This is a genomic window from Methylocystis sp. Uni0008 (assembly GCF_056838045.1).
On sequence record NZ_JBXEJH010000004.1, the window covers coordinates 1 to 113,853 of the forward strand.

The following is a 113,853-nucleotide window of genomic DNA, read 5'->3' on the forward strand; positions in this document are numbered from 1 at the left end:
CCCAATCAAGTCTTTCTCTTCGATGAGCTTCTCCTGACAAAAGGCGTGATTACATCCTGAGATAACTCTGGCCGCCTGGCTGTCGTCGCGCATCTCGCGCGACATGGCGATTGGCGCGCTGAATTCATTCGGCCAGAGGGGCTGGCATGGGGTTCTGTCTTCGCGCAACCATCAAACGACGGCGCTATCGTTCGCGTCGCCAATGACGAGGCCCTTTGCGCCCGTCAACATTTGTGCGCCTTCTGACCAACCATACGCTGCTGCGGAAGTCTTGTTGCTATTGCAAACGGCGTTTCAAAAATGGCGGCAAAGCTCATTTCTTCCATTTGATCCCGCCAGACGCGCGCAGTTTCGAATATTTGCGAGACCTGCGCGATAGCCGCCCGTTCTCGAACTATGAAGTCGCTGTTATCAGCCACGGGATGGCGATGATCTCGGACCGCCTCAGCCAGCAGTTCGATTCCGCGCATCATGGGGCAGAACTGCTCCGAGAGCAGATACCGGCTTGTGCGCATAGGGTGGATCCAGTGTAGAATGTTTGCAGTCCAAGGATTTGAAAGCGTCTGCACCCACGGGCTAATGACGGCGGCATAGATCGAATCAGCGATCTCCGAGACGGCGCGAACGTGTTCGAAAGCCTCTACCGGATGGGCGAATTTCAAGGCGGAGACCTCGCGTGGTTCGAACCGGACCGAATAGTTCGGCCTATGGCAATCCCGCTGGCCCGTCGGATTGTCGATTTTCATTTCATAGAGCCCCGGCGCCAGCGCTTCGATGTCTGCGAGGCTTTCCAGGATCGCGCGATGCTCGAACTGCGCGACTGACGCCGAGACGAAAATGCCGAGATGTCCAACGTGCGGATTGATGAGATAGACGATCCGCTGCCCAGCGCGTTTAAGATCGTCTGTGTCCTCATATACAGCGGGGATCCAGCCCAGCGCCTGATGCGGCGGCGTGATATTATCGCCATAGGAGGCGAAGATCACCAAGGGGTTCTTGATCTTACGTAGATCGGCGAAGCAGCCTTCGCAGATCCGAAACAAGCCCTGTTCGAGTTGATTGCCGATGAACAAGTTCTCGACGATGGCAAGAATCTCCTCGCGACTCAAGCTATGAAAGCCGCTCCACCAGCGTTCGAAATCAAGAAAGCGCTCGCGCTGGGTGTCAATGTGGGTGAAGAGGCGCGCGTATTTGTCCCAGAGCGCGTTTCCGGGATTCAACGTCTCGAAGTTCTGTGCGAGCCAGGCGCCATCGAAGCGCCCGTTGCCCAGATCGGCAAATAGATGCACGAGCCACGCGCCGCCAAGCAGGCCGCCAGCGAGTCGCGCCGGGTTGAGGCCCGATTCCCCTGCCCAATAGGACAGCGGCGATCCATTAAGAACGGCGGGTCCAACGAGGCCCTGGCAGTCGGCCGCAAGCAAGGCGATCGCCCAGCCGGCCTGGCAATTGCCGTAGAGCGCCGGTCGTTTGCCGGGATGGCGCCTCGCGACCTGTTCGACGAAGCGCCGCAGCGCGTGCAGCACGTCGGCGAGCGTCTGGCCGTCGCAAGGCTCGGGAAAGAAGATCACGAAATAGACCGGATGCCCTTCGAGCAGCGCCATTCCCACTTCGGACTCGCGCTTGAATCCGCCGATGCCTGGCCCGTGGCCAGCGCGTGGGTCGACAATTATGACGGGCGCCTTTTCCTCGTTGACGCAGTCGCTTGCGCGACAACCCTGTGCCTCGGTGATGCGTAGCAGCGCGTAATTGGCCGGTTTCTCGAAGGCGCGCGCGTCGAGGAGCAGCTCCCATTTAAAGTTGAGGAGGGCCGGCAGGCCAAGCCGTTCGTGTTCGAGCAAATTGTCTGCGCGCTGGCGCAACGTGTCCCAAAAGAGAATGCCCCGTTCGATAACATCGTACTGGTAGGCAAGGAAACTGGCGAACGAATCGCTTTTCGCTTCAGCCGAGGCCGCCGGAATGACGCTCACGTCGGCGCCCGCTTGCGCGAGGGAAGAGAGCGAGCTCTCACCCGTGCTCTCGTCGCCGACCTTGTTGGTGGAAGCCATTGCCGTGATCCTTTAAGAACGCGTCCGCCAAGGCGGAACAGCTCAAAGCTGATTTTCAAGGTTGGCGGAATCCATTTTCGGACAGTTTGCCAACGAACGCTGCAGGTTGTCCATACAGACTCCGTGGGGATCTCCGAACCGTTCGAGTGAGTCCTGTTCCTTGCGCGCCAGACGCGCGCAAATTTAAAACATCACGGGCGACATAACGAGTCGGGACCCCTCTGTCACGTTGCACCAAAGTGTAAGAATGTGCCGGTTGGCACATATTGCTGCAACCCATTTGAGAATAATTTTGGTCGAAAAAATCAATTATGCTGCAATAATGATAATGCCTCGGGCGGTGCTCAGACGCCGAGCATTGCCGAGGCGAGCGCGTTGAAGCGGGTGCGGTTTCGACGCCGTGGGCAAGAGTTCATTCTTTGCTTCGGTGACGCCGAAGCAAACAAGTGAGAGCTGGACCTCATTGCTCAAGAAGCGAGCGTATTCAGAACGATGCGATTCCGCGTGATCCGAAACGACTCCGCTAGGTCGGTCCAGCCAAGCTTGGGATTCCGTAATGCCGCCGAAGGCGCCAAACGCCAGATTCCCTGACGGCCTGGTTCATCCAGTTAGGAGATGCCTTCCCGCGAACGATCTTTCCGATCAAGGACGCAAGTGATGCTATAATTTAGTCTAACAACAAGGATCGAGATTCGATGGTGGAGCAGGCCGACACGACGTGTCAAACCGTCGCCGAACGGCGAACGGGAGGCGACGGATTCGCGCCGCAACTGAAAATGCTCTTGGAGGCGTTCTACGTTTCGCGCGACCGCGCCATACTGCTTTGGCTCGGCGTTGGTCTCGTGGCTGTCGTCGCTGCGACCGCTTATGGACAGATCAGGCTCAACGCCTGGAACCAACCGTTTTACGATGCTCTCTCCCGCAAAGATCTTCCGGCCTTCGGCTCCCAACTTATCGTTTTCGTCTATATCGCAGGCGCTCTGTTGATCCTGAACGTGTCCCAGACGTGGCTCAACCAGATGACGAAGATGAAATTGCGGGAAGCGCTGACACGAGACCTTTTCGCTCAATGGCTCGCGCCCAAACGCGCTTTTCTCCTCGCCGGCGCTAAGGAAGTCGGAGAGAATCCGGACCAGCGCATCCATGCGGACGCCCAGCATCTGGCCGAACTTTCCACTGATCTGGGCGTTGGGCTCGTCCAAGCGACGCTACTCTTAGCGAGCTTCATCGGCGTTCTGTGGATTCTGTCGGCGGGCGTGGTGTTCGAGTTCCAGGGAAAAAGCTTCGCTATTCCCGGTTATATGGTCTGGTGCGCGCTTCTCTATGCGGGCGCGGGATCATGGGCGAGTTGGCGCGTAGGCCGACCGCTGATCGCCCTTAACGGCGAACGTTATGCCCGCGAGTCCGATCTGCGCTTCGCCCTCGTTCACGTCAATGAGCATAGCGACGCGATCGCCGTCTACCGCGGCGAGGCAGAAGCGAGCGATCGGCTGCATCGAGAGCTTGATCGCCTTCTCCTCATTTTGCGTCGGCTCGTCGGCGCAACGACGGGCCTGACTTGGATCACGGCCGGCTATGGATGGTTCACGATCGTCGCGCCGATCGTCGTGGCGGCGCCCGCTTACTTCGCGGGGGATCTTTCTTTTGGCGGGTTGCTCATGGCCGTTGGCGCGTTCAATCAAGTACAGCAGTCGCTACGGTGGTTCGTCGATAATTTCGGCGTGATTGCGGATTGGCGCGCGACGCTCTTTCGTGTCGGCGGCTTTCGCCAGGCATTGATCGAAATGGACAAGCTCGGTGACGAGGCGAGCCGTATCGAACTCGTTACGACATCGGATGACAAGCTCCGCCTGGATGACTTTGGCGTCATTTCTCCCTCGGGGTGTACCATGTTGAATGAACCGCATGTCGAGATCCCGCTGGGAGATCGTGTCTTGATCGTCGGCGAGCCCGGTTCAGGAAAAACCACTCTTTTCTGCGCGATGGCAGGCTTATGGCCATGGGGAAGCGGCAGGATCTGCCTGCCGCCGGTGCAGACCGTCATGTTCATGCCGAAGCGCCCTTATATACCTGATGGCGCTCTGCGCGACGCTCTCTCGTATCCGGCTCCGGCATGCAGCTTCTCGGATCAGGAGTTCATCGCAGCTTTAACGAAAATGGGCCTGTCACATCTATCGCGCTGGCTCGATCGTGTCGCGCGATGGGACAGGGAACTGAGCGAGCCGGAACAACAAAGTCTCGCTTTCGCGCGCGTTTTGCTTCACAAGCCGCGTTGGGTCTTTGTCGACGAGGCGATCGAGTCTCTTGCTCCGCAGGCGCGCAAAACGCTTTTCAACATCTTCGAGCAGGAATGGGCGGCAACAACCCTCGTTCACATCAGCGGACCGCAGGCTAAGGACGAGTTCTATACGCGTGTTCTTTATTTGACCATGAATCCTCAAGGTCAGCGACTAAGGGCTCCCTGCGTGCCGTGTGATCCAGAAGCCCGAAGGCGAAGAGCCGTCCTTGCAGATAAACAATAAGTAAACCCGCATGGCGCCCATGCCCCGTAGGATCGTTCGCCGATGACAATCGCTCAAAACGACCGGATCATCTCCCAAAAAAGGCCGGTCCTATCGGATGCGGCGCTTCTTGATCTCGTGCAGCGCCAAACGTTCCTCTATTTTTGGGAGGGCGCGCATCCCGCGAGCGGCCTTGCGCGCGATCACATCAGCCTCCTTGAAGAGCCACAGGATGATTGCGTCGCGATCGGAGGTTCCGGCTTTGGCGTCATGGCCATCATCGCCGCGACGGAAAGGGGATGGCTCACTCGGGATGAAGCTCTGACGCGTCTTGCGCTCATGCTCAATCTCCTGGAACGCGCGCCCTGTTATCACGGTCATTTTCCGCACTTCATGAATGGCCGAACCGGCGCCTGTTGCGCGCCCAGAGCCGGAGTGTCGTGCTACAGCTGCGGCGGCGCCGGCGGCGCGACCATACCCTTCAGTCGGAAGGACGACGGCGGCGATATCGTCGAGACCGCGCTTTTGTTTCAGGGCCTGTTGTGCGCGCGACAGTATTTTAATCGCGATACGTCCGCCGAGAAAAGTCTGCGCGACCGCATCACCTGCCTGTGGCTCGATGTGGAATGGAACTGGCACGTCCGCGAAGGACATAGCGTACTGACTTGGCATTGGAGCCCCAACAATGGTTTCAGCCTTGCTCATGAAATCCGCGGCTGGAACGAATGCCTATTGACTTATGTCCTTGCGGCCGCCTCGCCGCGCTATCCAATGGACTCGTCAGTCTATCACGATGGCTGGGCGCAGAGCCGGAGCTTTTTGAACGGCCATTTTTATTACGACATCGAATTGCCGCTCGGCCCTCCTTATGGCGGGCCCTTGTTCTTTTGCCATTATTCCTTCTGCGGCCTCGATCCGCGTGGGCTCGAGGATGTCTACGCCAACTACTGGCGACAGAATACGCATCATGTGCGGATCAATATTGAACATTGCGTCCGGAATCCCGGGAATCACAAGGGTTATGGACCATCCTGCTGGGGGCTCACGGCGAGCGACGATCCCGGGGGGTACTACGTGCACGCGCCGGGAGACGATAAATGCGCTCGCGCGTGCGGGAGCGGGCACGTCAGTGTGCAATGTTGCAAGCGGCATGCGCCGGATGAGGACAATGGCGTGATTGCGCCAACCGCGGCATTGTCGAGTTTCCCATATGCGCCGGAAGCGGCGCTTCGCGCCATGCGGCATTTTTACGATGGGCTCGGCGACAGGCTTTGGGGTCGTTTTGGTTTTACCGATGCGTTCAGCGAGGACGCCGATTGGTTCTCCCATACCTATCTTGCAATCGACCAGGGACCTATCGTCGCGATGATCGAAAATCACCGCACGGGTCTGTTGTGGGATCTTTTCATGAAGGACCCCGATGTGCAGGTCGGATTGCGTCGGCTCGGATTTCAAAGCCCGCATCTCAAATAGGACCCCGCTGAGAGCTGTAAAAGCCAGCGGTCAAAGAAAATGCGATGAGCGACAATGCGGGCACGCTTTTGGAATGGAGGGAGCGCCAATATCTGCTCTCCGCCGCCGCCATGCTCAGGGCGGTTTCAGCAACCGAACTCGTCAAAGTTCGTCGCCATTTTGGGCAGACCATTCGGCCAGCGGAGCCGGCACAGTTTTACTTTCGCTTCGCCGAAACAATCGGTAGAGGGGCATTGATTCCGGTTTCGCAGCAAAACCGGAATGTTTTGGCTTATATGCTCGCCACCCCGCCACGCCTCCCGAGGCGCTCGCGGCTACATCGATCGAACCACTATTCAGAGGAAGGCTCTTCAAAGCGCTTCTCGATCGCGGGACATGTTCATGGCCATGGTGCGGGCGCACACGCCGGCCTCGGGGAATGGATGGCCGGTTCGACACAAGCCAGAGAGCACAGTCATGAAAGCCATCGATAAGCAGGCTGCCGCAAATGGGCGTGTAACCCGATTGTCCCGAAACCCGATCGTCGCTGCCGGCATTCATCAAGCCCCTGTTGTATGATAGCGAGATTGGGCCGCTGAAACTGGAGCAGGTTTTCAAAACGTGATGGGGCAAACGACATGCGGAGAACATCGAGACGCGACCACGCCTGGCTCTACCCGATACTATCCTTGGCGCTCGCCGTCGGCATTCTGCTCGCTTTCGGACTCACCTGGTGGCATGCATTGGCTGTTACGGCGCTGCTTGGATGTCCGCTCGTATTATTATGGGGTTTGATTTTCAGTTGGTCCCAACCGGAGGCCGGAAGTGAGCTAGCGCCGGAGACCGATGGCATGACCATCGAGTGGATCGCGCCCTTCTACGACCGTTTGTGCACGTTGCTCGGGTTGGGTCGCGCCTTCCGGAGGCAAATTCTCGAGGTGGCTGCCCTAAAGGCCGGCGAGCGCGTCCTCGATGCCGGTTGCGGAACCGGCGTATGGACCCGTCTTGCCGCCGAGGCGGTCGGCTCTTCGGGTCGAGCCATCGGCTTCGACCCTGGTCCTAGGATGATAGGGATCGCCCGCCGTAATGCTGCCCGGGATGGAAGCGGGGCGGCCTTCGAGTTGGCCGCTGTCGAGAAGCTTCCTTTCGAGGACGCCAGCTTCGACTTGGCGCTGTTGAGCTTGGTCCTCCATTACCTGCCGGCCGAAGTGAAGCGAAGCGGCCTCAAGGAAATCGGCCGTGTCCTTCGGCCGGGCGGGCGGTTGATCGTAGTCGACATAGACCGGTCCCACAGCGTGCTGTGGCGGATCGTCCTGTGGCCGCTTTCGCACGTGGGCGCCTCGGCCGACGCCTTCGAAGGAAAGATACCGATCTACCTGCGCGAGGCTGGGTTTGAACCTGTGACAGTCGAGGGGCGGTGGCGGAAGTCGTTAACCCTTTGGCGGGCAATGAAGCCGCTGTCGTCCATCGCCTCTGTGGAAACGCCTGCCAAGTCAACCGATTGAGATCGACTCGTCGAAGGCGCCGCTTGCGCGAAGAGAGTGAATGGCGGCTCATGTCGTTGTGACGAGCTCACAACGACATCGTGAAAGGCGCTATTAGGATCCCCCATTTGTAGCGTCACGCCTTGAACACCTGGAAGACGAGAACGCAATCGAGGCCGCGCATCGCCTCATGATGTGCGTGGCTGCGTTTTGTCAAAGCGCACACCCCCGATCAGATCAATCAACCTCCAAGCGCTGCGCCGGGGGCGGGATCGACTCGTCGCCCAGCGCACACGCGTGATCTGCCAGATGCGCGCGTTTTGTCTTGAGTATGGAGTTACATTGCAGGGCGTCGGCAAGTACAAAGGTAACCCTCCGGTGAGGAAGAAGCAGCCGGGCGCTGGCGCTTGTCGCATCCATCAAGCCGCCGATCGTGTCGGCGACGACCCGGAATTCAGCGGCGCGCCAACGGCGGTGTCGCTCAACAGATGTGAAGGCGTTGATCCGCTTCATGGTACTGTGACTATCCTTAGGAATTGTCACAATGTCCTACATCCAGGGGCTTCGGAAAGCGGTCCTTGTCGGGCGCATACGATCATCACGGACCACGAAAAATTCCGAGCGAGACAACAACCAACTCCCGCTGGCGCGCATCAACACCCTCGAGCTCGATCAGCGTCCGCAAGACTCAAAGCCTCCCGCTTTCGCTACAACATCAGCCCGGCGGACCTCGATGATCCAGATCTTGACGCTTAATTCATGCGCGATGGTGATCTGCTAATGATGTTCAGCGGATGGCCCTCGAGGAAAGCGTGGATGTTTGCGACCGTGGTCTCGACGATTCGATCTACGGCTTCCTTTGTATTGAAAGCGCTGTGCGGCGTGACGATTACATTCGGCATTCGAAGCAGCACATGATCCGCCACGAGATCGCGCAGGTCGTGCTGATTGCAGAAGATCGAGCAAATGAGTTCGGCCTCCTCGCGGATCAAAGGCTCGTCGGGCAACACGTCGAGTCCGGCGCCAGCCACCTTGCCCGAGCGGAGCGCTTGGATCAACGCAAGAGAATCGATCAAGCTTCCGCGCGCCGTGTTGACGATGATGACGCCGGTCTTCATCTGTGCGAACGTCTCGGCCGAGAGCAGATGATAAGTCTCGGGTGTCGCCGGAATGTGGAGCGTGATGACGTCCGAGTTCGCGAGCAACTCGTCAAAGGTCGCGTAGCGGAAGCCGAGATGCTCGACGAGCCGCGAATCGGTCGTCACGTCATAGGCGAGCACATTCATTCCGAATCCTTTGGCGATGCGGATGACATGGCGGCCAATGCTTCCCGCGCCAACGACGCCGATCGTCTTGCTCGCGAGATCGAAGCCTTGCAGCCCCTGCGGCGAGAATCGGCCGGAACGCGCGCGTTCCACGGCCTCGAAGAGGCGATGGCTGAGAGCAAGCAGCAGCGCGAAGACGTGCTCGGCAACCGTGTTTTCGCCGTAACTTGGGACGTTGCAGACCGTGATTCCGCGTTCCGCGCAATAGGCCATGTCGATGTGATCGTAGCCGGTCGATCGAGTCGAGATCAGCTTGAGGGATGGAAGCTGTTCGAGGATCCCGCGACTGAGCTCCGAATAGATGAATGTTGAAATCAAATCTGCATTCAAGATGCCATGCACATTGGCGGCGCCGAGCGGCTCCGCGACGAACCGCAGTTCAGCGACGGGGGCCAAGCTACTGAATGCTGCTCGTTCGCGCGATTCGGCTTCAAAGATCACGATTTTCATGTTCCGCCCACTTTGTCGTGACAGCTGAGAGACGCGGCGATTGAGATCGTCGTCGCGAACCGAAAAAATCTGGCTTCGCTTACGTTGTCTTGGCGAAATTCGCGCGTCAACGTTCCGTCAGTTCATTGACAGGGCCAATAGGATTCAGCCTTCGGCATCTGGTCCATGGCGCCTAATTGATCTTCATCTTTCCGGCCTCCGCCGCCGCCACGTGGCGCTTCACCGCGATAAAACTGTCCGGGGTGACCGACACGGAGTCGATTCCACATGCGACGAGAAACTCGCCGAACTCGGGATGGTCGCTGGGCGCTTGTCCGCATAGGCCGACCTTTGCTCCGGCCTTGCGGGCTTCGGCGATGACCGTTCGAATCATCCATTTCACTCGCCTCATCTTGTTCGTCGAAGAGATTCGCCAAATCTGTCGAATCGCGGTCGACGCCGAGCGTGAGCTGGGTCAGGTCGTTGCTGCCGATCGAGAAGCCGTCGAAACGCTCGGCGAAGGCTTTCGCCAAAATCACGTTGGAAGGGATTTCACATATCACATAGACCTGAAGGCCGTCGTCGCCACGCTTCAAACCATCGGCCGCCATGACCTCGAGGACGCGGTCGGCCTCCTTGGTTGAACGGCAGAAAGGGGGATCATGACGATGACATTCTTGAATCCCATCTGCTCCCGCACGCGGCGGATGGCGCGGCATTCGAGCGCGAACCCCTCCCGGTAGCGCGGAGAATAATAGCGGGCGGCGCCGCGAAAGCCGAGCATCGGATTTTCTTCCCTAGGCTCGACTCGGCGCCGCTGATCAGATTGGCGTATTCGTTGGTTTTAAAGTCGCTCATCCGCACAATCACGGGAGCCGGATGGCGCGAGGCTGCGATGCGCGAGCGCCTGGGCGAGCCGATCCACAAAATATTCGATCTTATCGTCATATCCGACGGACAATTGCGCGATGCTTCTCTTGGCATCTTCGTTCTTTAGCGTGTCGTAGTGGATGAGGACCATCGGATGCGCCTGTGCTGTCTCAGCCATCTCTGAGCGTCGAACTCTCTGGTGAGTTAGATGACGGTCTCCTCCCATTTAGCGCGCCCGACGCGTTTCGCGACGACGACCCTGACCAAGCCGTTTGACCAATCAAAGAGGGGAACATCAAGGCGCCGAACACCTGCGTCCGCGCTCATCGCGCCGTCAGGCGAAATCGCGCATCCAGCCATCGCCAAGGGCTGCAGCTGATCTTCACCCAGCGGCCGAGCAGAAGACTGGGCGCCGCCCCCAGTTCTGGGCAGCCCGGATAGGCCATCACCGCCGCGAGGACATGGGTCGCGCCGAGCCAGCCTGCGACGATAGCCAGCGCGATCCAGACGGCGGCTGACGACGGTAGCGCCAATGCCAGCGAGAGTAGCGCGACGCCAACGATCAATCGCGCCCAGCGCTGCGCGACGTTCAGCGGACGCCAGTCGGCAGAGCTGTCGACGCAACAGGGCGCCATGCGTTCTTTCATCGCTTACCCCGCGCAGCAGGACAGTTGCTTCACGTCCTTGTTGAAGGTCTGCGCCGCGAGCTTCAGCCCCTCGACCATCGTCAGGTACGGAAACAACTGGTCGGCCAGTTCCTGCGCAGTCATTCGCGCCCGGATGGCGAGCGCCGCGGTTTGAATGAGTTCGCCGGCTTCGGGCGCGACCGCTTGCGCGCCAATGAGGCGGCCCGAGCCGGCCTCCGTGACGAGCTTGATGAAGCCGCGCGTGTCGAAATTCGCTAAGGCGCGCGGCACATTGTCGAGCGTCAGTGTGCGGCTGTCGGTCTCGATGCCCTCATGGTGCGCTTCCGCCTCGCTGTAGCCTACGGTGGCGACTTGTGGATCCGTAAACACCACCGCCGGCATGGCGGCCAGATCGAGGGCGGCGTCGCCGCCGCTCATATTAATGGCCGCGCGGGTGCCGGCCGCCGCCGCCACATAGACGAATTGTGGCTGATTGGTGCAGTCGCCGGCGGCGAAAATATGGGGCGCGCTGGTGCGCATGCGCGTGTCGACGATGATTGCGCCCTGCGGGTTGACGGCGACGCGGGCGGCTTCCAGCGCCAGGCCGCACGTGTTCGGCGCGCGGCCTGTGGCGATCAGCAGCTTGTCGGCGCGCAATTCGCCGTCACCGGTCGTGAGCACGAATTCACCGTCCGCGAACGCCACGTTGCTCGCTTGCGTGTGCTCCAGCACTTCGACGCCCTCCGCCCGGAAAGCGGCCGTGACCGCCTCGCCGATCGCTGGGTCTTCGCGGAAGAACAGCGTGCTGCGCGCGAGGATCGTCACCTTGCCGCCCAGCCTCGCAAAGGCTTGCGCCAGTTCGACGGCTACCACCGACGAGCCGATCACCGCTAGGCGCGCAGGGATTGTGTCGCTCGCCAGCGCCTCGGTCGAGGTCCAATAGGGCGTGTCCTTAAGGCCAGGGATCGGCGGAACAGCCGGGCTCGCGCCCGTGGCGATGAGGCAGCGGTTGAAACTGATTTCGCTTTCGCCGCCTTCGTTCAGCCGGACGATCAGGCTGCGACCGTCTTGGAACTTCGCCTCGCCACGCAGCACGGCGATGGCGGTATTGCCTTCAAGAATGCCCTCGTATTTGGCGTGCCGCAACTCATCGACGCGCGCCTGTTGTTGGGCGAGCAGTTTTCCGCGGTCAATTGTTGGCTCGCTCGCCCCAAGGCCCTCGTCGAAGGGGCTCTGCCGGCGCAGATGCGCGACATGAGCGGCGCGGATCATGATCTTGGAGGGCACGCAGCCGACATTGACGCATGTCCCCCCGATCGTCCCACGCTCAATGAGCGTGACCCGCGCGCCGTCTTCCGCGGCGCGCAGCGCCGCCGCCATCGCTGCTCCGCCGCTGCCGATGATCGCCACTTGCAATGGCGCGCCCCAGCGCTCTTGCTTGGCGTTTCGATCGAGTATTTTACCAGACCGTCTCTCTGAAACGCTGACGCCGCGGGCGCGTTTTGCGACAACTGCTTGATAGCCTGCGGCATGCACAGCGGCGGAAAGCGCCGCGGGGTCGAGCGCCCCGTCGCCGCTGACTCGCGCCGTCCCTTCGGCGTAGGACACATTCGCCTCATGCACGCCGGGGGCTTTGAGCAAGACCTTTTCGACATGACTCGCGCAGCTGCCGCAGGTCATGCCGGTGATCTGCAAGACCACACTATTCCCTTCGCGCCTTCGATCGGATGAGGCGGGGGATTCCTCAGAACCGATTCGTTGCCCGAGGACATGGCGCAGGCGCGCGAGAAGCGGCATGGCGTGGCCCATCACGGCGCTAAACGAATGTGCGAGCGCTGTCTTGATCGAAGGTGTTTCGTCCATGGCTCACTTCTTCAGTTCAGAAGGATAACCGGCTCCTTCGGTCGCCTTGATTAGCGCTTCGACGTTTGTTTTCGCATCGTCATAGGTCACCATCGCTTCCTTCTTCTCGTAGCTCACCTCGGTTGCTTGCACGCCCTCAACCTTGCTCAACGCCTTCTTGACGGTGATTGGGCAGGCGGCGCAGGTCATGCCGGAGACCGACAGGGTGATCGTTTGGCTGGCTGCCCAGGCCGGCGCACTGAAAACGGCGGACAAAGCGATCATCGCGGCGAGTTTTTTCATGATCGGGGGATCCTCTTTCAGTAGAAAAGCGGAAGCACGTAGGGGAAAACGGTCGACACTCCGATCAGCGCCGCGACGCCCCAGAAGATCACTTTGTAGGCCGACCTCACCTGCGGCGCGGCGCAGGCCTCTCCCGGTTTGCAGGCCACGGCGGGGCGATAGATTCGACGCCAGGCGAAGAACAGCGCAACGAAGGCGGCGCTGAGGAAAAGCGGCCGAAACGGCTCGAACGCCTTGAAATTGCCGAGCCAGGCCCCGCTGAACCCGAGGCTCACCAGCACGAGCGGACCGAGACAACACGCGGATGCGAGGATCGCGGCGACGCCGCCGGCGGCGAGAGCCTTGCGGCCGGACGCTCGGTCCGCCGCCGGTTGGTCAGATAATCGGTCGGACGCTTTCTCGGACAGTATCTGTTCGGACATGGAGGTTTTCCTCGCTTCTTTTCAAAGAGCCGTCGGAATCGGTCCGCGCCAACCTCAGGCGCGAACCCAACGTATGAAAAGGAAAAGCAGCGCGGCAATCCCAGCCGTCACCGCTAACCCGATCGGCGTCATCGCCATTTGGATGAGACCAAGACCTTCGCCGTCACACATCGTCGCACCCTCCCATCGTGCTGCTTGCCAGCGCCGTCCGGCCGGAATAATCAGACCCTAGTGCCTGTAGCCGCTACAGGGTCAAGAGGATTTTTCACGAGCGCCAAGAGGCCGGACATGAAGCAAAAAAAGGGGCTCTCGATTGGCGAATCGTCGAAGCAGAGCGGCGTGAACATCGAGACCATCCGCTACTACGAGAAGATCGGAGTCATGCCGGCGCCTGATCGTAGTGCGAGTGGGTACCGGCTCTACGGCGCGGACCATCTCAAGCGCTTGAGCTTCGTGCGGCGCAGCCGGCAACTTGGTTTCAGCCTCGATGAAATTCGCGGCCTGCTTCGCCTCGTGGATGGACACGCTTACACCTGCGCGCAAGTTCGTGAGCTGACGCTGGATCACCTGGCGGAGATTCAGCGTAAGATCGCGGATTTGAAGCGGCTCGAAAGGGTGATGGCGGAAATGGCGGCTCAGTGCAGCGGGGACTGGGCGCCTGAATGCGCGGTGATTGACGCTCTCTTCGATACGCGGCCGCCAGCCGTTGAACCCTCCGGGCGTCAACCGCCAATGCCGACGGCAACCTCAGTCATGAGGCGGCGGTAGCGTCGGTACATTTTTCCTCGCTCCAACTCATGCGACGGCCTGCTCATGGGCTGTCCTTCTTTTTTGGTGCGAGCCGCTTGCCTCACGCCTGCGCACGCCGAACTGCGACGGCCTCGGCCTTTAGGAACTGGACGTGAAGCTCGCCGCGATTGGCAGGATCGTGAACGATCAGCATATGCAGACCATCCGCAACGGCGTTTACGCGGCCCGGGCGGCGCCACTGCGATTTTCCAGGACATGTCCGCTTTCTTGTCCGACAATCATCCTGCCCGGCTTGCCATTGTCAGACATAGTTTCCGGACAAATTGGCGATCGACCTTGAAATGATCGATTGCCGGACAAATGATTGGAGGGCGTGCAGGCGCTAGGGGGCTTGATGAACGACGCCACGCGCAATCAACTGTTCGAGCGCCTGACGAGCCACGCTCGTCCTCGCCGGCTCACCGCCGACGCCAAAAGCCCGGCGCCGAATGCTCAATGGCGTTAATTGTCTCTTCTGCCGCAGGAGCTTACGGTGGTATCTCAAGCTGCCAGCGACTGTGTCCCAAGCTTCTGGGGTCGATCAATGGAGACCGAAACGCAAGCCTCAATGCAGAACCTCCGAGCTCACGTCGAACAGCTGGCTGGCGAGATCGGCGAGCGCAATGTTCACCATTCCCGAGGGCTGCAGGCGGCGGCGTACATCGAGCGTCAATGGGAACAGCAGGGCTATGTTGTCGAGCGATTGGCATACGAAGTTTCGGGAGTTCGCTGCCTCAATCTTGAGATAACGCGCAGCGGCGGCGCGCGGCAGCCAGAAATCCTTTTGATGGGCGCACACTACGACACGGTCATGGGCAGTCCCGGTGTCGAGAGCATGCAAGGTTGTGGGGAGTATGTAAATTTTCGAGGGTTAAGATCGCCTCTTTGGGAAAGGCGAGCCTATGCAAAAGCTGGTTTGGCGGGTGAAGCTTGTCGCGGACTTTGGGGACGAAGCGGCGGAAACCGAGGTCGAGGTGGCCCGGATCGAAAGAGACGAGTTCACTGTCCCGGAAACGCTTGGTCTGTCGCTTGGCGAAGGGAAACGTCTTACCGCTGCTATTCAAACGGAAATGGTCCGCGCGCAGGCGACGACGATGGGCGAGCGCTTCCGGTGCTGTGCACATTGCGGATCGACCTTGTCGAGCAAAGGGTACAGATAGGTCACCTTTCGATCCCTCTTCGGCGACGTGCCGCTTCGAGTTCGTCGGTTCACGAACTGCCAATGCTGCCGCGAAGTCGCGGATGAACCGAGAAGTTTTTCGGCGTTGACGCTTGAACGCGGCATAGCGCCCGAACTCGCCTACGTCACCGCCAAATTCGCCGCGCTTGCGCCGTTTGCCAAGGTGGCGGATCTGCTCGCGGAGTTGCTGCCCATCGGCGGCGCCGTCAATGCCGGTACGGTGCGTAATCGAACCCGCCGTGTCGGCGAGCATATCGCGCGACTGCGTCCCGAGGGAGTGGCGGATCCCGACATTGACGCAGTGACCCCCGCAGTCGTGATCGGCCTTGATGGAGGCTATCTGCGCAGCCGGCATCGTCGTCCCGAGCGGAATTTCGAAGTGCTAACGGGCAAGGTGCTCAATGTCGATGGATCGCAGCATCGCTTCGCCTTTGCTCGCAACGGCAATTCTGCGAGCGAATTTGCCGATGCGATTGTGAGCGCGGGCGTCCGTCTCGGCACGCCGGCGACGGTGCTTTGCGACGGCGACCCTGGACTGTGGAAGTTGCAGCGTCAGGTCATGCCAGAGTCGACTCTCATCCTCGACTGGTTCCATATCGCCATGCGTTTTGAACACGCTTTGCAGGCGGCGCGCGGCCTTGGCGCCGGCACTCTCAGCGACTACCTCCAAGGCCATCCAATCCGCGAACTCGAGAGCGCCAAGTGGAGACTCTGGCACGGCCGCTCCAGCGCATGTCTTGGGCGCTTGGCGCGACTGATGCATTGGTTTGACGCCGCTCATGTCAGAGACGTCAAAGGCGCCGCCGCGGTCCGGCGACACATCAACGATCTGATTGAATATCTCTACGCCAATGAACTTGCGCTCGTGAACTACGGACGGCGACACCGCGATCGGCTGCCGATTTCAACCGCATTTGTGGAAAGCGCAGTTAATGAAATCCTATCAAAGCGCATGATCAAGAAGCAGCAGATGCGATGGAATAGGTGGACTGTGCAGCCCTTTCTTGACGTGCGTGTTGCCGTTCTCAACAAGACCCTCGCCGGCTCGTTCAGGCGGCTCTATCCAGACTTCGAACCAGACAATGAAAATCACCCAATGCGGCTCTCAGCGTGACGAACCCCACGACTTTGCATGCTCCCATGGCCGAGAGGAAAACGGGCACGACTGCCGCTTGAAATCAGGCCAACCGGCTTCCACAGCCAAATTTCTTTTGCATAAGACAAAGCTATCGCCCCACACCTGTCGAGACAAATCTGTTTCAGAAATCCATGTCGACCCACTATTTCACCACTGTGACCGGACGTTCGATAGGCGGCAAACGCGAAAATCCGCGGCTCGTGGCGGGCGCCAAAAGCATCAATTCTTCAGCGGCGATCACCAGCGCCGAGATTGGATCACCATCCCGTCAGGGCAAGCCAACGCTCGACCAACTCGGCTATTGGCGCTGGCAACGGTTCGCCGCCATCGTGCTGAATCGTCCAGCCTCGTTTCGTTTCGTTTTCCATATCACCCCTCAGCCGAGCAATTCGCGCGGCACGGCGCGTCCGTCCGGGCCGACGACAACTTCAAAATGTTCGGCGTCGATCGCGTTTTGTGCGGCGTAAATCTCTGCGACGTAGATGATCATCGACGCCGGCCAGTCGGCGCGCGTCGGCCGTTCCGTGAGTGTGAATACCGCGTCGTCAACTTCGAAAAGTCCCGTGCTGTTGCATGCGTCCATCACATCTTCGACGCCCTCAAGATAGGAACTGGCGAGCGATCTTGACCAGTGATGTCGGAGAATCAGCGAATGCGACGCGTTGCGGTCGAGGTGATCGATTTCATCGAAGACGTAGCCTCGGATCGCCGTCATGGCGCTCGGATCGAGCGTGTAAGTGGTGCGTTGAGGTGCTGGTGCGTTGTCCTCGCGCGCACGCTTCACGGCCTTCCGCGAAATGCGAAAAATTCTTGGAAAATAAAGCCGCAACGGTGCGCACCAGATGCGTCCGTGCTTTATCGTTCTCTTGCGTAAGCCTGCGTTTTGCCGCATCGCCTGCTTTCCACCGTCCCCCAATCCGCGTGATAGTCGGAAGCGCAAGCGTTACATATGGTTAAGGCGATAATTCGGCGTTTGTACGATGTCCGAGGCGTTGTCGTCGTTACGGAGCAAGCGAGTCGCGGCGCTCGGACTTTTCAAGGGTTAATTTTGCAACAACGTTCAGCAAGCGCCATGTGCCATGTCGACGCCGGATGAACCGACTGCGGAGAACCTGAATGGAATGTGCGTGATACTCGCCACCGCCGTCTGCACTACGCGAGCGCCGCTAGCACTGCGGCAAGCAGAACGGTCGCTTTCACGTCGACCATGCCTGACTAAACGCGAATCGATTTTCGGTCTGCCGCCTGTGATTGGTAGTGAGTAGATGCGATGCGCGCGCTCCAGACCCGGCCGAGCTGCGCCGCCGGCCGCACGATTGCGAACTCGATCACTATCGTCGCGGCGGCGATCGCGGCCAGAGCACCAAGGACGGCGGCCGGTACGCCGATCCTCGCGGCATCCGATTCCGCCGCGACGCCGATCAGCGGCAGGTGGATGAGATAGACGGAGAACGACGCCCGGCCGACTCTGCGCACGGCCTCGCCAACATGGCTCCCGATGGGCGTTCCTTTAAGACTTCCCAGAACAACGCCGGCGCTGACCAGCGCGACAAGCGCCCTCGCCAACCCCGAGAAGGGGCCAATTGCAATTCGTGCCATCATGGACGCGACCAGTATCCACCATGCAGCCATGCCGGCGGACACAGGCGGCGCCTTCACCAGCCAGGTGGCGCGCCGCCGCACCTCGCTGGCGAGCGCCGCGCCAAGCAGGAGCGCTTCCGGACGCAGCGCCCATAGCAGGGAGCCGTGCGGGCGGGGAATGAGCGCGAGCAGCAGAATGGTTGCAGTCGCCGCGTAGAGCGGCGCGCGCCCCCGCGCGAACAGCAACGCCGGCGCCAGGAGATAGAATTGCGCTTCGCTCGCCAGCGACCAGAAATGAGAGGCCGCGAGCGCATCGCCGCAGCTGGGCGCGACGTCGCATCGCGCCCAATGGACGTTTGCGACGAACGCCGCCGCCGTCCAAAGATCAGCGGCGCTCGATGCGGGATGTTCAAGATTAGCCATTGCGAGCGCCGTGAGGATCGCCCATGCCGGAAGCGCGATCCGGGTCAGCCGGCGCGCATAGAAGGCTGCCATGGCGCGCGTGAAACCGCTGGCCGTATCGGTCAGATCGGCGAGATTCTGGAAAATCAGAAAACCTGAAATCACAAAGAACAGATCGACGCCGACACTGAGATCAGGAAGGTTGAGCCAGAACGCGACGGCCGATTGCGACCCGAAGGCGAGTGCGAAATGCGACAGCATCACAGCGCCGATCGCCAGGGCCCTCAATTCGTCGAGCATATCAACCCGTTCCGTCAAACGGCTGCGTTCCTCTCAGCGTTGTTGCGTGCAGTGTTTGGGCCGAGCCCATATCGACCGAGCCTCGTCATATCTGCGCTCGGCGGCGACTTCGCCGTCAGCGACCTTGAGGACGTGTCGAGGAAGCGCCTTCGTGTTTCACCTCCGCGCAGGCGAAGCGCACGACACATGCCGCCGCAAGGCTCTATGTTAAGGCCTAAACCCTATTCGAGACAATCTTACTATCGCCATTCTTCTAATAAAATGCTAGCCAGCGCGCGCGGTATTTCCACCCCTGGAATCGGGTGGCGATCGTTTCGCATGATTGGAGAGAAGCAATGAGAACAACCAATCTTTTCATTCTACGAGGCTATGTCGGGCAAGAGCCGAAGGCGTTCGATGATGGCAAAATCGCGAAGGTCAGCGTGGCGACGAATCGTAGTTGGACCGACAGGAAATCGCGCGAACGCGTCGAAAAGACGGACTGGGTTACGGTCACTCTGCTGAACGAGCGCGACGCGGCTTTCGTGTTGAAGAACGTCAGAAAGGGCGCGCCGATCTACGCCGAATGTCGCGTTGCCGAAACGTCCTATGAGAAGGACGGCAAGACGATTTACGGCGTGGACGTGGTCGCCAATGTGTTCGACGTCTTGAGCCGCGCCGATAGCGACGAAGAGGACGCCGCGTAATCAGCTGTCGCTGACACGCCCGGCATCCAGACGACCTCGAACGGGGAGCGCTTGGAGATTGTGTTGCGCGCCACAAGCCATTCCATTGAGCGCGGTCGCGCAGCGCCTGCAAAGAGCAAGAACTTCGAAAAGTGCATCGAACAAAGCGTCGCTGGTATTCTTCGCCAAACGCTTGGCTCTCAGGTGCAGAAGCGGGATTGATCATTGTTTATCAAGACCTTCGCAAATTCCTGCGACGAGATACGCCTGCATGATTGTGTGCGCGTATTTCAAGCGCTATCCGTGTAGGCTCGACTACGGGGCTGATCACAGCGCCCGTTTTTCGGGCTCGCACTGGCCTCGTGTCGGCGCGCGCCGTCGCTATGCTCACTCGGACCAGAGGTCGCAATTTTTCCGAAAAGCGGGCCGGGCAATAGCCCTTTGGCGTCGCTACGCTCGCGTCGGGACTATGGCCCCTTCTTGCGCTCGCCTTGCGAGCCTCTATGGGGCGCGACCGCGCCGTCTTTAGCTAACAACGCGTAGCGACGGACTTCTGAATGGACGGATTTTCCGGCTTTCGAATTCGTCGACGGCGCGACGACCGCAAGGACGCGCTACTCCTCCTAAGTTGCAAGCCGCAGGCTCGAACAATGAATGTACCGGACGTGATCAACACCAATTCCATCTCTCGTTCCCATTCGCTTAAACCACCGCGAGATCGCCAGTCCGTCACGCCATCCACTTTGGCGCTTTATCGCGGCTCGATTCCAGAACGCGAAAGGCGTCACGTGTTAGTCACGATGGACGCCCCGACCAACTGCGCGTTCCGTTGCAGAGCGTCGCGAGCGGGGCTGATCCTCGCACGGCGCACCCTGAATGCCGTCACATATCGGCGCTATCGGCTACCTTGCGGCTGCAATCGTACGGGGAGCGATCCAAGCGTAGGCTGCGTATCGAAGGAGGCCAACCATGATTCCCAATCAATCCGACACGGTCGCAGACGCAGCGCCAACGACGCTCGAGCTGACCGATTACGATATCTCGCATATGATCGTTTATCTGCGCCTGCTCGATGCGGCGCGTGACGGCGCTGGCTGGGAAGAGGCGAGCCGAATCGTCCTCAAGATCGATCCCGACGTCGACCGTGAACGCGCGCGGCGCGTCTATCACAGCCATTACGCCCGCGCACGATGGATGACGCAGCAGGGCTATAAGGAGCTGCTGAAAATGCCGAATTCGTGACGACAATTGGGATGCGCGCCGGGGCTAACGCTTGACTCGCTTTTTCGTATGCTCGGCGCGCGGCGCATCCCAGTAGAAGCTTCGGCCGCCAAGCGCTCCCGTGAACCGTTCGCCATCGCCGTAAAGCGTGAAAACAACAGTCGTGTTGGGCGCCGCCAGTTCGAGGCGGCGTTGCTCCCGATCATAGCGTATAATGCGCGCCGTCATCGTTTCACCTTCTCTATCGGCGTCGGCTAAAACAATCTCGTTCATCGCAACACTATGCCTAAGATCGACCAATATTTGGATAGCCGCCCCCCCCCCGCGTCGCGGACAAAGCGCAACGTCGCCCATTCTTCGACTGCGTGCAACAGGCGCATTCCGCGGCGACATGGCTTCGTCTCTTCCTCCTCACTTACGCTTCGGATGCGCCGCGCCCAAAGCCGCTCGACTGTTTGCGCGGCGTGAGGGTCTTCACTCAATAGGCGCTGGGCTTCTCATAATCGGCCCATTTGAACTGCTTGCCTTGGCATCATTGATACGGCCACACGGGATCGATCATCGGCAAGCCTACTTGTGGCGTTACGCGATGGTGTGAGAACGAAGGGGGCCGCGCCTCGGGGACAATTCGACGGACCTGATTGTGTGCCGAACGCAGCACAGATCTCACTTGCCACGTCGGGCCTTCGCCCGTTGCTCTTTACTGGCTTGTCTAGCGCCGGCGAAGCCACGTCGGCGCCTGCGCCGAAGAATTTTCCCCTTGCCGCTATGCGGCAATTCCTCGCGCACGGGCGCGGCGCGCCCTCCAAAATTCTCCGTCGCGGCCGGCGCGCGGCGCTTTGCTTGCCCGCTGCGGCCCTTACGGCCTTGCGGCTCTGTGGTCTCCTTACCCCGGCGCTTTCAGACCGCCATCGCAACGGGCCGAGGCCCAACGATAGGAGAGAGAAAATGTCGCAGCTCAACACGCACATTCAGGTGGGCCGGGTCGGTCAGCTCAAGGAAGTCGGCGCCAATCTCGTCGTCACCGTCTGCTCGAACAACCCCTACAAGAACGGCAGCGGCGAGTGGATCGACAATCCCGAGTGGATCGAACATACGATTTTTGCCCGGCAGGACTCGCGCATCAAATGGGCCCGCGAAAAACTCGAATCCGGCGACCTGGTTCAGGTCACCTCGCGCCCGAAGCAGACCGAATGGAAGGCGTCTAACGGCGAGCGCCGGTTCGGCTACACTTTCGCGGTGGAGGACATTCAGCGCCTCGCCGACAAGCCGGTTAAGAAGGCGGAAGCGCCCGCCGCCAAGCCGCAGGGCAAGAAGGCCCGCTGACCGTCGCCGAGGGGCCGCGCGCGGCCCCTCGTTCACAAGCGGTCATCAGAGCGCTCGTCGCGGCGGTCAACGGACGGCGCCCGAGCCTGGCGCGCATTGATCGGCGCGGCGATTCGCTCGCCGCAAGAAGCTCTTGCGCCACGACTGCACGAGCTGTCGCTATCAGGTTGGCGCGGAGTGTCGCCCCCCTTGATCACGAGAAGAGCAAACGCTTCGCTGATCGCCGATATGCGTTCATCATCGGGTCTCTACTTCGCCAGCTGCGATTCTTTCCCAGGCGGTTTGCGCGAAACGGACGAGATCCATTTCTCCTTGGCCATAAATTTGCGCGAGTCCGCTTTCATCGCAGAGCAGCCCGACGTCGGCGGCCTCCGCGCAGCGCATGATTTCAGGGGCCAGGTCCTTCGGAAGAAAAAATGCAACATGAGGATAGCTCGCTGGGTGGCGTCCGCCAAACGCGCCTGCGTTGCAGCTGGACACGGGGATTGCGCCGTAGGCCGAAATCGCGATTGTCGCGGAGGCGACGCCGACATCCAGCCCCCAGAGTGCGGGTTCGTCGTCGAATGCGGTAACGCGCTCTTCTTCGAAGGCCGACATTTCCGCTTCGATGTCATCCGCCATCTTCAGTCGGTCAATCACTTTCGTCTCGATATCGAGGGCTGTGCGAACGACCCCCCAGCCGCAGCCGCGCAGATCGCAATAGGAGCGATTGCCAGCGAGCGCGCCATCCTCATCCGATTGTTCGAGTTCCTCGGGTGATATGTCGGCCAAGTCCGCGACATTCAGGTGGCGATGGATTTTTACGGGGAACGAGCGCGGAGCCCAACGCATGGAGGTCACCTGGAAACGAGAAATTTTAAAGTGAGATGGGCTCGAGATGCTCTCTCATTGGCTCGGATAATAGAGGGATTTCGTAAGGAACATATATAGAACATACTGGACATGGCGCCATAAAGGCGCCAGCTTCGCTGCATGCTCGATTCTTCAAAAATTCAGGCGATTCGTCCGCTGGATCGCATCAATCTTCGGTTGTCGCCCGAGACCTTCGAGGCGATCGATCAAGCGCGGAGCGCGCGTCCCGGCAATGTCTCCAGGAACACCTGGATTGCCGAGGCCATCAAGGAAAAGCTTGAACGGGACGATGTTCTGGTCGACGACCAAGCCATTGAGCGGAAGCGTCATGCCTAATTTTTATGAGTTTTTTGCCGGTGGCGGGATGGCCCGGGCAGGGCTCGGGTCCGGTTGGACATGTCTGTTCGCGAATGATTTCGATCACAAAAAAGGTCTCGCCTATCAAGCCAACTGGGGTATGGGCGGAGAGCTCAAGGTCGGCGATGTTCGCCAGGTCACCGTGGATGCGTTGTCAGGATACGCAGACCTGATTTGGGGGTCGTTCCCCTGCCAGGATTTATCTTTGGCTGGGGGCGGAGCCGGGTTGAAGGGAGAGCGCTCTGGAACCTTCTATCCGTTCTGGGATATCATCACGGGGCTGATCGACGACAATCGCGCGCCGAAGATTATCGCGATCGAGAATGTTTGCGGCACGCTGACCTCCCACGGCGGACGAGATTTCGAAGCGATCTGCAAGACCTTTGGCGAAGCCGGATATCGATACGGCGCCTTGATCATCAACGCCTCTCTGTTCGTGCCGCAATCCCGGCCACGATTGTTTGTGATCGGCGTAAGAGACGATGTGACGATAGACCCGTCGCTCCTGTCGCCGGAGCCAATCGAGCCATTTCATACGCTGGGATTGCGCAGAGCTGTTGACGGCATTTCCTCCCGCGCCAGGAAGAAGATGCTGTGGTGGAATTTACCGACGCCGCCGCGTCGCAAGATTTCTTTCGCCGATATCATCGAAGAAAATCCTTCGAGCGTCGACTGGCATACCGCCGCTGAAACCAAGCAAATTTTGGCGATGATGTCGCCTGTCAACAAGGCGAAGGTTGAAGCCGCCAAGCGTTCGGGGCGTCGGATGGTGGGCGGGGTCTATAAGCGCACCCGCCTCGACGAAAATGGCGTCAAGGTCCAACGGGCGGAAATTCGGTTTGACGATGTCGCGGGATGTCTGCGGACGCCCGCAGGCGGTTCAAGCCGCCAGACGATCGTCGTCGTCGATGGAAACAAGATTCGTTCGCGCCTGATTTCGTCGCGGGAGACCGCCCGATTAATGGGACTTGATGACGCGTATAGGCTGCCAAAAAATTACAACGAGGCTTACCATTTGACGGGCGACGGCGTTGCTGTCGATGTCGTTCGGCATCTGGCGCGCTATCTGCTCGAACCGCTTCTCGACGTCTGCGCTCAGGCGGAGAAGGCCGCGTGAGCGTTATTCCTTGCGAGCAGGACCCAAGCGTGCGCCAGCAGATCGCAGAATTTGCTGAAGTGCTCAAGACCCAAGCGCATAAGCTCGGCGACCACGGGCTTTCGGAGAAAGACTTCTACGCCTCGCCGATTTTCCGTGGCGCTATTCAACAGGTACGTGGAGAGTTTGCCGCAGCGATGCGAGGCAAGCGGGAGTTCGTCCAGAATGTTCTCAATCACATGGAGGATCGAGGCTTCATCGCGGGCTGGGACCGCGCCAAGCGCGGCCTGTTGCATGACTATGTTGTGACGCTAACAAGCGGTCGAACGGCAATCATCGACCTGAAAGGCTGTTTGGACGGCGACAACTCGAAAATTTTCGAGCGCCCGGAAGGCGCAGATGAATTTGTCATTTGGAGCCTGTGCGCCAATGTCGGCGCCGACCCGCGGCGCAACGCCTGGTCCGGGGTTCATACGCGCATAAGCGCTCAGATCATCGCGCGCAATCAGCGCGTCGATGGTCTCGTCATCTGGGATATGGTCTGCGGAACGATCGGACGCGCCTGTCCAAAGCTGTTGGACGAGAGCGATGCCAGAACGACCGTGATCGGTCCTTTCCGTGCGCCGCCGCCCCGCATCGATCTTTTCCCTTCTTCTATACCCTCTGCTGAGGCGCCGAAAGTCGGCGCGCAATCACTGATGAACGTCGAACTCCTCGCTGCATTCCATTCCTGCTTTGGAGGTCGCGACGACGAGATTAAGCATGTCAGCTTCGAAATCGCCTCGCTCGGCGATGAGACGATGCGGCGCACGACGATCGAACGGAGAGGCGTGGTGCAGCATTCCTCCGACATGACGACGATCCGACATGCCTAATCCGATCGAGCCCGCACCTCGTCGCGATCCCGATTTCATAAACTTTCCACCGTTCGAGACGGAGGATCTGCGAGCCAATCTGGCGAGGTTTCTCGATACGTCGTTCGAAGAGGCCGTGGGGCAGACTCGCCGTGTCGGGAATTACAAATGGGGCGTCTACGCCTTCTTCGATTATGACGGCGAACCGATCTATGTCGGGCAGACGAATGAGATGCTGCGCACGCGCATTCGTCGTCACCTGACCAATCAGCGCACTGATGCTGTTGCCATGTCAGTGCTTGACCCGTTCGAAGTGCTCGAAATCGAGGTGTGGCCGCTGCCACAATATCAGGAGACAAGTGGCAAGGATGCTGACGCGCGCAAGCACCTGGATGCTTTGGAGCGATTGATCACGCAGCGCGCGGTTGATCGGTCAGAGTTCAAAGCGATCCTGAACGAGAAGGATCCACCGCCTGGGTCGCTCGTCGTCGAAGCGCCCCGATCTTTGCGCGCGAGAATCGTTTCCGACCGCGTTTACGAGCTCCGATCACATCCCGATTTTCGGATTGCTCGAAGAGCGCTCATTATTTCGCGGCTTGCGCAGGTGATCTCCGAGCGAAAGGTCCAGGGTGGGTTACGACGCGTATTACTGACACAGGCCTTGCGCCTTCAGTGGTTGGCGTCGCGTCGCTATGACGCGCTGGGTGGCGCTGCGTCAGTTGAGCAAGAAGGCGATGAAGATGGTTGACCGCGTGCAGCGAAAATATTCTGGACGTCCGTGACAAATTTGAGCCTTCGTCCCGACTTGGCGCTCCCTGAACACGCCCACCATTGTGACTTCGTCGTGTTGAGACGGGTCGGGATCCGCTCCTCAAAGGATACGTCAATGGGTTGGCGAGGACAACAAAACCGAGAAGATGACGAGGAAGCGCGCTGGCGGCAGCTTCCATTCCGCGAGCGCTATAACTGGCGGGTTGTATTCACATCGATCGGCTCGGCCATCGTCGTCCTCATTTTTATCATCTGGAGCCAGTGGCAGTGATCCACCGGCGCTGGTTTCGGATCGTTGTTGGCGCTTCCCTCCTCTGCGGCATCGGCTCCTTGCCCGTGCGCGCCGGCGATGTGGAAATCCACTACGCGCCTGAGGAAAACCTTGAGCGCATCGACGTCGACCTGATCCGTTTGGCGCGCGTGAAGATCGACATGGCGGTCTACTCGCTCACGGACTGGGCCGTCGTCGACGCGTTGATCGAGGCGCGCCGGCGCGGGGTCGGCCTCCGCATCGTCCTAGACCCAAGCCAGCAGCACGCGCTCGACCGGCTTCGCCCCATTGCCGACGATGTCCGTATGAAACCAGCGGGCGCATACATGCACCTGAAGTCCTATGCGGTCGATGGGCGCCTTCTTCGGTCGGGGTCGGCCAACCTGTCGGCCTCCGGGCTCAAGCAGCAGGATAATGATCTCGTCGTTGTTCGCGACCTGTCTGCGGCGAAGTCCTTCGAGGCGCGCTTCCAGCAGCTATGGGACGTTTCCCGGCCGCTTCCCAACTCGGCCGCGTACGCCGAGCCGTCGTCAAAGGACGCGCCGACGCCGGCCAAGGACTGCGCCATCAAGGGCAACGTCAACCGCAAGGGAGAGAAAATCTTCCACGTACCCGGCAGTCGCGACTACGCCCGGGTCACCATCACGGGCGCCGAAGAACGCATGTTTTGCTCCGAGGCGGAAGCGACGGCGGCAGGCTGGAGACCGGCGGCGGGAAAGTAGCGACGATGTGCGGACTGGCCTCGGCCATCATCCCTGTCGCGTTCGCATCCCTGCAAACCGTTGTCGATGACATCCCGGGGGCCACTTACGGCGCCAGCGCACGCCCAATTGCAATTCCGGTGAGGACGAGGGCCGCGCCGACCGCCATCCCATAGATGAGCCACTGCGTCGTCTGCCGTCGCGCCACGTCGCGTGCCACATCTTGCGCCGCGAGCGCAACGGCGCGGGCGAGGTCGGCCTTGGCCTGTTCGACCCCGGCGCGCATTTGCGCATCCGCCGTCTCGCGCGTGCGCGTCATGATGGCAGCCGCCTCGGTGGCAATCGCCTTGGGGAACTGGCGATAGAGGCTGTCGTAATATTGAAGCGCGAAGATGACGAGCCACAGCGCGTCATTGTCGCGAAGCCCGAGAACTTCCTTCACACGACGAAGCTGTCGGCGTTCTGTTTCCGTCGCCGTCCGGCCGATCAGCTTTTCAAAGCCGGTCGCGTCGTGGGCTTCCATGCCATCAGCCATTCGGCAAGACCGCCGAAAAGACGCCATCGACCTGCGCGAGCCAACGTTTCAATTCGGCGCGATTGCCGATCGGCATATCGGCGAGCGCCTTTCGAATGCTGAGGCGCTTGCTGTAGAGGTCATCGCTCACACGGTCCGCCATATCTGGAAAGAGGATGCTCTTGCCGCCCCTCCCCTCGATCGCTTTGCGCGTCTTCGAGCCGTTATAGAGCTCGAACTTCTCATCCGCGCCGAAGTAGCCGTTCTTGACGACGTGAACGGTCGAATTGGGGATCGCTTCGAGAAAATCCTGCAATAGCTCCAAGGAGTCCCGTTGACGATTGACGACCCACAAGGTCACCAGGCGCCGCTTCAGTTCATCGAGGGTGCCGCTCAGCGTGACGCCGTAGGCCCCTACCCCCTGGTTGTTGCGCGCCGCCGTATTGACGATAATGGTCTTGTCCGCGTTTTCGTCACAGAGATTGACGAGTTGAATCCAGCCGTCGGCATCGTCCAGATTGACACCCTCGCACGGGATCTCTTTCTCATAGTTCTGCATGACGTCAGGATTTGACGTGTCGGCATCGACCAAGACAACCGCCTCGCCGCGCGCCGTGAGAAAATGGATGAGCGCCATTGTCACCATGGACTTGCCGACGCCGCCCTTGCTGCCGCCGACCATGTAAATCGCCTTATCCATTCGCCGATCTCCTAGATTTCATCGCGGTCGCGGCGCACGCGGAAGGACGACGCGCGCGGCACAGGTTCAGACTCGGTGGTCCCGATGGATACGGGCCTTGTAATTTCGGATGACGTAGGCGCCCGCATTTTCCCATTCGCGCGGAAGGGATGGTTTCCCCGCTTCGAGCCGCGCTGGGCCTTTTGTTCCGTAAGCTGTTTCAACACCCGAAACAGCGACGGCGCCGAAATCACAATCCCCTGCTCTCTGAGGTAATCGAGAAGTTGAGCATTCGTCAGTCCCCGGCCTTTCGCCTTCATCAAAGGCCCATAGATCGCGCCAATTTGTTCGCGCAGCGTGAGCCGGCGGTTCGGCTTCAGCGCGTTAATCCCCTCTTTCAGACGCTGCACTTCCTCACCGGTCAGCTTCATGCGAGCCTCTAATAAAATGGCAACTATTTAGACCCACTCCCTTCCTTACGCAAGACCTTTATGACAACGACGCGGAGCATCTTGGAGATTGATCTGATATGCGCCTGATGCGACGGTGATAATTTTATGCGAGTCCGTTGGGTCTCTGTGTGAGACGCTTTCGATGTTGATCTAAGAGCCTCGTGAGACTGTCTTGATAGTGCACTGAGAGTGGTTCGAGACTGTCTTGAAATCTGCCAAAACCATTGAAAAACGTTGAGAAAATGGGGGTTTTCGGCTATGCAAAGCGAAGAGTGGTGATGAATGGCAGGATAGGGATTTTGTGAAACAAAATCTTTATGTGCGCTCGCCGCGCCGGCCATATTCGCGTCCGGCAGTTTGCCAAAGGCAAACCGGACGCTAAGGACTATCGACGAATGGCGGACAAGCGACATTACGATCGGCGCAAGACGCGATTTATCGGTTTCCGCGTCGATGAGACGGAGGCGGCGGCGTTTCTGTCATTCTGCGAAGCGAGGAATCTGACGACAACAGAAGCGCTGCGTCGCATGGTTCGCGCGGCCAGCGACATGGGGCCGACGTTTGACGGCGAAGGACGCGTCGAAGTCGTCGAATTGACGCGACAGCTGCGCGCGATCGGCGTTAATCTCAATCAAGCCGTTCATCATATGAACTCGGGCAACGCTTTCCCGGGAGAGAATGTGCGCGCGTGGCTTATCGAAGCGCTTGGGATCATGCGGGCGCTCGACGCGCTCTACGCGTCATTGACGTATCGAGCGCGGAGACGCGCCGAGACGGCGATCGAGAAGGACTGCGCCTCATGACGACTCTCGCGGCGCTTGATCTTTCGATTCTGACGGAAGGCTTGCAGCGTCGTCTTGCGGCGAAGAATCGGGCGGCGCTGGACGATCTTGCGGCTGCGGTGCAATCGGCTGAGCGTTACCGCGCGCAAACAGCCAACAGCTCGCGCGCGGCGCCCCGGCCCCGACACGACGAGCGGCCGGACACAGGGCCGCGCGCGCCGGTGCCAGGCGAGAAGTCCCGGGCCGACGATGAATTGCGCGTGATGCGCGCGGCGGCGGCAAAGGGTGGCATCTCGCAGAACGGTGCGTCGGCGGGAGCGTCGCCCGCGAAGTCGCGAACTGTGCGCCCCTCAATACCGGCGAGGAGCGGCGGCGCGCCTGCGGTGAGCGCGGCGACCTCAACTTCTCGGTCGACGTTGATCGCGAAAGCCAATCTTGCGGCCGGGTCGCAGGCGGCGGTCGTCAAAATCGCGAGTTTCGGTTCAGGCGCGGCTCGGGCGCAGTCACTGCTGAGCTATCAAAGCGACAAGGGTGAACTGACGCTGGAGCGCCATGACGGATTGATGATCGCCGGACAGCGCTCCGTCGCCGACTTCGCCGCCACATGGCGCGCCGAAGATGGACGCGCGCCGTCCAACGACGTGCTGCAGTTCACAATGCAGTTCGACGGTGCGCTGGAGGCAAAGCAGGCGCAAGACGCGCTCGCGGAGGCCCTTCGCGGCCATCACTATGCCTGGCGCCTTTCGCAGCGTGACGCGCACAGCCGCATTGACATCGTCATGACGGCGGCGAGCCGCGAACGCAACGCAGGCGGCCGGCTGCACCGGATCTACGACAATCAGCGGTCGATTGACGGTTTGCGCGATCGGTTGGAGGGCGCATTCAGCCGGGACGCCGAATTTACCGACCCGAAATGGGCGCATGGGGTGGAGGGCGCGACGACGGCGCTGGCCCGACTTACCCGCGCCGGTGAGATAGACGCCTATGGGCCTGACGGCCGCGCGCTTAAGGACGAAGCGGAGCGCCTGGCGCGCGGGCGGCCGAACCGTTTGCCGCGCGCCGCGTCGCGTGAGGCCAACATCAGCCTGGAAATCTCTAAATCCTGGCGGCCGCATATGCGATCGAGCGCGCCGCGCGACTTTGCGCATGTCATTTTGAGCGCCAAGCCCGGCACAGACAAAGAGGCGTTCATGGACGCCGCGCGGGCGACGCTGGGGCGCGCGTTCGCCGGTCATGAATATGTTTTCGTCATGCATAGGAACCGCAAGCATATTCATGTGCATGCGGCGGTTCGCCTTGTCCGGGACGACGGCAAGCGGCTCGACCCGAAAATTCAGGATTTTTCGCGCTGGCGCGATACGCTCGCAGCTGAAGCCCGTGCCCGCGGCATCGCCATGGAGAATGTCCGGCGGTTCGATCAGGCGCATGCGCCAGCCTACAAACTCAAAGACGTGAAAATGATGGCGCGCGGCATTGCGCCGCCGAGCGTTCGCCGGCGCGTCGAGCGCGTGAAAACCCGGGAAATTTACAGGCCGACGCGCGAGGAGGGCCGGCGGCGCGCGCAGGACGCCGCCCGCCAATGGCGGAACGTCGCCACCCTGTCGACGCGCGGCGCGCCGCCGCCAGCGCCCGGCGCCGTGCGGCTTTATCGTCTCGACAGCGGCGGCGATCGACGCGGCGCGCTGTTCGCTGCTGATCTGGCGACTGCTGCGGCTTATGCGAAGCCGGGCGTCGCCGCACGGATGATTTATGTGGACGTGCCGGCCGCGCGCGTAACCGAGCTGAAATCCTCGCGAACGCAGCCCGGCAAAGTTTTTGTCGTGCCGCGCGCCATCAGCGCACTAAGCCGACCGTTGGACGGCGCGCCGAGCGCCGCTATCGCGCATTTTCAGCGCCGCGCCGAGAGCGCTCTAAGCGGTCGCGCGCCGTCGACCGACACAGAGGAGAAAGGCCCCATGCGAACAACCGAAACGATGATCGCCGCGCGCGACAGCATGGCCGATACGATTGCGAAAATCGACAAGGCGCTTCCCGACGATGAGGCGCGCGCGCAATTCGCCGAACAGTCGCGCCGGCTACTCGACAAGGCCGACGAAGCCATCGCCGCGCAAACCAATCTCGAACAGCAAAAGGCGGATGTGCAGGGCGACCGCTACGTGAAGCCGGAGCCCGCGCGTGACCTCGGGCCGATTATCACGTTCGAGCGTAAGGGCGACGAGATCCATTACCACCGACACGACGCCACCGGCGCGCTGCAAACCCTCGCCTTTGTCGACAATGGAAAGCAGCTCGATATTCGCGACTGGAATAATGCGGATTCCGTCAACGCCGCGCTCAAAGTGGCGTCCGAAAAGTGGGAAACGCTCAACATCACCGGGAGCGACGCTTACAAGGAGACGGTCTCGCGGCTCGCCGCCGAGCATGGCTATAAAATCACAAATCCCGAGATGCAGGATCGTATTCGCGAACTTCGCGCCGAGATCGAAGTGAACCGCGCGCGGATTGCCGAGGGCCAGGGGCCGTCGGACCAAAGGCACGAGGCCGCACCGATGGCGCGGCAAGACAAACGAGACGAACCTGCCCGCGCTGAAGGTCCCACCTCGACGGCGGCCGAGCGCGATATTCGCCTACAGGAGATTCGGGGGCAGGTCGATCGCGAAGCGGCGCGCGAGACGGAGCAGGCTTACCGCGCCAGGGAAGCGAAAGAAGCCCATGACGCGCAAACGAACGAGCAGACGCCTTATCGCGCGCAGGCCGAGGCCGCAAGCGCGCGCGAAGCGGATCGATCCATGGAGGACAACACGCGCCGCGAAATGCCCGCCGATCCCCGGCAGAGCGAGCAGATGCAGAACCTTCGTGACCAGCAGTCGCGCGTGCTGAAACAGGAGGAAGAACAGCGGCGCGTCGACCAAGAGAACGCGGCGCGCATCAATCGCGAGCTGGCGCAGCCTCGGAGGCCGGAAGGCGAAGGGGAAAGTCAATAGTAGGGGCGTTCTTCTGCCCTGCCATTCGGGTTGCTTTTTAGTGTCACAAAACCAGGGACGAGAGCGCGCCTGTATATCCGGACCTCGGAACGCGAGCACAAAGGTTAGCTCTTCGCGCTAGCGCCGCGGGCTTTGCCGGTCTACATCGAACAGCTCTCCGAGCGGGAGAAACTGTATTCGTTCGCTTTAAGATATATCGTTCATCAACCAGCTCACCCCAGAATTGGCCGTCGGCATGGAACACACGCCCTTCATCGTCAAATCCATCCCAGATGGTTTGACCGTACATCATACACGCGGCCATTCTGAACAAAGGCGCAATACCTTCCTGACCAAGTGTATAGCGGCGACGTCATGGTTGTCTCCTAATCAGGCTACCCACGTTTCAGCAACCGGAGGCGTCGCTCGATTTCTGCTTCTGGCAGGAAGACGGAGGCGTCCTCTCCCCATGTTTTTAGCGCCGCGACGAGCACGGTATCCCCGCAGAGCGCGGTTCGCTTCAGTTCGTCGATAATCCAAAGGACCCCATGCACCCGCAGGCCATCTTCGCTAGCAGCGCGGCGAAGCAGCCCGTCGCCTGTCAGAAGGATGGCGCCTTCAAAACAGCGCGTGGCGACAAGACAGAAGCAATCGTTCGCCGAGAGTTTCGGATACGAGGCCTTGATCGCAAACACCTCCGAAACGCGCTCCGCCGGCAGGTCAAGCGTCTCCATTCCCCCGCCGTCGAGGAGCGCCCATTCCTGGGGTGAGAAATCCAGCAACTCGGAATGGCGAACGGGATATGGAATGACGAAGCTATAAGGCAGCTTTAGCAACACATGAAGCAGCCGACCCTTACGCAAGTCGATAAGGCAGGATGCGTCGTTGACAACGATCGTGGTTGCGCCAGCGCCACTCACGAATTACGCGGCCCCCGGATTTGCTCTTCGATTGAGGCGAGAGGCCGCTTCAACAGTTGCGCAGCTCGGAGCGGGGAAATCAGCTCTTCCGCCAGGGCCCGATAGACAAGGCGCTCGAACCGCTGCGGCTTCTCGAACGTCCCGAACCCCTCCCCGTCACGGATCGGCTCCGGTTCACTGGTGCGCCATGCGCGCGCATAGGTGCGAAACGCATACTCGACAGTCGTCTCCGGCAGCAGGCCTACGTCCCGTAGCCGAATGAGCATTGCGGCGGCCGAAATGCCGTAAAACTGCTTTAGGCGGATGAGTTCGTGCCAGGTAATTCCTTGTCGGTTCTCGCCAAGCTCCCCCCGCAGGTGATCCGTCGGCGCGAGAAAGGCCCCGGCGAAGCGGTTCATTGCCTTTTCGAGTTTGATTTCCGGGTTGGCGCTTCCGCGAACGACCCGATGAGCCAGCTCATGCGCGAGATTGAAGCGCTTCCGCTCAACATTGGTTCGGGTCGAAATGACCACCACTTCGGTATCCGGCTTGCCCCCGCTCTGCTTCACATCGCAGGCAAGGCCGTCAAACCGCTCCGGGAGGTCCGCTTCTATGACCTTGATCCCCTTGTCCTCAAGCAGATCAGTCATGCTGGGGATCGGATCGTTCCCGAGCTTCCAAACCTTCCGCAGCTCGCGGGCCTTCTCGTCAATTGCTGCCTCCCAGCTCTTCACGCTGTCGCAGCGGACCTTTGCGAAGGGGTCCTCTGGCGCCTCCAGCCCCAGAATCTCTTCGACCGCGAGATAGTCTTCGAGCTTCTCGATGACGATCGCTTCCGCGCGTGCGCGGTCCTGTGCGGAAGTGCCCGAGTGCTTCCGGAATTCCATCCCTGACAGCTCGACGACCTGAGTGCTCATCAGGAAATCGAGTGACACGCCGAGCGCCTTGCTCAAACCCACGAGCACGGATGAACTCGGCATCATCTTACCAGTCTCGTATTTGCCGATCGCTTGCGCCGAGACCGCCGGCGAAACCTGCGCAGCAAGCGCCTGCAACGATAATCCTGCCTTTTTTCGCGCCAATCTCAGCCTGTCTCCAAACACCACGTCCCCCATTGATTTTTATTGTGGTTGACGAACCCCATTTGTTCTTTTATTCTTAAACAGAATGTTGGCGTTCTTGTCAACAAGAAACTTTGAAAGGTGGGCAAATGTCAAAGAAGAATCAGCATGTTGTCCCGCATGACGACGGTTGGGCCGTTCGCGGCGAAGGTAACCGCCGCGTCACGTCTATCCACGATACCCAGCAGGAAGCGATTCGCGCCGGCCGCGACATCGCCCGTAACCAAGGGGCGGAGCTTTTCATCCATGGCGAAAACGGCCGCATACGCGAGCGCAACACCTACGGCGACGATCCGTTCCCGCCGAAGGGCTAAGCGCGCTCCATGGGCGTCTCCGAGCATACGCAACGCGGTAAGTGGTCACAGCCGGGCGTTCCCCAGCGCGGCTGGACCTGCGTTGACGTAGACGATCTCGGAGAGCCTTCGCAGCTTTGCGAAATGTGTGAGAGCGTCGATATTCGCTTCGTACATCACATGCAGCACGCTGACTACTCGGACATCCTCGCCGTCGGGTGCGTATGCGCCGAGCACATGGAGCAAGACTATGTGCGTCCGAAGGAGCGCGAAAAGCGCCTGCGCAGCGCCGCCAGCCGGCGCCGCACCTGGGCGAACCGGCAGTGGCGCGTTTCCGAGAGAGGAAACCCATATCTCAATAGCGAGGGGTTCAACCTCACGGTTTTCTCGCGCGGCTCCCGCTGGACCGTCTCAGTAGCGAATCGAGCAAACGGCAATTCGCGCATCGGGGTGAAGACATACGAGAGCATGGAAACAGCGAAGGCCGCGGCTCTCAATGCGCTCCTTTGGGCGAAGGAGCATCTCTCCTTACACCCGTAGGAATGCTTCACGGACACAACATGAGTTTCTTTACCCAGCCCCAGATTCGAGCAATTGCGGACGCGCTAGGCGATACGAACGACGGTCTTACCGGTTCCGAGATCGCAGAGCTGCTCGCCATTTGTTCGATCGCGGACGTAGACCCTGCCCTGACAAAGCGGCATCGCCTCTATAACGCCTTTGTCAACGACCAGAACCAGAGACAGAACCGCAGGCACATCCTCGGCTTTATTCGCAACGCGATGAAACCTGCCCGCTTCGTCCGTTGCCGTGAACGCTTCGAGCCAATGCGCACCCTGCTCAACCAAGCCCTTTCGTTTGGAGGGCTTGCAATAGACTCCGCAGGGACCTTTATGGTTGTCGAGGAGGCCCGGACTTTATCCGATGCGCAACGCCGCGCCGAAGAGCTGCGCGCCGATTTGACCTCCCGAGGCGTCCACCCTGACGTGTTGAAATTTTGCAGGGAAGAGCTGCTACCCGACAACTATTTTCACGCAGTTATGGAAGCGGTGAAACGCGTTTCCGATAAAATTCGTAATCGAACCGGCCTCACGGATGATGGATCGATTCTTGTTGATCGAGCGCTTGCCGGCACACCCCCGATGCTTGCAATCAATCCTCTGAAGACGGAGCGAGACGAGCGAGCAGAAGGGATTCGCGAACCTGTTACGAGGAACCTTCGGAATGTTTCGAAATACAACCGCTCATGAAGCACGCATGAACTGGCCCATGGCAAAAGCAGATGCGGAAGACCTACTTTCACTCGTTTCTCTCATTTCATCGCCGGCTTGATGGGGCGTACATGCCTCCTCGGGTATGAGCCTTGGACGCAGGAGGAAACATGTCCGAATCCGATGTTCGCCCGAAGAAAATCCACCTCAACCAGATTACCGGGGAGCAGGGTGCGGCGCTCGTCAAAGCGCGCGCTCATGCAATGGGCTTCCTCTACACAGTCAACGGTCCCGTGGAGGCCGGCATTGACGGCTTTATCGAGACGCGCGATCCGACGACAAGCCGTGTGAGCGGGCGGCTCGTCGCCGTGCAGGTGAAAACGACGGAAAGCCAGCTATACACAGCGGAGATTGACGACGGCTTCGAATATCTCTGCGAGCCCGAGGATATCGCTTATTGGCAAACGGGAAGCTTGCCAACGATCGTCGTTCTTGTCCGGCTCTCGGATAACACGCTTTTTTGGAAGCAGGCTCCGCTCAAGGGCGCGCCGCAGGACCTTGAGACGCGACGATTGCGCATCGACAAGGCGGCCGACCGGTTCGACGTTTCGGCCGCGAGCGCGATTGCCGCTCTTGCCCAGGATCAGGCGCAGCCGGGCGTATGGCTTCCACCTTCGCGCGAGCCGGATTCCTTGCTGTTCAACATGGTCAAGGTGCGTCTGCCAGAGACCATTCAGGTTGCCGCCACCACACACTGTCAGGGACGGGATGTGCTACGCGCCCTTCTTGAATTGTCAGATCAGCCGCCGACCGAATGGGTTGCGAAGGGCGGCCGTCTCGTCAGTTTCCTTGACATCGACTCTTCACCTCTCAGGCAAGTTGTTGATCGCGGCTCTATCGAGGAATTCCCAGTCGAGCAGTTCTCGCTCGAAGACGACGAGGACGAAAGCAAGCTATTTGTCGAGCTTCTCAACCGCACGCTTCGAGCGCAGCTTGACCCGATGCTCATCTGGAACCGCTTGTTGCGGCTGTATCATTTCCCGCCATCCGAGCCGGGTATTGACCGGACGCTTCAATACCAGTCGCTCAAGAACGAAACTTCCCGTGAAGTCGTGAAGGCGAAGCGCAAGGCCGATGGGAAAATCTCGTATGTGCGTCACAGCGCCTTCGCCGGGCGCTTCTGGCGCGAATTCGACGAGTGGTTTCTGTCTATCGAGCCGAGCTATGTGTTCACATGGGACGGACGACGGCCTGACCGCTTTGCCGGTGAGCGCATTTCCAAGCTCAAACGCCTCGAAAATAACGCCGCTATTCGCGGCCAATTTGTCATGTGGCGCAGCCTTCTCACGGGCTTGGGGACTGTTCCCGAGCAGCCCGACCTTCTCGCGCCACCACCAACCCCGGCCATCCTTTCCTTTAAAGCGCTTGAGCCGATGATGCTTCCGCGCTCCGTACCTGACGACGTATGGCGCGCGAGAGATACGCATGCGCCCGATTCTGAGGAGGAGTTACCGCTATGACGTTCCATGCGTCGCTCCTTGACGAACCCCTCCTTGAGTTCGGCGGCAATGGTCGCGAGATCGATATTCGCCTCGGGTTGATGCGGCACGGTCCGCTTGAACCTGAGCGGGCAAATCGCGTTCGCCTTGGCATCATCGGTACCGCAGACACGATCCAGGGATTCGAGCGGTTCCTTGAACGTTGCAGGGCAGGCATTGACGCGAAGGCTAGCCGCCAGCCCAACCTGTTTTTGCGCTTCCCAGGCCTTGGGAATGAGAATCCATTTCGCTGCGCTTTTGAGGTTGATCCTCATGCACGCCGCGCGCTCCCGCGTTCCGACATTGCGAACATAGTCAGCATCGTCTCGACAGCGAAGGCCATCGAGGAAGCGGTCGCGCTTTTTGCGTCGCAGGCGCAAGCGATTGCCGAGGCACCAGGTGCGCCAGACGTGATTGTGTGCGCCTTGCCACATGACCTTATCAATCGGATCGTTGACGAGGCGGCCGTCATTCCCGACGCTGATCATGACGGGGAAGAGGACGACGAGCCGACATACCTCAACTTCCGTGATCTTCTTAAGGCCCGGACCATCCACCTTACCCGGCCGCTGCAAATCGCATGGCCGACGACATGGGAGGAAACCGGTAAAGCCGTCCGCCAACTTGAAAAGATTTCCGGCCGACGGGTGCAGGACCCTGCGACCCGAGCATGGAATCTATTCAACGCGCTCTACTACAAAGCGGGGTATGTGCCGTGGCGCATCCCGCGTGACCCCGCGCAATTTCAAACGTCTTATGTTGGGATCAGTTTTTATCGAGACATTACGGGTCAAAGGTTACTCACCAGCACAGCGCAGATGTTCGACGAGCGCGGACAGGGCCTGATTCTACGGGGAGGCAGGGCGCGCACTGACAAAAAGGACCGGCATCCCTATTTGTCGCGCGAAGACGCTTACGACATCTTGCGCCGCTCGCTACAGGCCTACAACGCGCATCATTACCATCCGCCCGCCCGTGTCGTTCTCTACAAAACCTCTCGCTTTGAGCCAGAAGAGGTCGCGGGTTTTGACGAGGCCCTGCAAGAGGAGCGCGTTCGCTTGTCCGACTTCGTTTGGCTTGCCGAGCGAACGCCTTTCCGCCTGTTGCGTGACGGCGCCTATCCGCCGCTTCGCGGTACCCTACTCGAAATGGAGCATGGCGCAGTGCTCTACAGCCGGGGCAGCGTTTCCTACTTCCGCACCTATCCGGGGCTTTATGTCCCGCAGCCGATCATGTTGCGGCCGCATCGCCTGGAATCGACCATGAGCGACATCGGCAAAGAAACGCTCGCGCTGTCAAAGATGAATTGGAATTCAACGCAGTTTGACGGGTCGCTTCCGATCACCGTCCGAGCCGCTCGTTCAGTAAGCCGCATCCTCAAACACGTCTCGCCGGGTGCGATCGAGGCCCCCGAATACAGGTTCTATATCTGAACGCGCGCAGGCCGCGCGGTCTTTTGCCGGCGGGATGACGCAAAAGTGCGCCACCCGCCATTTTTACCAGCCTATTTCGTTCCATAAAATGCGGTCTTGTTCGGACCGCAGCTCTTCGAGGGAAACTTCGATCCTTTTCAGGTCGAAATCGTACATCGGCAATTGCCACGCGTCGTAAAGACTACTGACATGGCGATTCTCCGCGTTCTCTCCCGGTAAGCCTTCCGCGACGACTCGTTCCAAAAGCTCTTTCGACAAAGCTTGTGCTTGCGCATGCGTTTCCTTGTCCGAGAAAGGCACGCGGCCCCAGATTTCCGAGACGGCCATGAGGCCGCTGACCGTAAAAAGGCCGAGGGCGGACATGGCCTCCGCGACTTCGAGTGGCGTAGGCGTCAGAAACCCGAAAGCGCGCGGATGCGCCAATGGCGTAGACCAGCCATGCGAGCTGTCGTCACGCTCTTCTATGTCAACATACAGTTGGCTTTCGCGTCGATAGAGACTCCAGTTCGGCAGGATGTATTCGCCGCAATAGCCTTCGACGTAATGCGATTTCAGGCAAGGTTTCACGTAATCGCGCAGTTGCACCACATCCACTGGCTTCCAGCTTGCCGCCTCGGCAAAGATCAGGCGGGCGTGGTGGTCGTCTTTTCGTTTTCGCGGTTCCCTTGGGGCGGCCCGCAGCGCGGCCTCTCATGTGGGGACGTTGACCGGCCCCGCCTCACGATCAACGCGGCTCGCTTCCTCCGCTTCGCTTTGTGCAGCTCCGCCCCGCTTCGCGGCTTAAGGGCGTTTGATCGCTCCGCTTATGGGGCCGGTTCCCCTGCCCCCACGAGGCCGCAATCGCGCGGCCCGCGAACAAGGGGGAATCGCCATGAAGACCGAACGCTTCGACATTCACCAGCACATCACCGACCAGATCGTGTCCGCCATTGAACAGGGCGCGGGCGAGTTCCGCCTGCCCTGGCACCGCACCGGCGGAAACATCATGCGCCCGGTCAACATCGCCTCCAAAAACGCCTATCGCGGCGTCAATATCCTGACCCTTTGGGCGACTGCCGACGCCAAGGGCTACGAGTCCGGCGTCTGGGGCACCTACAAACAATGGGGCGAGAGCGGCGCTCAGGTGAAAAAGGCCGAGAAAGCCGCCTATGTCGTGTTCTACAAGGAGATCACCGTCGCGGCCGAAGCCGAGAGCAGCGACGAGTCCGAAACCCGCCTTTTCGCCCGCGCGACGCCAGTTTTCGCCGCCGAGCAGGTGGACGGCTACGTTGCCCCTGCGGAAGAGCCGCCCGCAACCGTCATCGAGCCCATTGAGGCCGCCGAGACGTTCGTCTCCCGCACGGGTGCGCAGGTCGCGCATGGCGGCTCCCGCGCCTTCTACCGCCCCTCGACAGACAGCATTCAGCTCCCGCCGCGCGAGGCCTTTATCGGCACCGCGACGAGCAGCGCCGCCGAGTCCTACTACGCGACGCTTTTGCACGAGCTGACCCACTGGACGAGCGCGGAAGCCCGCTGCAATCGCCAGCTCGGCAAGCGCTTCGGCTCGGAAGCTTACGCGATGGAAGAGCTTGTCGCCGAACTTGGCGCGGCGTTTCTCTGCGCGGATCTGGGCGTTACGCCGGCGCTTCGTCCCGATCACGCGAGCTACATCGCCAACTGGCTGAGCGTCCTTAAGGCCGACAAGAAGGCGATCTTCACCGCCGCCTCGAAAGCGCAGCAGGCCGCGAATTATCTGACGTACCTCACCGGAGAGCGCCCATAGGGCGCAAAGTCAAGAATCGGCGGAATTCCAACGCGGCGGCGCTCGCAGGCGTAGAACATCCACGCGATTATTGCTCAGCGGTCTCCGCTTCCACAGCCCTGGTCAGCGTCGTCAGATCGCCGGGCGTCGGCGTATCCATGAACAGCTCGGCTTGAACACTCAGCGTGTCCACAAGCGCGCCGAGTTTCGCGGCGTCATCTTTCGCGGCGCGCGTCGCGGCCGACTTCACGACGCCCGCCGCGATCTCCGATTGTCCCTTTACCTCATTCAACCGGTCCAGCATGTCGTCGCCAATCGGAACTGACGGGCTCTCAGGCAAGCCGCTGTCACTGGACGGAGCGCCAGTTCCGATCACCGGTTCGAGCATCGGCCTGGGGCTGGCATTGGGCGCGGTGGCGACAGCAGCTGTCCCTTGCGGCCGGGCAGCCGCGCCGATCGTCGGCGCCAGTTGGGCGCGTTCATCATTCAACAGCCGACGCGCCGAATAGACTTCCTGCCTTAGAGCCGCTGTCGCGGCTTCGGGTGAAGGCGCCTTTCCGAAAATCCCTTTTCGCCTTGCGCGCAGCTCGCCAAATCGCGTCGGATCAATCCGCAGCACGTTCAGCAGGTCCGCTGTGGCGGCGTTCCCGGTTTCGGTCATCGCATGCACAAATGCCGCCTCGAAGGCAGAGGCGTCGAGATAGAGCGCCCGCGCTTCGCGCATGACACGATCTCTTGCCACAAGATGCTTGAAGCCGGACGGCGCGCCCGCGGCGACTGCTTCCACCGTGCCGCCGCCCGCGTCCGTCACGTCAGGAATGGCGATCCGATGCGCGAACCCCGGTGTGGCCTCGACCAGTCGTTTGAAACTCGCTTCCTTGAAGAAATGCGCCTTGTCGATGACGGCGCCATATTCCCCGCGCACCAGCAGCACCGCCTTGGTCGCATCGAGGCGGCGCATCGCCTCGCTTGTCATCAGCGGCTCCAGCTCCCACCTTCCTTGCGTCGTGCGCGTCGCCCTGCCGTGCGATCCGCCGAAACCGGCCCCGACCGACGTGCCCCATCCTTCGCGGCGGACGTAGTGCTTTCCCAATTCGTCGGCGCAATAGCGCGCCGTCGTCTCATCGCCGACGCCGATGAGCAGTTTCACGTCCATATTGCCGATGAGCATGTCGCGCGTTGGCTTGCCATAACGCACGTCGAGCTGAGTCAAGCCTTGGGCGATCACCGCGATCTGAAAGCCGTAACCGGCGACGAGCGGCGCGCGATCGACAATTTCGGGCATGCGGCCAAACTGAAAAAACTCATCGAGCATCAGCAGCAGCTTATGCGGTTCATCGAGCCCGGGCAGATTGCGCAGCAGAACGTCATGAACCTGTTGGACGAGCAGACGCACGACGGCCTCGACGGCCGCAAAGTTTCCGACGGGCGTTCCGATCAGGATCGTGAACGGCCGGCGGCGCAGCTCCGCAATGTTGAAATCGGACCGGCTTGTCGCCGCGTCGACGAGGCTGTTGTTCCACGGCTCCAGGGCTGTGACGATGTGCGATTCGAACGACTGGCGCTGCTTTTCTTCGCGGCTGATGTGTTGCCGGAACTTGTCTTGCACGAACGCATTGAGCCCGGGCTCATTCGCCAGAATATTCGCCATCTCCGCGACGAGCGGCCGACCCCGGCTGAACATTTTCAGCGCCGCCTTGATCGTGCGCCCTTCGATCGGCGGCTCGCGCGCGTCAAGGACATAGGCCAGTAGACCCGCAAACAGCCCGCGCGCGGTTTCCGCCCAATAGGGATCGCCCGACTGCGGCAGCGGAATCAGGCTGTGCGCGATATTCGCGACATCGGTCGCCCGTTCCGGCCATGGCGACACGAGATCGAGCGGATTCCAGCAATGCGACTGCGCAGAGCCCGGCGAGAACATGAAGACGTCCTGCCCCAGCGCGGCGCGGGCCGCGCCGATCTGGTCCCACATTTCTCGTTTGATATCGAGGCCGATCAAGGAGCCGCGCCATTCGATCGCGTTGGGGAGGACGAAACCGACGCCCTTTCCCGAGCGCGTCGGGCCGTTGAGGTAAATGTGACTGGCGCCGCTATAGCGTATGTCCTTGCCGTTGAAGCGGCCGAGGAAGACGGAATAGCCGGGCCGGCCGTTCAGCAGTCCCGCTTTGCGCAAATCGCGCTCAGTCGCCAGCCGGGCGCCGCCGGAAGGCCGATGCGCGCCGCCGAGCGACTCCATGGCTTGCGCCAATCCGAGCGTCACGAGGGCCAGCGCGATCAGCCCGCCCAGAATGGCCTTGATCGCGAGCTGATGAACTACGGGAGACGCCCATTGCTGATAAGCCACTTGCGCGGGCAAGATCAGCTCAAAGCCATGCGAAAAACGTCGCCACAGCTCCCAGGACTTGGTTTGCAGGCCGATAAGCGCTGCGAAAGACGCTTCCCAGGCGAAGAAGGCGCAGGCGAGCGCGATCAGCCCGATGATCCCATAGGCGAGAGCGCGCATGATCCGCCCTTTCAACTATTGCGCGCCGTAGCCGCGAAAATAGATTTCCGCGACGCCGCGCGTCGGGCGGCGACGGAGCTGAATCACCATCGGCACCACCGAATGCACGTATTCGATGATTTCCACCTTGGTCAGTTTCAGATTGGATTGCAGCGTCATCAGCGCCAGCCGCTGAAACGCGCCATAGGCGCTGTCGGCATGCAGCGTCGTCAGAGAGCCGGGATGACCCGTATTCACCGCCTGCAAGAAGGTCGCGGCTTCCGCGCCGCGGATCTCGCCAAGGAACAGGCGATCCGGACGAAGACGAAGGCTCGCCTCCAAGAGCTCCTGCACCGTCACATCGGCGAGGCCCTGCCCGCCTTTCGAGGCGACCAGCGGCAGCCAGTTCGGCTGCGGCGGTTTCAGTTCGCGCGTGTCTTCGATCGACACGACGCGCTCCGTCTCCGGCACATGTTTGAGCAGCGCGTTCAGAAACGTCGTCTTCCCCGACGACGTTCCGCCGGAGATAATCATCGTCACATGATTGACGACGGCGAACTCGATTGCGCGTCGAACGCCATCCGGCGAATGATCCTTGAGGAGAGTTGCGAGCTCCTGTTCGATTTCCGGGTATTCCTCGACCTCGGGTGTCCTGGGACCACGGACTTTGACGCCGTCGAACGCGCCGCGCGCCTGATAATCGCCAAGTGTTAGATTGGCGATGACCTGTTTGCGGATTGAGAATGAGCCGCCATGCGGCGTCGCCGGCGCCAGCACCCCCTGAAAGCGCTCGCCATGCGGCATCGCCGCCGAGAGCAGCGGCGTTGAGGAATTGACCGATTGTAGCGTCGAGGCCGCGACATGCGTTGCAAGCCGCGTGATCGCCTCCTCGGTCAGTTCAGGAACGTCGAAACGCTCCATATGCGGCTTGCCGAGCGCTTCCACCCAGACTTCGCCCGGCTTGTTGGCGCAGATTTCGATGACGTCAATATCTTCTAACCAGCGCTGAATCGGACGCGCAGCCTCGCGGAAGTAGACCGGCAGCGTCTCCCAGAGCGGGCGCGTCGCATCGTCGAGCGCCTGCGGCTTACTTGGGGTGACGAAGTTCATATAACGCCTCTTTCACAGGATCGGGGTAGAGATCGGAGAAATCGAGATCGCGTTTTACAAACACGATCACGGGCGTTCCCTGGTCGATATGGATTGTCGGCGGAACCTTGATGTCGTTGCGCAAGGCTTCCTGCGCCATGCGCGTGACGCTCTGCGCGACCGTCTGCGCGCCGATCTGGCGCGCGTTCAGCAGGATTTGCCCCTGCGACACCGCATTGAGCGGAATCAGCGTTCCCGACGCCGGATCGAGAACGAATTGCTGGCCCTGATACTGATTGTAGTTTTGGCCGAGCGCTGACGCGAATTGCGCCGCCCCGCCGGCCAGCGTCAGCAGGGTCGCGCTGCCGAAGCGTTGCAGGAAATGGGTGTCGACCTCGCCGGTTAGCCCCGAACGACCAAGCGCATCCGTTCCCGGCGATTGCAGCATCAGCGACACGCCATCGGCGCGAAGCAGGCGCGTCCACACGACGAAAACCCGGGTCTGCCCATAGGCGAGACCCGATTTATATTCGCCGGTGAGCATCGTTCCTTTCGGGATCAGAACGCGGCGGCCATCAAAGGAATAGACATCTTCCGTTGTAATTGCCCGCACCATGCCCGCGAGATCAGACTGGATCGCGGTCTCCAGCGTCGCCCGGATCATGTAGCCTTGCGGGACAAGGGCATCAGGCCGCCTGACCTCTTCCGCGTAAGCCTTCGTCACCTGATGCTCGGAATTCGCGAGAAATCGCCGATGCGGATCTTCCTCCTTGTCTTCGGCCGTCACTTTTGACGGATCGCCATTCGTGAGGCCTTCCTTGTCGCTGACGATCAGCATCGGCGAGCGCAGACGCGCCTGTATTTTCGCTTCCGCCTCCTTACGCAGCCGTTCCAGTTCGGCGAGGCGCTTCGCTTCGCTATCGTCGAAAGGTTCCGCCTTCGGCGCGGGCGGTGGATCATTCACAACGACCGGCGGCGGGATCACGAATTTGTTTTGAGGCGGCGCGGGCGCCGGCGTCGCGTTGAAGCCGAGCCCCGGCTGCAACCTCGCCGTCGCGAATGTTTCTTCGGCGACGTTTTGCGGCCGGTTCTGCTTGCGCGCGGACGCATACCAGAACAGGCCGAGGACAAGCACGGCGAGGGCGAAGAAAAGCGCGCCCAGCGCCATCCCCGGATTGGACGACTGGCGCGTGATGGTTTCGCCTGCGAGGCGTCCCTCCTCATCGAAATCCGCAGCCATGTCGGTTTCCCTCCGTCTATTGCGCCGATGACGCGGCCTGCGCCGGCGCCAAAATCTGCGTCCAGAAAGGTTGCGGCGCGTGTTCTGTTTGATATTGCGGCTGCACATCGGCTTCCCGCGCGACCGGCGGTGGCGCAGACTCGGCGCGCAGATTGAACACGCAGGCCGTCTCGTCACCCTTTCGCATGGTGAATTGCCCGGCGACCTTATCGACCACGATAATCTCGCCTTCGCGGCGGTAATTGACGAGCGTCTCGCCGCGATCGGGGTTCACGAGGAAGATCGCCGGGACTTCACCGCCGAATCGGAAATAGGTCTTGATCCCGTCGTCAAAGACGAAATCGGGCTTTGCCGTGATCTGGCCTTTGTAGGTGTAATCGAAATTCGTGCCGGGCCGCGACATGAGCGAGCGATAATTGGGCATCGCGGCCTTCGCTTTCGCGAGCGCCAAGAGACGCTGATCCTCTTCGACATCGGGATAGGTGAAGCGGACCTTGAACACCACCGACGCCCGATTATCGACGGCCCGCAGGAGAAAATTGTAGATGCGCTTTCGCGTCACGACGTTCATATTGGTGACGGCATGGGTTTCGAGCGGCTTGATGAAGAGAAAGCGCTTCGACTGGTCCGGCACAGCCTGCCATCCGACGGAATCGCCGATCGCGACGGTTTCGATGCGTTCATCGTCACCAAACGCGACCATTGTCGAGACGCCGAGCGCGCCATGCACCACGACAACATTGTCACGCTGAAACGGCACGGTTCGGATACGGGAGTCCTGGATGACTGCGCGCGGCGCCTGTTCGGCCAGCGCGGGAGCGGCGGCGAACATAGTCAACACCAGAAGAAGGGAGATCGCTCTCATGGCGCGGGCGCTCCCGTCGGTGGCGCAACGGTCGGCGCTTCGACCGGGGCCGCGCCGACGATTGGCGCGACAGTCTCCTGGTCCTTCCGATATTCGATAACCTGAAAGCCGAGCGGATTGTCCCACCGCCATTCGTTTTTCATCGGCTCCGCCGTGTAGCGAAAGCGCACATTCGCGGCCCAGTGCTCTTCCATCCGCTCGCGATCGCTTGTGCGAACGGAGGTAAAGCGCACGGCCGCTGTCGCTGGCGATTTGGGGTTCTCCATCCACCCTTGCGACAGGAAATTCACGCTATGAACGATGACGCGGATGCGGCCGTTGATCCCGTAGAGCTTGACCGGGTTATGAAGATTGTTCGGCGAGAAGGCTTCCTGCAGATCCTTGCTGGCTTGTCTGGCTGAGAGCAGCGACGCCAGCTCGAAATTGTCCCGTAGGGCGGGCGGATCATAGGTTTCGCGGGCGCGAATGTAGCGAACGATATTGGCTTGCGTGACCGCTTCGCGCTGCGAAATCGGCCCGCCTTCTTCCAAAGGTTTGGCGACCTCGACGAAGCCTGTCGCCTTGTCGACGAGCAAGGTCACGACTTCGGTCGATTTGAGCGGGACCAGCGACAGCAGGGTCAGCAGCCCGATCGCAAGGCAGATAAGCGCCGCGACCGCGACGACGCGCCAGACATTTCTTGAAATCTCGAGACGCCGGTAAATATCCCGCTCCCAGCGCGCGCCGTCGTGAAAGTAGGACTCGTTCACGAGGGGCTGGTCGACCCCGTTTTCCGCCTCGATTTGCATCTGCCTCAGCCTTCACGATTTCGGGCGCGCGCTTGCGCGACGCGGGCTTCGATCAGCGCGCCCGCCACTTGCTCGGCGCGTGGATCGGCGGAAAAGTCGCGACTGCCCGCCCCGGGCGAAATCGTCGCCGCCCCTTGGGTTATGGTTGCATGTGGGGGCGGGAGCGCGGGCGGCTCCGACCGCGCGCCGCCGCCATTTCGCCAGCCTCGCGCGATACGCCAATACGCATAATCTCTCACGCCGCGCATAGCGGTCCCGGGCAAGGCGTTGTGCAACGCATGTCCGCCGGCGATCGACGCGGCGATCGACAGGGAGAGCGGCAAGATGAACGATCCCACAAGGCACAAAATCAGAAACGGCGCGATGACCGTCAGACCTGAACTCACGTCTGTGATCCCGCTGAGATTGTTGACCGTCGCCGTCATCAGCGTGAGCAGAAAGCCGAGAACGCCATAGACAATCGCGGGTACGATTGCGTATTGGGCGCAGGTCCGCAGCCAGCCGGAAAAGAGCGCCGACGAGAACTCGAATAGCGCCATTGCGATAAAGAGCGGCGCGAGCCCGAGCAGAATGAAGAGCGCAATCTTGCCGACCAAAACGTAGGTGATCGCGAGCGCCACGAAAATCACTGTGAGCAGAACCAGGACAATCGCCATTAGCGAAAGTCCGATTGCGGCTCCCCATCCGCCGGAAGCGGCGATCACCTTTGCCGCTTGCATCGCGGTCGAAAACAAATTCGAGAGCTGGGCCGCGACGGTCGTTTCCGGCGCGCCGCACGACGTGCCTCCCGTTCCCGTGCAAATGGCCGTCGCGATTCCGTTCGCCGTCTTCGTAAACACCTCGACGACGATCTGCGAAAAGTCGCTCCAGTAGAAGCCAACGGCGTAAATCAGGCCGATCCGAAAGATTCGCCACAGAAACGCGCCCGCTGTCAGCGGCGCGCGGCCGTAGACCATTTCATAGCCCCAATATGCGATGTAAGCCGTCAAAGCGACGGTGAAGACGGGAAGCAGCTCGGTCGCGATCGAATCGTAGATCACTTCAATGGCGCTAACCGCGATCGTGTCGACCCTCTGAAAGAGCTGCGTCACCATATCCATGGTGGCGCGGCCTCAGCGATTGACAGGGCGCATCGGCCCGCAATCGTCGGCATAGGCGGCGCCGAACGTCATCCTGCTATCGCGTGTGCAGGGCGCAATCAAATCCCTGTGCGCGCAGGACGAAAGTGCAACCGTCCCGACCGCCAGGGCGGCGACAAGCGCCGATCTTATCCACCATCGCCGCATTCGCCTGCCCTTTCTCACTGCCCGACCAGCGTCGCCTTTGACGCATCGAACGACATCATGTTCGAGAGTTTCGACTGCGCCGCCAGATCCTGCTGTTGCTGCGCATTGAGCGACGCGTTGGTGAGATTCACGGAGCCGATCAGCTCATTGATCGTCAGCCCCGTCTGCGTCTGTATCTGCGAGTTTTGATCGACCGAGGCCTTGATGTCGGCGGACGAGCCGATTTGGCCTTGCGCGCCCTGGAAGGCCGAGGAGCGCACGGTGGAGGCCGCCTGTCCGCCTGCCACCGCCGCCGTAACCGCCGCGGATGTGTTGACCGCGCCCGAATAGGCTTGGTCGGTCGGCGCCCCGGCGGACGAGCCGCCGGTGAGCGTTTTGACAAGATTGAGCCCGTTGATGATATCCGACGCCAGCGCGCCATAGGAGCCGAGGCCGTTCATCGACAGGCCGCCGCCGCCAAGAAGCGAACCCAGCTCCGGCACGCTCGACATTTGAAAGCCGCCGCCAAGGCCCATCGAGGACAGCGACCCGGTTGAGCGGTTTCCGGTGACGGCGGCGAGTGTCTGGTTCACCGTGTTCAATATTTTCTCATTCGAGTTCATGATCTGCGCCGTATGCGACGCTGTTTGCTGCGCTTGCATAAATGTTGGATTGTCATGCACCGCCATTTGCGCATCGGCGGCGCCGGCGCCGGCGAGTAATGCGAGGCAAATGAAAAGCAGAGTCTTCATGATCGCACTCCCCTATTGAGGCGACACACGCGGGTCGACGAATGTCGCCCGTGCGGGGTCGAAGCTAAAAATATTGGCGGCGTAACTGCTGCCGCCTGTGACATTGACGTTGCGCTGATTCACGAGTTGCGTGGTCAGAAGCCCGGCCATAATCAGCTGGTTCCAAAGCGCGCCATTATTCGATCTCGCTTGGCTGTTTTGGTCCCATGCGCCTTGCGCGAGCGGCAGCGCGCCGATCGCCAGCGACGCGTAGCGTTGTTCCGACGTATTCGAGGCGAGCGCTGGCGCCATATTTTGCAGCGATGAAACCGTTTGCGCCGACGTCTTCAAATTCAGGGATTGCGGCGTATAGGCCGCCGGGCCATTAGCCGGCTGCGCCGGCGTCAGATTGCTGAGATCCATATTGGAGAGCGAACCGCCGGACGCGTCGGCCCGCGAACCCGACACATCAGCGTGGCCCGCAGGCGGCACGGAGCCGGCCGCTGAACCGGGCGTATTGTGGCTCTTTGTGATCCCCTTAGACGGCTCGAGCGTCTGGTCCTTATAGACCCGCGCCTTCTTCATGCAGTCCGCGATGCTCTTTTCCGTCCCCTCGCGTGGCGGATCGATCACAGGCACGACCGCTCCCGCCGTGGCGGCCCACAAGAAGCCGGCCACGGCGACGCCAAGGCTAAGTCGCATCGGCGACCTCCTTTCGGGCTTCGGTCCAATCGCAGAAGATGGGCACCCAGATGCGCGGATAATTCCCGACCCGCGCGCGCAATTCCTCGCATTCGGCGACCGTCTCGACATTGCCCGAGAGCACTTTCACAAAATCGGGCATGTCCGAAAGATCGAGACGCGCGATGACCGAGTCCTGGTCATGCTTGATCAAAAACTGACGGGAGTCGGGGTGGGTGTTGAGAACCCATTCGAATTCGCGTTCCGACAGCTTGAAGCCTTCGACATAGCTCGCGTGATCCGCCTTCGCATTCGGGAAGAAGATATTCGTCGGCGTTTGTTCGAGCAGCGTGTGCCCCATGGGCGACTGGATAATGTCTTTCGCCGACTGCGTTCCGAATCCGACAATGCCGTTGGCCTTACGGATGGTTTTCAGCTTGTCGTTGAGAAAGGACGCAAACTTGTCGTCGGTCAGGATTTTCCATCCCTCATCGATGAACAGCATCATGGGTGCGCCATCCATCATCGCTTCAATGCGGTGGAAAATGTAGCCGAGCGCTGCGGTGCGAATATCGTCGTCTTCGAGCACTTTCGTCATGTCGAAGCCGAAGACGCCGTTTGTGGCCGACCAGCGATCGACGTCATTATTGAACAGCCAGCCGCGCGCCTTGGTCCAGACGTCGAAGCGCGACGCGAGATCGTCCTGCCCCATTCGTTCGGCGCCACGCAGCAATTGCGCAACGTCGGAAAACCGGCGCTCGCGCGCGGGAATCGAGAAAATCTGGTCGACCGCGCATTCGATAATCCTGATTTGCTGCGCCGACAGGTTCGAGCCATCGCGTGGCCGGACCATGAAGCTCAGCAAGTCGTGGAGAAAGGCGCGGTCTTCGGCAGACCCCACCAGTTGCAGCGGGTTGAAGCCGGTTGGCACGCCCGGCGCCAGCACCTCATAGGAGCCGCCCATCGCCCGGATCAGCGGATCGGCGCCGCGATCCTTGTCGAAGAAGGCGACGCGCGGGCGCGGCGTGACACGCATCGCTTGCGCGAGCAGAAAGCCGAGCCCGACGGTCTTGCCGGAGCCGGTCGGGCCGACGACGTTAAAATTGCCAACCTGCCGTCGATGGAAGTTGAACCAATAGGGCGTCTGGCTCGTCGTCTCCAGGACCGAGATTGCCGGTCCCCAACGATTCCGGTCCTTCTGACCGACCGCGAAATTGTGAAGCGACGCAAAGCCGACGAAATTGCGCGAAGAAATCAGCGAGCGGCGCGCGATGTAGCCGAAATTTCCCGGCAGCTGCGCCCAGAAGCACGGCTCCGCGTTCATGTCTTCACGAACGACGATCGTTCCGAAATTCTGCAGCTCCTGCGTCGCCGCCTGCACGCAAGATTCCATCTCGCGAATCGTGCGGCCGAGCGCGCAGACCGTCAGATGATGGTAGCCGAGCACCGTCGCGCCGGTGACCAGCTCATTGCGGGCGATGGTGATCGCCGCTTCGACTTCCGTTCCGGCTTCGTCGGAGGCTTTGATCTGGCGCTCGACCTTCGCAAGATGCGTCATGACCGGCGCGCGGTCTTCGAGGGCGAAGGACTGCGATACGATCAGCTCGTGGGGAATGCGGAGCAGCCCGTCGAGCATCCCCGCCCCCGTATAGGCGGGATATTCGCGAACCGAGAGCATGGCCCCGAACCGCGTATTGGCCGATGAGGCGCCGCGCAGCTCCAACGCCTTTTTGCCGAAGGTGACACGTTTTGTCGGGAGATAGGCGTCGAGCGGCATACGCGGCAGCGCGAGGCTCAGCGGCGCGCCGCCATTGATGAGCATCGTCAGGAACTCGGCGATTTCGGAGCAGACGACGCCGTTTCGCATCACACAGCTGAGTATTCGCGGCGCATAGCTCGCCATCTCCTTGCAATAGTTCGCCGTCGTGTCTTTCAGTTCGCGGATCGCCTCGCGCTCGATTTCCTTTGTGTCGACGCCGAAGCCCTTGCGGAAGAGAGTCGCGGCCCTCTCCGCCATACCGACCTTGCCGACGAAGCCGCGCCGAATGATCGTCACATAGAGATCATTGACAAACATGCGCTTTTTCGCCTGTCCCGCCATATAGCGGCGATCCAGCTCCCGGCAGAACCAGTTGTCGAAAGCGCCGCCGATTTCGGGGACGACCTCCCGGCGTATCGTGTGGCAATAGACGGCGAAGCGGCTATCGTTCATCGCGCGCAGGAGTGTGTTGCGTGCAGAGAGCCGCATGTCGATGTCGGCTTGATCGGCCGTCTGGAAGCAGAAGCCGCCGATTTTCACGACCATGAGGAAATGACCGTCTTTGGTTTTGACGATCTGTTCCTCTATGTGGCGCAGATAGGGAATATGTTTCGCAATCGCGGCCTCTTTCGCCTCGATCGCGCCGAACGTTAGAGACCGCAGAATGTGCTTTGCGAGTTTCGCCACGTCGCCACCTTATGGCTGATAGGAGTCGCCGCCCCAAAATCGGTGATTGCGGGTAATCGGGCACTTGCCGAAGCGCGTCAGGATCACATCGACAAAGCGATTGTCCCGAACCGTGAGCACATAGGCCACGGCATGGATCGGCGGAAACAGCAGGAACATCAGCAGATTCTTCGTGTTGATGAAGATCAGCACGACAACGCAGCATTCAAGAACAAACAGCACATAGGGAACGCCGAGCATCATAGGCGGCCGCGTCAGGCCGCCAACGAGAGGGTCTAGTTTGGGCCTTCTAAAAGCCATCAGCGTCCCCCCATCCCGCCGGTGAGTGACGTGACGACCTGCGCTGCCCCGAAGATCAGCGCGACGCCGATGACGACGGAGAACGCCCATCCCCACGGAATGCGCGATGTGAGCGCGAGATACCCGACCGCCGCGACGGCGACCGTTGCGGCTGTGGTAGCGAAGGTCCCCGTCATAAAATCGAGAACGCTCGACAGCGCGGTGTTGAGCGGCTGAAAGGTTGCGGATGAGGCCAGCGCCGCGTCGCTTGCCGCAAAAATCAAAATGCAGATAATCAAACTCAACAATCGACAATCGCGCCCATTCCCAAATTTCATTTCTGTTCTCCCTGATCATCGCTGCTGACGTAGAGCACCGAGCCGCCGATCCATTGCTGTCCTTTGACGTCAGTCTTGGGTTTCTCCGAAGTTTCTTGAACGGTCGGCGCGTGAAATCTCGATTGCTTGGCCACGCCCCCGGCTTGCCGCGTCGAAGCCCCTTCAAGGCCGTAATACTTGTTGGTTGCGTTCGCGACGTAGCGCACCGTCTCCGCAATCGCCGGCACGCCGCGCGACTGATAAACTCGCTCAGGCCCGGCGTTGTAGGCGGCGGCGATCAGCATCAGGTTTCCGCCAAATTGTGCGCTGAGGTCTCTCAGGAAGAGCATCGCCCCATGCACATTCTCGGCCGGATTGCATATGTCGTGAACGCCATATTGGGCGGCTGTGTCCGGCATCAGCTGCAGGGGGCCGCGCGCGCCCTTGTATGAATTGAGCGCCGCTCCGTCATTGGATTCGAGCCAAAGAATCGTGAGGGCGAGTTTTTCATCGACGCCGACGCTTGCCGCCTCGCGCGCGACAAGCTCACGCAGGCTTGCGTCGTCCATCGCGCTTTCACAGCGCTCAGGAAAAGCACCCTCGCCGGTCAGCGCCGCGTCGATCGACGCCTGACGCATCTTGGCGGGCGGCTGAGCGACGGGGACGTCCGATTGTGCCGCCGCGGCAACGGCGACGAGCCGCCCGAACCTCTCTGGCACAACTTTGGCCGGCGCATCCTGATGAACACCTTCAGCCCTCGTGATCACCACGGTCGGCGCGCGTTTGCGCGCGCCGTGTTCTTGTGTGTGGGCGTTTAACGCTGGGAACACGCAACACACAGCAGGCAGCAAAAGTTTCCGCATGGCGAAACTCCCGTGGAGTCGCCCCTCCTGTAACGCGCATCTAATAAAATGGCAATCTCCAAAAAAGTGCGCTATTAGGCTTTCGAGGCGCGTCATTGCGGCGCGCGATTGCGCGACCGCGCGCGACAACCAGTCAGGCGGGGCGTTTCATGTCGAATAACGAACCAAACAACCATTATTACGAGCCTGCCGTTCGGTCGTTAGGCCTCATTGAAGGCGCTACTATTGTGATGACCGTCGGCGCGATGGCGGTGGTGCAGTGGCTGGACGAGCAGCCCTTGCAGGTTTTTGGCTGGTTCCTCTTTCCGATCGAATTTCTGTTGAACGCTGTATTTTTTCCCGGGACGGAAACGCGCGTGCGAAAGAATGGCGCCGCGTTGCTTGAAGCTCTCCCGATTTTCTTGCTGAGCTACGTTCTGTATCGCTTTGCAAAAGGGGCGATTTCGGTTCTGCGCCTTGTCCTGCCGAAGCGCCCGCAATGAATTGTTGGGAGCTTTTGCGCGCCAAGAGCGCCGCGATCCTTCTTGTTGGCTGTTACTCCGCCGTTGCAATCGCGCAGACCTACACGGCGGACCCGGGAACTTGGCGCCCCGTCGCCTATTCGGACCTTACGTTCCCGCGCGGCGAAGCCGAATCATTCGCGTCGCTTTGGCAGGACAGGCTCGATGAGAGCAACAGGAAGTCGGCGCCCATCGATCCTGGTGGGCTCAATATGAGCATCGCTGTTGGCAATCGCGGCGCCAGCGAGTGGCACTTCTCGATCAATTTCCAGACGAAACTCGTCGCCTTCAGCGTGCTCAGCACGCCCTACCTGTGCACCGACGAGTATCCGTCGCCAACACAAGGTATCCGAATCAAGGTTTGCCCGTCGCGTCTCGCGACGTTTGAAAGCAACAGCTACAGCGCCATCGACGGCGCCGCATGCTTTGTCGAGAAGACGCCTGGCGCGCCGGCTGAGGACTCGACCGCGACCGTCACTTATGCCGCTTACGATGTTTCGTCGCGCTCGATTCGCCTGCGCTACACTGTGTCGCATCAAGAGATCGACCGCTGCGCTCAATCCGTGCCACTTCACCCGGAGAATGCGGTGCGGTAGCGCGCCGTCAGCGGCTGATGAAAAGGAGCCACGCCATGCAGCACATCACCCTTCCCTCGCGATCGAGGCCGACCATGCGGATGATAGCGCGAGCGGGCGGCTATGAGCGTCAATCACAAAATCCGTCTCGGCAAGCGGACCCTCGGATTTTCTGTCGGCGCTTTGCGCCTTTGGCGCCGCCGCGCGGTCGCGCCGTATCCATGGCATTGCCTGGCAATGTGAAGGAGGTCGTCATGAGCGCTGCAACCGTCATCGCGCTTCTCATCCCGCTTACCGCCGGCGCCGCGCAAGCCGAATCACATCGCCTTATCGCTCAGGAATTTTCGCTTGTCGGCGCCGGCGACTTGCAAAGCGCCATTTGGGCCGACAAGCTGCCGCAGCTTCAAGCGAGCCGCAGCGCCCTGCAGCGGGCGGCTCCGAGCGCTCACCTAAAATCGATCGCGCAAGTCTGGACGGCGACTTTCGCGGGAAACGGTCGCTCCTATGTCGTATCTGCGATCAATGACGGTTGCGAATCGAGCTCCGCGGCTGAGAACGCCTTGATTTGCCCGGTCCGCGTAGCCGAAGTTGTCGGTGGAAAGGTGCAGGTTGTCGCCGATACGACGCTGCCGATTTCGTCGGTACGCGGCAATGCCGGCTACGACGCGTCATCCAATGCAAATTCGCAATACATGACCATCGCGTCGTTCGACCCGGTGTCGCGCGCAATTTCTTTCACCGACGTTTCCGCCGGTCAGAAGACCGCGCTTTCCGTTCGCGTCAATCTCCCATAGCCGTTTCCCGCAAGAGGCCCGAAATGCGACGCCACTCATTCACAATCGCAGCGTTGCTTACCACGGCGGGCGGCTCGCCGGTCGAGGCGTTTTTCGCGGCGGGCTGCACCAATCAGCATTATTCCGCGTCCGACGTCGCCACTGCAATCCAAAACTGCGACAGCGCCAGTGACATGCTGAAAAGCAACGCGTGCAATTTTGGCGGCGCGGCGATGGCCGAGTCTGGGGGCAACACTTGCGAGTCGAACGGCAATAACTTCGGTATTCTCCAGCTTACACGCGGGAATCTTCCGCAAGGCATGACGGCCGATGAGTATCTGCGTCTTCCGATGCAACAGCAGGTGTGCACCTGGGCGCAGCAGGTCGGTAACTCCAATACACGCGGCGGCTACGCGACGCTCGCCAACAATCGAAATATCGCCGGAGCGCCCGTCACATCGGGTATGTTGATGGCCTGCTTTCAGTTCGGTCAGCTGATCTGCAAAAACGACATCGCCTTCATGCAGTCACACGGCGGGGCCTGCCCAACCGCAGGCAATGGCGGCGTGCGGGCAACAAATCCGACCCTCGCGAACGGTTCTGCCAACCTCGACGGAAATAACCACTCGATATGCTCCTGGGGCGGCGCGATCCAGAACAAGATCAACCAGGCAGCTGCCAGCTGTAAGCCGGGCAATGGCGGCAACAATGGCGGCACTGAGTGCCCCGGCAGCGGCACGACGCCGAATGGCGTCATTCCTCCTACGCCGGGCAACGCGCCTGTGCAACTTCCGCCAGATCTAGCCTGATGAAAATCATGCGCGCCATATTGCGACTCACCCTCGTCGTCGCATCGACGGTGCTCCCCGCGCTCGGCGGCGCACAGACGCAAACGGCGGCTGCGCTGCCGGTGTTTAACTTCCCGCAATCCGGCGTCACATTCCAGACCGGCGACACCTGGTCTGCCAACGGTCAGACCTTTCGGCTCTATGGCGTTCAGAGCTGTATTCGCGGGACGTTTTTCACAAATGCTGCGCAGAAACTAACCGATTGCGGGGAGGCGTCGGTCGCCTATCTCGCTGCGCTTGTTCGCGACGCGAAGCCCCGATGTACCGCGATTGCACAGGCCGCCGAGCCGCCCATGATTTTCGCGGTTTGCGCCGCCCATATTGGGAACAACACACTCGACCTCGGCACCGTGCTAATCACACAGGGCTTTGCCTTCGCGGCGACCGACACCGCTGGTAAGCCGACGAAATTTGAATACGCCGTCGCCGAGCGTGAGGCCTCCAGAGCGAAGCGCGGCTTATGGTCAGCGTCCGATCTGCCGCACCCGTCCACGATTCTGATGAACGCGGCGCGCACGGCCCGACCGCAATAGCCATGCTTGGGAGTGCTCACGCCGTCGCTCAAATCCTTGGAGGACGACCCGAGGGGCGCGGCTATCTCTGCCATTGCCCGGTAAAGACCCATGGCAAGCAGCGGGGCGACAAGCGTCCCTCGCTCAGCGTCAATGACGGCGACAAGGGCGTGATCCTGCATTGCTTCGCCGGTTGCGATCCGCGCGATGTATTTGCCGCCATTAACGGGCTCTGTCCCAATACGCGCAGAAGAATCGTCGATCGGCCCGCGCTCAATGAGCGGAGCACGCCGAAAACGACCAGCGGGTATGCGCGTCGTCTCTGGCGATCGGCGCTCAGTGTTCCGGGCACGATCGGAGAACGCTTCCTGCGCGAGCGCGGGTTGCCGACCAGGCCGCCGGCGTCAATTCGCTTCCTGCCGTCGTATCGCTACGATCGGCGCCGGCCGCGAAGCGCCCTGCCCTGCCTGATCGCTGCCGCCCAAGCGCCGACACGCGAGATCGTCGGCGTTCAACTCACATTTTTGCATCCGGGCGGCCGTCGTAAAGCCGATGTCGAATTTCCCCGGCGCACAATCGGCCCGCTTGGCGCGTCTATGCTCCGCCTCGCACAGGCCACTCCCTCGCTTGGGATCGCCGAGGGTTTCGAGAAGGCATGGGCCGCGCAGTTGCTATTCGGCGAGCCTGTATGGGCGACGCTTGGCGCCGACCGTTTCGGCGTCGTCAATTGGCCCAACGACGTGACGAGGCTCACGATTTATGCCGACAACGATGCGCCCGGCCTCAAGGCCGCACGTGAACTGCGCGCCGCGCATCCTGAAATTACGGTTCGAATCCTCCATTGCGTTGCGGAGGGTCAGGACTTCGACAAGCTTTACAAGACCGTCGCAGCGGATCGGGGCAAAGCCTTGCAACGCATCATTGAGGAATGAGCGGCTGCTTGGCGCCAAGAGCAGAAATTAGCTCGTCGCCCGCTAGCGGGAGTTCGGCTCCGAACCCCACACCGGTCGTCAAACGCTTCGAGTGGACCGCTCAAAATCAGACCTTACAATAATTGGAATCAAGAGTGGGCGAGTCGATCCCCTAGCCGCTTTCGGACAGCCTCTCGCACTTGAACGCTGCCAAGATCGCCCAGAATGGACGCTGGAAGGGGTCCGGCCGCTGTGAACAATTGACGCCCCGGATGACCGGGTTCCAGTAGATCGAGAATTCGCTCGGCAGTCGTGCTGTCGCGCCTGGCCATGGCGTTAGCCCCGACGAGCAGCAGAGCGCGTCGCTTGTTCGAGCTGGCGACTCGCTCAAACAGTTTAAGCGCATCTTCCGCGGGAGCATGGGCGCCGACGAGATGAGCGGCTGGCGCCGCAAGGATTGCCGGCGACCTCAGTAGAAACGCGGGTATCAGACGCGCGACAATGCTCGGGTCCACGGAACCTGCATCGGCCAAGGCATCAAGGGCGTCGAGCCGGATCCAGCGCGCTTCCGGAATGTTGACGAGGTTCGAGATCTTCTGCTGGATTCCGGCGCTGCAGCAATTTGCTGCGACGATCAGGGCGTATTGGCTGAGCGTTCGGTCTACCGTCGTATCGGCAAGATCGACAAGCGTATCGCCGATCGCATCCGATAAGGTACCGTTGGCGGCAAGGGCAACGACGGCTTCTTGGGCGATATCAAAGCTTTCGGGCTCGTCGTGGTATGGTTCAGCGCTCGACCAAGTGTCATGGATCAGAGCCAACAGCGTTTTGAGGTGATCCGGATGCGGCCGTTCTGCGAGCAGAGCGACCAGAGCGCGGCGAACGCGGCTACCGGGATCGGATGCCATTGCGAGGATTGCTGGCGGCAAAGGATCCGGGAATGTCGGCACCAGATGAAGTAGCGCCGTACGGCGCGCATCGGCGCGCTGATGCCGCAGCGCCGCTTGAACGAGGGTGGTATCGCCAATTGCAATCGCCGCCTCGGTCGCACTGACGGCATGCTCCTTGCGGCTGGCAATCGTCAGCCATTGAGCAATCGCTGGCGAGGCGTCGCCTCTGCTTTCGATGATGACCGGCACCACGAGATCAAGTACCTCCGCATCGAGTTGCGATGCACAGCCCGTCAGGAGCGCGAGCGCCGGACCGTTGACCCGGCGAGCTTTCCGCTTCGTGGTGGGAAGGGCTTTGAAAATTTCCTCGAATTCCTTTGGAAGTGCACCAGTGATGCGCCTCAGCTTGGCGTGACTGTTTTTCCCAAGCCGCCGGCGAGCTCCCTGCATGGCAGTGAGCAGCGTGACTTGCCGGTCGGGCTGCTCGCCATTCACCTGGAATGCGGCGACCAGCGCATTTGGTGCGACTTTCAACGCTGTGAGCGCAAGCTCGTCACGCAGATGCACCGCAGAGGGGACAGGGCCGATGCGCGCGGTAAGCGCAGGCTCCAGCGCTGCACGCCAGTGCTCTCGCACCGCCGCCCAGACATTTGGCTCGTCATCCATCTCCTTGCCCGCCGCGAGAATAGCCCGAAGCTCGTCTTCATCCACCGGCCCGGGGGACGTCACGAGCGCCTGCGACCAGGCGCGGACTAACTCCGCGACCCGCGGATGGTTGGCGAGGACCAGCCAGCGACCCTCTGCGCGAAGCTGGCGGATATAGGCGTCGATGAAGACACCGGAAGTGTAACCGTCGCCTTCACGGCTCGACTGCGCGGCCTCTTCGACGGCATGATCCCGTTCGCCATCCTCAATCGCGCGCCACTCCTCCCGGCCGCTCTGAACGTGCTGACGGTGGATGCTCGCGAGGTCATCCAGCGCAGCCTGCACGACGCTCTCAAATCCATTTAGGTCGCGCACGGCGCCGGCTGCCACGGCATCGGCATTAAGCTCGAAGCCGTTGCCGACCATCTGGCGCGCGGCGTCGAGATAGGCAGCGGTCAGGTTGGGTGCGAAGCGATCGAGCCGCTTGGCGAATCCCGATCCGTAATTCCCTCGGTCGAAGCCAAGCTCCTCACGAATAAATCGTTCGGCGACTTTGGCTGCGAGCGGGCTCGCGGACACGCTGTCGTACCAGGCATTGTCGAAGACCGGCGGTTGCCAGTTACGGACGAAGAAGGAAGCCCCCCGCTGCGTTCCTTTCAACAGCCACCGCGCGACGCGGCTCGGTATGGACGCATCGCTGCCCACCTCCGACGCCAGCTCCAGCAAAGGCGCGAACTTGGAAGCCGAATCCATGAGGCTTTCGTCCAGCCAGGCATCGATCGCTTTCTGGCTGCCGGAGTCAATGTCGAAGGCTTGATCAACGTCCTCTCGGCGAGCGAACGAGCGCGTCACTTCAAAAATCCGGGCTGCGGTTTCCATGCCCCAACTGCGATGCGCTGACGGCAGCTGAACGAGCGCGGCGATCAGAGTCTCGATCGCAAACTCGCTCTGGCCCCAGTTGTCTCTAGCGAAGGCTTCAAAACCTTGTCGGACGCTGGGATGAGCAAAGGCGATGGTGCGGGCCGGCTGACGCAAATGACGGGCCGCGACAATGCGGTCTATCAGACGGTCTAGGCCGTCGCCGAGCGCGCGATCAAGCCCGCGTAGCGCGCGCTGAAGAGGGTGGAGTCGGCTGCGGTCGAACTGACCGCGTGCCGCCAGCAGCGCCCAAACGATGGCTGAGGTGCCGCAAGTGTCGATCGACGATAGGGCTCTGAGGACAACACCTTCCACCGCATCGCGCTGCGCCAGCTCAAGCAGCCGGCGAAAGAAGGCATTTTCTTCTTCGCCGACATCGGGGCCGGTTTGCATATGCGCGAAGTACAGCTCGATCTCGAGCGGCGTGCCAAGCCTGTCGAGCACCTTATTGCGAAACGCGTACGCCTTGGTCTGCAAAGCGGCCGGTAGCTGGTCCATGCGCCTGTCATGAATGTCGCGGAGTTGACCGTCCCGGTAATGGCCTGCATCCAGCTCGATGGACCACGCGTTGAGACTATCGCCGACCTTGGCGCTCTGCATCATGTCGCTGCGGGACGTGATGACGAACTGATGATCCGGCGTAGCTTTGGAGAGGAGGCGTGGCAGCTGCTCGGTCCATGCCTCGCTGCCTCCGCGTAAGCTAAACTGGCCCCATGGATCATCGACATAGAAGAGTGTCGGTCCATTGTTGACGACCTTGCGTACGCTAGTCGGCGCATCGTCCGCCCCAACAGTGACAACCTCCAACGCACCATCGCGCCGTCGCGCTATATCGCACAGCTTGAGCGCCGCCTGCGTCTTGCCCGTGCCCGAGGGCCCCCGAATGACAACTGCGTTCTTGTCGTTCAGGATCTTGAGCATCTCGTCGAAGTTCGCAGGGGGCACGAAATGCTCGAGGCTGGCGGAGCTGGCCAGTAACCCGCCGTGCGCCCGCACCGTTGCGAGAAGGTCATCGCTCGTCCATAGACCGGGCGTGCTGCCTCGGGTCCGCCGCCCGGCTTCGAGACGCAGCTTTTGGATGAGATTTTGCTGCTCGACTTTGGGAACATGCAGCAGGTCCGACATTAGCGCTCGGATATCGGATGCGAGCTGTTTCTCGGTGAGCTTGCCCCAGATCGCGACGCGGCCTTCGGGCGACGCTTTCAATGTGGCGTACAGGCTCGGAGGAAAGCTTGCCTTGTCGGAGAGCTCTTCGAAGCCTTCGACCAGCAGTCCACGCGCTGCGCCCTTTACATCGGCATTGGTGACGAGCAGATAGCGGGTGTTCGGCTCGTCGAGATGATGTAGTGCTTTTCGGCGCCCACCCTTTTTGTCGGAGCCGTGCTTGAGCAGGGCTTCGAAATCCTCGACCGACCAAGGCTCACCGTTGTCCATTTTGACTTGGACGACAAGCTTGTACCCGCCTGCGACGGTCGCACTGGGTTGTAGGCGTCCTGGCACGTGGGGCTCCAGATCCGCTTCCAAATCCTCATCGTTCGCTGGTTCGAGCACGAGGCGCGTAGCCGCCTTGGAAATAAGGAGGAGTTGCAAGGCAGCGAGGATTGAGACGTCGAGCTGATAGTCGAAACCTGCTTGAGCGGCGGCGGCACCTCGTAGGGGACGCTTTGCGTCCGCGCTGTTGGTCAAGGGCGAGTCCGACTGGTTGGAGCGCAATCGCTTGATATCTCCACGACTATTTGTCGACATCGTCGAACACCGAGCGCTTCGTGGCGACCGGAGTGGAAGCCGGAGCTTCTTCCTTCTTTTGCGTCACGATGTGCGTCCAATCCGCTTCATCTTCCGAGCCTTCCTCCTGCTCGCGCTTGCGCTCTTCCAGTCCCTTGACTGACCGCTTCACCTGATCGCGCGCGTTGTCGATCAGGGCTGTGGCGTCCGCGTCGACACCGATCGCCTCAATGCGATCGAGCACGCCAAGAAGCTTCTTGAAGTGGCTATCAGGCTCCTCGTCCAAATCAGCGTCGGCGACGATCTCGTCGATCCGCTCTTCGAGCGAAGGCAGCACAGTTGTTCGCAGTGCCAGCCCCATGCCGACCAGTCTCAGCGGCGGTACAAGCGCTAGCATCTCTGGTTCGTCGAAGAAGGAAGCATCTAGGTTCGTGAGCACGGCGGATTCCAGGGAGTCGGCCGCCTCCGAGCGCAGATCGTCCGGTAAGATGCCGAGGTGGTGGGCTCTGGCGTAGGCTGCGATCTGGGGATCGTTGCCGGCGAGGTCGGTTTGCCAGCAGGACCGTCGAAGTAAATTTGGAAATTGCTGGACCGCTCTGGCGAACACGGGCCCGCTCGCTCGATAAGACAGGAAGTGGAATAGCATCCAATTGCGGTGCCATTCATCGGGGGTGTGGCCGAGCCGGGCGACCAGAGCATCGTCGAGCATCGTTGGGATGACAAGCGCGTCTCGAATGAGAGGCGAACCCTCGCACGTAAAGCTGCTGAGAATGGTGTCGATCGTCGCGCCCCGAATGAGCGCCGCCATCATATGCGGCTTCTGGCGGAGGATCTCTGTCAGGGCGTCGGAAATCGTCGGATGGGCGAAGGTCCATTTTGATCCGGAGAGTTTCAGGAACGAGCCCTTCAGCTCAGCGAAACAATCCTGGATCTTAGTCAGGGTGTACCCGGTCAGCTCCGCGACCGCTTGGGCAGCCAACACATCATGGTCCCTGGGATTGAAGCCGGCTTGATGGACGTAAACCAGGATGAGCGCGGCTTGCAGCTGATCATCCAAGGCGTTGACCGTATCGATCAGATGCTCTGTTGGCTCTTCCATGAAACGCACGAGCGAACTTTCGCGGGGCGAGAGCCCCTTGGTGAAGTTCGAGTCACCAAGGCGTTCGGCAATCCCAGGAAGAAAGTCACGAACGGCGGCGACGGCGGCCAGGTGTGGCTTGACACTTGATCGCCAGCTCTGGCTCTGCTCGCCGAAATTCACATGGTTATAGAGAATCTGCGCCTTCTCTTCGAACGTCAGTTCGCCGACATCGACTACGGCGCTGCCATCAGCGAATTGGGCAAGGTTGCGCTGTCCGAGGCGACGCCGCGCCGCTTCATAGATATGCTTGCGGGAGGTTAGGAGAAAGCGGTTGCCGTGCTTGATTGCGGCCCGGAGCTTGGAGAATGCCGACGCCCAGTCCTGTACATAGTCGTCGCGTAGCACATTCGAGCCGAAGGCGTCGTCGATCCAGAAGAAGCGACCCGGATCGTTGGGATTCCACCCGGCCTCGAAGTCGCGGGGACTGGTCAAAGCGAGAACGGTGTTATCCGGATTTTCAGAAGCGATTGTCGAGACGATCGCGCCGATCGCTGATTTGCCGCTTGAGGGATTGCCCAACAGCAGCACTACGCCATGGTTGGAAATGGCGTTGACGGCGTCGCGATGGGCTTTTGTCGGCACATACGTGCGAAGCTTTGGAATCCAGCTGTCAAGCAGCGCCCGACTCTGCTCGCTTAGCCGCTCATCCACGATTGAGGTGAGGTCCCCCAGGCCGTAGACCTGCGGAACGAGAGCCCGTAGGCGCGCGCTGGTTCTGATGACCCGGACGATATACTGGCGACCGAGAATGTGCGGCTTACGCACGCCGAGCGCCCGAAGCCTGTCACGCATCGCCGCCGCGACAGGCGCATCTACGCTCATGTTCGTCATGAAGGCGTAGGTGTCAGCCTGACCGGCTTTGACCAGCTCCTCGACATTCTCAAGCTCGGTGGTGAGATCGCTGAGCTTCAATGCCCTCATGGCATCGGACGTATGCTTGCACTGGACCGTGCCAATGGGCGGTGCGTCTGTTACAGAGGGGATGAGGAAGACCGCGTCCTGGCCGCCGTCCTGGGCTTCACGGAAGATCTCCACGGGTTGGCCGAGTATGACCTCGCATACCTGCGAGCAGAGATCCTGAAACGCGCGCCAGCCGATCGTGTGGAGCGCCAGATCGCTCCAGGGGCCGTGCGCTCGACGTTTGCGCGGCGCCGGAAGTTCGATTTGCGCGGTCTCGGTCATCATGCGGTGGCGACACCACGTAGAACGCCGACCGGCATCGGATGAATATCCTGGTCGATGACTACGCTTGTGGTGCCGAGCAGTCCAAGTTCGATGTCGAGACGCCGGCCTCCCTCCGTCGAGGTGCTCACCAAGCGCCGGCATAGCAGATCGGCCAGCGCGGGGTCTTCGACCGCGCAGATTATCTGGCGCCCGTCCAAGCGGAGAGCGGCGAGCACTTCGACTAGGTGAAGAGCCCTGAAATCATCGATGTGCTGAACGGGGTCGTCGAGCAGAAGGGACCTGAGTGGTGTCCACGCCCGCGCAAGATGGACCGAGAGAAGGAAGGCCAGACCTGCTGCGCGGCGCTGGCCGCTGCTGAAGACGAATTGCGGGTTCAGGCCGTCTCCCACCTTGAGGCTGAGGAAACGCCGGACGTCGCCGCGGATGCTGTAGTCGATCGTTCGCCAGTTGGCGTGCGGTCGCAGGCGTTGATAGAGTTCGTTGAGCAGAGGACTGATCTGAGCGAGCCGCTCGTCGATGATCTCAGCGCTCACGCGCTTGACAGAGCGTTCGATTTCGCGGGCTGCGGTGACGGCATTTTGTGACTGGCTGACCGCCTGCGCCAGCTTCTCGATTTCAACTCGCAGCGCCGAGATGTTGTTTTCGATCGACGACATCCGCGCCACCGCTTGTGAGGCCTCCAGCACGAGGAGCGCACGCTCAAGGTCGATCAACCGGTCTCGTTCGAGAGAAATCGCCTGCTCCAGCCCGTCAGGATCATGGATCAAGCGGTGATCGAGCCCCCACTGAGTGTAGAAATCCACATGCGCCGCTTCCTGGACGCGCAGGCGGCGCAGCTCGTCCGCATGAATTTGAACGGAGGCGGCTGCTGCCTGGAACGCGAGGCTGGGTTGCCGCGCATTGTCTTTCGCGGTGGCGAGAGCATCGCGAGCGGCCTGAACGCCCGACGCCAGTGATGTAATCCGTCGCCGTGCAGCGGCCAGACCGGCGGCAAACTCGTCCGACGTTCGGTGGGCCGCGCATAGCGGGCAATGATCGTCGTGCAGCCCGAGGCGCTCACCGTGCTCGACGAGAAGGCTCAGCGACGCCGCGATCGCGTCCATCTCTTCTTCGCGCACGAGGCGCTGTTCGGCTTCCGAGACGGCTTGCTGCGCAGACTGATGCTCGCGCTGCGCCGCTTCGTTCGCCGCTGATGCGGCCTCCCGGTTCGCAACGGCCTCCGGGGCGTTGAAGGCCGCCTGCGCCAACGCGACCTCGCGACCGAGTTGAAGCGCGTCGTCCATTCGACCCAATCGGGCCCGTCCGTTCACGAGCGCGTTTCGACCTGCTACCAGCCGCGCCGTCAGCTCGGGCTGCGCATCCGGCGCCGCGGCGGCGATTACCTGGAGCGCGGCAGAAACATCCCCGGATCGGCTAAAAGAGGCTTGTGTCTCAGACTGCTGCGTTAGCCTGTCCGCGAGGCGCAAACGGGCGGCCTCATAGGCGGCCTCGTCTTTAGAGTGAGCGGCTTCGGCGGACGCCACGACCTCCTTGGCTCTGCTACCCGCTTCGGAGCCTTCCAATGCGCCGAGCGCCGAGCGCACGAGATCGAATCGCTCCGTTTCGGTGAGGTCCAGGCTGAGCGCAGCGATCCATTCGTCGCGGATTATCGAGGTCCGAGTGAGTTGCCTGAGCGCGTCGTCTGGCGCGGGTCCGCGGCAGAGCGCGGCGTGGATCTCCTCTGATGAGCGATCGGAGCCGGATTCCCGCGTCCGCGTGATGGTGAATGGCTTCCCGTCGTCGTCCACGAAAGAGGCCGTGACGTAATGGGCATTGGGAACACCTTCACCGCGCCACCAGAGGTAATCGCTGAGGCTTTCCTTCGCCGCCTTCTCGACGGCGTATTTGTCGATGGAGCCCGTGATCGCGAACTCGACCGCATCGCACAGGGTGCTCTTGCCCACGCCGTTCCGGCCGGTGATGACGGTGAAGCCCCGTCCGAAGTTGATCCGGACGAGATCCCTGAAGCCACGAAAGCCGCATACTTCGATGAAATCGAGCCTCATGATGTCGCTCCCAAAATGCGAGCGACCTCCGCCGGCGTGGTTTCGTTGAGGAACGCGGTAACGGCATCGGCAGGAATGTCCTTCAGCCTGGTACGCAATCTCGTTTCGAAGTTGGACGCGCCGAGCAGCGGCTTCGAGCGCATGGACAGCAGAGGTAGAAGCGCCTTCTCAACGTCATCGGCTGTGGTAATCGAGGCCCGGGCGATCTTTCGGGTCAAAGAAAAATCCTCTTCGATACGCTCGATCTCGCGCCCTCGACGCGCATCCTGATCCGGGGTCAGAAAAACCGAGTAGACGTTCCACGCCTTCGCTCCGGCACCGCGCAACGAAGCGGCGTGCCGAGCGAGCGCGACCTGCTGGTTCTCCTTCCAGGTGGTGAGGAGCGCATCTGCGGTGTCGAAGACGTGGACGAATCCCATCAGCGCCGCGCTTTCCAAACAGGTCACCGGGCCGGCCGAGCCAGTCCACGTCCAGGTTTCGTAATGGGCGTCCCGAAGGAGGATTTCTGCTTGCGTCAAGATGTCCATCAGATGCCCAACACCGCTCTTGCCGCAGGGAGATCGAACCACTTGCCCGTCGGGTCTGGACGAATGACATCGCCTGCGCGCCCGCTCCGGACGACGTTGTCGGGGACTCCCAGGTCGGTTGCGCCTACCGCGACAACAATGTCGGACTGCATCGCAGCAGGCGGCTCGACGAACTTTCCGCGTAGCGTTCCGAGGACGGATTGCGCCCCGTTTATGACGCGAATGGTCCGGCTGTTGAGCTCGTAACCGTCGGCGCGTTGAACTGCTCCCGCCTGACGGAGCAGCAAGTGGAAGAAGCCCAAGGCCTCCGGATTCGCCGGGCGTAGCAGCTTGGCCGGCTCCGCCGCCGAGACACCCTCGGCATCCCGCCTCAGACCATAAAGGGCCTCGCTGTCGAAGTTTCCGACGTCTAGCCAAGCCGGGTCGCATTGAACTCCGGTGGCGCGCTCGAAGGCAGCCCGCCCGGCGTCCAGGACCTGACGAAGGTAGTTCGATGAGAACGCGCGACGAAGCTCGTCGAGCGCCACGGCCCCAGACTCTTGGACATGCTCGAACGTCACGTTCTGCGCGTGCGCTATCTCCCAGAGCTGCGGAGCCTTCTGCTCGAGCGCATTCGGCGGCGAAAGATCGACCACCGTTACAGACAGCGGCTGCATGTCAATCAGCGCTTCGCCGATCACAGCGTTGAGGTATTCCCAGTCCGACCAGAAGCCGACGACGAGCAGGTCCTTCTGCCGAAGGTTGGCGGCCATCCATACTTTGCTTCGAGCGATGCGAGCCGATATTATCGGATCGTCGATCTGCGAAGGTGCCCAGACTGTGGACGGCCGGTCGCGATGGGAGCAGCCGTGGAATTTCAGCAGGGGCGCCTGACGGACTGCATCGGCGGTAGCCTCGTCGCCGTCGAGTGAACCGCGGAAGTCCGCGCCGTAGTCCCATGCCCGCCGCTCAATAAGCGTGTCGTAGTTGCTCGATATGCCGGCAACGGCGGCGCGAATGATGAGAAAATCGGCTATTGCGGCATGCCCGGTGTTCGAAGGCCGCACGAAGGCGGGCCAGGGCACCAGATGTTCGATGAAGACCGATTGCAGGGTATTGAGGCCCGCGAAGTGCTCGGTGAGAGCCTCAAGATTCTCCCGTAGAGCAAGCTCGCAGTTCGGGTCTGATTCAAGACGATATTTGTCGAAGCAGCGCTCGGCGACAGTTCGGGCAGACGGCAGGCTGCTGGGCGGCGCCATCGACAGCCCGGCGCCGCAGACCACCAAAAGGCGGCCGGCGTTCATTGAGGCCAGAAGTCGAGTGATTGTCTCGGGCGTCAAGCAAGCCTCCGCCGAGAACCAGCTCGCCTTGCTGCTGGCTTCGCTGCCGGCTGAGTTAGGACGCCGAGATGTTCGATCCGTACGGGCGGCCGGGCCGGCAGCTTCACCGTCAGTTCGAGTTTGCCACCGATCGCTTCGACATAGCTGCGTAGCGTCGAGAGATACATATCCGCCTGGTTTTCGATCTTGGAGACGGAGGGTTGTTTGATGTTCAGGGCGGTCGCGACATCTTCCTGGGCCTTGCCCGCGATCTGGCGCAGCCCGCGGAGTCCTTCGACCTCCTGCCGGAGTTCGTCATAGCGCGCTTCGATCTGCTCCTGCTGGTCGCGGGGCAGGGAAGCTATGACCTGATCGATGCTCCGTCCCACAGGATCGTCCTCTTCTTTACGGATTTAAGGTTTTCCAGATGGTCGGAAAACCAGCTGCCCGCCTTGGCGATAAGCTGCTTGTAGAAGCGCCTCTGGCTACTGGCCGACTTGTCGCGACCTCGATCGTGCTCCTCTCAGGATCGCACGCGAAGGCTGCACGACATTCATCGTCTGCAGCAGAGAATGCATCTCCTTTCTCTTGGCCTGTTTCGAGCCTTTGAGCGTGTCGACGATGGGCGACCGAGCTGCAGACCGAATTCGGCGAACAGCTTCGCAATGGCGAGTAGTTCGGTCTGACTCCGATGCTCCACAGCCAGAAACTCCGCCTCACGGGCGTCGTAAAGTCTGATATTTAATGTATATAGCTTCGGAGCTATGTCGGGTCAAGGCTGATGAGGACGGCATCAGTTGCCACCCTCGGGGACTCCTGGGAAACGCAAGGGAGATCGCCGATGCTCCTTAATTGGATTTCGCAACGAGCAATCACGCGGTCGAACGCTGGTTTGAAACTGTAGCTGTATCTTGCATGAATCGGCACATGCTGAGGTCGCACGGCTCACGACTCCAAGTGGTTCAAGCTTCCCAAACCTGCCATTCTGCATTCGGCCCGATCCTCGCTGGACAAGCCAAGCCGGCGAAATGCCCAATACCGGACGTTCCGAACTTCGGCTAAGCGTCATATTGTTGCCTTCCTCAGGTAACGAATAACGAGGAAATGGTCCCTCTGCGCTCTTTCCTCACGCTTCTCGTTGAGATGGAAGCCGCGCAGCTCGCGAAGTTTTCGGGGTCGCCGCGCGTTTGGCGCCTCTCGCCGCTTTGCGTGGCGACTCGACGCCGAGCAATTCCCACAAGCTGATATCCAATCGTTCCGCGAGTTCCACGAGCACGAGCAGGGACGGGTTCGATACGCCGTCGGTGATAAGATAGAGCTGCGGCAGGGATACGTTCAGAAACTTTGCGAATTCCTGTTTGGTCAGGGCGCTCTTGCGAAAGGACTCATTCACGACGGCGCCGATCGTCTCGATCATTTTTAGTGCGGACGGATTCTTACGGTCGCGAGCCGGCTTGGCTTCGAGCAACTCGTAGAGCGGGACGCGAAGCTTTTTCGAGACTTCTGCCAACATCGTGATAGAAGGGTTGCCGAGCTGGCGCCGCACATAGCGAAATTGCGAACCGGACATGCCGACGAATTCGGCGAATTCCGGCTTCGACAAGCCGCTCTTCGCCTGTTCAGCGATCAGTCGATTCGCAAGGTTTGCGAGATAGGGCGACTCAAGCCGATCAGCGATCGTGACGACCATGAGCCGTCGTCGTCGATCCGCCTCAGCCGTACCCCCCGCCTTACGCGACCGCTTTGGCCCGCCGCCGATCATTTTGCCCCGGAAAACTCACGACACCGCCGCAGCACTGTCATAGATTCCCGTGCGGCTGCCAAGGGCAATTCGGGAATGTTTGCCAGTTTATTAGACTTGGCCCCGCTTGCGCTTCTCGCCGCGGCGCACCCAAAGCAAGGCTATGGCTCGTCAAGCGACCAAGGCGTGCGAGACGGCCGCCCCAAGTCGTGGGCGGGGCTTTTCGCTGCTGTTTTTGCGAAGAGCGAGAGCGGTGAGCACGTTTCACGACCGCATGGAAAGCGAGAGAGAGGCTCCCGCGCGCCCGTCGTGGAGGTTTCGCGCATGACCGACAGTTACGTCGAGACGATCGACAAGGCCCTCGCCACTGAAGGTGGGCATCTCAGTATCGGAAGAGGCGGCTTTTCATTGCATTTCGGGAGCGGCTGGCTGAGCGGCTCTGACTGCGCGCCGGTCAAAGCCGCTGCGATCGCGGCGGGCTTGCCCGTGATCGATAGCCGCATGATCGATTTCGGAAAGGTCGCGGACCTCGCGATTCGCGGTCCGATGATCGCGATCGGCAAGCCGGCCGATCCGTCGCCCTGGCGCGCGCTGTCCTATGCGCCACTCGCCGCGGTCGCCGAGGCTTACGCGCGCGCCGGCGCCGAGGTGCGGAACGTGCCCGGTTGCGGCGGCTGGGGGGCGGCACCTGAGAGCGAGAGAGCCCTTTGGGCTTTTCGACGGAGCAGAGGGTGAGAGAGAGGCTCTCGCCCATCCGTCGCGGAGTTCAGGGACATGTCGAAGATTGTTTTGACGGCGGCGCGGGATATCGCGCTCGACAAGCTTGTGGCGTCGGACGCGAATGTGCGGCGCATCAAGGCGGGGGTGAGTGTCGAGGATCTGGCCGAGGATATCGCAAGGCGGGGATTGTTGCAGTCCTTGAGCGTTCGGCCGATCGTGGACGACCAGGGCGCCGAAAAGGGTCAATTCGCGGTCAGCGCGGGCGGGCGACGCCTTGCCGCCCTCAAACTGCTCGTCAAGCAGAAGCGCCTCGCGAAAAACGCAGCCGTCCCCTGCATCGTGAAGACCGGCGGGATCGAGGAAGAGGATTCTCTCGCCGAGAATACGATGCGCGAGGCGTTGCATCCGCTCGATCAGTTTCGGGCGTTCAAGAATCTGCAGGATCAGGGCGTCACGATTGACGAGATCGCCGCGCGGTTTTTCGTCGGCGCGCCGGTGGTGCGACAGAGACTGAAACTCGCGGCGGCGAGCCAGAAACTGCTCGACCTTTACGTCGCCGAGGAATTGAGCCTCGAGCAGCTCATGGCCTTTTGCGTCACCGACGACCATGCGCGGCAGGAGGAAGTGTGGGAGTCTCTGAGCCGTTCCTACAACAAGGAGCCCTACACGATCCGACGACTGCTGACCGAAGGCGCGGTGAAGGCGGGGGACAAGCGCGCGGTCTTCGTCGGCGTTGAAGCCTATGAGGCGGCGGGTGGGGTCGTCCTTCGCGATCTCTTCCAGCAGGATCATGGCGGCTGGCTGCAGGATGTGGCGCTGCTCGACCGACTGGCGCGGGAGAAGCTCGCGGAAGCCGCCGACACGCTGCGCGCCGAAGGCTGGAAATGGTCGCAGATCGCGATCGATTTTCCCTATGGTCACACGAATGGGTTGCGACGGAGCCCGGCGAGCTACGCGCCTGTCTCGGAAGAACAGCAGGCGCGTTACGACGCCGCGCTCGCCGAATATGACGCTTTGTCGGACGAGCACGAAGGCGCGGACGATCTTCCCGAGGAAGTCGACCGTAGGCTCGCGGAACTTGAAAAGGAGATGGCGGCGGTTGACGAGCGACCCGCGATCTACGATCCGACAGAAATTTCGCGCGCCGGAATATTTGTCAGCATCGACTATGATGGCGCCCTGAAGGTCGAGCGCGGCTTTGTCCGCCCCGAGGATGAGGAGCCCGCCGGCGCGCCGGCCGCTGGCGAGCCCACGGGATCTGTGGTCGCCCCAAAGCCTGCGGGCGACGGCGCAGTTCGAAACCCCGAGGAACCCACGCCCGACAAGGACGAGACGGAAGTCTCGTCAAAACTCTCCGACCGATTGATGAGCGAACTTACCGCCCACCGCACGCTCGCGCTGCGCGTCGCGCTCGCCAATGATCTAGACGCGGCGTTTCTCGCGGCGACCCACGCGCTGACGTTGAAGAGTTTTTACGCTTCCGGCCGCTTCGACGGCTGCGTGGAGATCGACTTCAAATCCGCGCCGCTCGGCGCCTATGCGTCCGGCCTCGCCGATCTCACCAATGCGCGGGCGAATGATGAGGCGCAGGGCCATTGGCAATTGCGCCTGCCGAAGAAATCGGAAGATCTCTGGGACTGGCTGGTCAAAGCGGATCGCGACTCGACGGCAGGTCTCTTCGCCTTTTGTGTCGGCCAGAGCGTCAACGCGCTGCAGCTTCCACACGAACGCCGCTCAAAGGCGCTGGATCACGCCGATCGACTGGCCGAACATGTCGGGCTCGATATGAGCGCGCATTGGACGCCGACGGTTGAGAGCTATTTCGGCAAGGTTACCAAGGCGCGGATTCTGGCGGCGGTGCGCGAAGCGAAGGGCGAAGCGACGGCGCAGATGATTGATCATCTGAAAAAATCCGACATGGCGGTCGAGGCCCAGCGTCTGCTCCAGGGAACCGGCTGGTTGCCCGAGCCGCTTCGCGGCTCGACAATGGATGATGCTGACGCGGCAATCGTCCAAAAGCAAGAGAGCGACGCCTTGCCGGATTTCCTGGGCGATGACGACGACGCGGCTTTGCTCGACGCCGAGGAAGAGGAGCCGCGCGCCACGGCCGCGGAATGATGTCGAGGCGGGATGGCGCGCTGTCCCGCCTTTCGCCGCATCTGCCGCGTCGACGCTGACCTTTCGTCACGTCTGATCGAAGACGCGCTGTATTCGCTCGCCCAAAAATTCTGTCTCCCGACACCGTCGCGCGCGCCGCTGACGCACGCATCTTCCCTCATTTTTTGAAAGGCGCCGCCATGGGCTGGCTCTATATGCAATCACTCGGTGGTTATTCAGGACCACGCGACTATCTCGACGCGCAGTTGACCTTCGAGAATGCCGGAAGGCCGATCGAAGGTCCTGCGCTCGATCCTTCTTGGCGAAACCTATTACGCCGCCGTCGAGCAGCAGCGCAGCGACGGCGCGCGCGTGGTCTTCGCGCTCGTCTGCCTCACGTACTACAACCCGCGCGACCCGGAAGGATTCCTGTTCGGCTACAAGGATATGACCGAGGCTATGGGTCCCTAAGAAAGCGACTGTCCCGAGGACATTCTGGATCTGTTGACGCCAACGGATCGGCCTTATGCGATCGCCTGGCGCGCCCGCTGTCGCGAAAGCCGATTCCCGGCGGGGGGCGATCAGTAGGTCATCATAAAAATCGGCGTCGTCGCCCTGACGGATTGTCGGCGGCGCCATCACTGCGCTGATCGGCGGCGCTGCGGCGGGCGGAGAGAAGAGGCAGAGGGCTTGGCCGGGAGGGCGAGCCCGGGAGGAGCAAAGAGAGAGCATCCCGGGCTTGTCAATCCCGGAGACAATCGATGAGCCCAATCCTTGCCGTTGCTGAAACACCCCGCGAACAATCCGAACTTTCCTTCATATCGACCGACAAGGCGCATGCGCTGATCATGGCGGCGCAAACGCTCGTCGCGCATCTTGCCAAGGGACGCCTCATCGACGCCCCTGTCCTGCGCGCGGCGATGGAAAACGCTCTTGGCGCGAGCGATGCGCAAGGCGCCTGGAGCTGGAAGGACGCTTATGAGGCGGTCGAGGCGGCGCAGGTTTTATTTTTGCGCCGCTACGGGCCGGCAATGGTTGCGCGCGCGGCGAATGATCCGGCGCGCATTCTCGCGATGCTCTCAAAGATCGGCGCGCTGCTGCCGAGCCAGACGCGGCGCTCGGAAGAAAGCCAGGCGCTGCAGCAATTCTCGACGCCGCTGGAATTGGCCTATGTCGTGAGCGTCGCGGCGGGAATCGCTCCGGGCGACACCGTGCTTGAGCCTTCCGCGGGCATGGGGATGCTCGCGATCTTTGCCGAGCGCGCCGGCGCGAAACTCATCCTCAATGAATGGGGCAAGACGCGCGCCGATCTCCTGAAACTTCTATTTCCCCAAGCGCCGCTCAGCCGCATAGACGGCGCGCAGCTGCACGATCGTCTCGACGCCGATCATGTTCCAACCGTCGTGCTGATGAACCCGCCTTTCTCCTCGTCGCCCTTGATCGAGGGGCGGCATGCCGCGGCAACTTTCGACCATGTTCGCGCGGCTCTCGCGCGACTTCGCGCCGGCGGACGGCTTGTCGCCATCACGGGCGAGAGTTTTGCCCCGACCGCGAACAGCTGGCGGGGAAGTTTCCAGCGCTTGCAGGAACAGGGCCGGCTCGTGTTCACGGCATCGCTCGCGCGCGGATTTTTCGCGCGCCATGGGACGAGCGTCGAAAGCCGGCTGACGGTCTTCGACAAAATACCGGCGGAAACCCCCAAGCAATTTGTCTCTGGCTTCGGTCCGGTCGCCGATGTTTCGGACTTGCTCGCGCTGGTGCAAAGCGAGATTCCGCCGCGCGCATCTCTTGCTACCGCGGTTGGCAATGGTGAGGCGGCGGATAAGGCCAGCGTCGGTTCGACCGCGAAGCCTTTCACGCCGATCATTGCAACACGCCGCGCCGCGCCGCGTCCTGCCTTCCCGGAGTCTGCGCGTCCAAACGCGCGCGTTCTGACCCCTGCCCCGCGCGCGCCTTCAGAGATCGTCGAAGTCGCCTATGCGGTTCGCGACTGGAAAGCGCCCGAGGGCGGCGCGCTCAGCGCCGGGCTCTATGAGCCCTATGCCGTGCAATCGATCGCAATTGACGGCGCGAAACCGCATCCGACGACGCTCGTACAATCCGCCGCCATGGCGTCGGTCGCGCCCCCAAAGCCCAGGTATCGGCCGCATCTGCCAAAGAGCGTGATCGAGTCTGGTCTTTTATCGGACGCGCAGCTTGAGAGCGTCATTTATGCCGGCGAAACCCATAGCGCCCTTCTCGCCGGCGCCTTTCTCGTCAATGAAAGCTTCGATGCGGTCTCCGCCGCGCCCGACGACGTGGAGAAGGCGGTCCGCTTTCGCCGCGGCTATTATCTCGGTGATGGCACCGGCGCCGGTAAGGGACGTCAGGTCGCGGGCGTCATTCTCGACAATTGGCTCAAAGGCCGTCGCAAAGCGCTGTGGATCTCGAAATCCGACAAGCTGCTGGAAGACGCCCAGCGCGACTGGTCGGCGCTGGGCCAGGAGAAATTGCTGATCGTCCCGCAGTCCCGCTTCAAGCAGGGCGCGCCGATCAAACTGTCTGAGGGCGTTCTCTTTACGACCTATGCGACCCTGCGCTCGGATGAGCGGCAGGGCCGGGACGGCGCGCTTAAGCGATCGCGCCTGTCGCAGATCATCGACTGGCTTGGAGCCGATTTCGACGGCGTCATCGTCTTCGACGAGGCGCATGCCCTCGCCAACGCCGCCGGCGACAAGGGCGAGCGCGGCGAGAAGACCGCCTCGCAGCAGGGACGCGCGGGCCTGCGGTTACAGAACGCCCTGCCCGGGGCCCGCGTTCTCTATGTCTCGGCGACTGGAGCCACGACGGTCGCCAATCTCGCTTATGCGACGCGTTTGGGGCTCTGGGGCTCGACCGACATGCCCTTCGCGACGCGCGCCGATTTTGTCGCGGCGATGGAGGCGGGCGGCATTGCCGCCATGGAAGTGCTGGCGCGCGATCTAAAGAGCCTCGGCCTCTATGCGTCGCGCGCCCTCTCCTATGCCGGAGTCGAGGTCGAGATGCTGGAGCATCCGCTCTCGGCGGAGCAGATCCGCATCTATGATTCCTATGCCGGCGCCTTCGAGATCATTCACAATAATCTGACCGCGGCGCTCGAGGCGGCGAATATCACCGGGGAAGGCGGCAAAGCCTATAATCGTAACGCCAAGAGCGCGGCGCGTTCGGCCTTCGAATCCAACAAGCAGCGCTTTTTCAATCATCTGATCACGGCGATGAAGGTCCCAAGCCTCATCGCGTCGATCGAGCGCGATTTGGAGGCCGGCCATGCCGCCGTCATCCAGATCGTCTCGACCAGCGAAGCCTTGATGGAGCGCCGCCTTGCGGAAATCCCCTCATCCGAATGGGGCGATCTTTCCTGCGACATCACCCCGCGCGAATATGTCCTCGATTATCTCGCCCATTCCTTCCCGACACAGCTCTTCGAGGTCTATTCCGACGAGAATGGCGATCTTCACTCGCGGCCAGTCGTGGACGAGCACGGCAATCCCGTCCAGTCGCGCGAGGCGATGGAACGACGGGATCGGCTGATCGAGTATCTCGCCGCCCTGCCCGCCGTGCAGGGGGCGCTCGACCAGATTGTGCAGCGCTTTGGAACCGAGATGGTGGCCGAGGTCACCGGCCGCTCGCGGCGGATCGTCCGCAAGACCAACGCCGATTGCTCGGATCGGCTTTGCGTCGAGAACCGGCCAGCCTCCGCCAATTTGGGCGAGACGCAGGCCTTCATGGATGACGAGAAGCGCATCCTCGTCTTTTCCGACGCCGGCGGCACGGGGCGCTCCTATCACGCCGAGCGCAGCGCCAGGAACCAGCGCCTGCGCGTCCACTATCTCCTCGAACCCGGCTGGAAGGCGGATAACGCCATTCAGGGCCTCGGGCGCACCAACCGCACCAATCAGGCGCAGCCGCCTCTGTTCCGGCCGGTCGCGACCGATGTGAAGGGAGAAAGGCGCTTTCTCTCGACGATCGCCCGTCGGCTCGACACGCTCGGCGCCATCACGCGCGGCCAGCGCCAGACAGGCGGTCAGGGCCTGTTCCGGCCGGAGGACAATCTCGAATCCCCCTATGGGCGCGCGGCGTTGCGCCGGCTGTATCAGCTCGTCTTCGCCGGCAAGGTCGAAGGCTGCTCGCTGACGCGCTTTACGGAAGCGACCGGCCTCGATCTCACCGATCAGGACGGCAGCCTCAAGGAGGAGCTGCCGCCGATTTCGACCTTCCTCAACCGCATCCTCGCACTGCCGATCGCGTTGCAGAATCTTCTCTTCGACGTGTTCGAGGGGCTGATGGCGGCGCAAATCGAGGCGGCGATCGAGGCCGGCGTCTTCGATGTCGGCGTCGAAACGCTGATGGCCGAAAGTCTCATCGTCACCCATCGCCAGACGATCGCCGTGCATGGCGGGAGCGGGGCGGAAACGCAGCTGCTGACCATCCTGCGCAAGGACAAGACGCGGATCACAACGCTTGACGCGGCGTTCGACCATGCGACGGCTTCACAAAAATCGGGACTGATGGTCAACGACCAGTCGGGCCGCGCGGCGGTCAAATTGCCAGCAACAGCATTGATGCAGGACGACGGCTCGGTTCTGCCGCGCGTTCGTCTGCTGCGGCCCGCCCATGTCGATGTGATCACGGTCGAAACCTTGGAGCGCTCGCATTGGCGCGATGCGAACCGGCAAGAATTTCAGCGGGCGTGGGAGAGCGAGGTCGCCTCCCTCCCCGACCTGACCGAAAGCACGTTTCATATCGTCACCGGCCTATTGCTGCCGGTCTGGAACCGGCTCCCCGATGAGGCCGCGCGAGTCTATCGCCTGCAGACCGATCAGGGCGAACGCGTCATCGGCCGGCTCGTCTCGCCGGCAAGCGCCGCCGTGCTCCTCGAGGCGACAGGCGCCGGCGCCCCAGCGCTCGCGCCAGCCGCCGCCATCGCCGCGGTCATGCAGGACGGCGCTGGGCTCATTCTGACGGAGGGGCTGGTCCTCAAGCGTTCGCTCGTGATGAACCGGCAGCGCCTCGAACTCGTAGGCTTCTCCGACACGATGGTCGACCGATTGAAGGCGCAGGGTCTCGTTTCCGAAATCATCGTCTGGAAGCTGCGGCTCTTCGTGCCGCTCGGCGATGAGGCTTCAAAAATCGTCGAGAACCTTCTTGCGCTCCATTCCCTCCTCCGCGTCGCGCCCGCGACCCGCGTCAGTTCTTAAAAGAGCGGGAGGCGATCATGGAAAACCCCGCCCGAACTCTGTCTTGCAGACTTGCCGAAAATGTCGAGGCCGTCTGCCGGCATTATCTCTCGAATGGTCGCCGCTGCGGCAATTACTGGATCGTTGGCGACGTGAACAACAATACGGGCCGCAGTCTTTATGTGCGGCTCAAGGGGCCGCTCACTGGCAAGGGCGCGCGTGGACGTTGGACTGACTCGGCCACATCAGAACATGGCGACCTGCTCGATCTTATCCGCGCGCGCGAAGGGCTTACATCCTTTCGCGACACGTTCGACGAGGCGCGGCGTTTTTTGCGGGTGCCGTACGTGACGCCGACCGAGAGTCGCGGTCGGATTTTAAGCGAATGCGACACGATCGCGCTCGCACGCAAAATCTGGGCGGCGTCGCGGCCGATTAGTGGAACAAAGGCCGAGGCCTATCTGCGCGCGCGGAACATCAGCGGCGATCTGAGCGATGCGCCATTGCGCTATCACCCGTCGCTGATCTATCGTGAAGGTCGAAAGTCGCTGTCGCGCAAATTGCCGGCGCTCATCGCCGCCGTCACCGACAACAGCGGCGAGATCACTGGAATTCATCGAACATTTCTCGATCCGGCGCGCGACACCAAAGCGAATGTCGCGTCGCCGCGCCGCTCGCTCGGCGCCATTCTCGGCAATGGCGTGCGCTTCGGCGCGATCGACGAATTCGCAATCATCGGGGAAGGAATCGAAACGGTCCTGTCACTCAAAACTGCTTTCCGCCACCTTCCAATGGTCGCGGCGCTCTCGGCGGCGCATCTTGCCGCCTGGCGGCCGCCGTCGACTCAACGACGGCTTGTTATTGCCGCCGACAATGACGAGCCCGGACGAAACGCTGCCCGTCGCCTGTCCGGGCGAATGGGCGAGCATGGCGTCGATACGACGACGATCACGCCGTTGAGCGCCGACTTCAACAGCGAATTGCGTAAAAATTCGCTCGACACCTTGCGCGCCGGAGTGGAACGGCTGATCGGCGCCCATGCCTCGTGAACGCTTCGTCGGCGCTTGGCGCGAAGCCCATCGTGTCGCGAATGTCGTCGGTGACGCTCAGAAGGCGTCGGCGCTCTTGCGCGAGAAGATCGCATCCTTCGGCGAGCGATGCTCCGGCACGCCGGGATTCTCACCGCAGGCGAGTCACAGCTTCTTCCAGCGACAAGACCGTCGCGCCATGCGAGATCGGATAGCCTTCCTGCCCTGAATAGACGACGAAGCGCCTTTCAATCTGCAGATCGTCGCAGGCGAGAAAAAAGCCGCGCTCGACCTTGGGAGCGGTCGAACGTTTTATCTCGAGGGCCATTTCGATCTTTCCGGCGCGTTCGAATAGAAGATCGATTTCTGCGCCGTCTTGCGTGCGATAAAACATGGGAGCGCGCCGCGGACCGGCGGCATCGATCAATGTTTCAATCACGAAGCCCTCCCAACTCGGCCCGACGACCGGATGGCCGAGCAATTGGTCGAGGGTTTCGAGTTCGAGCAGCGCGTGAACGACGCCGCTGTCGCGGACATAGACCTTGGGCGAACGAACCAGCCGCTTGTTGAGATTGCCGCTCCAAGGCTGCAGCCGCCGCACCAGCATCAGGTCGACGAGCAAGTCGATATAGCGGTTGATCATCGGCGCCGAGACGCCGAGGCCCTGTGCGAGCCGAGCGCTGTTGAGTAACGACCCTTGAGCGTTGGCGAGCATCGTCCAAAGCCTTCCGATCGTGTTTGACGGCATGCGCGGCGCGAACATCGGCACATCACGCTCAAGATAGCTGCGGATGAAATTTCTTCGCCATTCGAAGCTCTCCGCGTCGTCGGCGGCAATCAGACTTTCCGGAAAGCCGCCGCGCAGCCAAAGCGTATCGGCGCCGACGCCGGCGCCGCGCGCCTCGTCGACCGCAATCGGCGCAAGATCGAGATAAATTACCCTCCCGGCGAGAGTTTCCGAGGCGTGCTGCACCAGGTCGAGCGAAGCGGAGCCGAGCAGCAGAAACTGACCGGTTCGTATGCCCCCTGCCCGTCGCTCGTCTATGATCCCGCGCAGTTCGGCAAAAAGGTTCGGAAGGCGGTGAACTTCGTCGATAATGACCAGTCGCCCGGGCTGACTCCTCAAAAAGGCGCCTGCGTCTTCGAGACGGCGCAGATCAGCGGCCTTTTCGAGATCGAGATAAATCGCGCCTTTTTCGTTTTTCGCGAGTTTTTTCGCGAGAGTTGTTTTCCCGATCTGGCGCGGGCCGAGCAGAACGACAGCAGGCGCTCGCGCCAAGCTTTGGCGGAGCGCTTGTTCGACGCGGGGTCGGGGGATAATCATACCGTAAATCGTAAATCATATTTATGAAATACGGTCAATTGGTATTGGTCAAGATCTAGCTTCGGCAGGCTCCGCTTGGGCAGTGTCCAAGGGCCAGCCGCTTCAGAGGCTGGAGGGGCACAGCGCCTGCCAAAGGCGGTGGTCTCGCTGAAGGCGATCGGCTGCTCGTCGCGTCTTCCTGAGATGGCTCGCCACCGTCGCCGGCTCGGTTGCTTTTTCGATCGGCGGACTCGTTCGCAGAGGGCCGCGCGCCGGCCTGAAAGAGCAGCGATGACGCCACAAGCGGCGCGCTTGCCACAACGCTCCCGCCGACTTCTTTCCCCTGCCCTGCGCTGGCGCTTCGGGCATTCCGCGCGGATCAAAGAAGTCGCCCGCAAAGCGTCCTCCACTGCGTTTCGGCCCTTCGGGTGCGGCGCGAGCCGCCCGTGGCGCGGGATCGCTGTCAGGCCGCGATCGATGCGGCCTCAAGCGAAAGCGCCAAGCGATGAACGATGAAATCGCCTCCCAGTCCTTCGACACATTCGCCCGGGATCACGAATCCCAGTCGCCCTCCTCGCACCTTCTCGACGAACTCGCCTTGCACGGCTACCGCCCGCTCGACGACGAACCGGATGCGCGTCCCCTGCCCTCTTCCGACGCCGCATCTTTGGCGCTCGAAGCCGCCGTCGAGGCCCTGGCGGGTCTCTTTCTCGAAACGCGACTCGAAGCCGATCTACCCGACCTGCTCTGGTCCTTCGTCAATCTCTTCCATCGCAAGGCGGATCGTATCGACCGGGACCTCGACGACAATGAAACCACGCAGCGGCGCGCGCAGACTGAACAGGACGGCTCGGAAATCCGCTCGGTCGAACTGGAGCGCTTGATCGCGCAAGGACTGACGCTGACCGAACGGCGCAACGCCTTCGAATTCTTCCGCGACCATCTCGCAGAACTCTATGCGGCCGAGACCGGTTCCGCCTGGCGACCGCGCGCGGGCTCAAAGGTCAATCACCGCGCGCTGACGGCTGCGATGATTGACAGCCGGGATTTTCTGAACGCAAAGAAGCTGGCCGAGACACAGGTGCTCTTGCCGCGCGGTCCTCGGATCGCCTTCGCTGGGGGCGTCGATTGCATCGATCATCAGCGCATTTGGGACGCTCTCGACAAAGTCCACGCGAAGCATCCCGACATGGTTCTTCTCCATGGAGGCGGCTCCAAGGGCGCCGAACGGATCGCATCCTGTTGGGCGGACAATCGCAAAGTTCCGCAGGTCGCGTTCAAACCGGACTGGATCCGTCACAAGAACGCCGCGCCCTTCAAGCGCAATGATGTGATGCTCGAAACGTTGCCAATCGGAGTGATCGCCTTCCCCGGTTCCGGCATCGTCGAGAACCTTGCCGACAAAGCGCGCAAGATGGGAATTCCTGTTTGGAAGTTTACGCAAAAGCGTTAGGCCGCGTCTCTGCACGACCACATTCTCATCGAGCGTCCGCGGCGACAACCGCGCAAACAGAGATAGCGTCTGCTCCGAAGTTAGCCGCGGCTAACGCCAGAGGGGGCGGCCACAGCCTTCGAAAGGAATAAAAGGTTAGCCGCGGCTAACAGATCGAGAACTAGCGATCATGGCAAAGCTGCGACGTTGTCCTCTTACGCAGATCACATGCGCTTAACGTTTTGTTAGTACTAAAAACGTTGCACCCAGCGGGAGAATCGGCACTATTGCGCAAAGACGCGCTTGAAGTGCGAAACTTTGAAAAACTCCGCAGCTTTGATTTGGTGAGAGCCTTTCCCACATGGCACGCAAACCCGCAGCATCCGCGCCGCAAGCGACCGAACTAAGGACGCTGATTCAGCGGCACGCACATGATCTCTCTGAGCAGCTGCAGGCGCATCAACGAAACAATTTTCCCCCATCCGCGGAAAAAAATATCCGCCTTTTTTCGCCTGCGGAAGCCACGAAGTTGATTGGCATTCACGAAGGGTATCTGCGACAGATTGCGTCAGAAGGGCGGGGGATCGCAGCGACAGTGACGAACGGTAGGCGATCATACTCGGTGGAGGACATTCAAAATATCCGGAGGATTCTCGACCAGAGCGCCAGAGGGGATCGTCGTTATCTACCTCATCGGATTGGGGGCGAGCACCTGCAAATCATCACCGTGATGAATTTCAAAGGCGGATCGGGGAAGACGACGACTTCGGCGCATTTGGCGCAATATTTGGCTTTGCATGGGTATCGTGTACTTGCGATCGATCTCGATCCTCAGGCTAGCCTCTCGGCACTTTTTGGATCACAACCCGAACTCGACGTAGGTCCGAACGAGACGTTGTATGGCGCGATTCGTTATGACGAGCATCGTCGATCAATTAGCGAAGTTGTCAGGGGAACATACATTCCCAGCCTCCATTTGATCCCGGCGCATTTGGAGCTGATGGAATTTGAGCATGAAACGCCCAGAGCACTGATGCAACGTGCTCCCGGCGATTTGATGTTTTTCGGGCGTATCGCTCAAGCAATAGCTGAGGCGCAGAATCTCTATGACATTGTCGTCATCGATTGTCCTCCGCAGCTGGGCTACCTGACGCTCTCTGCGTTGAGCGCGGCGACGGCTGTGCTGATTACGGTACATCCGCAGATGCTGGACGTGCTCTCGATGTCGCAATTTCTAACAATGACGGGCGACCTCCTAGAGGTTGTCGCCGACGCGGGAGGTACGACGAACTATGATTGGATGAATTACCTCGTAACGAGATTTGAACCGAGCGATGGCCCGCAAAATCAGATGGTCGCCTTTCTCAGGTCAATCTTTGGGCCGCATGTGCTCATTCATCCAATGCTGAAGAGCACGGCGATTTCGGACGCATCGATAACTAACCAAACGCTGTATGAGGTTGAAAGACAGCAGTTTACACGATCGACGTACGATCGAGCCATGGAATCAATGAACCAGGTCAACGGAGAGATCGAAGGGTTGATCCGGCGAGCTTGGGGGAGAGCAGCATGAGCCGGAAAGCTCTTTTCGCGAATTTGAAGCCTGCTTCAGCATCCGCAGCGGAAGTCGAAGCCACCGACAATTCCGAAAATCGTCCAGCGGACGAGAAGCCTCCGGTTGATCCGGTTAGAGCGGCAAGATTTCGGTCCCGGCCAATTCTCGGCGCGCCGGAACTGATCAGAACAACCGCGGCGCCAGTTGGTGCGCTTGGACAGTCCCTCAGCGAGTTCAAAGCGCAATCCGAGCGCGCCCTCGCAATTGAGCGTCAACTCGCTGAAGGGCAGGCGGTCGTTGATCTTGATCCAAGTCTCATTGATCCTTCCTTTGTCAATGATCGCATGCCGACGACCAAGGAGGCGCACGCGCGCTTGGTCGAAGCCATTCGAGACCATGGACAGCAGGTACCGATTCTAGTCCGTCCTCATCCCAGCAAAAACGGGCGGTATCAGGTCGCGTACGGCCATCGACGGCTCCGCGCCGCATTGGAACTTCAGCGAACAGTTCGGGCCGTCGTCAAGGCGCTTTCCGATGACGAACTCGTCATCGCCCAAGGGCAGGAAAACAATGAGCGACAAGATCTGTCGTTCATCGAAAAGGCAAGATTCGCACGAGGCTTGGAAGAAAGAGGGTTCAAGCGCGATACGATTATGACCGCGCTTTCCGTCTACAAGAGCGATCTTTCCAACATGCTCTCGGTCGTCTCTAGAATTCCCGAGGACGTCGTCGATGCGATCGGTCCAGCGCTTGGAATCGGGCGACGGGGATGGATCGACCTCGCAGAACGGTTTTCAGATCCCGTCGTGGCAAAGTCGGTGGGGGACTTGATTTCGACGCCGGACTTCCTCGCGCTCGAAAGCGACCGTCGGTTTCGGCGAGCGCATGCGGTTGCAAGACCGAGCGTTGACCCGCCCCGCTTTGAAAGCTGGACGACGGCTGATGGCGCGAAATTCGCGAAGATTGTCCAGAGCGCCGAAAAAATCTCGGTGACGATCGACCGAAAGGTCGTTCCCGAATTCGGAGATTTCATCATCGTGCGATTGCAGTCGCTCTATGAGGAGTTCAAATCCCGTCAATGACGGCGAGCGTTCCGCGTAGCGTCAAAAAGTACGTAAGCAGGAGAAACTGACAAAAGAAAAAGGCCCCCGAAACATTGCCCCGGAAGCCCTTCTCGTAGTTAGCACCTAGAGAATCACACTTCCGCGAATCGCTGTCAAGAGTCGGCGCCGTTTCGGCGAGCAGATTTCTTTTGCCTGAATGAGGCAAAGGATCATGCGCACACATTCAACGACGCCCTTTGGGCGGCGACCGCTGTCGCTCGCCATGGTGGCGGCGCAGGCGGCGACGCGGGATTTCGCGTCAAAACCTGACGCGTCCGAGACCGTCGTCCATAAATGGCGGCTGTTTCGAGCGCTCACGGAAGCCAAGGGCCCGCTCGGCGTCACTGACCGGGCGCTCTCGGTCCTGCACGCCTTGCTGAGCTTCCACCAGGAAACAGCGCTGACACTGCCGGAAGCCGAAGCCAGGGAAGGGGAGGAGGGTGATTCGCCCGCGCCCGGCATCGTGGTGTTTCCTTCGAACAGGGAGCTCTCGATCCGCGCCCATGGTATGGCACCGGCGACGCTGCGTCGTCACCTCGCTTCGCTCGTCGAGGCGGGATTGATCATCCGGCGGGATTCGCCCAACGGCAAACGCTTCGCGCGGCGGGGGCAGGGCGGCGAGATTGCGGAAGCCTTTGGCTTTGATCTAGCGCCGCTGATCGCGCGCGCGGCCGAGATCGAAAACCTCGCCGAAGAAGTTCGCGTCGAGAACCGCGCCATCGCCCTCCTGCGCGAGAAAATCACGCTGGTTCGGCGCGACATCGTCAAAATGATCGAGACCGGCATGGAGGAGGGCGTTTGCTTCGCAGCGCTGTCGCTCGACGGGCAGCAGATTGGCGACTGGGACGGCCTTTACGGGCGCTACCAGGCCTTATCGGGCCGCTACTCGCGCGCCCTCGGGCGGACAGAACTCGAGGCCTTGGCGGGTGAATTGACGGCCTTCGCGGCCGAAATCCAGAAGTTGCTCGAAACGCACGTAAAACAGCAAAAAAGAAGCGCCAATGAGTCCCAGACTGAGCGCCATATACAGAATCAAATCACAAACATTCCTGATCTTGAACCTAGCCTTCCAGAAGGCCGGGCCGAACCGCCTGGGTCAATGCCGGAAGAACCGGAAGCCAACAGGCCAGGGGGCGCGGAAACCGAAGCTCCCGTTACAGGAATAGGGGAACGACAATCGTCGTCGACGCGAACCTATCCGCTTGGCATGGTGCTGCAAGCTTGTCCCGACATCGTCGACTACGGCAAGGGCGGCCAAATTTCCTGCTGGCGCGATCTCATCGACGCGGCGGCGATCGTCCGCTCGGCGCTGGGCGTCTCGCCGGACGCCTGGAAACAGGCGCTCGACGTCTTGGGCGAGCATGACGCCTCGATCGTCATTGCGGCGATCCTGCAGCGCGGCGAGGAAATCAAATCCGCCGGCGGCTATTTGCGGGTTCTGACCGGCAAGGCGCGGGAAGGGGAGTTTTCGCTCGGCCCGGTGCTGATGGCGCTGCTCCGCGGCAAGGCGGCAAAGGCCGCGCGCGAACGAAAGAGGGCGGGGTGATCGGACTTTTGGCTGGGGTATCGCTGCTGTGGATTATCGTTACCGATCGAGGGAGCGCGGACGCGATGACCGATACGACGACCCAACTCGCCATTCTTTCCGACGCGCTGGTCAAAATCATCGACCTTTGTCCCATGGCAGGGAAGGCTGAGCCCGCTGACCTCTTGACACGCGCAGGTGATATCGCCGCGCAGGCGCTGACGGCCGCCGCCACCTACGGTGCGTTGCCGCCATTCGCGGATCCGTTGGATTTTCAATCAACCCAAGACGACAGCGCGTGAATGGCGTCGTTACAGCCCCGCCGCTTTGGTGAGATTGACGCGGAATCGATCGCGTTTCCTCTGGTATCGACGCGTCATTTCGGCGGAGGCGTGGCCGAGATGTTTTTGGACATGCGCCTCCTCGATCTGCGCCGACGAGGCGAGGCCGGCGCGCAGCGAATGGCCGCTAAAGGCGCGCCGCCGTTCGCCCTCGGTCAGATCGCCGCGAATCCCCGCGGCGAGGGCGGTTTTCTGCACCAGTCGGGCGACGTGCTTGTCGGTCAGGCGCTCGGGCGACACGCCGCCATTCTTGCGCGCGACCATCCGGAAGAGGGGGCCGTGACTGATCCGGCCGAGCCGCATCCAACTTTCGAGCAGCGCGACCGGGCAGGTTTCGGGATGAGAGCCGCGACCGATTTCGACCTCGCGCCAGCCGGTCTTGCCGGAAATCTGCAGCACCGCGCCGCCGTCGTTGTTGCTGGCGCTGGATATATCCGCGCCAGTCCTTTTGCCGCCGCGCGAAACATCGGCGGAGTCTCTGGTGGCGCTGGATATATCCGCGCCAGGAGGAAAAATCTCGACCCAGCCGGTTCCGTCCTCGCTCTGATCGGGCCCGCAATCGAGGCCGACGATTTCGGAGCGGCGCAGACCGCCGGCAAAGCCGATCGCCAGGATGGCGCGATCGCGGATGCCGCGCAGATCCATCTCGAGCGTCGCCATCATGGCCAGTAATTCGTCGGCGAAAATCGCCTCCTTCTGGACCGGCGGGCGGGCGTGGGCGCGGCGGATGCCGGCGAGCACGGTCGAAATATGCCGGTCGCTTGTGTCGAGCGGCTCGCCGCGTTGGCGGTAATGCCAGCAGATGCCGGCGAGCCGGCGCTCCAAAGTGGCGACACTGACCGACTCTCGGCCGCGCTCGCCCTCCATACAGGCGGTCAAATAGAGGCCGACGGTCTGCGGCTCCGGGGGCAGGGGATCGAGGCCAGAGCGGCGCAGCCAGGCCGAATACTGCCGCCAATCCGCCTCATAGGCGCGCCTTGTGTTGTCCGCGCGGGCGGCGCGGGCGTAATCGCGGGCCTTTTCGCTGAGCGCGGCGAGATGCGGGGAGGGGGCGGGCGCGGCTAGCGGCGGACCGCCGTCTTCGACTTTCGGATCGGCCATGTCGTCCTCGTTTTGGCGCCTCTAGGGGAAGCCTGCCTCGATCTCGGGGTCAAAAATCCGACGCCTCGGCAGGCTTATCGAGGCCGATTTCGATCGTTTTCGCCCTGTCGCTCACCCTTATTGACTGGACTCCAAGTCATTGAAACCTCGGCGGTGTGCTTGACCGACATTGAGTGGATTTAGGCCTATTTGCTGGAATTTTTCACCCTTAATCGTTGGACCGAGGTTCTCGGGCGCATCTTGGGCTTTCGAACGCCGACTGCCCAGTCTTCGGATGTTTCAGCTGGGCGCCGCCCCGCGCCATTCGAGCGGAAAAAATCCGACGCCTCGCCGGGCTGATCGGGACCGATTTCGATCGTTATCGCCCGCCGCCGTGGGGATCTCGAATCATGTCCGATAAGCCCACATTATCGGACATAGACGCGAGACGACAAGAGCGGCGGATGCGTCACGAATTTTAAGCATAATGCGCCGTCGTGACTTGTCGCCGGAGTCGTTGAGGGGGTACGATTCCGCCCATGTTCGACGCTGATTCGCCTGACTCATTTGCGCTTGATCCCGCGTTGGCCGCGCCGCCGCGGCGCGGCCGTAAAAGCCGGGCGCTTGCGCAACAGGTGCAGGAAATTCAGCCGCTTCCACGCTGGACAAGGTTCGACGAGCGCGCCCGCGACGATCCCAAAACGGCGTTCTTTCTCGCCGGCGCCAACCTTCTCGCCCTCGACCAGATGTTGCGCTCCGGCGCTGATGTTTCGAGCGCCGGCAAAAATGGCGGCGAACATTGTTTCGCCGGCGTCTTGCGCCAGCGCCGGGCGCTGAAAGCCGCCGCGACATGCGCGCGGCTCGCTCGATGTCGCGAGGACGAGAGCGCCTTACGCGACGCCGAGCATTTGAGCGCCCATGGCGAAACCAGTCCTGCTGGCCGCATTCATCGGCTATGGCGGCTATTTGCGACGCGCGCCGTGAAATTCGACGTCGCGACTTTGTCGCTCGCCGCCGAACATGTCGGCGCGCCGAGCGACTTGGACGCGCTGGCGCTCGCTGAGGCGCTGCGCGAGGCTGTCACAAGCGCCGTCAATCCTCTCGCCGCGGCGGCGCGCGCGAGCCAGGCGGCGGCGGCTTATTTGACGGCCCTTCCGGCGATCGACGCCGAAATCTTCGCGCTCTGGATCGCGGACGTCGCGCTGGCGCAAAAGCTCGCCTGGCGTTCGCCGATGCCGCTGTTGGCGACAGCGATCGCTCACTCGGCATTGCGCCGTGGCCCAAACGGCCGTCGACCCCGTTTGGGCGATTGCGACTGGTTGACCGGACTCGCTGGCGCCTATGCGCTCGCCGCCTCTGAGGCGATCGATCTCGCTGGCGCATTGTCACGCCAAACGCAAAAACTTTTCGATGTGGCGCCGAAACTGCGGGCAAAAGGCGCATCGCGGGTGATCGAAATGTTGCTTCAAGATGATTGCGTTTCCCCTGCGCGTGCGGCGAAGCGGGCGAAGCTCTCCGATCGCGCCGCGCGGCGGCTGTTTGATCGTCTGATCGAACTTAGGGCAGTGCGCGAATTGTCTGGGCGCGCCAATTTCCGCCTTTATGGATTGTAGCTGTTGCAGGTGACGCGCGTACGAATTGGATGAAGAAACGCAATAACGCTTTATGTGAGGCCGAGATCATGGGTCGTCCGAAAAGGTGTGAAATATACGACGACTTCGATCCGGTTCTGACCGACCTTCCAGAACCTGCGCGCTGGCGAGAATGGATGGGGCGGGTTGAAGCGGTGATTTTCGCGGCGCGAAATCCTGTGCCGCGCGAGGCGCTGGCAAGACTGGTTGGTTCGTCCTGCAATCTTGATGACCTGATCGCCGACATCCGCGAAGATTTACGCGCGAGACCTTATGAGCTGGTCTTCGTCGCCGGGGGCTATCAATTGCGCACCAAGCCACGTTTCGCGCCGGCGATCCGAGCGGCGAGCGGCGACGATTTGCGCCATGCCGGCGCGCCCGAATTGACGCCGACCGAGATTTTGGCCGTGACCGCGATCGCCTATCTGCAGCCCGCGACCCGCAGAGACTTATCCCGCCTTGCTGGGCGGGAGATTAGCCGCGACGTGATTGGCGCACTTAAACGTCATGGTCTGATCGAGGGAGCCCTTCGCGCGCCAGAACCGGGCGCGCCCTTCGCCTATGTGACGACGCGGAAGTTTCTGGAGGTGTTTGGGCTGGCGACTCTGCGCGATCTTCCGGATATCGAACGGCTCGAAGACGAAGGCTTCTTGGAGATGCCAAAGTCGGAGGCCGACCTCGACGCCATTGTTTTCGCCGGAGAGGAGAATCTCGCGGATAGCGACGCCGAGGAGCGTTGGGGATGACCGACGAAAGGAATCTTTTTGGATTCCCGCTGTTCGCCCTTTCACGACGAAAACAGGGGTTCGAATCCCCTTGGGCGCGCCATTTGCGTATAAAACTGCGAACACTCCTGCCGATTTGTTCTCCGGCGATGACGGCCTGTTCGAGGCTGGCCTTTGAGCCGTGAATGCGGATGACTTTGTCGTCGACCTCAGTGGCGTCGACGATTGAACGCAGATTGGCTTTCCGGAACGTCGTGTCGCCGGTGGTTATCCGCTCCCGCATGAAGGTGCCGAAGCGCTCGACCTGATCCGCGTCCAACGTGAGGTGAGGCGCAAGCTGAACCTTGATGCGCTCCAAGGCTGCCTTGGCGCGGTCGCGGTTCGATTTGAGCGCGGCAAGCCGGTCCGCCAGCGTCTCGTCGATATCCGTCACGCCATCCTCGACCAGTATATAGGGACGGCGCAGCTTGTCGTCGGTCTGCGCGATCTCTTGTTGCAGGACGCGCGCCCGCACCTGGACTTCGGCGTCGCTCGATGCTCGCTTTTCGGCCAGCGAGGTCAGAAGACCCACCAATCGGTTTGGGCCGAGCAACCGGTCGGCGAGATGACTCGTCACTAGCCCGTCGAGACGGTCCATGGCGATGGATCGGCCTTTGCAGCCGTCTTGCCGATCCGCGCGGCTGTCGAGCACGAATAATAGCGATGCACCTTGCCGGATTTTGACGTTCCGGTGCGCAACGTCATCGCCCCGCCGCATGTCGCGCAGTGCGCCAGGCCTGTGAGGAGGATCGGTCCCGTGACAACGCGCGGCGGTAGAATGCGCGGATCGCGGGCTTTCAGGTTCCCCTGAGCCCTATCGAAAACCAGCTGTTCGATGATCGCCGGAACCGCAACTTCGATGATCTCGCCAGTCGGCTTGGTTCTCCCGGTCTTGGCTTCCCGCTGGTTAAATCGCCAGCGTCCGGCGTAGACGGGGTTGGTCAGTATCTTGTGGACCGAAGCGACGCCGAAGCGCGCGCCAAGCCGTGTCCGTAGCCCTCGCGCATTCAGCGCCTTGGTCACCTCCTTGACGCCCATCGGCCCCTTGCCGCTCCCCTTCGAGATAGAGGCGATAAATCAGCCGCACCGTCTCGGCTTCGACAGGGTCGATGACGAGCTTCTTCTTGGAGCGGTGGCCGTGTCGGTCGACCTCGCTCAGCGCATAGCCGAGCGGGAGGCGCGAGCCATTGTAGAAGCCCTGACGGGCGTTCTCCTTCATGGCGCGGAGCACATGCTTGCCGTTCTCCCGGCTCTGATATTCGTCGAACAGGGCGATGACCTGCCGCATCATCACCTGCGCCGGATCGTCGCCAAGCTCCTGCATGATGGAGACGAGTCGCACGCCATGCTTGGCGAGCTTGCGGACATACATCTCCAGGCCGAACGCGTCGCGGAAAAAGCGGGAGAAGGAATGGACGTACGATCGTATCAATTGGATGGTCGTCGTCGCAGGCGCGCTCGATCATGCGCTGAAACTCTGGCCGATTGTCGTCCATGGCTGAGGCGCCTGGCTCGACATATTCCGCGACGACGCGCCAACCTTGCCGCGCGCAATAGGCGCTCGTCTGTGCCTGCTGATCAGGAATGGACAGATCGACCTCCGCCTGTCGCGTGGTTGAAACCCGCAAATAGAGAGCGGCGCGGAGAGGGTCGGTCATGTGGAGCTCCCAGGCTCGATCGAAAGCTCAATGACGCGGTCGAAGAAAGGCGTCGAGCACGTCGCCGAGAAACATCTCCAACACATCGACTTCGGCCGCGGAAACGGGAATATCTTCGGGCCAATCGTCGGTGACGGCGATTTCGTCTGCCGCGTCGATCGCTTTCGAAGCCGAATCATACCGCCTCATTCCGCGAACGCCATCGCCATTTGCGTTCCCGCCGGCGGAAACTTGTTGATGCGCGCGAGGAGGATGAGCCATTCCGAAACCTTGGCGGCGCATCGTCGCCAGTTGAACGGCCCAATTCTTAGACACAGCGCCGAAGCGTAGTTTGGAGAAGAAGTAGAAGTGCCCGCCAACGACAGCGGGGCTTCGATCCTTCGCGGCGGCGTCATGGCGGCTGGGAACGCGCGCGTTGAAGGCCGCAACGATCGGATTCTCGCAAGTTGCGGGACCGAAAAAGAGCGAATAATCATTAGGTTTTCGGCAAAATCATCGCGGTGGAGCGTGGCCATGAGCGTTTTTGGAGGCGAGCGTGCAAGGTTTGGATCAACAGCCGGCGTTCGCATGCCGAAGGAAAGCGACGGCGTGCGCACTTTCACACGACACGATTTGCGGGCGGCGATTTATCATTGTTGCCCGAGGCTGTCCCGCGCCGAGGCTTGCAAGATTTTCGATGAGACCTTCGATGAACTGGCCGACGCGCTTGTTCGCGGCGAACCGGTCAAGCTGCGCAATTTTGGAACGTTCAACCTCCGCGCCAAGCGACAGCGCACCGGACGCAACCCCAAGACCGGGACGGAGGCGGTGATAAGCGCTCGCAGGGTCGTGACCTTTCACCCGTCGCCGGCGCTTCTCACGCGAATGAATCAAGAATCCGCCGACTGCTTCCCAATTGAGCAACGATGGTCAAAGTCCAATTCCCCGCGCCCGGGTAAAGTCCCATGAGATTCCGGAATCGCACGCGACGCCGCTGATCTGGCGGCCGAGGCGTTCGTCCATAACGGGCCGCCAGGGGACGAGAGTGAACTCGTAGGCGTTCTCGATGATCGCATATTTGCCGGAGACGACATTGGTCGTGCCGGTGAAGACGCCCGAGACGCGCTCGCCTTTCGCCTTCATTCTGAACGCCGCTTGTTTGTCCGCGGCTATGGATTTGCCGACGCGTTCGATCTCGCTCCTCTCCAGTCGAGCGACCAGGTCTCCCGGCGCGCGGACGACGTTATCCGGCGTACGCCGGGCGTAGCCCATTTCGACCAGCATCTCTCTGCGTTGTTTCATCGCCTGGTCGACCTCGGCCCCAAATCCGGCGCGCACGATTGGCGCGCGGTTGGATGATGTCATCTCGCGGTCGAGCCAAGTGGCCCGTTGGCGTCGATCTGAGATTCGAGGTCGAGACTGGAAAGCACGCGCAGCGTCATGCGGCCGCGCCGCTGGGCGTCATAGTCTGCGGCGCGCGTTTCGTAGTCGGGTGGTAGACGCCAATGGTCGGCGTCGATTCGCTCCACGATCCCCGCTCTCGGCGCAGCGCTTCCAGCCTTCGGACATGGCTTTCGACATAGGCGTTATAGTCGCCGCCCGGAACGCGGACTCGGCCCGCCTCCGCCATGATCCGGTGAACGCTCGGCCGATACTCGCCTGAGGCGCCAGCAAGTTCAGTGATGTTACGGTCGGCCGGTCGCGGTCCGGCGGGCGTAGGGGCGATCTCCACGATCGATCCAATGGACGCTTCCTCGGCGACATTGGCCATCGCCTCGGAGCCGAGCACAATATGGTGGACGCGCCCGTCAAGGCCATCAACGACGAGGCCAAGTCGCTCGCCAAGCTCGTCGGTCAGCCGCTTGTCGATCACGCTACCAGTGATCCTGGTTTTGGCCTCTTCGCCGTGAAGGGAATAGCTTTCCAGCGCACGCTCGTCGCCACGCGCCTTCAGAGCCCGGCTGATCGCCTTGACGATGTCGCCACGCTCGCCGAGTTCGCGCAGCGTCGGCTCCAACTGGTCGGACAGTTTCCAGACGCCTGGCTCACTCTCCGTGGCGAGGCGATAGCGCGCCAGCATCTGCAATCTGCCGATGCGCAGCGCCCGATCGAAATCGGCGCGGACCTGACCCGTCTCCGGCCGCAGGTCGAGGATTCCGTCTCCCACCTCGGCGAGCATGGCTCGATCAATCCGGGTAAAGCGCTCAGCTGTGATTTCTGCCGTGAGGTTTGATCGGAGTTTGAGGTCGGTCTCCGGTCCCAATTCGAGCGTCGCCAACTCCTGCGCGCGCAGACGGACGCCATCCGTGATGTAGTCCTGCGCGATGATCAGATCCTTGCCGGTCTGATCCTTGCCCCGGACGACGACATGGCTGTGCGGATGGCCGGTGTTGAAGTGGTCGACTCCGACCCAGTCGAGCTTCGTTCCGAGGTCAGCCTCCATTTGCTTCAACACGTCATGGGTGAAGGCGCGAAGGTCGGAAAGCTGATCGCCGTCTTCGGGCGCGACGATGAATCGGAACTGATGCTGATCCTCGCGCGCCTGCTCAAGAAACGAGCGCCCATCCGCGACGTTAGTCTCCGATCCGTAAAGTCTTCCCTTTTCTCCTTCCCGGTCGGTCCCGTCGCGCTGCAACTAGCGCAGATGCGCGTCGGCTGCCTTGCTCCCGAGTTTCAGACGGACAATCCGCGCCTTGACGACGACGCGGCGCATCCGCTCGCTCGGCCCGCGTCCCTCTGCCGCCAGCTTCAATCGATCGGCCGCTGCCTGCCCTCGACCAATGCGGCAACATCTCCCTTTCCGGGGTCGACCCGACGCGCCATCGTGGCGACGCCGGCGCTGCTCGCCCAGGCGCTAATCTCCAAATATTGCGACCACACACCGCTTTATCGTCAATCGCAAATCTTCGCACGGCACGGCGTCGATCTCAGCCGTTCGACGCTGGCCAGATGGATAGTTGGCGTCAGACTTGCGGTGATACACCACCGCGCAAACGCAGGGCGCGAAGAAGAGAGTCGAGAAGGCCGCGACAGTGAGGCCGCCGATCACGGCGCGCCCGAGCGGCACTTTCCAATGCTGCAAGTAGCGCGTCGCCATGCAGTTCCAGTCGCCCGCGGGCGTAGGACGCAAACAGAATCAACTTCGGCGTCGCCGTGTTGATGCACAGTGCGAGATGTCCGACTTCGGCGAGCTTAACGACAATGTGCGCCGCACCACACATGTGTCCGCGATGCAACAAATCAGAAAAGATACAGTCATAATGCGTCGCAGCAGAGCCATTATCACATTATCCTATGAGCAAAGTTAGCAATCGGAATTTTGCCCACCGGAGATGAGAGCATGAAAACAGTGTTGGTCATCGCCTATCTGTTAGGCGGACAAGTCATCGACACGGAAACGCTTGATGCGAGCGACATGGAAGCGTGCAAGCTCACCAAGCAGATGGCGCTCGCGGAAAAAACGCCGATCACGACGCGATATGGCACGAACGTAAAAATTTCAGCTGAGTGCAAACTATTTCCGGTTTAGCCGAGCCGAGCGCAGCTAACTCGACGCTGTAATCATTGAGGGGTTTCGGCTGCCCTGTCCGTTCCCGCCAGGCTTGGATGCATGGCCCTGCCGCCGCTCAACCCTTGGAGCGGCTGCGGGGCGCAGACTCCCATGGCTGCAACGAAACGCCGGTCCCGCGTAGCTTCGCCCAGACTCTTTCCAGATACGTCTGTCGATGCGCGTACGACGCGGGAGGATTGCGCAAGCGCGTCGAACGAGACTGTCCTAACGCTCCAGCGGCGCATGCCTTTCTTCAAGCAACTCGACCAGCGCGACCCCATCGAGGGACAACCGACCCAGTAGATGTCGAAGCGCTTTGAGAGTTTGACGATCTTTTGGCTCGTCGAACCGTTTTTTACAAGCCTGGACAGGCAACCGATGCCATAAAAAACTTAAACCTACACATTACAGCAACATCGTTTAACGATATTCTGGTTATATAGGTATTGAATATCTATGCCGGCTCGACGCTCGACGGAGGTGCACAGTGAATAGTGTCGTCGTTATCGCCTTGAGACGTCCTTATACGTTTGTGGTTCTTTCGATCTGCATCGTTCTTTTCGGGATAATGACGATTTTCAAGACTCCGACAGACGTTTTCCCAAACATTAGAATACCTGTCGTTTCCGTGGTGTGGTCCTATGCTGGCTTGCTCCCATCGGAAGTCTCAGGCCGTATTACCTATTATTTCGAACGGGCGCTGACCTCGAACGTCGAGGGCATTCAGCGCCTTGAGAGCCAATCCTATTACGGCTCCAGCATTATCAATGTTTATCTGCAACCTGGCATCGATATCGCCGCCGCCGAAGCGGATATCGTATCGGTTGCTCAAACGGTGACAACTCAGCTTCCTCCCGATATTTCGCCGCCGTTGGTGATGCGGCTTGAGGCTTCATCAGTGCCTGTCGCAATGCTAAAAGTAACAGCGGAAAATCTCACGCCGGCTGACCTTTATAATTTGGCGAAGAATAAAATCCGTCCGTTTCTCGTCACGATCGAGGGAGCAATCCTACCGCACCCTTACGGCGGCCAGGACAAACAGCTGCTGGTCTCGCTTGACCAACAAAAGCTTCTCGCCCGCAAACTTACTGCGACGGACGTGCATGAAGCGCTTCGCAACCAAAGCATTGTTCTCCCAGCCGGCGACGTTAAGATCGATTCGACCGACTTTTTGGTTCAAACCAACGCCACGCCCCTCGAGGTCGAGCATTTCAATAACATTCCCATTAAGCGCGTTGGCAACGCCACCGTTTACATTCGTGACGTAGCGGATGTTCGACTGGGTGGGCCTCCCCAAATAAATGCCGTCCTCGTCGATGGCATGCAGTCAGTACTTATTGTCGTCATGAAAAGCGGGGAGGCCTCGACCCTGGACGTTGTCGAAGGCATTAGAAAGGCGATTCCCCGCATCGAAGAGATTGCTCCACCCGGCGTGAAGGTCGAATTGCTTAACGACGCTTCAGTCTTTGTGAAAGACTCAATATACGACGTGCTGAAAGAGATGGCGCTCGCCTCTGCCTTGACTGGTCTCGTTGTGTTGCTCTTTCTCGGGTCATGGCGTGCCACGGTAATCATCGCAACGTCGATCCCTCTTTCCATTCTTTCGGCGATTATTTGCTTGCACATGGCAGGTCAAACGATCAACGTTATGACGCTCGGCGGTTTGGCGCTGGCGGTCGGCATTCTCGTCGACGACGCCACCGTCATGATCGAAAACATCGACACTCACATCGAAATGGGAAAGCCTTTAGAGGTGGCGATTATCGACGCCGCCAATCAAATTGTGATACCAACCTTCGTATCGACCCTCTGCATTGTTATTGTCTGGTTGCCTCTGTTCGAGCTAACGGGCGTCGCTGGTTGGCTGTTCACGCCGATGGCCGAGGCGGTGATGTTCGCGATGATCGCGTCGTTCATTCTGTCGCGCACATTGGTGCCGACGATGGCGAAATATCTTCTTGTCGACCATGGCGCCCCGCATGCCGCCGATGCTGGAGAGGAAGATAAGGATGAGCTCGTCCTGGCGCTGACCCGTCAACGAAAGTTTCCGACCGCGGCGGAAATCGAAGCTCTCGCCAATAGCGACGCGGAACGCAGCGCTTTAGAGGGGGATGGGGGATTGTCCCACTTCGCAGTTCCTCTCCCTGAGGTGGATCAGCGGTTACATGAACACAAAGGATTCTTGGGGCGAATTCAGGAAGGTTTCGAACGCGGATTCCAAAAGATGCGCGAGCGCTACTCCGAGCAGCTCCGCAGCACGCTACAAAATCGCCGGCGGTTCGTCGCAATATTCCTCGCCGCGGCGGTGGCGTCGATTGGATTGTTCTTCACCAATGGCCAGGAGTTCTTCCCAGAAATCAGGTCTGGCACTCTCCAGATGCATGCGCGATTTCCGCTTGGCTCGCGAATGGAGGTCACCGGACGAAGGGTGTCGCTTGTTGCCGATGACATCGAGCAGCTACTGCCAGGACAAGTCGAAAGCATTGTGAGCAACTGCGGCTTGCCGGTCGGTCCGCACAATCTTGCGTTCATTCCGACGCCGACGATTGGTCCGCAGGATTGCGATATGACCATTTCATTGAAGAATGAAACATCACCGGTGTGGGACTATCGAAAAATCCTCCGCAAGGAACTGTCGCAACGTTATCCTGGATCAGACTTTACATTTCAGCCGGCGGATCTGACGGCGAAGATATTGAATTTCGGCTCGCCATCCCCAATCGACGTCCATATCAACGGCGGCGACGCCTTCGAGAGTTATGAATTCGCACGCAAGATGGCCGGTAGACTCCGCAAAATCAATGGTGCCTCTGATGTCGTTATCCAGCAAACCATGCGAACGCCGACGCTTCTCGTGGAGGGCAACAGAAGTCTCGGACTTGGCATTGAGCTGACCGAAAAGGACATTGCCGACAATCTGCTGATGACTCTCTCTGGCAGCCAACAGGTCGATCAAGTGTTTTGGCTCGATCAGAAGAGCGGCAACTCCTATCAGATCAACGTCTATACACCGCAATATCAGATGACGAAGGTCCAGAACTTGCTGACGATTCCGGTCGACAAAGGAGATTTGGATGGGTCAAAAATGCAGCTGCTTGGCAGCGCCGCTTCTTTGTCCGTCAAAGGAACGCCAGGCGTAGTTTCACATTCGAACATCATGCCGCTCTTCAACATATACGTATCCGCCGAGACGCGCGACCTCGGAGGGGTTCTGGCCGATGTGAAAAAAATCGCGTCTGAAATGGAGAACGAGAGACCCAGGGGAGTCGCCATCGAGGTCCATGGGCAAGCCGAATTGATGCATTCCGCATATCTCGAGCTGATTGGCGGTCTTGTGGCGTCGATTTTGCTTATTTACCTGCTGATCGTCGTCAATTTCCAGTCGTGGCTCGATCCTTTCATCATCATCACGGCGCTGCCCGGCGCGCTCGCCGGAATTGCCTGGTCGTTGTTTTTGACGCACACGAATATTTCGGTTCCGGCGCTGACGGGAGCCATCATGTGCATGGGGACGGCGACGGCGAATTCGATCCTCGTGGTGTCCTACGCCCGCGAGCGACTCGAATTGCATGATGACGCGCTGGTTGCGGCGCTGGAGGCCGGCTACGCGCGCATTCGTCCGGTCATCATGACGGCTTCAGCGATGATTATCGGCATGCTGCCGATGTCGATGGCCAACTCACAAAACGCGCCGCTCGGGCGCGCCGTGATTGGCGGACTCACTGTCGCGACCTTCGCGACTCTCTTCTTCGTCCCCTGCGTCTACGCGATGGTTTATCATCGTCACTCGAACAAGACCGAGAACCTCTGATGAAAGCGGATCGGCTGCGTATCGCGAATGTGAAGACCAACTTGCGGGGAACCGTTTGGGCTGCACTGTCGGCTTTTGTGCTTTTCGTCGCCTATGAATTTTACGCGCGTCATCATACGTCGACGCTGCTGCAGCAGGAGACGCTGGAAAATGCGATCCCCACGGTCGCGGTGGTGAATCCCCAGCCTGGGTCGCCCACCGAAACGATCGTCCTTCCGGGCAACATTGAAGCTTGGTTCCAGGCGCCGATTTACGCGCAGGTCTCGGGCTATGTGAAAATGTGGTATAAGGATTACGGGGCGAAGGTGAAGAAGGGCGACATCCTCGCCGAAATCAATACGCCGACGCTCGACGCGCAATTTTCTCAAGCCAAGGCGTCATTGGAAGCACAGCGCGCCCAGTACAACCTCGCCGTCGTGTCGGCGCAGCGCTGGGTCGCCTTGCGGAAGTCGCATGCGGTTTCCGAACAGTCCATCTCCATCCAAGAGGCGAATGAGAAAAAAGCAAAGGCGGATCTCGAGGCCGCCGAGCACAACGTTACTAGTTTCGTCGCTCAGCTCCAATTCAAGACCATCGTCGCGCCCTACGATGGCGTCGTAACCTCGCGCAATATAAATGTCGGCGACTACATCAATAAGGAAGGCAACATCAGCGACCGCAGCGCGGTCACCAATCTGTTCTCGGTTGCCGACATCCACAAGATGCGTCTCTTCATCTCGGTGCCGGAAGCGTTTGGCCAACTGCTGAAGCCCGGCCTAACGGCGGATGTCACCGTTCCCCAATTCGCCAATCGCCAATTCAAGGCCGAATTTCTCACGGTCGCCGGCGGTTTTGATCCCAATACGCGCACGGCGGTTACGGAATTCACGATCGACAATGAAGACAAATCGCTCTGGCCAGGGTCCTATGCATCCGTTACCCTTACCGTTTCACTGGACGCTAAAAATCTGACGATTCCATCGAGTGCGCTCGTTTTTCAAGAGCTTGGCGCGCAAGCGGCGATTGTTGGAGAAGACGACCGCGTTCACTTTAAACCGATCAAAATCGTCAGGGTGCTCGACGGCAGAATAGAGATTTCGGGAGGGCTTTCAAAAACTGATCGGCTGATCAGCAATCCAAGCGCTGCATTGCTCGAGGGCGACAAGGTGCGGATCGTTCAACCGGCGAACGGCTATGAGATCAATCCGGCGGACCTCAACTGAGGTCTCGGCCGAGTGCGCGAATCGTCGAAGGGCGCATGCTCGCGCAAGAGAGAGATTGACCAAGATTTTAGGGCCCTTCGCCCCGGTCGTTGGTTTGGAGAGACGAGCGCCTCAAACGAGGGATTAGATGCGTCGTAGATCGAGAAAAAAATTCGGGCGCTGCGTTTCGCTTGTTTCCGCTTCGATCCTGTCCGGCTGTAACGCCCTGCCCGGCGTCGACCTCGCCCCGGCGTACGAACCGCCGGAACTCGTCGTGCCTGCGTCCTGGCATGGCTCCAGCCCGTTCGTCGAGGCCCGCCCCTCGGATGCGGAGATACGCACGGACTGGTGGAAACTTTTTCGCGAGCCAGTCCTCGACAGGCTGGAAATGCAGGCGATGGCCGCCAATCCCGACTTGCAGGCGGCGGCCGAACGCTTCGTGCAGGCGCGCGACATCATGATGAAGGCGCAGTCGCGGCTTTTTCCTCGACTAGGTCTCGGATTTGGCGGCTCCGACAACAAACAATCGGAAAATGCGCTGTTTCGCGCGCCCGACTCGCCGATTCATGACGTCTCGGTTTCGGATGTCGGAATTGCCTCTTGGGAGCCGGATTTTTGGTACGCGATTCGCAACGAAACGCGCGCCCAGACCTATCGCGCCGAGCGGCGCGCCGCCGAATTTGCGCTGGCGCGTTTGAGCCTGCAAGCGGAAATCGCGTCTAACTATTTTACGCTGCGCGGTTACGACGCCCAGGTCGCGACCTATAAGCAGTCCATCGACTATTACAGGAAGTCGCTCACGATCGTGAACGAGCAGTTCGAGGGCAAGATCGCCTCCGAGCTCGATGTGGCGCGCGCCAAGGCGCTTCTTACCGGCACCGAAGCGGAGCTCCTCCAAATCCAAGGCGAGCGCGAAGTCGTCGAGCATGCGCTCGCCATTCTGGTCAACACGGCGCCGGCTAGTTTTAAAGTGGGCGCCGCCGGCGTCTTTAAAATCACGCCCTTGAGAATCCCTCAGAAGATCCCGTCGACTCTGCTCGAGCGACGTCCTGACATCGCCGCGGCGGAGCGTGAAATGGCGCAGGCGAACCGGGAAATCGGCATCGCCCGCGCCGCGTTTTTCCCCAAGGTCGAATTCCGGCTCGACGGAGGCTTCGAGGATCATGCGATGAACCTCCTTAAGCTGACTAACAGCTTCTGGTCCTATGGGTCGATGATCTCGCTTCCCGTTTTCGAGGGAGGCCTGCGCCGCGCGCAATTGCAGCAGTCTTGGTCTGTCTATCGAGAGCGAGAGGACAAATACCGATCGACAGTGCTGAACGCCTTCAGAGAGGTTGAGAATGGCCTGAGTTTGACCAGGCGTCTGAGCGCCGCGGCCAAGAAGCTCGACGAAACAGTGGCCGCGAATCTCCAGACTCAAAATCTTACGATGGATCTCTATCGCGGCGGGCTGGGCACCAGCCTTGAACTCATCTACGCGCAAGTGGCGACGCTCACCGCGCGTATCGACGCCATTAAAGTGAAGACGCGACTGATTACGTCGTCTGTCGAACTCGTTCGCGCTCTGGGCGGGGGATGGAATCGTGGGGAATTGCCGACGGACGTCGAAATCGAACCTTTCGGCCCGCTCCAATATCAATATCTCTCCACGCCCCTGCCTGCGGGCGGGATCGCCGTTCCCCCGCAAAACTACCCGGAAGACAATAATCTCAATCGACCGCCAACTTAGGACGTAGACTCATTATCGCGTAGCCAGACGCGGACGGCGACGAGCTTGAGAGCAGCGAGGAAGTTCTCGGCGGTTTTGTCGTATCTCGTGGCGATGCGGCGATAGTGCTTGATCTTGTTGAAGAAGCGCTCGACGAGATTGCGGGCCTTATATAGATGCTTCGAAAAGCAGATCGGGTCTTTGCGGTTGGACTTGGGCGGGATATTGGCCCAGGCGCCGCGCGCGGTCGCTGCGTCGCGCAGCATATTGGCGTCGTAGCCTTTGTCGGCCAGCAGCATGGCGTCCTTGGGCAAATCGGCGATCATTTCCGGCGCACTTTCGATGTCGCTCTTTTGCCCGGCCGTGAGTTTGAGTTTCAGCGGTCGGCCCTTCTTGTCGACGAGCGCGTGGATTTTCGTTGTGAGGCCGCCTCGCGAACGCCCCAGACATCGATCTCGATCCCCCTTTTTGCCGTCGCGCCCTGCTGATGAACACGAACGACGGAGGTATCGATCATCTGCACATCGCCATCATGCGCCTTTACGATGGCATCCATCAGGCGATCCCAGACGCCAGCCTTCCGCCATCGGTTGAAGCGATTGTAGATCGTCGTGCGCGGGCCGTAGCGCTCCGGCAAGTCGCCCCAGGGCGCGCCCGAGCGCAGCACCCAGAAAATGCCGTTGAGAACCCGCCGGTCGTCGACACGCGGAACGCCGCGCGGCTTGTTGGGAAGATGCGGCTTGATCGCTTTCCACTCGAAATCCGTGAGCTCATAACGGGCCATGGCGAAAGCTCCTTCAAGGAGCTTGAATCACGCCACCGTCGATTCGGGAATCCCGGTCGCCCCGTTTATGAGTTCACGTCCTAAGAGCGCGGCTCGAGAAAAGGCGGAACCAATTTTTTGAACGGAGGGCGAATTGTAGGGCGTCAGGGCCTTTGAAACAGATGGCTGGGCGATTTAGCGGACGGCACGGCTCATCTGACGATCGAGTTTATGCGGCAGTCATTTGATGTTGCAAGCGTCGATTTTGGATTGAGCTGCGTTTGATCCTTTCTCGTTCGCGCAGGATTGTTAGGTCGCGTCCGAAGTAGACGTCTGCGGGGTGAGATTGCTCAGTCTCTCGTGATAACGGCGATAGATCCCGATCGAGGCGATCACCGGGGGTGACGACGCGGCGTGGCCTTCGCGGTCGAGTTCATCTTTCGCAAGCGAAATTCTCAACGAGGGTCTTTGGGAGCCCCAAGCTGAACAATGCCATAGGTTTGGCGTGCCAGCATAACTAAACCGTAAGGGAGTTCTCCCGGCTTTGCCGGGGTGGCAGTAGCAGTTTGACGATTTCGGCAATCCACCGTCGACGATTCCAGTCGTGAGCCGCCAAGCACACGATGAGGAAATTCGACGATGGACGAGTATGAAAGCTTAAGTCCCACACGGTGGGACTGCAAATACCACGTTGTGTTCATTCCCAGATGCCGCAGGAAGGCGCTGTATGGCGAATTGCGGCGCCACCTTGGGGCAGGTGTTCAAGAAACTGGCCGCGCAGGAGGAGAGTCGGATCGAGGAGGGGCATTTGATGCCCGATCATGTGCACATGATGATTGCGATCCAACCGAAATATGCGGTGTCTCAGGTCGTCGGTTACATCAAGGGCAAGAGCGCGATCCATTTGGCGCGGGTTTACGCGGAACGCCGCCGCAGTGGGTCAGCATTTTTGGGCGCGGGGATATTTCGTCTCGACCGTCGGTCGAGACGAAGAGGTGATCCGGGAATATATCCGCAACCAGGAAGTTGAAGATGCGCGTCTGGAGCAGTTGAACCTGTGGCGATGACGCTGCAGCCGCCTTTAGGCGGCCAATAAAAATTGGGGTCGCGTTAGCGCCCCCGCAGCCGCTTTGAGCGGCTCACATCATAAAGCCCCCGGCTTTGCCGGGGGATACTTACTTGATTTAGCGTTATTTCTATACAATTGCCTGAAACAGCAATTCGAGGCGGTTGCAGGCCCCCGTAACCATTTGACCACGCGAGCGTGCCATAGAGTTTTGTCGCCATCCAAAAATCAAAGCACTATTTCAATTAGATAGGTGTTCGCACCTTTATCCCGGTCGGCGCGCCAACAAAATCAATAAGTTACAATAATGGACTGCGCCGAAGGCCTTCTCGTGCCCAACATTTGCCCGATAAGCGTTGCTGGTCGCCTGCAAACGACAACGTATCTCCGTGACAATTTCCGCCTATCGTCTGAGCGTTAAGAGATTGAACGGTGTCGCTGGCTCATCCACGGTCGCCTAAATGGCGAGGTGCGATAAAATCTGTCGGCCGCGCCATCGCTAGCAGCACCGCCGTTTGGTAAGCGGACGGCAAGCAGAACCGGCGATTTGGCTCGCTCTGCGGACGAATTTGCCTAGGCACGCTTCGGAACATGGATAGGCCCGATTTGGGAAGGTATTTGCATTTGACGCCATTGGGATCGCTTCTCTGGCAGCCCCTTCTATGATTGTTCCAGCTATGAATTTGCGCACTCTTTCAGGAGGACAACATGCTCAAAGGGATTTTGACTGCTGCGATCTTCTTCGCTGGCTCCGCGGCTGCCTTCGCTCAAACCGCGCCGGCTGCTCCGGACTGCGCCGCCCGGGCGACGGAAAAGAAGCTGCACGGCGCGGCGCTGAATAGCTTCATGAAAAAATGCGAGAGGGACGCCGCTGCTTCTTCCTGCGACGCCGCTGCTGTTGAAAAGAAACTGCATGGCGCCGCGAAGACGAGTTTCACGAAGAAGTGCGTCAAGGACGCGACAGCGAAGCCGAGCGCTCAATAACCCTGGCGCTCGGGCGCAGGCGACGCTGATCCGACGTTGGTTGCGCCGGGATAGAGCGCGAGACCGATTTTTCAAGGAAAATTGTGGAACGAAACCGCGGCGCATCGGTTAGCGCCTTTGGCGGGCAGCGGAGAAAAAACACGGGGCGGGACATGATGAAAGAACTACGGCCAGATGAATGGCATTGCGTGGCTTGCGCGTGAGTTTCAAGAGCAATCAGCCGCCGCTTCGCTCCATATCGGTAAGCAGCTGCAATTTAAGCTCGCCAACATTACGTCCGAGCCGTTGCCGGTTGAGCTTCAGCTGTTGTTGGGCGAATTAGAAGCTAAGACTTCACGCAGTCAGCTGGACTGAGGCCTGATCGTCAATGGTCGCGTCGAACGTAGCCGACATAAAAGCAGCTTGTCATAATGGCGTAGATTGCTTCGTCCGTATCTACCTGATCGGACATGATCGAAGCCGACCCATCCTCGCAACCGCTGCAGTCAAAAATCAGATAGCCGTCTGAGTCTCGATCTGCGGCGAATGGCGTGAAGATGTAGTCGCGAGCCGTCTTGCCCAAGCTCTGGTCCAGAAAGCGCGCCGCGCAGGCGGCCTGGCCCGCGGTATCATCGTCAAACTGGTCGACGATCGCGGCCCAATTTCGCGCATGCGGCCCGAGAGTCGACGTGTCGCCGGAAACTCGATTGCTCGTTCGGTCGACGAGAACAAGGCGCTTCATCGCGCGCGTCTCCAGGAATCTCCGCCGGCAGAAAGTTAGCCTTTAGGGCGACCGATCGCCAGCTCAAATTTCACGGGCTCAGTGGCTACGCTTGTGTCATAATCGTCACCGCCCAACACGTTACGATTGGCAGGATAATCAGGGGACGACATGGCGCAAAAGAGCGCATCCGTCTACCCGCCGCGCCAGAGCGCATAGGCGAAGGTGACCAGGAAGGGCATGAAGTGTGAGTGCCGGTCGTAAACTCCCCAAATGTGCCGATTGAAAAATCCCCAGTTTTCGTGACGCCCGGCCTTCCAGGGCATGCCCTGGAAGGCCGGGCGGCGCCGACTCGCCGATGCTGCTCCCCTTGGCGGAAGGGAGGGCTCGGTGATCAAACTCGGGGAAATTGTCATGATCCTGGAATTACATCGTCAGGGCGTCTCTGTGTCCGCGATCGCGCGCCAGCTCGGAATCGACCGGAAGACCGTCCGCAAGCACATCGCCGCGGGGCTGACGGCGCCCAGCTACAAGGCGCGGCCGCCGCGCGAACGCGCGATCGCAACTTTCGAGGCCTATCTGCGGGAGCGCCTCGTCGCCTATCCGGCGCTGAGCGGCCGCCGGCTATGGCGAGAGATCAAGGATCGCGGATATGCCGGCGGCTACACTGCGGTCACCGACTTCCTGCGCGAACTTCGGCCGCCGCGCTCGAAAGGCTTCGAGGTGCGCTTCGAGACGCCGCCTGGCGAACAGGCTCAGGTCGACTTCGCCCGCTTCGATGTCGAGTTCCTCGACGAGCTCGGCGTCAAGCGGATCGTCTGGCTCTTTTCCATGGTCCTGGGGCATTCCCGCTTCATCTGGGCGCGCTTCGTCCTGCACCAGGATATGCAAAGCGTCCTACGCTGCCATATGGCCGCCTTCGAGGCGCTCGGCGGCGTCCCGCGCGAGATCCTCTACGATCGCATGAAGACGGCCGTTATCGGGGAAGACCCGGATGGCCTCGTTGTCTACAATCGCGCGCTACTGGATCTGGCGCGCCATTACGGCTTTCAGCCGCGCGCCTGCAAACCCTACCGCGCCAAAACGAAGGGCAAGGTTGAGCGGCCCTTCCGCTACATCCGGGAAGACTTTTTCCTCGGCGGCGCCTTCCGCAATCTTGATGACCTGAACGCCCAGCTCCGAATCTGGCTCGATACGATCGCCAATCCGAGGGTCCACGCCACGACCAGGCGCGTCGTCGATGAGGCTTTCGCCGAAGAGAAGGCGTCGCTCAAGCCGGTGCCGTCGACGCCCTATCAGGCGGTGCTTCGGCTCGAGCGGCGCGCGTCGCATGAAGGCATGGTCAGCGTCGGCGGCAATCTCTACAGCGTCCCGGACACGACCCGGCGACGCGTCCTTGATGTCCATGTCTTCGCCGACGCCATCCGCATCTTCGAGGACGGCGAATTGATCGCCGCCCATGCGCCGCTCGAAGGCCGCGGCGAAAAACGTCTCGATCCGGCGCATCGCAGAATGCCGTTGCAAGCGTATCGTCGCCGGCCGCCCGACGCATTGCCGTCCCTCATGCTGCGCGCCGGCGATCACGCCGCGAGACGCCCGCTGGCCTTCTATGACGCGGTGGGGCGCCGGCTGGCGATGCAGGGAGGCTCACGATGAATGCAACGCCCTCCGCCGTCATCGACCGCGTCAAACGCAATCTCGTCGGCCTGAGAATGCCGCGCGCCCTCGAAATCCTCGACATCACCCTGCGCGGCATCGAGCGTGGCGAGACTACGGCGCTCGACGCGCTCGACATTCTGCTCACCGAAGAACTGACGCTACGCGAGAACCGCCGCGTCCGGATGGCGCTCCAGATGGCGCGCCTGTCCGCCGTCAAGACGCTCGCCGGCTTCGACTTCGCCTTCCAGCCGTCGCTCGACAAGAGCCGCGTCATGGCGCTCGCCGAATTGCAGTTCATCGATCGCGCCGAAGCGGTTCATCTCATCGGACCGCCCGGCACAGGCAAAACCCATCTCAGCCTGGCGCTCGGCGTCGAGGCGGTTAAAGCCGGCCGCAGCGTCTACTTCGCCTGCCTCGCCGACATCATCGCAACATTGGCCAAGGCCGAACGCGAAGGGGCGCTGCGGGAGAAGATCCGTTACTTCTGCCGCTTCTCGCTGCTGATCGTCGACGAGATCGGCTATCTGCCGGTTACGCCCGGCGGCGGCAATCTGTTCTTCCAGCTCGTCAACGCCCGCTATGAAAGGGGCGCCATGATCCTCACCTCGAACCGCGGCTTCGCGGAATGGGGCGAGATCTTTGGCGATCCAGTCGTCGCCACGGCGCTCCTCGACCGTCTCCTGCATCACGCCGTCGTCTTCCAGATCGAAGGCTCGAGCTATCGCCTGCGCGAGCACGCCGACCTCTTGCCCGAACATGTTCGGACGAAAGCCAGCATCCAACCCGCGCCAATCCCGCCGACCCTGCGTCGTCGCGGACGCCCGCCAAAAAACGGAGGCGCCGATCAAGACCTCGGCTGATCGCCACGCCCGCCAACTGGGGAATTTTACTCCGGCGCTTCTGGGGAAATTAACATCGGCATTTACAATGAAGAGAGCCAGGCTCGGCCGGTCCTAGCGCTCGCGAAGCGGCCGCTTGCGCCACTCGCGCTCCGCATCACGGTCCCGGTTGTCTTGTCCGCGCCAGCCCATGAGCGCAGGCTAAACGAGTTCCTGGAGCGCGGGAAAAGATGGCGCCGACGGCCCACGCCCTGCCCCTGCGCATCCGCAAGACCGCTGAGTCCTTAGTCGTAGAGGATGCCGGTGGAGTGGCGCTGGCCTCCGTCTACTTCGAAGAGGATCCGAGCCGCGCGGCTTAGTCAATCGGCTTGCCGGTGCCGACGCTAAGACCGTCGCGAGGGCGCTGACGGCGGAGGCGAAGCGTTGATGGCGTGGATCCGGCGCCGTGGACGCCGGCGTGACAAAGCCCGGGCGTCGCCGGTCGAGCGGCTGAAGGATCTGCGGAAGGCGGGAGGCCGTCGAACCTCAGGCCAACAGGCAATGAGAAGCCGTAGGAGACGCATCCCCCAAAATGCCCTATCTTCAACGGTATCGCCGAGACTTTGAAATCAATGAGGCCGGCGACTGAGCAAGTTTCAGAGGCTCCGGCTTGCGAAGGTAAGCGACTGATAGCGGGAATACTATCCGAAATGGCGACTTATCCTCAAATTGCCGAGTGGGTGCGGTCAAACTTCGGGCACACCCCCAAAACCTGCCATATAGCGCATGTCAAATCGGCTCACGGGCTCACGCGTGGATTGGCGCCTAATAGACGTGATCGGTCAGCGCGCGCATGGCCATGCCCCGCATCTTCGTGGCCACATATCGAGGCCGCGCTCAGGCATTTTCGAATGATTTAATTTCAAACGACGCGCGCCCAGCTGCATAATCCAACAAGGAGCGGTCCTTTTTTCGTCGTGAGGCGACGCTTGTCTTCGCTCTTCTGTGTCAATCGGCGTTGAAGTTTGACCCCTTATCGGCGTCCAACATTGACCCCTCTGTTGCGCGCGTCGTGACGGAGGGAGGGCGTAGCCCGACCGGAGTTACGATGCGCGCGGCGGCGTGATCAGAGGCGGTTCTTGAAGCGCCAGCTTTCGTTGCCGGTCTCGACGATGTCGCAGTGGTGGGTAAGCCGATCGAGCAGCGCGGTCGTCATTTTCGGATCGCCGAAGACGCTCGGCCATTCGCCGAAGGCCAGGTTGGTCGTGACGATGATAGAGGTGCGCTCGTAGAGTCGGCTGACCAGATGGAACAGGAGTTGGCCGCCGGCCTGGGCGAAGGGCAGATAGCCGAGTTCGTCGAGAATGACGACGTCGAGACGGGTCAGATAATCGGCGAGCCGCCCCTGCCGTCCGGCGCGCGCTTCCGCCTCAAGGCGATTGACCAGATCGACGGTTGTGTAGAAGCGCCCGCGCGATCCGGCGCGAATGCAACTTCGGGCGATGGCGATCGCAAGATGGGTTTTGCCTGTGCCCGTTCCGCCGACCAGCACGACGTTACGCTGCTGGGCGATGAAGGCGCCGCTGGCGAGGTCGCGCACCAGCCCTTCGTTGATCGGCGTGTCCTTGAAGGCGAAGTCGTCGATGTCCTTGGCGAGGGGCAGCTTTGCGATGGTAAGCTGATATTTGATCGAGCGCGCCTGCTTTTCCGATATCTCGGCCTTGAGCAGGTCGCCGACCAGACGCTGCGGTTCATGTTTGCGCTTTAGCGCCGTCGCCAATGTCTCGTCATAGGCGCTCCGCATGCCATAGAGCTTGAGTTCTCCCATCAAGTCGAGCACTTCGGTTCGTTCCATGGTCATACGCTCCTGAGCTGATCGTATCTGGCGCAGTCGGCGATCGGGGCGTGGGTCAACCGCAAGGCCGCCGGGGTTGCAATGACCGCGGCGGGTTCGGGATCGCGCCGGCGCGCGAGAATGTTGAGGATGACGTCGGCGGAATGGACGCCGTTTTCGAGCGCTTCGGCGCAGGCGGCGTCGAGTGCCGGCAATCCGTCAGTGAGCACGGCGGCGAGAATGGCGACCATCTGACGATCGCCGTCGTCAGACCCGGCGAGCTTGCGGCGGACGCGCTCGAGCGCGCCAGGCAACAGCCAATCCTTGAACGGCGCGCCATTCCTCAGCGCGCCGGGCTTTCGCGCTAGAACGGGGACGTAATGCCACGGGTCATAGATCGTCTCGCCGCGCCCGAAGCAACGGGCGTGTTCCGCGACAATCCTGCCATCCTGCCGAATGACGATACGATCGGCGTAGGCGTGGATCTCGACCGGGCGGCCGACAGCGCCGGCGTTCACCGAGTATTTGTTGTTGTCGAAGCGGACCAGGCACGTCTTCGACACGGAAGCCGGCAGCGCGTGGAATCCGTCGAAGCGGCCGCGATAGGGAATGAGCCGGGGGCGCTCCTCCTCGAAGACCTCCCAGACGGTTCTGTCGGCGCGCTCCGGATGGGCGTGCGCCTTGGCGTAGGCGATGCATTTATCCATCAGCCAAGCGTTCAACTCGTCGAAGGTCTTGAACCGCAGGCGAGGCGTGAAGAAGCGCTCGCGCACGAGGCCGACCTGATTTTCGACCTGTCCCTTCTCCCAGCCCGACGCCGGCGTGCAGGCCACAGGCTCGACGAGATGGTGCGAGCACATCTGAAGGAATCGGCGATTATATTGCCGGTCCTTGCCGACGAAGATCGTTTCGACCGCCGTCTTCATGTTGTCGTAGACGCCCCGGCCGCAGGCGCCCTTGAACAAGGCGAAGGCACGCTCATGCGCGTCGAAAACCATCTCCTGTGTCTCGCGCGGATAGGCTCGGGCGATAAACATCCGGCTGTGACAGAGCCGCAGATGCGCGACCTTCACGGTCATCGTCACGCCGTTCATCAGAACGATCTCGTGGCTCCAATCGAACTGGTAAGCCTCGCCCGGCGCAAAGCTCAGCGGCACAAAGGCGCTCGCCGTCTCGCTGGCATGGTCTCGCGCCCAACTCCGCGCGTAACGCCGCACCGCGTCATACCCGCCGTCATAGCCAAGCGCCCGCAACTCTTCGAACACACGGATCAGCGTCAGCCGCTCGCGCGCCGGCTTTGTTGCATTCTCCGCGAGCACTCGGTCGATCTCCGCCTTCCAGGCGCCGAGCTTGGGGCGAGGCTGAATCTCCCGCTCGTAGGAAAACGACGTCTCGCCTGATCGCAGAACCTTGCGAACCGTATTGCGCGATATCTTCAGATCACGGGCAATCTCCTTGATCGACTTGCCCTTCTGGAAATGCTCCCGCCGAATCCGGCCAATCGTCTCCACAACAAGCATCCCCCACCGCCCGCTCGATACCAAAGCGGGCAGACCTGCAAACAGTTCAGATGGGGGTCAATTTTGGACGCCGATCCCCCGGCTTAGGGGGTCAAAATTGCACGCCGAAACACAATTTGAGACTATTCCGCGCTGAGTCTCATTTGAAATGCCTTTTTTGGGTCGGGCGTCACGCGAACATAGTTTCCTTTTCGAGGGCGGGTTTCCAGGACTCGATGTCCTCGTCGGTGATGCGCTCGGCGCCCGCTCGGATCGCTTCGGTCGCCAACTCGTTGAGTATGGAAAAAACGCGCGCAGTGACGCCGTCGCTGATGCGCGCGAGGTGACGCAAGCCCTGGCTCGATAGGGCGGAAGGTTGTTTAATCGGCAAACTGCGCAGAACCGCGCTGACGAGTTCATGGAATTCGTCGTCTACTTTCCATCGCGGCAGCACGATCTGATCGAGACGCCGCGAGAGTTGAGTATCGCCTGCGATAGCATCGCGGGCATCCATCACGCCGAGGCAGACGAGCGACGCTTTGAGTTCGTTGCTGAGATATCGCAGCAGTTGGAGGATTACGCGTTGCTCTCTGGGATTGCCGGCGAGCAGGTTATGCACTTCATCAAAGACCAAGACACGAACATTGCAATTCTTCAGCAGAAGCATGGTCCTGATTTCAAGGTCCATGAGGGTGGCGCGCTCATTGACGCTGGCGCCAAGAGCCATGAGCAGCTGACCGTATATCCGACGCTCGGTCGGGCGCGAGGTTAAGGTGATGGCAAGAACGGGAACAGCCTCGCAGCCAGTGTTACGATCTACGACCGGCGGATGGTCACGTCGAAACTTTTCGACGAGCATCGTTTTGCCCATCCCGCTATGACCGTAAATCGCAAGTCCTGGTGGACGCGTGGATGGCGGATGATCACACAGCGCATCAAGATATTGAAGAACGCGTCGGGCGCGACCGAATCCGACCCAGCGGTCTGATCGGATGGCGCGAATACGCACATGATCTGGCGCATTAATGAGGGCGGCCGCGCTGGGCGCCAAATGACAGGGTTCGATCATTGGTCCCAAAATTCCATATCATCGTTAGAATATCCCGGTTTTGCTAAATCGATGCCGGTGATTTTTCCGCCTTCCTGGTCTCTCGGCTGCTTGGGCCGGCGCGTAACATTCCGGCGCGCTGTTGCGCTCGCCTGCGCGGCAAAATCTTCGATCTGTCGTTGCTGTGCAATAGAATTAAAAATGGTTTCCTCGTTCAATTCTCGCTTTCCCTGTTCGCGTAACCTCTCCTTTGCGTGCTTCCACTCCCACCATGAAACGGGAGGGTAGGCGAGATTACGATAGCGAGCCTCGACGAAATGACCGTCCGGTTGGCGAACGAAGATGCGCGATAAATCGCGTGGATCATATTTGATTTTCACTTCGCCGCCACGGCCTACATCGCGAGATAAGGCGTCAGACCAATATCGTATTTTTTCCAGATGGATGCCGTCCTTCAGAAGGCGCCGTCGTTCCTCTGGCAAGAAGCTCGTCCAGAAAGCCATTCTGTCCGGCGGAAGGTCGAAATCAACATCACCTTGAAGATCGCGCCAGACCGCTACTGGGGGCCGCAGGAGCGTTGAATGAATGCGGTGATGGTATTTGCCTGCGATCTCTATCGCGATCCACTTTTCCAATTCGCGCAATGTGAAAGTCGCGCGGCCTTCAGCGTCGTAATCGCCTTTGATTTTGACGTTGCTGAATGTTGTACCCGGCAGCACATGCACGGCGCCCATCATCGTCCCGATGAGACGTTCAATATGTCCACCGAAACGCGGGGTCGCTGGCGGTCTGAACTGAAGTTTGATTCCGTATTCGCGACAAGCGCCAGTAAGAGCGCGCGATCGAAACTCGGCGCCATTGTCGCAATGAAGCACCTCGGGCAGTCCTGCCACGGGCCAGGGGAGGTCTATCTCACGCTCGTTGAGCCATACGGTCTTGTCGTAGACGGCGTGAAGCAAGCAAAGCCCCACCGACACGCTGGAAGGAGCCTCGAGAGACAAGTGAAAGCCCGCCACCAGCCGCGTGCATACGTCAATCGCGATCGTCAGAACTGGCCGCCCAATGGGACGGCGAAGCTGTTCGTCGACGACGATGACGTCAACGAGGGTGTGATCAATCTGCCAAATGGCGTTGGGTCGATTGGCGACGAATTGTCCTGGGCTTGGAGTCGCGGCAGTTTCGATGTCTCGCTCACCGCGCTTGCGGGCGGCGGATACCGGGGTCAAATCCATCACCCGTCGCCGCACCGTTCTGTAGTGTGGCGGGTGTAAGCCTTCGGCAAGGCAGGCGCCGCGGATGCGCTCCATCAATCTGCTGAATTTCGGCTTCTCCTTTTTTAACCAGAAGCGCTCGATCTGATCGGCGATAACGCGCTCAATTTCCGGCGCGAGCCGAAATACGCCGTCCGGCGTTCCGCGCTGCTGTTGCGCAAGACTCGAAGTAAGCCGCGTGCTCCGAAAACGTGACGCCATCCGAAAAAGGGTTGACCTTGGAATACCGAGTTGCGTCCGCGCGACGCTTACGAGTTCGGCTGTCACTTTCCAATTGGAGCGGCGTAGAAGCTGACGGAGAAAATCCTCTCGCGCTTCTGGGGCATCCTGTGGCGCGTCTTGTGGCTCAATGCGGTCGGAATCCATGCCCCAACGCTACGGTCGATCGACCGGTCGATCAATCCCATTTTGACTGCCAAATTTTCTTGCGTCAGTCTCGGTTGGAGTGCCGTTCACGGCAGTTCGGTCTCGACCATCCCATTGAAATCATTCAATGGGCGAGTCCCGCCTCGAAATGGAAATCGACACATGCCTCTGCGATGGGGGTGTGGCAGTATTTCCGCCAGCATCGAAAATTCATTGGCCGCAAGGTCGAGGATGAAGATGAGTTTGGCAGGGTTTGGCGCGGGGTGAACGGAGCCTCCCAAGACGGGGTCATCGCAGAATCTTCCCAAAATCCTACGCTAAGGCGCTGATGGAGGTTCGCTGGTATCTTAGCGACGGAGTTGCGCAGATACCAAGGCATTGAAAAATAGCGATAAGCCGGACTGCTGCGCGAACGACGGATTGCGCACCAGGGAAGCCGGCGATGAAGAAGCATGAAATCCTCTCGCCGCAGGCC

At 60.7% G+C, this 113,853-nt stretch carries 102 protein-coding genes, 1 tRNA gene and 9 pseudogenes (1 of these 112 only partly in view); 55 read left to right on the forward strand and 57 right to left on the reverse strand.

The window, feature by feature from the left end; all coding sequences use genetic code 11:
* Positions 1-224: 224 nt before the first annotated feature.
* A complete protein-coding gene (locus AC0X69_RS22735; RefSeq protein WP_482614112.1) occupies positions 225-2,045 on the reverse strand; it encodes a DUF3141 domain-containing protein in 1,821 nt (606 codons plus the stop codon).
* A gap of 776 nt (positions 2,046-2,821) precedes the next feature.
* Here AC0X69_RS22735 and AC0X69_RS22740 point away from each other — a divergent pair.
* The 4 genes from AC0X69_RS22740 (at position 2,822) to AC0X69_RS22755 (ending at position 7,503) form a co-directional block, all read left to right on the forward strand.
* Positions 2,822-4,567, forward strand: a complete 1,746-nt coding sequence (locus tag AC0X69_RS22740) for an ABC transporter ATP-binding protein/permease (RefSeq protein WP_482614174.1) — start codon at positions 2,822-2,824, stop codon at positions 4,565-4,567.
* 42 nt (positions 4,568-4,609) lie between these two features.
* Positions 4,610-6,019, forward strand: a complete 1,410-nt coding sequence (locus tag AC0X69_RS22745; protein ID WP_482614114.1) for a glucoamylase family protein — start codon at positions 4,610-4,612, stop codon at positions 6,017-6,019.
* Positions 6,020-6,063: 44 nt separating this feature from the next.
* Positions 6,064-6,492, forward strand: a complete 429-nt coding sequence (locus tag AC0X69_RS22750) for a hypothetical protein (protein WP_482614115.1) — start codon at positions 6,064-6,066, stop codon at positions 6,490-6,492.
* 195 nt (positions 6,493-6,687) lie between these two features.
* A complete protein-coding gene (locus tag AC0X69_RS22755) occupies positions 6,688-7,503 on the forward strand; it encodes a class I SAM-dependent methyltransferase (RefSeq protein WP_482614116.1) in 816 nt (271 codons plus the stop codon).
* Between the two features lie 216 nt (positions 7,504-7,719).
* On the opposite strand, the gene AC0X69_RS22760 is transcribed toward AC0X69_RS22755, so the two are convergent.
* From AC0X69_RS22760 to merT, 7 genes and pseudogenes are all read right to left on the reverse strand, one after another.
* Positions 7,720-7,995 (reverse strand): hypothetical protein, encoded by a 276-nt coding sequence (locus AC0X69_RS22760; RefSeq protein WP_482614117.1) that lies wholly within the window; start codon positions 7,993-7,995, stop codon positions 7,720-7,722.
* 239 nt (positions 7,996-8,234) lie between these two features.
* Positions 8,235-9,257, reverse strand: coding sequence for a hydroxyacid dehydrogenase (locus AC0X69_RS22765; protein WP_482614118.1), 1,023 nt, complete (start codon positions 9,255-9,257; stop codon positions 8,235-8,237).
* Positions 9,258-9,429: 172 nt separating this feature from the next.
* A pseudogene (locus tag AC0X69_RS22770) lies at positions 9,430-10,263 on the reverse strand (putative PEP-binding protein); the annotation flags it as partial.
* Positions 10,264-10,429: 166 nt separating this feature from the next.
* Positions 10,430-10,753: a hypothetical protein gene (locus AC0X69_RS22775; protein WP_482614119.1), complete on the reverse strand. Its 324-nt coding sequence runs from the start codon at positions 10,751-10,753 to the stop codon at positions 10,430-10,432.
* A 3-nt stretch (positions 10,754-10,756) separates the two neighbouring features.
* On the reverse strand, positions 10,757-12,412 hold the full coding sequence (merA, locus tag AC0X69_RS22780; RefSeq protein WP_482614176.1) for a mercury(II) reductase: 1,656 nt from the start codon (positions 12,410-12,412) through the stop codon (positions 10,757-10,759).
* 186 nt (positions 12,413-12,598) lie between these two features.
* Positions 12,599-12,877, reverse strand: coding sequence for a mercury resistance system periplasmic binding protein MerP (merP, locus tag AC0X69_RS22785; RefSeq protein ID WP_482614120.1), 279 nt, complete (start codon positions 12,875-12,877; stop codon positions 12,599-12,601).
* A gap of 17 nt (positions 12,878-12,894) precedes the next feature.
* The gene (gene merT / locus AC0X69_RS22790) at positions 12,895-13,299 is read right to left on the reverse strand and encodes a mercuric ion transporter MerT (protein WP_482614121.1); all 405 of its coding nucleotides are present in this window, start codon (positions 13,297-13,299) and stop codon (positions 12,895-12,897) included.
* A 288-nt stretch (positions 13,300-13,587) separates the two neighbouring features.
* Between merT and AC0X69_RS22795 the strand changes: the two genes are divergently transcribed.
* On the forward strand, positions 13,588-14,067 hold the full coding sequence (locus AC0X69_RS22795; protein ID WP_482614122.1) for a MerR family transcriptional regulator: 480 nt from the start codon (positions 13,588-13,590) through the stop codon (positions 14,065-14,067).
* Positions 14,068-14,653: 586 nt separating this feature from the next.
* On the opposite strand, the gene AC0X69_RS22800 is transcribed toward AC0X69_RS22795, so the two are convergent.
* Positions 14,654-14,929: a hypothetical protein gene (locus AC0X69_RS22800; protein ID WP_482614123.1), complete on the reverse strand. Its 276-nt coding sequence runs from the start codon at positions 14,927-14,929 to the stop codon at positions 14,654-14,656.
* Between the two features lie 61 nt (positions 14,930-14,990).
* Between AC0X69_RS22800 and AC0X69_RS22805 the strand changes: the two genes are divergently transcribed.
* Both AC0X69_RS22805 and AC0X69_RS22810 read left to right on the forward strand, forming a co-directional pair.
* Entirely contained in the window at positions 14,991-15,248 is a 258-nt protein-coding gene (locus tag AC0X69_RS22805) for a hypothetical protein (RefSeq protein ID WP_482614124.1), read from the forward strand.
* Positions 15,249-15,263: 15 nt separating this feature from the next.
* Positions 15,264-16,382, forward strand: a pseudogene (locus tag AC0X69_RS22810) (ISKra4 family transposase); the annotation flags it as partial.
* Positions 16,383-16,782: 400 nt separating this feature from the next.
* Here the strand turns inward: AC0X69_RS22810 and AC0X69_RS22815 are convergent.
* Positions 16,783-17,121, reverse strand: a complete 339-nt coding sequence (locus AC0X69_RS22815; RefSeq protein ID WP_482614125.1) for a hypothetical protein — start codon at positions 17,119-17,121, stop codon at positions 16,783-16,785.
* Positions 17,122-17,621: 500 nt separating this feature from the next.
* Positions 17,622-18,707 (reverse strand): acyltransferase family protein, encoded by a 1,086-nt coding sequence (locus tag AC0X69_RS22820; RefSeq protein ID WP_482614126.1) that lies wholly within the window; start codon positions 18,705-18,707, stop codon positions 17,622-17,624.
* Positions 18,708-19,024: 317 nt separating this feature from the next.
* On the opposite strand from AC0X69_RS22820, the gene AC0X69_RS22825 reads away from it, so the two are divergent.
* Together AC0X69_RS22825 and AC0X69_RS22830 are read left to right on the forward strand one after the other, a co-directional pair.
* On the forward strand, positions 19,025-19,375 hold the full coding sequence (locus AC0X69_RS22825; protein WP_124740233.1) for a single-stranded DNA-binding protein: 351 nt from the start codon (positions 19,025-19,027) through the stop codon (positions 19,373-19,375).
* A 948-nt stretch (positions 19,376-20,323) separates the two neighbouring features.
* Positions 20,324-20,596, forward strand: coding sequence for a DNA -binding domain-containing protein (locus tag AC0X69_RS22830; RefSeq protein ID WP_482614127.1), 273 nt, complete (start codon positions 20,324-20,326; stop codon positions 20,594-20,596).
* Between the two features lie 24 nt (positions 20,597-20,620).
* On the opposite strand, the gene AC0X69_RS22835 is transcribed toward AC0X69_RS22830, so the two are convergent.
* Positions 20,621-20,803 (reverse strand): hypothetical protein, encoded by a 183-nt coding sequence (locus tag AC0X69_RS22835; RefSeq protein ID WP_482614128.1) that lies wholly within the window; start codon positions 20,801-20,803, stop codon positions 20,621-20,623.
* Positions 20,804-21,523: 720 nt separating this feature from the next.
* On the opposite strand from AC0X69_RS22835, the gene AC0X69_RS22840 reads away from it, so the two are divergent.
* Positions 21,524-21,901, forward strand: a complete 378-nt coding sequence (locus AC0X69_RS22840; RefSeq protein WP_482614129.1) for a single-stranded DNA-binding protein — start codon at positions 21,524-21,526, stop codon at positions 21,899-21,901.
* Positions 21,902-22,138: 237 nt separating this feature from the next.
* On the opposite strand, the gene AC0X69_RS22845 is transcribed toward AC0X69_RS22840, so the two are convergent.
* A complete protein-coding gene (locus AC0X69_RS22845; protein WP_482614131.1) occupies positions 22,139-22,732 on the reverse strand; it encodes a hypothetical protein in 594 nt (197 codons plus the stop codon).
* 153 nt (positions 22,733-22,885) lie between these two features.
* Positions 22,886-23,083 (reverse strand): hypothetical protein, encoded by a 198-nt coding sequence (locus tag AC0X69_RS22850; RefSeq protein WP_170162611.1) that lies wholly within the window; start codon positions 23,081-23,083, stop codon positions 22,886-22,888.
* On the opposite strand from AC0X69_RS22850, the gene AC0X69_RS22855 reads away from it, so the two are divergent.
* The 5 genes from AC0X69_RS22855 to AC0X69_RS22875 all read left to right on the forward strand — a co-directional run bounded on the left by AC0X69_RS22855 (position 23,082) and on the right by AC0X69_RS22875 (position 26,824).
* A complete protein-coding gene (locus tag AC0X69_RS22855) occupies positions 23,082-24,227 on the forward strand; it encodes a DNA cytosine methyltransferase (protein ID WP_482614178.1) in 1,146 nt (381 codons plus the stop codon). The two genes, AC0X69_RS22850 and AC0X69_RS22855, sit on opposite strands and share 2 nt — an antisense overlap.
* Positions 24,224-25,081, forward strand: a complete 858-nt coding sequence (locus tag AC0X69_RS22860; RefSeq protein ID WP_482614133.1) for a hypothetical protein — start codon at positions 24,224-24,226, stop codon at positions 25,079-25,081. The genes AC0X69_RS22855 and AC0X69_RS22860 overlap by 4 nt, the downstream gene beginning before the upstream one ends.
* A complete protein-coding gene (locus tag AC0X69_RS22865) occupies positions 25,074-25,808 on the forward strand; it encodes a GIY-YIG nuclease family protein (protein WP_482614135.1) in 735 nt (244 codons plus the stop codon). The genes AC0X69_RS22860 and AC0X69_RS22865 overlap by 8 nt, the downstream gene beginning before the upstream one ends.
* A 138-nt stretch (positions 25,809-25,946) precedes the next feature.
* Positions 25,947-26,102 carry a hypothetical protein gene (locus AC0X69_RS22870; RefSeq protein WP_164479465.1) on the forward strand — a complete coding sequence of 52 codons (156 nt, stop codon included), beginning with the start codon at positions 25,947-25,949 and terminating at the stop codon, positions 26,100-26,102.
* On the forward strand, positions 26,099-26,824 hold the full coding sequence (locus tag AC0X69_RS22875; RefSeq protein ID WP_482614136.1) for a phospholipase D-like domain-containing protein: 726 nt from the start codon (positions 26,099-26,101) through the stop codon (positions 26,822-26,824). The genes AC0X69_RS22870 and AC0X69_RS22875 overlap by 4 nt, the downstream gene beginning before the upstream one ends.
* An 85-nt stretch (positions 26,825-26,909) precedes the next feature.
* Here AC0X69_RS22875 and AC0X69_RS22880 read toward each other — a convergent pair whose 3' ends face one another.
* From AC0X69_RS22880 to AC0X69_RS22890, 3 genes are read right to left on the reverse strand one after another with little or no spacing between them, the layout of a single operon-like run.
* Positions 26,910-27,326, reverse strand: coding sequence for a hypothetical protein (locus tag AC0X69_RS22880; RefSeq protein ID WP_482614138.1), 417 nt, complete (start codon positions 27,324-27,326; stop codon positions 26,910-26,912).
* A gap of 4 nt (positions 27,327-27,330) precedes the next feature.
* On the reverse strand, positions 27,331-28,017 hold the full coding sequence (locus AC0X69_RS22885; protein WP_482614140.1) for a nucleotide-binding protein: 687 nt from the start codon (positions 28,015-28,017) through the stop codon (positions 27,331-27,333).
* 11 nt (positions 28,018-28,028) lie between these two features.
* Positions 28,029-28,427, reverse strand: coding sequence for a hypothetical protein (locus AC0X69_RS22890; protein ID WP_482614141.1), 399 nt, complete (start codon positions 28,425-28,427; stop codon positions 28,029-28,031).
* 416 nt (positions 28,428-28,843) lie between these two features.
* On the opposite strand from AC0X69_RS22890, the gene AC0X69_RS22895 reads away from it, so the two are divergent.
* Together AC0X69_RS22895 and AC0X69_RS22900 are read left to right on the forward strand one after the other, a co-directional pair.
* A complete protein-coding gene (locus AC0X69_RS22895) occupies positions 28,844-29,251 on the forward strand; it encodes a MobC domain-containing protein (protein WP_482614143.1) in 408 nt (135 codons plus the stop codon).
* Complete coding sequence (locus AC0X69_RS22900; RefSeq protein ID WP_482614144.1) at positions 29,248-32,214, forward strand: LPD7 domain-containing protein; 2,967 nt, start codon at positions 29,248-29,250, stop codon at positions 32,212-32,214. Before AC0X69_RS22895 ends, AC0X69_RS22900 begins: the two co-directional genes overlap by 4 nt.
* 257 nt (positions 32,215-32,471) lie before the next feature.
* Here AC0X69_RS22900 and AC0X69_RS22905 read toward each other — a convergent pair whose 3' ends face one another.
* From AC0X69_RS22905 to AC0X69_RS22915, 3 genes are read right to left on the reverse strand one after another with little or no spacing between them, the layout of a single operon-like run.
* Complete coding sequence (locus AC0X69_RS22905) at positions 32,472-32,570, reverse strand: 4-fold beta flower protein (protein WP_482614145.1); 99 nt, start codon at positions 32,568-32,570, stop codon at positions 32,472-32,474.
* An 18-nt stretch (positions 32,571-32,588) separates the two neighbouring features.
* Positions 32,589-33,113, reverse strand: a complete 525-nt coding sequence (locus AC0X69_RS22910; RefSeq protein ID WP_482614146.1) for a PIN domain-containing protein — start codon at positions 33,111-33,113, stop codon at positions 32,589-32,591.
* Entirely contained in the window at positions 33,110-34,147 is a 1,038-nt protein-coding gene (locus tag AC0X69_RS22915) for a helix-turn-helix domain-containing protein (protein ID WP_482614147.1), read from the reverse strand. Before AC0X69_RS22915 ends, AC0X69_RS22910 begins: the two co-directional genes overlap by 4 nt.
* 155 nt (positions 34,148-34,302) lie before the next feature.
* Here AC0X69_RS22915 and AC0X69_RS22920 point away from each other — a divergent pair, with 155 nt between their 5' ends.
* The 5 genes and pseudogenes from AC0X69_RS22920 to AC0X69_RS22940 all read left to right on the forward strand — a co-directional run bounded on the left by AC0X69_RS22920 (position 34,303) and on the right by AC0X69_RS22940 (position 38,688).
* The gene (locus tag AC0X69_RS22920; RefSeq protein ID WP_482614148.1) at positions 34,303-34,527 is read left to right on the forward strand and encodes a DUF2188 domain-containing protein; all 225 of its coding nucleotides are present in this window, start codon (positions 34,303-34,305) and stop codon (positions 34,525-34,527) included.
* 9 nt (positions 34,528-34,536) lie between these two features.
* Entirely contained in the window at positions 34,537-35,046 is a 510-nt protein-coding gene (locus tag AC0X69_RS22925; protein ID WP_482614149.1) for a hypothetical protein, read from the forward strand.
* A 353-nt stretch (positions 35,047-35,399) separates the two neighbouring features.
* A pseudogene (locus AC0X69_RS22930) lies at positions 35,400-35,838 on the forward strand (TIGR02391 family protein).
* 49 nt (positions 35,839-35,887) lie between these two features.
* Entirely contained in the window at positions 35,888-37,237 is a 1,350-nt protein-coding gene (locus tag AC0X69_RS22935) for a DUF4365 domain-containing protein (protein WP_482614150.1), read from the forward strand.
* The gene (locus tag AC0X69_RS22940; RefSeq protein ID WP_482614151.1) at positions 37,234-38,688 is read left to right on the forward strand and encodes an argonaute/piwi family protein; all 1,455 of its coding nucleotides are present in this window, start codon (positions 37,234-37,236) and stop codon (positions 38,686-38,688) included. The genes AC0X69_RS22935 and AC0X69_RS22940 overlap by 4 nt, the downstream gene beginning before the upstream one ends.
* Positions 38,689-38,751: 63 nt before the next feature.
* On the opposite strand, the gene AC0X69_RS22945 is transcribed toward AC0X69_RS22940, so the two are convergent.
* Positions 38,752-39,051 (reverse strand): hypothetical protein, encoded by a 300-nt coding sequence (locus AC0X69_RS22945; RefSeq protein WP_482614152.1) that lies wholly within the window; start codon positions 39,049-39,051, stop codon positions 38,752-38,754.
* Between the two features lie 508 nt (positions 39,052-39,559).
* On the opposite strand from AC0X69_RS22945, the gene AC0X69_RS22950 reads away from it, so the two are divergent.
* Complete coding sequence (locus AC0X69_RS22950) at positions 39,560-40,450, forward strand: ArdC family protein (protein WP_482614154.1); 891 nt, start codon at positions 39,560-39,562, stop codon at positions 40,448-40,450.
* Positions 40,451-40,517: 67 nt separating this feature from the next.
* Here AC0X69_RS22950 and AC0X69_RS22955 read toward each other — a convergent pair whose 3' ends face one another.
* The 12 genes from AC0X69_RS22955 to AC0X69_RS23010 form a co-directional block, all read right to left on the reverse strand.
* Positions 40,518-42,932, reverse strand: a complete 2,415-nt coding sequence (locus AC0X69_RS22955; RefSeq protein ID WP_482614156.1) for a type IV secretory system conjugative DNA transfer family protein — start codon at positions 42,930-42,932, stop codon at positions 40,518-40,520.
* Positions 42,933-42,947: 15 nt separating this feature from the next.
* Positions 42,948-44,021: a P-type DNA transfer ATPase VirB11 gene (gene virB11 / locus AC0X69_RS22960; protein WP_482614158.1), complete on the reverse strand. Its 1,074-nt coding sequence runs from the start codon at positions 44,019-44,021 to the stop codon at positions 42,948-42,950.
* Positions 43,999-45,240, reverse strand: coding sequence for a type IV secretion system protein VirB10 (gene virB10, locus AC0X69_RS22965; RefSeq protein WP_428385865.1), 1,242 nt, complete (start codon positions 45,238-45,240; stop codon positions 43,999-44,001). The genes virB11 and virB10 overlap by 23 nt, the downstream gene beginning before the upstream one ends.
* Before the next feature lie 16 nt (positions 45,241-45,256).
* On the reverse strand, positions 45,257-46,105 hold the full coding sequence (gene virB9 / locus AC0X69_RS22970; protein WP_428385863.1) for a P-type conjugative transfer protein VirB9: 849 nt from the start codon (positions 46,103-46,105) through the stop codon (positions 45,257-45,259).
* Positions 46,102-46,893, reverse strand: coding sequence for a VirB8 family type IV secretion system protein (locus AC0X69_RS22975; protein ID WP_482614159.1), 792 nt, complete (start codon positions 46,891-46,893; stop codon positions 46,102-46,104). The genes virB9 and AC0X69_RS22975 overlap by 4 nt, the downstream gene beginning before the upstream one ends.
* A 5-nt stretch (positions 46,894-46,898) precedes the next feature.
* Positions 46,899-47,993: a TrbL/VirB6 family protein gene (locus AC0X69_RS22980; protein WP_124740515.1), complete on the reverse strand. Its 1,095-nt coding sequence runs from the start codon at positions 47,991-47,993 to the stop codon at positions 46,899-46,901.
* A 200-nt stretch (positions 47,994-48,193) separates the two neighbouring features.
* Entirely contained in the window at positions 48,194-48,910 is a 717-nt protein-coding gene (locus tag AC0X69_RS22985; RefSeq protein WP_428385859.1) for a type IV secretion system protein, read from the reverse strand.
* A 12-nt stretch (positions 48,911-48,922) separates the two neighbouring features.
* Positions 48,923-49,591, reverse strand: coding sequence for a hypothetical protein (locus AC0X69_RS22990; protein ID WP_428385858.1), 669 nt, complete (start codon positions 49,589-49,591; stop codon positions 48,923-48,925).
* Positions 49,581-52,016, reverse strand: a complete 2,436-nt coding sequence (locus AC0X69_RS22995; protein ID WP_482614161.1) for a VirB4 family type IV secretion/conjugal transfer ATPase — start codon at positions 52,014-52,016, stop codon at positions 49,581-49,583. The genes AC0X69_RS22990 and AC0X69_RS22995 overlap by 11 nt, the downstream gene beginning before the upstream one ends.
* 9 nt (positions 52,017-52,025) lie before the next feature.
* Positions 52,026-52,316, reverse strand: coding sequence for a VirB3 family type IV secretion system protein (locus AC0X69_RS23000; RefSeq protein WP_109027240.1), 291 nt, complete (start codon positions 52,314-52,316; stop codon positions 52,026-52,028).
* Entirely contained in the window at positions 52,316-52,633 is a 318-nt protein-coding gene (locus AC0X69_RS23005; RefSeq protein ID WP_175095513.1) for a TrbC/VirB2 family protein, read from the reverse strand. The genes AC0X69_RS23000 and AC0X69_RS23005 overlap by 1 nt, the downstream gene beginning before the upstream one ends.
* Complete coding sequence (locus AC0X69_RS23010) at positions 52,630-53,475, reverse strand: lytic transglycosylase domain-containing protein (RefSeq protein WP_482614163.1); 846 nt, start codon at positions 53,473-53,475, stop codon at positions 52,630-52,632. The genes AC0X69_RS23005 and AC0X69_RS23010 overlap by 4 nt, the downstream gene beginning before the upstream one ends.
* Positions 53,476-53,624: 149 nt before the next feature.
* On the opposite strand from AC0X69_RS23010, the gene AC0X69_RS23015 reads away from it, so the two are divergent.
* The 6 genes from AC0X69_RS23015 to AC0X69_RS23040 all read left to right on the forward strand — a co-directional run bounded on the left by AC0X69_RS23015 (position 53,625) and on the right by AC0X69_RS23040 (position 57,615).
* Positions 53,625-53,957 carry a hypothetical protein gene (locus tag AC0X69_RS23015; protein WP_428385853.1) on the forward strand — a complete coding sequence of 111 codons (333 nt, stop codon included), beginning with the start codon at positions 53,625-53,627 and terminating at the stop codon, positions 53,955-53,957.
* Positions 53,954-54,571 carry a hypothetical protein gene (locus tag AC0X69_RS23020; protein WP_428385852.1) on the forward strand — a complete coding sequence of 206 codons (618 nt, stop codon included), beginning with the start codon at positions 53,954-53,956 and terminating at the stop codon, positions 54,569-54,571. Before AC0X69_RS23015 ends, AC0X69_RS23020 begins: the two co-directional genes overlap by 4 nt.
* Positions 54,572-54,804: 233 nt before the next feature.
* Complete coding sequence (locus AC0X69_RS23025; RefSeq protein ID WP_482614164.1) at positions 54,805-55,344, forward strand: hypothetical protein; 540 nt, start codon at positions 54,805-54,807, stop codon at positions 55,342-55,344.
* 23 nt (positions 55,345-55,367) lie between these two features.
* Positions 55,368-56,132: a hypothetical protein gene (locus AC0X69_RS23030; protein ID WP_482614165.1), complete on the forward strand. Its 765-nt coding sequence runs from the start codon at positions 55,368-55,370 to the stop codon at positions 56,130-56,132.
* Positions 56,132-56,704 (forward strand): thermonuclease family protein, encoded by a 573-nt coding sequence (locus tag AC0X69_RS23035; protein ID WP_482614166.1) that lies wholly within the window; start codon positions 56,132-56,134, stop codon positions 56,702-56,704. Before AC0X69_RS23030 ends, AC0X69_RS23035 begins: the two co-directional genes overlap by 1 nt.
* 2 nt (positions 56,705-56,706) lie before the next feature.
* Positions 56,707-57,615 carry a DUF7146 domain-containing protein gene (locus AC0X69_RS23040; protein ID WP_482614167.1) on the forward strand — a complete coding sequence of 303 codons (909 nt, stop codon included), beginning with the start codon at positions 56,707-56,709 and terminating at the stop codon, positions 57,613-57,615.
* Between the two features lie 128 nt (positions 57,616-57,743).
* Here AC0X69_RS23040 and AC0X69_RS23045 read toward each other — a convergent pair whose 3' ends face one another.
* From AC0X69_RS23045 to AC0X69_RS23075, 7 genes are all read right to left on the reverse strand, one after another.
* Positions 57,744-61,733 (reverse strand): nSTAND3 domain-containing NTPase, encoded by a 3,990-nt coding sequence (locus AC0X69_RS23045; RefSeq protein WP_482614169.1) that lies wholly within the window; start codon positions 61,731-61,733, stop codon positions 57,744-57,746.
* A gap of 46 nt (positions 61,734-61,779) precedes the next feature.
* Positions 61,780-64,098: an nSTAND3 domain-containing NTPase gene (locus AC0X69_RS23050; protein WP_482614065.1), complete on the reverse strand. Its 2,319-nt coding sequence runs from the start codon at positions 64,096-64,098 to the stop codon at positions 61,780-61,782.
* Entirely contained in the window at positions 64,095-66,143 is a 2,049-nt protein-coding gene (locus AC0X69_RS23055; protein ID WP_482614067.1) for an ATP-binding protein, read from the reverse strand. Before AC0X69_RS23055 ends, AC0X69_RS23050 begins: the two co-directional genes overlap by 4 nt.
* Positions 66,140-66,670: a hypothetical protein gene (locus AC0X69_RS23060; RefSeq protein WP_482614069.1), complete on the reverse strand. Its 531-nt coding sequence runs from the start codon at positions 66,668-66,670 to the stop codon at positions 66,140-66,142. Before AC0X69_RS23060 ends, AC0X69_RS23055 begins: the two co-directional genes overlap by 4 nt.
* Positions 66,670-67,989, reverse strand: a complete 1,320-nt coding sequence (locus AC0X69_RS23065; protein ID WP_482614070.1) for an SIR2 family protein — start codon at positions 67,987-67,989, stop codon at positions 66,670-66,672. Before AC0X69_RS23065 ends, AC0X69_RS23060 begins: the two co-directional genes overlap by 1 nt.
* The gene (locus AC0X69_RS23070; protein ID WP_109027252.1) at positions 67,986-68,357 is read right to left on the reverse strand and encodes an XRE family transcriptional regulator; all 372 of its coding nucleotides are present in this window, start codon (positions 68,355-68,357) and stop codon (positions 67,986-67,988) included. Before AC0X69_RS23070 ends, AC0X69_RS23065 begins: the two co-directional genes overlap by 4 nt.
* A 737-nt stretch (positions 68,358-69,094) precedes the next feature.
* Positions 69,095-69,658, reverse strand: coding sequence for a helix-turn-helix domain-containing protein (locus AC0X69_RS23075; protein ID WP_482614071.1), 564 nt, complete (start codon positions 69,656-69,658; stop codon positions 69,095-69,097).
* A gap of 375 nt (positions 69,659-70,033) precedes the next feature.
* Here AC0X69_RS23075 and AC0X69_RS23080 point away from each other — a divergent pair, with 375 nt between their 5' ends.
* The 5 genes from AC0X69_RS23080 to AC0X69_RS23100 all read left to right on the forward strand — a co-directional run bounded on the left by AC0X69_RS23080 (position 70,034) and on the right by AC0X69_RS23100 (position 78,770).
* Positions 70,034-70,444 (forward strand): hypothetical protein, encoded by a 411-nt coding sequence (locus AC0X69_RS23080; protein ID WP_482614072.1) that lies wholly within the window; start codon positions 70,034-70,036, stop codon positions 70,442-70,444.
* Between the two features lie 39 nt (positions 70,445-70,483).
* Complete coding sequence (locus AC0X69_RS23085) at positions 70,484-72,547, forward strand: ParB/RepB/Spo0J family partition protein (RefSeq protein WP_482614073.1); 2,064 nt, start codon at positions 70,484-70,486, stop codon at positions 72,545-72,547.
* Between the two features lie 258 nt (positions 72,548-72,805).
* Positions 72,806-72,997 carry a hypothetical protein gene (locus AC0X69_RS23090; protein ID WP_482614074.1) on the forward strand — a complete coding sequence of 64 codons (192 nt, stop codon included), beginning with the start codon at positions 72,806-72,808 and terminating at the stop codon, positions 72,995-72,997.
* Between the two features lie 290 nt (positions 72,998-73,287).
* Positions 73,288-77,742 (forward strand): strawberry notch-like NTP hydrolase domain-containing protein, encoded by a 4,455-nt coding sequence (locus AC0X69_RS23095; protein WP_482614075.1) that lies wholly within the window; start codon positions 73,288-73,290, stop codon positions 77,740-77,742.
* A 17-nt stretch (positions 77,743-77,759) separates the two neighbouring features.
* Positions 77,760-78,770 carry a DUF7146 domain-containing protein gene (locus tag AC0X69_RS23100; RefSeq protein WP_482614076.1) on the forward strand — a complete coding sequence of 337 codons (1,011 nt, stop codon included), beginning with the start codon at positions 77,760-77,762 and terminating at the stop codon, positions 78,768-78,770.
* Between the two features lie 130 nt (positions 78,771-78,900).
* Here AC0X69_RS23100 and AC0X69_RS23105 read toward each other — a convergent pair whose 3' ends face one another.
* A complete protein-coding gene (locus AC0X69_RS23105) occupies positions 78,901-80,073 on the reverse strand; it encodes an ATP-binding protein (protein WP_482614077.1) in 1,173 nt (390 codons plus the stop codon).
* Between the two features lie 484 nt (positions 80,074-80,557).
* Here AC0X69_RS23105 and AC0X69_RS23110 point away from each other — a divergent pair, with 484 nt between their 5' ends.
* From AC0X69_RS23110 to AC0X69_RS23130, 5 genes are all read left to right on the forward strand, one after another.
* A complete protein-coding gene (locus AC0X69_RS23110; RefSeq protein WP_482614078.1) occupies positions 80,558-81,505 on the forward strand; it encodes a DUF2493 domain-containing protein in 948 nt (315 codons plus the stop codon).
* Positions 81,506-81,845: 340 nt separating this feature from the next.
* The gene (repA, locus tag AC0X69_RS23115) at positions 81,846-83,057 is read left to right on the forward strand and encodes a plasmid partitioning protein RepA (protein WP_482614079.1); all 1,212 of its coding nucleotides are present in this window, start codon (positions 81,846-81,848) and stop codon (positions 83,055-83,057) included.
* On the forward strand, positions 83,054-84,121 hold the full coding sequence (gene repB, locus AC0X69_RS23120; RefSeq protein ID WP_482614080.1) for a plasmid partitioning protein RepB: 1,068 nt from the start codon (positions 83,054-83,056) through the stop codon (positions 84,119-84,121). Before repA ends, repB begins: the two co-directional genes overlap by 4 nt.
* A 193-nt stretch (positions 84,122-84,314) precedes the next feature.
* On the forward strand, positions 84,315-85,688 hold the full coding sequence (gene repC / locus AC0X69_RS23125) for a plasmid replication protein RepC (protein ID WP_482614081.1): 1,374 nt from the start codon (positions 84,315-84,317) through the stop codon (positions 85,686-85,688).
* A complete protein-coding gene (locus tag AC0X69_RS23130) occupies positions 85,685-85,969 on the forward strand; it encodes a hypothetical protein (protein WP_482614082.1) in 285 nt (94 codons plus the stop codon). Before repC ends, AC0X69_RS23130 begins: the two co-directional genes overlap by 4 nt.
* A gap of 9 nt (positions 85,970-85,978) precedes the next feature.
* Here the strand turns inward: AC0X69_RS23130 and AC0X69_RS23135 are convergent, their stop codons facing one another.
* The gene (locus AC0X69_RS23135) at positions 85,979-87,109 is read right to left on the reverse strand and encodes a site-specific integrase (RefSeq protein WP_482614083.1); all 1,131 of its coding nucleotides are present in this window, start codon (positions 87,107-87,109) and stop codon (positions 85,979-85,981) included.
* A gap of 518 nt (positions 87,110-87,627) precedes the next feature.
* On the opposite strand from AC0X69_RS23135, the gene AC0X69_RS23140 reads away from it, so the two are divergent.
* The 4 genes from AC0X69_RS23140 (at position 87,628) to AC0X69_RS23155 (ending at position 90,063) form a co-directional block, all read left to right on the forward strand.
* Positions 87,628-88,701: a DUF1403 family protein gene (locus tag AC0X69_RS23140; RefSeq protein ID WP_482614084.1), complete on the forward strand. Its 1,074-nt coding sequence runs from the start codon at positions 87,628-87,630 to the stop codon at positions 88,699-88,701.
* A 68-nt stretch (positions 88,702-88,769) separates the two neighbouring features.
* Positions 88,770-89,465, forward strand: coding sequence for an SMC-Scp complex subunit ScpB (scpB, locus tag AC0X69_RS23145; protein ID WP_482614086.1), 696 nt, complete (start codon positions 88,770-88,772; stop codon positions 89,463-89,465).
* Positions 89,433-89,547 (forward strand) — tRNA-Glu (locus AC0X69_RS23150). Before scpB ends, AC0X69_RS23150 begins: the two co-directional genes overlap by 33 nt.
* Positions 89,548-89,769: 222 nt before the next feature.
* Positions 89,770-90,063, forward strand: coding sequence for a hypothetical protein (locus AC0X69_RS23155; RefSeq protein WP_482614088.1), 294 nt, complete (start codon positions 89,770-89,772; stop codon positions 90,061-90,063).
* Here the strand turns inward: AC0X69_RS23155 and AC0X69_RS23160 are convergent.
* The 5 genes and pseudogenes from AC0X69_RS23160 to AC0X69_RS23180 form a co-directional block, all read right to left on the reverse strand.
* Positions 90,060-90,506: a recombinase family protein gene (locus tag AC0X69_RS23160; protein WP_482614090.1), complete on the reverse strand. Its 447-nt coding sequence runs from the start codon at positions 90,504-90,506 to the stop codon at positions 90,060-90,062. The genes AC0X69_RS23155 and AC0X69_RS23160 overlap by 4 nt on opposite strands.
* Positions 90,391-90,855 (reverse strand): recombinase family protein, encoded by a 465-nt coding sequence (locus AC0X69_RS23165; RefSeq protein WP_482614170.1) that lies wholly within the window; start codon positions 90,853-90,855, stop codon positions 90,391-90,393. The genes AC0X69_RS23160 and AC0X69_RS23165 overlap by 116 nt, the downstream gene beginning before the upstream one ends.
* 133 nt (positions 90,856-90,988) lie before the next feature.
* Positions 90,989-91,141 (reverse strand): annotated as a pseudogene (locus tag AC0X69_RS23170) (recombinase family protein); the annotation flags it as partial.
* 27 nt (positions 91,142-91,168) lie between these two features.
* Positions 91,169-91,330 carry a hypothetical protein gene (locus tag AC0X69_RS23175; protein ID WP_482614092.1) on the reverse strand — a complete coding sequence of 54 codons (162 nt, stop codon included), beginning with the start codon at positions 91,328-91,330 and terminating at the stop codon, positions 91,169-91,171.
* Positions 91,327-91,743: a hypothetical protein gene (locus tag AC0X69_RS23180; protein WP_482614180.1), complete on the reverse strand. Its 417-nt coding sequence runs from the start codon at positions 91,741-91,743 to the stop codon at positions 91,327-91,329. The genes AC0X69_RS23175 and AC0X69_RS23180 overlap by 4 nt, the downstream gene beginning before the upstream one ends.
* Here AC0X69_RS23180 and AC0X69_RS23185 point away from each other — a divergent pair.
* Positions 91,709-92,089 carry an integration host factor subunit alpha gene (locus AC0X69_RS23185; protein WP_482614172.1) on the forward strand — a complete coding sequence of 127 codons (381 nt, stop codon included), beginning with the start codon at positions 91,709-91,711 and terminating at the stop codon, positions 92,087-92,089. The two genes, AC0X69_RS23180 and AC0X69_RS23185, sit on opposite strands and share 35 nt — an antisense overlap.
* Here AC0X69_RS23185 and AC0X69_RS23190 read toward each other — a convergent pair.
* Both AC0X69_RS23190 and AC0X69_RS23195 read right to left on the reverse strand, forming a co-directional pair.
* Positions 92,051-92,649: pseudogene (locus AC0X69_RS23190) on the reverse strand (DUF3363 domain-containing protein). The gene AC0X69_RS23185 and the pseudogene AC0X69_RS23190 overlap by 39 nt on opposite strands.
* Positions 92,559-93,755, reverse strand: a complete 1,197-nt coding sequence (locus AC0X69_RS23195; RefSeq protein ID WP_482614094.1) for a DUF3363 domain-containing protein — start codon at positions 93,753-93,755, stop codon at positions 92,559-92,561. The pseudogene AC0X69_RS23190 and the gene AC0X69_RS23195 overlap by 91 nt, the downstream one beginning before the upstream one ends.
* A gap of 192 nt (positions 93,756-93,947) precedes the next feature.
* On the opposite strand from AC0X69_RS23195, the pseudogene AC0X69_RS23200 reads away from it, so the two are divergent.
* From AC0X69_RS23200 to AC0X69_RS23220, 5 genes and pseudogenes are all read left to right on the forward strand, one after another.
* Positions 93,948-94,076 (forward strand): annotated as a pseudogene (locus tag AC0X69_RS23200) (IS66 family transposase); the annotation flags it as partial.
* Positions 94,077-94,460: 384 nt separating this feature from the next.
* On the forward strand, positions 94,461-94,649 hold the full coding sequence (locus AC0X69_RS23205; RefSeq protein WP_482614095.1) for a hypothetical protein: 189 nt from the start codon (positions 94,461-94,463) through the stop codon (positions 94,647-94,649).
* Between the two features lie 508 nt (positions 94,650-95,157).
* Positions 95,158-98,481 (forward strand): efflux RND transporter permease subunit, encoded by a 3,324-nt coding sequence (locus AC0X69_RS23210; RefSeq protein WP_482614096.1) that lies wholly within the window; start codon positions 95,158-95,160, stop codon positions 98,479-98,481.
* Entirely contained in the window at positions 98,481-99,683 is a 1,203-nt protein-coding gene (locus AC0X69_RS23215) for an efflux RND transporter periplasmic adaptor subunit (RefSeq protein ID WP_482614097.1), read from the forward strand. Before AC0X69_RS23210 ends, AC0X69_RS23215 begins: the two co-directional genes overlap by 1 nt.
* 127 nt (positions 99,684-99,810) lie before the next feature.
* On the forward strand, positions 99,811-101,391 hold the full coding sequence (locus tag AC0X69_RS23220; RefSeq protein ID WP_482614098.1) for an efflux transporter outer membrane subunit: 1,581 nt from the start codon (positions 99,811-99,813) through the stop codon (positions 101,389-101,391).
* Here AC0X69_RS23220 and AC0X69_RS23225 read toward each other — a convergent pair.
* A protein-coding gene (locus AC0X69_RS23225; RefSeq protein ID WP_482614099.1) for an IS5 family transposase occupies positions 101,388-102,154 on the reverse strand; the annotation gives its coding sequence in 2 pieces (ribosomal slippage) (positions 101,388-101,842 and positions 101,842-102,154; 768 coding nt in all). The genes AC0X69_RS23220 and AC0X69_RS23225 overlap by 4 nt on opposite strands.
* A 288-nt stretch (positions 102,155-102,442) precedes the next feature.
* On the reverse strand, positions 102,443-102,592 hold the full coding sequence (locus AC0X69_RS23230) for a hypothetical protein (protein WP_482614100.1): 150 nt from the start codon (positions 102,590-102,592) through the stop codon (positions 102,443-102,445).
* Positions 102,593-102,860: 268 nt separating this feature from the next.
* On the opposite strand from AC0X69_RS23230, the pseudogene tnpA reads away from it, so the two are divergent.
* The 3 genes and pseudogenes from tnpA to AC0X69_RS23245 all read left to right on the forward strand — a co-directional run bounded on the left by tnpA (position 102,861) and on the right by AC0X69_RS23245 (position 104,537).
* Positions 102,861-103,200: pseudogene (gene tnpA / locus AC0X69_RS23235) on the forward strand (IS200/IS605 family transposase).
* Positions 103,201-103,907: 707 nt separating this feature from the next.
* Complete coding sequence (locus AC0X69_RS23240) at positions 103,908-104,183, forward strand: PsiF family protein (protein ID WP_482614101.1); 276 nt, start codon at positions 103,908-103,910, stop codon at positions 104,181-104,183.
* A gap of 174 nt (positions 104,184-104,357) precedes the next feature.
* On the forward strand, positions 104,358-104,537 hold the full coding sequence (locus AC0X69_RS23245) for a hypothetical protein (RefSeq protein WP_482614102.1): 180 nt from the start codon (positions 104,358-104,360) through the stop codon (positions 104,535-104,537).
* 10 nt (positions 104,538-104,547) lie between these two features.
* Here the strand turns inward: AC0X69_RS23245 and AC0X69_RS23250 are convergent, their stop codons facing one another.
* Both AC0X69_RS23250 and AC0X69_RS23255 read right to left on the reverse strand, forming a co-directional pair.
* The gene (locus AC0X69_RS23250) at positions 104,548-104,904 is read right to left on the reverse strand and encodes a hypothetical protein (protein WP_482614103.1); all 357 of its coding nucleotides are present in this window, start codon (positions 104,902-104,904) and stop codon (positions 104,548-104,550) included.
* Between the two features lie 173 nt (positions 104,905-105,077).
* Complete coding sequence (locus AC0X69_RS23255; protein WP_482614105.1) at positions 105,078-105,209, reverse strand: hypothetical protein; 132 nt, start codon at positions 105,207-105,209, stop codon at positions 105,078-105,080.
* Positions 105,210-105,273: 64 nt separating this feature from the next.
* Here AC0X69_RS23255 and istA (AC0X69_RS23260) point away from each other — a divergent pair, with 64 nt between their 5' ends.
* Both istA (AC0X69_RS23260) and istB (AC0X69_RS23265) read left to right on the forward strand, forming a co-directional pair.
* Positions 105,274-106,539, forward strand: a complete 1,266-nt coding sequence (gene istA / locus AC0X69_RS23260; protein ID WP_482609828.1) for an IS21 family transposase — start codon at positions 105,274-105,276, stop codon at positions 106,537-106,539.
* Positions 106,536-107,402, forward strand: coding sequence for an IS21-like element helper ATPase IstB (gene istB / locus AC0X69_RS23265; RefSeq protein ID WP_482608716.1), 867 nt, complete (start codon positions 106,536-106,538; stop codon positions 107,400-107,402). Before istA (AC0X69_RS23260) ends, istB (AC0X69_RS23265) begins: the two co-directional genes overlap by 4 nt.
* A gap of 1,084 nt (positions 107,403-108,486) precedes the next feature.
* On the opposite strand, the gene istB (AC0X69_RS23270) is transcribed toward istB (AC0X69_RS23265), so the two are convergent.
* From istB (AC0X69_RS23270) to AC0X69_RS23285, 4 genes and pseudogenes are all read right to left on the reverse strand, one after another.
* Positions 108,487-109,215, reverse strand: a complete 729-nt coding sequence (istB, locus tag AC0X69_RS23270) for an IS21-like element helper ATPase IstB (RefSeq protein WP_482610225.1) — start codon at positions 109,213-109,215, stop codon at positions 108,487-108,489.
* Positions 109,148-110,714, reverse strand: a pseudogene (gene istA / locus AC0X69_RS23275) (IS21 family transposase). Before istA (AC0X69_RS23275) ends, istB (AC0X69_RS23270) begins: the two are co-directional and overlap by 68 nt.
* Positions 110,715-110,883: 169 nt before the next feature.
* Positions 110,884-111,762: a TniB family NTP-binding protein gene (locus tag AC0X69_RS23280; protein WP_482614107.1), complete on the reverse strand. Its 879-nt coding sequence runs from the start codon at positions 111,760-111,762 to the stop codon at positions 110,884-110,886.
* Positions 111,759-113,378 (reverse strand): TnsB C-terminal domain-containing protein, encoded by a 1,620-nt coding sequence (locus AC0X69_RS23285; RefSeq protein WP_482614109.1) that lies wholly within the window; start codon positions 113,376-113,378, stop codon positions 111,759-111,761. The genes AC0X69_RS23280 and AC0X69_RS23285 overlap by 4 nt, the downstream gene beginning before the upstream one ends.
* 442 nt (positions 113,379-113,820) lie before the next feature.
* Here AC0X69_RS23285 and AC0X69_RS23290 point away from each other — a divergent pair.
* Positions 113,821-113,853: pseudogene (locus AC0X69_RS23290) on the forward strand (DUF4158 domain-containing protein); its annotated part runs 404 nt beyond the window's last position; the annotation flags it as partial.

Excerpts from the sequence above, each read along its gene's own strand:
- AC0X69_RS22735 (WP_482614112.1), bottom strand. The coding sequence starts at position 2,045 with ATGGCTTCCACCAACAAGGTCGGCGACGAGAGCACGGGTGAGAGCTCG.
- AC0X69_RS22740 (WP_482614174.1), top strand. The coding sequence starts at position 2,822 with ATGCTCTTGGAGGCGTTCTACGTTTCGCGCGACCGCGCCATACTGCTT.
- AC0X69_RS22745 (WP_482614114.1), top strand. The coding sequence starts at position 4,610 with ATGACAATCGCTCAAAACGACCGGATCATCTCCCAAAAAAGGCCGGTC.
- AC0X69_RS22750 (WP_482614115.1), top strand. The coding sequence starts at position 6,064 with ATGAGCGACAATGCGGGCACGCTTTTGGAATGGAGGGAGCGCCAATAT.
- AC0X69_RS22760 (WP_482614117.1), bottom strand. The coding sequence starts at position 7,995 with ATGAAGCGGATCAACGCCTTCACATCTGTTGAGCGACACCGCCGTTGG.
- AC0X69_RS22765 (WP_482614118.1), bottom strand. The coding sequence starts at position 9,257 with ATGAAAATCGTGATCTTTGAAGCCGAATCGCGCGAACGAGCAGCATTC.
- AC0X69_RS22775 (WP_482614119.1), bottom strand. The coding sequence starts at position 10,753 with ATGAAAGAACGCATGGCGCCCTGTTGCGTCGACAGCTCTGCCGACTGG.
- merA (WP_482614176.1), bottom strand. The coding sequence starts at position 12,412 with ATGACCTGCGGCAGCTGCGCGAGTCATGTCGAAAAGGTCTTGCTCAAA.
- merP (WP_482614120.1), bottom strand. The coding sequence starts at position 12,877 with ATGAAAAAACTCGCCGCGATGATCGCTTTGTCCGCCGTTTTCAGTGCG.
- merT (WP_482614121.1), bottom strand. The coding sequence starts at position 13,299 with ATGTCCGAACAGATACTGTCCGAGAAAGCGTCCGACCGATTATCTGAC.
- AC0X69_RS22795 (WP_482614122.1), top strand. The coding sequence starts at position 13,588 with ATGAAGCAAAAAAAGGGGCTCTCGATTGGCGAATCGTCGAAGCAGAGC.
- AC0X69_RS22805 (WP_482614124.1), top strand. The coding sequence starts at position 14,991 with ATGCAAAAGCTGGTTTGGCGGGTGAAGCTTGTCGCGGACTTTGGGGAC.
- AC0X69_RS22815 (WP_482614125.1), bottom strand. The coding sequence starts at position 17,121 with ATGACGGCGATCCGAGGCTACGTCTTCGATGAAATCGATCACCTCGAC.
- AC0X69_RS22825 (WP_124740233.1), top strand. The coding sequence starts at position 19,025 with ATGAGAACAACCAATCTTTTCATTCTACGAGGCTATGTCGGGCAAGAG.
- AC0X69_RS22830 (WP_482614127.1), top strand. The coding sequence starts at position 20,324 with ATGATTCCCAATCAATCCGACACGGTCGCAGACGCAGCGCCAACGACG.
- AC0X69_RS22835 (WP_482614128.1), bottom strand. The coding sequence starts at position 20,803 with ATGACGGCGCGCATTATACGCTATGATCGGGAGCAACGCCGCCTCGAA.
- AC0X69_RS22840 (WP_482614129.1), top strand. The coding sequence starts at position 21,524 with ATGTCGCAGCTCAACACGCACATTCAGGTGGGCCGGGTCGGTCAGCTC.
- AC0X69_RS22845 (WP_482614131.1), bottom strand. The coding sequence starts at position 22,732 with ATGCGTTGGGCTCCGCGCTCGTTCCCCGTAAAAATCCATCGCCACCTG.
- AC0X69_RS22855 (WP_482614178.1), top strand. The coding sequence starts at position 23,082 with ATGCCTAATTTTTATGAGTTTTTTGCCGGTGGCGGGATGGCCCGGGCA.
- AC0X69_RS22850 (WP_170162611.1), bottom strand. The coding sequence starts at position 23,083 with ATGACGCTTCCGCTCAATGGCTTGGTCGTCGACCAGAACATCGTCCCG.
- AC0X69_RS22865 (WP_482614135.1), top strand. The coding sequence starts at position 25,074 with ATGCCTAATCCGATCGAGCCCGCACCTCGTCGCGATCCCGATTTCATA.
- AC0X69_RS22870 (WP_164479465.1), top strand. The coding sequence starts at position 25,947 with ATGGGTTGGCGAGGACAACAAAACCGAGAAGATGACGAGGAAGCGCGC.
- AC0X69_RS22880 (WP_482614138.1), bottom strand. The coding sequence starts at position 27,326 with ATGGAAGCCCACGACGCGACCGGCTTTGAAAAGCTGATCGGCCGGACG.
- AC0X69_RS22885 (WP_482614140.1), bottom strand. The coding sequence starts at position 28,017 with ATGGATAAGGCGATTTACATGGTCGGCGGCAGCAAGGGCGGCGTCGGC.
- AC0X69_RS22890 (WP_482614141.1), bottom strand. The coding sequence starts at position 28,427 with ATGAAGCTGACCGGTGAGGAAGTGCAGCGTCTGAAAGAGGGGATTAAC.
- AC0X69_RS22895 (WP_482614143.1), top strand. The coding sequence starts at position 28,844 with ATGGCGGACAAGCGACATTACGATCGGCGCAAGACGCGATTTATCGGT.
- AC0X69_RS22900 (WP_482614144.1), top strand. The coding sequence starts at position 29,248 with ATGACGACTCTCGCGGCGCTTGATCTTTCGATTCTGACGGAAGGCTTG.
- AC0X69_RS22905 (WP_482614145.1), bottom strand. The coding sequence starts at position 32,570 with ATGACGTCGCCGCTATACACTTGGTCAGGAAGGTATTGCGCCTTTGTT.
- AC0X69_RS22920 (WP_482614148.1), top strand. The coding sequence starts at position 34,303 with ATGTCAAAGAAGAATCAGCATGTTGTCCCGCATGACGACGGTTGGGCC.
- AC0X69_RS22925 (WP_482614149.1), top strand. The coding sequence starts at position 34,537 with ATGGGCGTCTCCGAGCATACGCAACGCGGTAAGTGGTCACAGCCGGGC.
- AC0X69_RS22935 (WP_482614150.1), top strand. The coding sequence starts at position 35,888 with ATGTCCGAATCCGATGTTCGCCCGAAGAAAATCCACCTCAACCAGATT.
- AC0X69_RS22940 (WP_482614151.1), top strand. The coding sequence starts at position 37,234 with ATGACGTTCCATGCGTCGCTCCTTGACGAACCCCTCCTTGAGTTCGGC.
- AC0X69_RS22945 (WP_482614152.1), bottom strand. The coding sequence starts at position 39,051 with ATGTCCGCCCTCGGCCTTTTTACGGTCAGCGGCCTCATGGCCGTCTCG.
- AC0X69_RS22950 (WP_482614154.1), top strand. The coding sequence starts at position 39,560 with ATGAAGACCGAACGCTTCGACATTCACCAGCACATCACCGACCAGATC.
- AC0X69_RS22955 (WP_482614156.1), bottom strand. The coding sequence starts at position 42,932 with ATGCGCGCTCTCGCCTATGGGATCATCGGGCTGATCGCGCTCGCCTGC.
- virB11 (WP_482614158.1), bottom strand. The coding sequence starts at position 44,021 with ATGAACTTCGTCACCCCAAGTAAGCCGCAGGCGCTCGACGATGCGACG.
- virB10 (WP_428385865.1), bottom strand. The coding sequence starts at position 45,240 with ATGGCTGCGGATTTCGATGAGGAGGGACGCCTCGCAGGCGAAACCATC.
- virB9 (WP_428385863.1), bottom strand. The coding sequence starts at position 46,105 with ATGAGAGCGATCTCCCTTCTTCTGGTGTTGACTATGTTCGCCGCCGCT.
- AC0X69_RS22975 (WP_482614159.1), bottom strand. The coding sequence starts at position 46,893 with ATGCAAATCGAGGCGGAAAACGGGGTCGACCAGCCCCTCGTGAACGAG.
- AC0X69_RS22980 (WP_124740515.1), bottom strand. The coding sequence starts at position 47,993 with ATGGATATGGTGACGCAGCTCTTTCAGAGGGTCGACACGATCGCGGTT.
- AC0X69_RS22985 (WP_428385859.1), bottom strand. The coding sequence starts at position 48,910 with ATGAAGACTCTGCTTTTCATTTGCCTCGCATTACTCGCCGGCGCCGGC.
- AC0X69_RS22990 (WP_428385858.1), bottom strand. The coding sequence starts at position 49,591 with ATGCGACTTAGCCTTGGCGTCGCCGTGGCCGGCTTCTTGTGGGCCGCC.
- AC0X69_RS23000 (WP_109027240.1), bottom strand. The coding sequence starts at position 52,316 with ATGGCTTTTAGAAGGCCCAAACTAGACCCTCTCGTTGGCGGCCTGACG.
- AC0X69_RS23005 (WP_175095513.1), bottom strand. The coding sequence starts at position 52,633 with ATGAAATTTGGGAATGGGCGCGATTGTCGATTGTTGAGTTTGATTATC.
- AC0X69_RS23010 (WP_482614163.1), bottom strand. The coding sequence starts at position 53,475 with ATGCGGAAACTTTTGCTGCCTGCTGTGTGTTGCGTGTTCCCAGCGTTA.
- AC0X69_RS23015 (WP_428385853.1), top strand. The coding sequence starts at position 53,625 with ATGTCGAATAACGAACCAAACAACCATTATTACGAGCCTGCCGTTCGG.
- AC0X69_RS23020 (WP_428385852.1), top strand. The coding sequence starts at position 53,954 with ATGAATTGTTGGGAGCTTTTGCGCGCCAAGAGCGCCGCGATCCTTCTT.
- AC0X69_RS23025 (WP_482614164.1), top strand. The coding sequence starts at position 54,805 with ATGAGCGCTGCAACCGTCATCGCGCTTCTCATCCCGCTTACCGCCGGC.
- AC0X69_RS23030 (WP_482614165.1), top strand. The coding sequence starts at position 55,368 with ATGCGACGCCACTCATTCACAATCGCAGCGTTGCTTACCACGGCGGGC.
- AC0X69_RS23035 (WP_482614166.1), top strand. The coding sequence starts at position 56,132 with ATGAAAATCATGCGCGCCATATTGCGACTCACCCTCGTCGTCGCATCG.
- AC0X69_RS23040 (WP_482614167.1), top strand. The coding sequence starts at position 56,707 with ATGCTTGGGAGTGCTCACGCCGTCGCTCAAATCCTTGGAGGACGACCC.
- AC0X69_RS23050 (WP_482614065.1), bottom strand. The coding sequence starts at position 64,098 with ATGATGACCGAGACCGCGCAAATCGAACTTCCGGCGCCGCGCAAACGT.
- AC0X69_RS23055 (WP_482614067.1), bottom strand. The coding sequence starts at position 66,143 with ATGAGGCTCGATTTCATCGAAGTATGCGGCTTTCGTGGCTTCAGGGAT.
- AC0X69_RS23060 (WP_482614069.1), bottom strand. The coding sequence starts at position 66,670 with ATGGACATCTTGACGCAAGCAGAAATCCTCCTTCGGGACGCCCATTAC.
- AC0X69_RS23075 (WP_482614071.1), bottom strand. The coding sequence starts at position 69,658 with ATGGTCGTCACGATCGCTGATCGGCTTGAGTCGCCCTATCTCGCAAAC.
- AC0X69_RS23080 (WP_482614072.1), top strand. The coding sequence starts at position 70,034 with ATGACCGACAGTTACGTCGAGACGATCGACAAGGCCCTCGCCACTGAA.
- AC0X69_RS23085 (WP_482614073.1), top strand. The coding sequence starts at position 70,484 with ATGTCGAAGATTGTTTTGACGGCGGCGCGGGATATCGCGCTCGACAAG.
- AC0X69_RS23090 (WP_482614074.1), top strand. The coding sequence starts at position 72,806 with ATGCCGGAAGGCCGATCGAAGGTCCTGCGCTCGATCCTTCTTGGCGAA.
- AC0X69_RS23095 (WP_482614075.1), top strand. The coding sequence starts at position 73,288 with ATGAGCCCAATCCTTGCCGTTGCTGAAACACCCCGCGAACAATCCGAA.
- AC0X69_RS23100 (WP_482614076.1), top strand. The coding sequence starts at position 77,760 with ATGGAAAACCCCGCCCGAACTCTGTCTTGCAGACTTGCCGAAAATGTC.
- AC0X69_RS23105 (WP_482614077.1), bottom strand. The coding sequence starts at position 80,073 with ATGATTATCCCCCGACCCCGCGTCGAACAAGCGCTCCGCCAAAGCTTG.
- AC0X69_RS23110 (WP_482614078.1), top strand. The coding sequence starts at position 80,558 with ATGAACGATGAAATCGCCTCCCAGTCCTTCGACACATTCGCCCGGGAT.
- repA (WP_482614079.1), top strand. The coding sequence starts at position 81,846 with ATGGCACGCAAACCCGCAGCATCCGCGCCGCAAGCGACCGAACTAAGG.
- repB (WP_482614080.1), top strand. The coding sequence starts at position 83,054 with ATGAGCCGGAAAGCTCTTTTCGCGAATTTGAAGCCTGCTTCAGCATCC.
- repC (WP_482614081.1), top strand. The coding sequence starts at position 84,315 with ATGCGCACACATTCAACGACGCCCTTTGGGCGGCGACCGCTGTCGCTC.
- AC0X69_RS23135 (WP_482614083.1), bottom strand. The coding sequence starts at position 87,109 with ATGGCCGATCCGAAAGTCGAAGACGGCGGTCCGCCGCTAGCCGCGCCC.
- AC0X69_RS23140 (WP_482614084.1), top strand. The coding sequence starts at position 87,628 with ATGTTCGACGCTGATTCGCCTGACTCATTTGCGCTTGATCCCGCGTTG.
- scpB (WP_482614086.1), top strand. The coding sequence starts at position 88,770 with ATGGGTCGTCCGAAAAGGTGTGAAATATACGACGACTTCGATCCGGTT.
- AC0X69_RS23165 (WP_482614170.1), bottom strand. The coding sequence starts at position 90,855 with ATGTATGTCCGCAAGCTCGCCAAGCATGGCGTGCGACTCGTCTCCATC.
- AC0X69_RS23175 (WP_482614092.1), bottom strand. The coding sequence starts at position 91,330 with ATGAGGCGGTATGATTCGGCTTCGAAAGCGATCGACGCGGCAGACGAA.
- AC0X69_RS23185 (WP_482614172.1), top strand. The coding sequence starts at position 91,709 with ATGCCGAAGGAAAGCGACGGCGTGCGCACTTTCACACGACACGATTTG.
- AC0X69_RS23205 (WP_482614095.1), top strand. The coding sequence starts at position 94,461 with ATGAAAACAGTGTTGGTCATCGCCTATCTGTTAGGCGGACAAGTCATC.
- AC0X69_RS23215 (WP_482614097.1), top strand. The coding sequence starts at position 98,481 with ATGAAAGCGGATCGGCTGCGTATCGCGAATGTGAAGACCAACTTGCGG.
- AC0X69_RS23220 (WP_482614098.1), top strand. The coding sequence starts at position 99,811 with ATGCGTCGTAGATCGAGAAAAAAATTCGGGCGCTGCGTTTCGCTTGTT.
- AC0X69_RS23240 (WP_482614101.1), top strand. The coding sequence starts at position 103,908 with ATGCTCAAAGGGATTTTGACTGCTGCGATCTTCTTCGCTGGCTCCGCG.
- AC0X69_RS23245 (WP_482614102.1), top strand. The coding sequence starts at position 104,358 with ATGAATGGCATTGCGTGGCTTGCGCGTGAGTTTCAAGAGCAATCAGCC.
- AC0X69_RS23250 (WP_482614103.1), bottom strand. The coding sequence starts at position 104,904 with ATGAAGCGCCTTGTTCTCGTCGACCGAACGAGCAATCGAGTTTCCGGC.
- AC0X69_RS23255 (WP_482614105.1), bottom strand. The coding sequence starts at position 105,209 with ATGCCCTGGAAGGCCGGGCGTCACGAAAACTGGGGATTTTTCAATCGG.
- istB (WP_482608716.1), top strand. The coding sequence starts at position 106,536 with ATGAATGCAACGCCCTCCGCCGTCATCGACCGCGTCAAACGCAATCTC.
- istB (WP_482610225.1), bottom strand. The coding sequence starts at position 109,215 with ATGGAACGAACCGAAGTGCTCGACTTGATGGGAGAACTCAAGCTCTAT.
- AC0X69_RS23280 (WP_482614107.1), bottom strand. The coding sequence starts at position 111,762 with ATGATCGAACCCTGTCATTTGGCGCCCAGCGCGGCCGCCCTCATTAAT.
- AC0X69_RS23285 (WP_482614109.1), bottom strand. The coding sequence starts at position 113,378 with ATGGATTCCGACCGCATTGAGCCACAAGACGCGCCACAGGATGCCCCA.